111 protein-coding genes, 4 tRNA genes and 1 pseudogene (2 of these 116 only partly in view) are annotated in these 112,426 nt (G+C 72.1%); 52 read left to right on the top strand and 64 right to left on the bottom strand.

The genetic code is table 11. The features are described 5' to 3' along the window. Together rpsL and ABZ621_RS06145 are read right to left on the bottom strand one after the other, a co-directional pair. Positions 1-6: the 5' end (the start) of a 30S ribosomal protein S12 gene (gene rpsL / locus ABZ621_RS06150; RefSeq protein WP_003948652.1), read on the bottom strand. It extends 366 nt beyond the left edge of the window; only the first 6 of its 372 coding nucleotides appear in the window; it begins with the start codon at positions 4-6; its stop codon lies off the left edge, out of view. A gap of 353 nt (positions 7-359) precedes the next feature. Next, positions 360-809 carry a helix-turn-helix transcriptional regulator gene (locus ABZ621_RS06145; protein WP_360601222.1) on the bottom strand — a complete coding sequence of 150 codons (450 nt, stop codon included), beginning with the start codon at positions 807-809 and terminating at the stop codon, positions 360-362. A gap of 244 nt (positions 810-1,053) precedes the next feature. Here ABZ621_RS06145 and ABZ621_RS06140 point away from each other — a divergent pair, with 244 nt between their 5' ends. The 3 genes from ABZ621_RS06140 to ABZ621_RS06130 are packed head-to-tail and all read left to right on the top strand — an operon-like array spanning position 1,054 to position 2,370. Further along, positions 1,054-1,440, top strand: coding sequence for a WhiB family transcriptional regulator (locus ABZ621_RS06140; RefSeq protein WP_360601220.1), 387 nt, complete (start codon positions 1,054-1,056; stop codon positions 1,438-1,440). Then, positions 1,433-2,173, top strand: coding sequence for a hypothetical protein (locus ABZ621_RS06135; RefSeq protein WP_360601218.1), 741 nt, complete (start codon positions 1,433-1,435; stop codon positions 2,171-2,173). Before ABZ621_RS06140 ends, ABZ621_RS06135 begins: the two co-directional genes overlap by 8 nt. Further along, positions 2,167-2,370, top strand: a complete 204-nt coding sequence (locus tag ABZ621_RS06130) for a hypothetical protein (RefSeq protein WP_359528454.1) — start codon at positions 2,167-2,169, stop codon at positions 2,368-2,370. Before ABZ621_RS06135 ends, ABZ621_RS06130 begins: the two co-directional genes overlap by 7 nt. Before the next feature lie 90 nt (positions 2,371-2,460). On the opposite strand, the gene ABZ621_RS06125 is transcribed toward ABZ621_RS06130, so the two are convergent. Beyond that, positions 2,461-3,294: a hypothetical protein gene (locus tag ABZ621_RS06125; RefSeq protein WP_360601215.1), complete on the bottom strand. Its 834-nt coding sequence runs from the start codon at positions 3,292-3,294 to the stop codon at positions 2,461-2,463. Positions 3,295-3,599: 305 nt separating this feature from the next. Between ABZ621_RS06125 and ABZ621_RS06120 the strand changes: the two genes are divergently transcribed. The 4 genes from ABZ621_RS06120 (at position 3,600) to ABZ621_RS06105 (ending at position 5,611) form a co-directional block, all read left to right on the top strand. After that, positions 3,600-4,010, top strand: coding sequence for a hypothetical protein (locus ABZ621_RS06120; protein WP_360601213.1), 411 nt, complete (start codon positions 3,600-3,602; stop codon positions 4,008-4,010). A 176-nt stretch (positions 4,011-4,186) separates the two neighbouring features. Next, positions 4,187-4,786, top strand: coding sequence for a phage tail protein (locus ABZ621_RS06115; protein WP_360601211.1), 600 nt, complete (start codon positions 4,187-4,189; stop codon positions 4,784-4,786). 97 nt (positions 4,787-4,883) lie between these two features. Continuing rightward, entirely contained in the window at positions 4,884-5,174 is a 291-nt protein-coding gene (locus ABZ621_RS06110) for a hypothetical protein (RefSeq protein WP_360601209.1), read from the top strand. A gap of 113 nt (positions 5,175-5,287) precedes the next feature. Next, complete coding sequence (locus ABZ621_RS06105; RefSeq protein WP_360601591.1) at positions 5,288-5,611, top strand: hypothetical protein; 324 nt, start codon at positions 5,288-5,290, stop codon at positions 5,609-5,611. A 60-nt stretch (positions 5,612-5,671) separates the two neighbouring features. On the opposite strand, the gene ABZ621_RS06100 is transcribed toward ABZ621_RS06105, so the two are convergent. Continuing rightward, positions 5,672-6,538 (bottom strand): hypothetical protein, encoded by an 867-nt coding sequence (locus ABZ621_RS06100; RefSeq protein ID WP_360601207.1) that lies wholly within the window; start codon positions 6,536-6,538, stop codon positions 5,672-5,674. 305 nt (positions 6,539-6,843) lie between these two features. Between ABZ621_RS06100 and ABZ621_RS06095 the strand changes: the two genes are divergently transcribed. The 14 genes from ABZ621_RS06095 to ABZ621_RS06030 all read left to right on the top strand — a co-directional run bounded on the left by ABZ621_RS06095 (position 6,844) and on the right by ABZ621_RS06030 (position 19,124). Further along, entirely contained in the window at positions 6,844-7,056 is a 213-nt protein-coding gene (locus tag ABZ621_RS06095; protein WP_360601205.1) for a hypothetical protein, read from the top strand. A 92-nt stretch (positions 7,057-7,148) separates the two neighbouring features. Next, positions 7,149-8,159: a hypothetical protein gene (locus tag ABZ621_RS06090; protein WP_360601203.1), complete on the top strand. Its 1,011-nt coding sequence runs from the start codon at positions 7,149-7,151 to the stop codon at positions 8,157-8,159. 26 nt (positions 8,160-8,185) lie between these two features. Next, entirely contained in the window at positions 8,186-9,391 is a 1,206-nt protein-coding gene (locus tag ABZ621_RS06085) for a phage tail protein (RefSeq protein WP_360601201.1), read from the top strand. Next, positions 9,388-10,689, top strand: a complete 1,302-nt coding sequence (locus ABZ621_RS06080) for a tape-measure protein (protein WP_360601199.1) — start codon at positions 9,388-9,390, stop codon at positions 10,687-10,689. Before ABZ621_RS06085 ends, ABZ621_RS06080 begins: the two co-directional genes overlap by 4 nt. 34 nt (positions 10,690-10,723) lie before the next feature. Then, positions 10,724-11,647, top strand: a complete 924-nt coding sequence (locus ABZ621_RS06075; RefSeq protein ID WP_360601197.1) for a phage tail protein — start codon at positions 10,724-10,726, stop codon at positions 11,645-11,647. Between the two features lie 143 nt (positions 11,648-11,790). Continuing rightward, positions 11,791-12,984 (top strand): hypothetical protein, encoded by a 1,194-nt coding sequence (locus ABZ621_RS06070; RefSeq protein WP_360601195.1) that lies wholly within the window; start codon positions 11,791-11,793, stop codon positions 12,982-12,984. Positions 12,985-13,027: 43 nt separating this feature from the next. Beyond that, complete coding sequence (locus ABZ621_RS06065; RefSeq protein ID WP_360601193.1) at positions 13,028-14,215, top strand: hypothetical protein; 1,188 nt, start codon at positions 13,028-13,030, stop codon at positions 14,213-14,215. A gap of 37 nt (positions 14,216-14,252) precedes the next feature. Further along, positions 14,253-15,395, top strand: a complete 1,143-nt coding sequence (locus tag ABZ621_RS06060; RefSeq protein WP_360601191.1) for a hypothetical protein — start codon at positions 14,253-14,255, stop codon at positions 15,393-15,395. Between the two features lie 7 nt (positions 15,396-15,402). Beyond that, positions 15,403-16,503 carry a hypothetical protein gene (locus tag ABZ621_RS06055; RefSeq protein ID WP_360601189.1) on the top strand — a complete coding sequence of 367 codons (1,101 nt, stop codon included), beginning with the start codon at positions 15,403-15,405 and terminating at the stop codon, positions 16,501-16,503. After that, entirely contained in the window at positions 16,503-17,138 is a 636-nt protein-coding gene (locus ABZ621_RS06050; protein WP_360601187.1) for a hypothetical protein, read from the top strand. Before ABZ621_RS06055 ends, ABZ621_RS06050 begins: the two co-directional genes overlap by 1 nt. A 37-nt stretch (positions 17,139-17,175) precedes the next feature. Beyond that, positions 17,176-17,595 carry an ATP-binding protein gene (locus ABZ621_RS06045; protein ID WP_360601185.1) on the top strand — a complete coding sequence of 140 codons (420 nt, stop codon included), beginning with the start codon at positions 17,176-17,178 and terminating at the stop codon, positions 17,593-17,595. A 92-nt stretch (positions 17,596-17,687) separates the two neighbouring features. Further along, positions 17,688-18,599, top strand: coding sequence for a peptidoglycan-binding protein (locus tag ABZ621_RS06040; RefSeq protein WP_360601183.1), 912 nt, complete (start codon positions 17,688-17,690; stop codon positions 18,597-18,599). Between the two features lie 41 nt (positions 18,600-18,640). Then, positions 18,641-18,874, top strand: coding sequence for a hypothetical protein (locus tag ABZ621_RS06035; protein WP_360601181.1), 234 nt, complete (start codon positions 18,641-18,643; stop codon positions 18,872-18,874). Continuing rightward, positions 18,861-19,124: a hypothetical protein gene (locus tag ABZ621_RS06030; RefSeq protein WP_360601179.1), complete on the top strand. Its 264-nt coding sequence runs from the start codon at positions 18,861-18,863 to the stop codon at positions 19,122-19,124. The genes ABZ621_RS06035 and ABZ621_RS06030 overlap by 14 nt, the downstream gene beginning before the upstream one ends. A gap of 62 nt (positions 19,125-19,186) precedes the next feature. On the opposite strand, the gene ABZ621_RS06025 is transcribed toward ABZ621_RS06030, so the two are convergent. The 10 genes from ABZ621_RS06025 to ABZ621_RS05980 all read right to left on the bottom strand — a co-directional run bounded on the left by ABZ621_RS06025 (position 19,187) and on the right by ABZ621_RS05980 (position 32,380). Continuing rightward, entirely contained in the window at positions 19,187-23,086 is a 3,900-nt protein-coding gene (locus ABZ621_RS06025; protein ID WP_360601177.1) for a DNA-directed RNA polymerase subunit beta', read from the bottom strand. A 98-nt stretch (positions 23,087-23,184) separates the two neighbouring features. Further along, positions 23,185-26,667 carry a DNA-directed RNA polymerase subunit beta gene (rpoB, locus tag ABZ621_RS06020; protein WP_360601175.1) on the bottom strand — a complete coding sequence of 1,161 codons (3,483 nt, stop codon included), beginning with the start codon at positions 26,665-26,667 and terminating at the stop codon, positions 23,185-23,187. 546 nt (positions 26,668-27,213) lie between these two features. Then, on the bottom strand, positions 27,214-27,597 hold the full coding sequence (rplL, locus tag ABZ621_RS06015) for a 50S ribosomal protein L7/L12 (protein WP_360601173.1): 384 nt from the start codon (positions 27,595-27,597) through the stop codon (positions 27,214-27,216). 111 nt (positions 27,598-27,708) lie between these two features. Further along, positions 27,709-28,239, bottom strand: coding sequence for a 50S ribosomal protein L10 (gene rplJ, locus ABZ621_RS06010; protein ID WP_030494216.1), 531 nt, complete (start codon positions 28,237-28,239; stop codon positions 27,709-27,711). Between the two features lie 247 nt (positions 28,240-28,486). Then, entirely contained in the window at positions 28,487-29,392 is a 906-nt protein-coding gene (locus ABZ621_RS06005; RefSeq protein ID WP_360601170.1) for a hypothetical protein, read from the bottom strand. A 161-nt stretch (positions 29,393-29,553) separates the two neighbouring features. Beyond that, a complete protein-coding gene (gene rplA, locus ABZ621_RS06000) occupies positions 29,554-30,282 on the bottom strand; it encodes a 50S ribosomal protein L1 (protein ID WP_360601168.1) in 729 nt (242 codons plus the stop codon). 110 nt (positions 30,283-30,392) lie between these two features. Then, complete coding sequence (gene rplK, locus ABZ621_RS05995) at positions 30,393-30,827, bottom strand: 50S ribosomal protein L11 (RefSeq protein WP_030494213.1); 435 nt, start codon at positions 30,825-30,827, stop codon at positions 30,393-30,395. A 159-nt stretch (positions 30,828-30,986) separates the two neighbouring features. Beyond that, the gene (nusG, locus tag ABZ621_RS05990; protein WP_360601166.1) at positions 30,987-31,874 is read right to left on the bottom strand and encodes a transcription termination/antitermination protein NusG; all 888 of its coding nucleotides are present in this window, start codon (positions 31,872-31,874) and stop codon (positions 30,987-30,989) included. A gap of 44 nt (positions 31,875-31,918) precedes the next feature. Further along, complete coding sequence (secE, locus tag ABZ621_RS05985) at positions 31,919-32,203, bottom strand: preprotein translocase subunit SecE (RefSeq protein WP_360601164.1); 285 nt, start codon at positions 32,201-32,203, stop codon at positions 31,919-31,921. Between the two features lie 104 nt (positions 32,204-32,307). Beyond that, positions 32,308-32,380: transfer RNA gene (locus tag ABZ621_RS05980), tRNA-Trp, on the bottom strand. Positions 32,381-32,583: 203 nt separating this feature from the next. On the opposite strand from ABZ621_RS05980, the gene ABZ621_RS05975 reads away from it, so the two are divergent. Then, complete coding sequence (locus ABZ621_RS05975; RefSeq protein WP_360601162.1) at positions 32,584-33,810, top strand: pyridoxal phosphate-dependent aminotransferase; 1,227 nt, start codon at positions 32,584-32,586, stop codon at positions 33,808-33,810. A 120-nt stretch (positions 33,811-33,930) separates the two neighbouring features. Continuing rightward, complete coding sequence (locus tag ABZ621_RS05970; protein ID WP_360601160.1) at positions 33,931-34,950, top strand: adenosine deaminase; 1,020 nt, start codon at positions 33,931-33,933, stop codon at positions 34,948-34,950. Here ABZ621_RS05970 and ABZ621_RS05965 read toward each other — a convergent pair. Then, the gene (locus tag ABZ621_RS05965; RefSeq protein WP_360601158.1) at positions 34,943-35,539 is read right to left on the bottom strand and encodes a helix-turn-helix domain-containing protein; all 597 of its coding nucleotides are present in this window, start codon (positions 35,537-35,539) and stop codon (positions 34,943-34,945) included. The genes ABZ621_RS05970 and ABZ621_RS05965 overlap by 8 nt on opposite strands. 87 nt (positions 35,540-35,626) lie before the next feature. Here ABZ621_RS05965 and ABZ621_RS05960 point away from each other — a divergent pair, with 87 nt between their 5' ends. Next, the gene (locus ABZ621_RS05960; RefSeq protein WP_360601156.1) at positions 35,627-36,265 is read left to right on the top strand and encodes an NAD(P)H-binding protein; all 639 of its coding nucleotides are present in this window, start codon (positions 35,627-35,629) and stop codon (positions 36,263-36,265) included. 50 nt (positions 36,266-36,315) lie between these two features. Here ABZ621_RS05960 and ABZ621_RS05955 read toward each other — a convergent pair. From ABZ621_RS05955 to ABZ621_RS05930, 6 genes and pseudogenes are all read right to left on the bottom strand, one after another. After that, positions 36,316-37,386, bottom strand: a pseudogene (locus ABZ621_RS05955) (UDP-N-acetylmuramate dehydrogenase); the annotation flags it as partial. Between the two features lie 46 nt (positions 37,387-37,432). Further along, positions 37,433-37,861, bottom strand: coding sequence for a MaoC family dehydratase (locus ABZ621_RS05950; protein WP_189948309.1), 429 nt, complete (start codon positions 37,859-37,861; stop codon positions 37,433-37,435). 2 nt (positions 37,862-37,863) lie between these two features. Continuing rightward, positions 37,864-38,316: a MaoC family dehydratase N-terminal domain-containing protein gene (locus ABZ621_RS05945; RefSeq protein WP_360601154.1), complete on the bottom strand. Its 453-nt coding sequence runs from the start codon at positions 38,314-38,316 to the stop codon at positions 37,864-37,866. Between the two features lie 86 nt (positions 38,317-38,402). Then, positions 38,403-38,567 carry a 50S ribosomal protein L33 gene (gene rpmG / locus ABZ621_RS05940; protein WP_003956487.1) on the bottom strand — a complete coding sequence of 55 codons (165 nt, stop codon included), beginning with the start codon at positions 38,565-38,567 and terminating at the stop codon, positions 38,403-38,405. 109 nt (positions 38,568-38,676) lie between these two features. Continuing rightward, positions 38,677-38,749: transfer RNA gene (locus ABZ621_RS05935), tRNA-Met, on the bottom strand. A gap of 44 nt (positions 38,750-38,793) precedes the next feature. Further along, a tRNA-Thr gene (locus ABZ621_RS05930) sits at positions 38,794-38,866 on the bottom strand. Positions 38,867-39,072: 206 nt separating this feature from the next. On the opposite strand from ABZ621_RS05930, the gene ABZ621_RS05925 reads away from it, so the two are divergent. Next, a complete protein-coding gene (locus ABZ621_RS05925; RefSeq protein ID WP_360601152.1) occupies positions 39,073-40,332 on the top strand; it encodes an amidohydrolase family protein in 1,260 nt (419 codons plus the stop codon). A gap of 16 nt (positions 40,333-40,348) precedes the next feature. Then, positions 40,349-41,005: an SDR family oxidoreductase gene (locus ABZ621_RS05920; RefSeq protein ID WP_360601150.1), complete on the top strand. Its 657-nt coding sequence runs from the start codon at positions 40,349-40,351 to the stop codon at positions 41,003-41,005. A gap of 64 nt (positions 41,006-41,069) precedes the next feature. Here the strand turns inward: ABZ621_RS05920 and ABZ621_RS05915 are convergent. After that, a tRNA-Tyr gene (locus ABZ621_RS05915) sits at positions 41,070-41,151 on the bottom strand. 182 nt (positions 41,152-41,333) lie between these two features. Here ABZ621_RS05915 and ABZ621_RS05910 point away from each other — a divergent pair. The 4 genes from ABZ621_RS05910 to ABZ621_RS05895 are packed head-to-tail and all read left to right on the top strand — an operon-like array spanning position 41,334 to position 44,245. Further along, entirely contained in the window at positions 41,334-41,825 is a 492-nt protein-coding gene (locus tag ABZ621_RS05910) for a YajQ family cyclic di-GMP-binding protein (protein WP_031009290.1), read from the top strand. A 55-nt stretch (positions 41,826-41,880) separates the two neighbouring features. Beyond that, positions 41,881-42,387, top strand: a complete 507-nt coding sequence (locus ABZ621_RS05905; protein WP_360601148.1) for a methylated-DNA--[protein]-cysteine S-methyltransferase — start codon at positions 41,881-41,883, stop codon at positions 42,385-42,387. After that, positions 42,384-43,010 (top strand): alpha-ketoglutarate-dependent dioxygenase AlkB, encoded by a 627-nt coding sequence (locus ABZ621_RS05900; protein WP_360601146.1) that lies wholly within the window; start codon positions 42,384-42,386, stop codon positions 43,008-43,010. The genes ABZ621_RS05905 and ABZ621_RS05900 overlap by 4 nt, the downstream gene beginning before the upstream one ends. Then, entirely contained in the window at positions 43,007-44,245 is a 1,239-nt protein-coding gene (locus tag ABZ621_RS05895; protein WP_360601144.1) for an amino acid permease, read from the top strand. The genes ABZ621_RS05900 and ABZ621_RS05895 overlap by 4 nt, the downstream gene beginning before the upstream one ends. On the opposite strand, the gene ABZ621_RS05890 is transcribed toward ABZ621_RS05895, so the two are convergent. The 14 genes from ABZ621_RS05890 to ABZ621_RS05825 form a co-directional block, all read right to left on the bottom strand. Further along, complete coding sequence (locus ABZ621_RS05890) at positions 44,211-45,227, bottom strand: hypothetical protein (protein WP_360601142.1); 1,017 nt, start codon at positions 45,225-45,227, stop codon at positions 44,211-44,213. The genes ABZ621_RS05895 and ABZ621_RS05890 overlap by 35 nt on opposite strands. A gap of 5 nt (positions 45,228-45,232) precedes the next feature. Further along, on the bottom strand, positions 45,233-45,637 hold the full coding sequence (locus ABZ621_RS05885) for a YccF domain-containing protein (RefSeq protein ID WP_360601140.1): 405 nt from the start codon (positions 45,635-45,637) through the stop codon (positions 45,233-45,235). Then, positions 45,634-46,497, bottom strand: coding sequence for a zinc metalloprotease HtpX (htpX, locus tag ABZ621_RS05880; protein WP_360601138.1), 864 nt, complete (start codon positions 46,495-46,497; stop codon positions 45,634-45,636). The genes ABZ621_RS05885 and htpX overlap by 4 nt, the downstream gene beginning before the upstream one ends. 154 nt (positions 46,498-46,651) lie before the next feature. After that, positions 46,652-47,128 carry a large conductance mechanosensitive channel protein MscL gene (mscL, locus tag ABZ621_RS05875; RefSeq protein WP_360601136.1) on the bottom strand — a complete coding sequence of 159 codons (477 nt, stop codon included), beginning with the start codon at positions 47,126-47,128 and terminating at the stop codon, positions 46,652-46,654. A 34-nt stretch (positions 47,129-47,162) separates the two neighbouring features. Further along, a complete protein-coding gene (locus ABZ621_RS05870; RefSeq protein ID WP_360601134.1) occupies positions 47,163-48,686 on the bottom strand; it encodes an NADH-quinone oxidoreductase subunit N in 1,524 nt (507 codons plus the stop codon). Further along, positions 48,686-50,263, bottom strand: coding sequence for an NADH-quinone oxidoreductase subunit M (locus ABZ621_RS05865; protein WP_360601132.1), 1,578 nt, complete (start codon positions 50,261-50,263; stop codon positions 48,686-48,688). Before ABZ621_RS05865 ends, ABZ621_RS05870 begins: the two co-directional genes overlap by 1 nt. Positions 50,264-50,266: 3 nt before the next feature. Beyond that, the gene (locus ABZ621_RS05860) at positions 50,267-52,246 is read right to left on the bottom strand and encodes an NADH-quinone oxidoreductase subunit L (protein WP_360601130.1); all 1,980 of its coding nucleotides are present in this window, start codon (positions 52,244-52,246) and stop codon (positions 50,267-50,269) included. Further along, positions 52,243-52,602 carry an NADH-quinone oxidoreductase subunit NuoK gene (gene nuoK, locus ABZ621_RS05855; protein ID WP_360601128.1) on the bottom strand — a complete coding sequence of 120 codons (360 nt, stop codon included), beginning with the start codon at positions 52,600-52,602 and terminating at the stop codon, positions 52,243-52,245. Before nuoK (ABZ621_RS05855) ends, ABZ621_RS05860 begins: the two co-directional genes overlap by 4 nt. After that, positions 52,602-53,159 carry an NADH-quinone oxidoreductase subunit J gene (locus ABZ621_RS05850; RefSeq protein ID WP_360601126.1) on the bottom strand — a complete coding sequence of 186 codons (558 nt, stop codon included), beginning with the start codon at positions 53,157-53,159 and terminating at the stop codon, positions 52,602-52,604. The genes nuoK (ABZ621_RS05855) and ABZ621_RS05850 overlap by 1 nt, the downstream gene beginning before the upstream one ends. Beyond that, positions 53,156-53,731 carry an NADH-quinone oxidoreductase subunit I gene (locus ABZ621_RS05845; protein WP_360601124.1) on the bottom strand — a complete coding sequence of 192 codons (576 nt, stop codon included), beginning with the start codon at positions 53,729-53,731 and terminating at the stop codon, positions 53,156-53,158. Before ABZ621_RS05845 ends, ABZ621_RS05850 begins: the two co-directional genes overlap by 4 nt. After that, a complete protein-coding gene (locus ABZ621_RS05840) occupies positions 53,732-54,694 on the bottom strand; it encodes a complex I subunit 1 family protein (protein ID WP_360601122.1) in 963 nt (320 codons plus the stop codon). Continuing rightward, positions 54,687-55,910 (bottom strand): NADH-quinone oxidoreductase subunit C, encoded by a 1,224-nt coding sequence (locus ABZ621_RS05835; RefSeq protein WP_360601120.1) that lies wholly within the window; start codon positions 55,908-55,910, stop codon positions 54,687-54,689. Before ABZ621_RS05835 ends, ABZ621_RS05840 begins: the two co-directional genes overlap by 8 nt. After that, positions 55,907-56,500, bottom strand: coding sequence for an NADH-quinone oxidoreductase subunit B family protein (locus ABZ621_RS05830; RefSeq protein ID WP_360601118.1), 594 nt, complete (start codon positions 56,498-56,500; stop codon positions 55,907-55,909). The genes ABZ621_RS05835 and ABZ621_RS05830 overlap by 4 nt, the downstream gene beginning before the upstream one ends. Further along, positions 56,491-56,883: an NADH-quinone oxidoreductase subunit A gene (locus tag ABZ621_RS05825; RefSeq protein ID WP_189948350.1), complete on the bottom strand. Its 393-nt coding sequence runs from the start codon at positions 56,881-56,883 to the stop codon at positions 56,491-56,493. Before ABZ621_RS05825 ends, ABZ621_RS05830 begins: the two co-directional genes overlap by 10 nt. Before the next feature lie 166 nt (positions 56,884-57,049). On the opposite strand from ABZ621_RS05825, the gene ABZ621_RS05820 reads away from it, so the two are divergent. The 5 genes from ABZ621_RS05820 (at position 57,050) to ABZ621_RS05800 (ending at position 63,787) form a co-directional block, all read left to right on the top strand. Next, positions 57,050-58,234 (top strand): sensor domain-containing protein, encoded by a 1,185-nt coding sequence (locus ABZ621_RS05820; protein ID WP_360601115.1) that lies wholly within the window; start codon positions 57,050-57,052, stop codon positions 58,232-58,234. Positions 58,235-58,387: 153 nt separating this feature from the next. After that, the gene (locus ABZ621_RS05815; protein WP_360601113.1) at positions 58,388-59,674 is read left to right on the top strand and encodes a sensor domain-containing protein; all 1,287 of its coding nucleotides are present in this window, start codon (positions 58,388-58,390) and stop codon (positions 59,672-59,674) included. A gap of 148 nt (positions 59,675-59,822) precedes the next feature. After that, on the top strand, positions 59,823-60,482 hold the full coding sequence (locus tag ABZ621_RS05810) for a response regulator transcription factor (RefSeq protein ID WP_360601589.1): 660 nt from the start codon (positions 59,823-59,825) through the stop codon (positions 60,480-60,482). Positions 60,483-60,804: 322 nt separating this feature from the next. Next, on the top strand, positions 60,805-62,742 hold the full coding sequence (locus tag ABZ621_RS05805) for a 2-oxoacid:acceptor oxidoreductase subunit alpha (RefSeq protein ID WP_360601111.1): 1,938 nt from the start codon (positions 60,805-60,807) through the stop codon (positions 62,740-62,742). After that, positions 62,735-63,787: a 2-oxoacid:ferredoxin oxidoreductase subunit beta gene (locus tag ABZ621_RS05800; RefSeq protein WP_360601109.1), complete on the top strand. Its 1,053-nt coding sequence runs from the start codon at positions 62,735-62,737 to the stop codon at positions 63,785-63,787. Before ABZ621_RS05805 ends, ABZ621_RS05800 begins: the two co-directional genes overlap by 8 nt. A 51-nt stretch (positions 63,788-63,838) precedes the next feature. Here the strand turns inward: ABZ621_RS05800 and ABZ621_RS05795 are convergent, their stop codons facing one another. The 4 genes from ABZ621_RS05795 to ABZ621_RS05780 form a co-directional block, all read right to left on the bottom strand. After that, positions 63,839-66,037, bottom strand: a complete 2,199-nt coding sequence (locus tag ABZ621_RS05795; RefSeq protein ID WP_360601107.1) for a bifunctional serine/threonine-protein kinase/ABC transporter substrate-binding protein — start codon at positions 66,035-66,037, stop codon at positions 63,839-63,841. A 3-nt stretch (positions 66,038-66,040) separates the two neighbouring features. After that, positions 66,041-68,248 (bottom strand): bifunctional serine/threonine-protein kinase/ABC transporter substrate-binding protein, encoded by a 2,208-nt coding sequence (locus tag ABZ621_RS05790; protein WP_360601587.1) that lies wholly within the window; start codon positions 68,246-68,248, stop codon positions 66,041-66,043. Positions 68,249-68,373: 125 nt separating this feature from the next. Then, positions 68,374-69,201, bottom strand: coding sequence for a hypothetical protein (locus ABZ621_RS05785; RefSeq protein ID WP_360601104.1), 828 nt, complete (start codon positions 69,199-69,201; stop codon positions 68,374-68,376). A gap of 83 nt (positions 69,202-69,284) precedes the next feature. Beyond that, positions 69,285-69,680, bottom strand: a complete 396-nt coding sequence (locus tag ABZ621_RS05780) for a helix-turn-helix domain-containing protein (protein ID WP_360601102.1) — start codon at positions 69,678-69,680, stop codon at positions 69,285-69,287. 119 nt (positions 69,681-69,799) lie between these two features. Between ABZ621_RS05780 and ABZ621_RS05775 the strand changes: the two genes are divergently transcribed. Both ABZ621_RS05775 and rarD read left to right on the top strand, forming a co-directional pair. Next, positions 69,800-70,687: an SDR family oxidoreductase gene (locus ABZ621_RS05775; protein WP_360601100.1), complete on the top strand. Its 888-nt coding sequence runs from the start codon at positions 69,800-69,802 to the stop codon at positions 70,685-70,687. Between the two features lie 75 nt (positions 70,688-70,762). After that, the gene (rarD, locus tag ABZ621_RS05770) at positions 70,763-71,797 is read left to right on the top strand and encodes an EamA family transporter RarD (RefSeq protein ID WP_360601098.1); all 1,035 of its coding nucleotides are present in this window, start codon (positions 70,763-70,765) and stop codon (positions 71,795-71,797) included. A gap of 99 nt (positions 71,798-71,896) precedes the next feature. Here the strand turns inward: rarD and ABZ621_RS05765 are convergent, their stop codons facing one another. After that, positions 71,897-73,285, bottom strand: coding sequence for an MFS transporter (locus tag ABZ621_RS05765; RefSeq protein WP_360601096.1), 1,389 nt, complete (start codon positions 73,283-73,285; stop codon positions 71,897-71,899). Between the two features lie 100 nt (positions 73,286-73,385). Between ABZ621_RS05765 and ABZ621_RS05760 the strand changes: the two genes are divergently transcribed. Continuing rightward, positions 73,386-73,847 carry a helix-turn-helix domain-containing protein gene (locus ABZ621_RS05760; RefSeq protein WP_360601094.1) on the top strand — a complete coding sequence of 154 codons (462 nt, stop codon included), beginning with the start codon at positions 73,386-73,388 and terminating at the stop codon, positions 73,845-73,847. A gap of 28 nt (positions 73,848-73,875) precedes the next feature. Beyond that, positions 73,876-74,343 carry a VOC family protein gene (locus ABZ621_RS05755; RefSeq protein WP_360601092.1) on the top strand — a complete coding sequence of 156 codons (468 nt, stop codon included), beginning with the start codon at positions 73,876-73,878 and terminating at the stop codon, positions 74,341-74,343. Positions 74,344-74,355: 12 nt separating this feature from the next. Here ABZ621_RS05755 and ABZ621_RS05750 read toward each other — a convergent pair whose 3' ends face one another. Further along, the gene (locus ABZ621_RS05750; RefSeq protein WP_360601091.1) at positions 74,356-74,841 is read right to left on the bottom strand and encodes a DUF1203 domain-containing protein; all 486 of its coding nucleotides are present in this window, start codon (positions 74,839-74,841) and stop codon (positions 74,356-74,358) included. Between the two features lie 67 nt (positions 74,842-74,908). Continuing rightward, entirely contained in the window at positions 74,909-75,292 is a 384-nt protein-coding gene (locus ABZ621_RS05745; RefSeq protein WP_360601089.1) for a VOC family protein, read from the bottom strand. 133 nt (positions 75,293-75,425) lie between these two features. On the opposite strand from ABZ621_RS05745, the gene ABZ621_RS05740 reads away from it, so the two are divergent. Next, a complete protein-coding gene (locus ABZ621_RS05740) occupies positions 75,426-75,848 on the top strand; it encodes a hypothetical protein (RefSeq protein ID WP_360601087.1) in 423 nt (140 codons plus the stop codon). Positions 75,849-75,880: 32 nt separating this feature from the next. Here the strand turns inward: ABZ621_RS05740 and ABZ621_RS05735 are convergent, their stop codons facing one another. Together ABZ621_RS05735 and ABZ621_RS05730 are read right to left on the bottom strand one after the other, a co-directional pair. Then, complete coding sequence (locus ABZ621_RS05735) at positions 75,881-76,585, bottom strand: alpha/beta hydrolase (RefSeq protein WP_360601085.1); 705 nt, start codon at positions 76,583-76,585, stop codon at positions 75,881-75,883. Between the two features lie 81 nt (positions 76,586-76,666). Continuing rightward, positions 76,667-77,221: a YdeI/OmpD-associated family protein gene (locus ABZ621_RS05730; RefSeq protein ID WP_360601083.1), complete on the bottom strand. Its 555-nt coding sequence runs from the start codon at positions 77,219-77,221 to the stop codon at positions 76,667-76,669. Positions 77,222-77,328: 107 nt separating this feature from the next. On the opposite strand from ABZ621_RS05730, the gene ABZ621_RS05725 reads away from it, so the two are divergent. The 4 genes from ABZ621_RS05725 (at position 77,329) to ABZ621_RS05710 (ending at position 81,502) form a co-directional block, all read left to right on the top strand. After that, a complete protein-coding gene (locus tag ABZ621_RS05725) occupies positions 77,329-77,946 on the top strand; it encodes a VOC family protein (RefSeq protein WP_360601081.1) in 618 nt (205 codons plus the stop codon). After that, a complete protein-coding gene (locus ABZ621_RS05720) occupies positions 77,933-78,760 on the top strand; it encodes a MerR family transcriptional regulator (protein WP_360601080.1) in 828 nt (275 codons plus the stop codon). The genes ABZ621_RS05725 and ABZ621_RS05720 overlap by 14 nt, the downstream gene beginning before the upstream one ends. A gap of 317 nt (positions 78,761-79,077) precedes the next feature. After that, positions 79,078-79,284 carry a cold-shock protein gene (locus tag ABZ621_RS05715; protein WP_360601078.1) on the top strand — a complete coding sequence of 69 codons (207 nt, stop codon included), beginning with the start codon at positions 79,078-79,080 and terminating at the stop codon, positions 79,282-79,284. Positions 79,285-79,507: 223 nt separating this feature from the next. After that, positions 79,508-81,502 carry a serine/threonine-protein kinase gene (locus tag ABZ621_RS05710; protein ID WP_360601076.1) on the top strand — a complete coding sequence of 665 codons (1,995 nt, stop codon included), beginning with the start codon at positions 79,508-79,510 and terminating at the stop codon, positions 81,500-81,502. Between the two features lie 50 nt (positions 81,503-81,552). On the opposite strand, the gene ABZ621_RS05705 is transcribed toward ABZ621_RS05710, so the two are convergent. Beyond that, positions 81,553-81,741 (bottom strand): DUF397 domain-containing protein, encoded by a 189-nt coding sequence (locus ABZ621_RS05705; RefSeq protein ID WP_360601074.1) that lies wholly within the window; start codon positions 81,739-81,741, stop codon positions 81,553-81,555. Beyond that, the gene (locus tag ABZ621_RS05700) at positions 81,741-82,607 is read right to left on the bottom strand and encodes a helix-turn-helix transcriptional regulator (protein ID WP_360601072.1); all 867 of its coding nucleotides are present in this window, start codon (positions 82,605-82,607) and stop codon (positions 81,741-81,743) included. The genes ABZ621_RS05705 and ABZ621_RS05700 overlap by 1 nt, the downstream gene beginning before the upstream one ends. A 143-nt stretch (positions 82,608-82,750) precedes the next feature. Between ABZ621_RS05700 and ABZ621_RS05695 the strand changes: the two genes are divergently transcribed. Then, positions 82,751-83,170, top strand: coding sequence for an ATP-binding protein (locus tag ABZ621_RS05695; protein ID WP_360601070.1), 420 nt, complete (start codon positions 82,751-82,753; stop codon positions 83,168-83,170). 263 nt (positions 83,171-83,433) lie between these two features. After that, a complete protein-coding gene (locus ABZ621_RS05690) occupies positions 83,434-84,285 on the top strand; it encodes a helix-turn-helix domain-containing protein (RefSeq protein WP_360601068.1) in 852 nt (283 codons plus the stop codon). On the opposite strand, the gene ABZ621_RS05685 is transcribed toward ABZ621_RS05690, so the two are convergent. Further along, entirely contained in the window at positions 84,282-84,737 is a 456-nt protein-coding gene (locus ABZ621_RS05685) for a hypothetical protein (RefSeq protein WP_360601066.1), read from the bottom strand. The two genes, ABZ621_RS05690 and ABZ621_RS05685, sit on opposite strands and share 4 nt — an antisense overlap. 96 nt (positions 84,738-84,833) lie before the next feature. Here ABZ621_RS05685 and ABZ621_RS05680 point away from each other — a divergent pair, with 96 nt between their 5' ends. Both ABZ621_RS05680 and ABZ621_RS05675 read left to right on the top strand, forming a co-directional pair. After that, positions 84,834-85,808, top strand: a complete 975-nt coding sequence (locus ABZ621_RS05680) for a HEAT repeat domain-containing protein (RefSeq protein ID WP_360601064.1) — start codon at positions 84,834-84,836, stop codon at positions 85,806-85,808. A 358-nt stretch (positions 85,809-86,166) separates the two neighbouring features. Further along, positions 86,167-87,471 (top strand): M28 family metallopeptidase, encoded by a 1,305-nt coding sequence (locus ABZ621_RS05675; protein WP_360601062.1) that lies wholly within the window; start codon positions 86,167-86,169, stop codon positions 87,469-87,471. A 90-nt stretch (positions 87,472-87,561) separates the two neighbouring features. Here ABZ621_RS05675 and ABZ621_RS05670 read toward each other — a convergent pair whose 3' ends face one another. Beyond that, complete coding sequence (locus ABZ621_RS05670; RefSeq protein WP_360601060.1) at positions 87,562-88,782, bottom strand: DUF2092 domain-containing protein; 1,221 nt, start codon at positions 88,780-88,782, stop codon at positions 87,562-87,564. A 131-nt stretch (positions 88,783-88,913) separates the two neighbouring features. After that, a complete protein-coding gene (locus ABZ621_RS05665) occupies positions 88,914-89,924 on the bottom strand; it encodes a polyprenyl synthetase family protein (protein WP_360601058.1) in 1,011 nt (336 codons plus the stop codon). A gap of 196 nt (positions 89,925-90,120) precedes the next feature. On the opposite strand from ABZ621_RS05665, the gene ABZ621_RS05660 reads away from it, so the two are divergent. Together ABZ621_RS05660 and ABZ621_RS05655 are read left to right on the top strand one after the other, a co-directional pair. Beyond that, a complete protein-coding gene (locus ABZ621_RS05660; protein WP_360601056.1) occupies positions 90,121-91,626 on the top strand; it encodes a peptide MFS transporter in 1,506 nt (501 codons plus the stop codon). A gap of 9 nt (positions 91,627-91,635) precedes the next feature. After that, positions 91,636-93,645 carry a CocE/NonD family hydrolase gene (locus ABZ621_RS05655; RefSeq protein ID WP_360601054.1) on the top strand — a complete coding sequence of 670 codons (2,010 nt, stop codon included), beginning with the start codon at positions 91,636-91,638 and terminating at the stop codon, positions 93,643-93,645. Between the two features lie 32 nt (positions 93,646-93,677). Here the strand turns inward: ABZ621_RS05655 and ABZ621_RS05650 are convergent, their stop codons facing one another. Continuing rightward, positions 93,678-95,012 (bottom strand): LAETG motif-containing sortase-dependent surface protein, encoded by a 1,335-nt coding sequence (locus ABZ621_RS05650; RefSeq protein WP_360601052.1) that lies wholly within the window; start codon positions 95,010-95,012, stop codon positions 93,678-93,680. 286 nt (positions 95,013-95,298) lie between these two features. Between ABZ621_RS05650 and fahA the strand changes: the two genes are divergently transcribed. After that, on the top strand, positions 95,299-96,528 hold the full coding sequence (gene fahA / locus ABZ621_RS05645; RefSeq protein WP_360601050.1) for a fumarylacetoacetase: 1,230 nt from the start codon (positions 95,299-95,301) through the stop codon (positions 96,526-96,528). Here fahA and ABZ621_RS05640 read toward each other — a convergent pair whose 3' ends face one another. Next, on the bottom strand, positions 96,529-97,356 hold the full coding sequence (locus ABZ621_RS05640; protein ID WP_360601048.1) for a carbohydrate-binding protein: 828 nt from the start codon (positions 97,354-97,356) through the stop codon (positions 96,529-96,531). Positions 97,357-97,396: 40 nt separating this feature from the next. Further along, a complete protein-coding gene (locus tag ABZ621_RS05635; RefSeq protein ID WP_360601046.1) occupies positions 97,397-98,326 on the bottom strand; it encodes a helix-turn-helix domain-containing protein in 930 nt (309 codons plus the stop codon). A 226-nt stretch (positions 98,327-98,552) separates the two neighbouring features. Here ABZ621_RS05635 and ABZ621_RS05630 point away from each other — a divergent pair, with 226 nt between their 5' ends. Beyond that, entirely contained in the window at positions 98,553-99,116 is a 564-nt protein-coding gene (locus ABZ621_RS05630; protein WP_360601044.1) for a hypothetical protein, read from the top strand. Positions 99,117-99,169: 53 nt separating this feature from the next. Here ABZ621_RS05630 and nuoN read toward each other — a convergent pair whose 3' ends face one another. The 11 genes in view from nuoN to ABZ621_RS05575 are tightly spaced (at most 11 nt apart) and all read right to left on the bottom strand, a layout consistent with a single transcriptional unit that may run on beyond the window. Then, complete coding sequence (gene nuoN / locus ABZ621_RS05625) at positions 99,170-100,819, bottom strand: NADH-quinone oxidoreductase subunit NuoN (protein WP_360601042.1); 1,650 nt, start codon at positions 100,817-100,819, stop codon at positions 99,170-99,172. Further along, entirely contained in the window at positions 100,816-102,402 is a 1,587-nt protein-coding gene (locus ABZ621_RS05620) for an NADH-quinone oxidoreductase subunit M (RefSeq protein ID WP_360601040.1), read from the bottom strand. The genes nuoN and ABZ621_RS05620 overlap by 4 nt, the downstream gene beginning before the upstream one ends. Positions 102,403-102,407: 5 nt before the next feature. After that, positions 102,408-104,300 (bottom strand): NADH-quinone oxidoreductase subunit L, encoded by a 1,893-nt coding sequence (gene nuoL / locus ABZ621_RS05615; protein ID WP_360601038.1) that lies wholly within the window; start codon positions 104,298-104,300, stop codon positions 102,408-102,410. An 11-nt stretch (positions 104,301-104,311) separates the two neighbouring features. Then, on the bottom strand, positions 104,312-104,611 hold the full coding sequence (gene nuoK, locus ABZ621_RS05610; RefSeq protein ID WP_360601036.1) for an NADH-quinone oxidoreductase subunit NuoK: 300 nt from the start codon (positions 104,609-104,611) through the stop codon (positions 104,312-104,314). Next, positions 104,608-105,432 (bottom strand): NADH-quinone oxidoreductase subunit J, encoded by an 825-nt coding sequence (locus tag ABZ621_RS05605; RefSeq protein WP_360601035.1) that lies wholly within the window; start codon positions 105,430-105,432, stop codon positions 104,608-104,610. Before ABZ621_RS05605 ends, nuoK (ABZ621_RS05610) begins: the two co-directional genes overlap by 4 nt. Beyond that, on the bottom strand, positions 105,429-106,007 hold the full coding sequence (gene nuoI, locus ABZ621_RS05600; RefSeq protein WP_360601033.1) for an NADH-quinone oxidoreductase subunit NuoI: 579 nt from the start codon (positions 106,005-106,007) through the stop codon (positions 105,429-105,431). The genes ABZ621_RS05605 and nuoI overlap by 4 nt, the downstream gene beginning before the upstream one ends. Beyond that, positions 106,000-107,358, bottom strand: a complete 1,359-nt coding sequence (nuoH, locus tag ABZ621_RS05595; RefSeq protein ID WP_360601031.1) for an NADH-quinone oxidoreductase subunit NuoH — start codon at positions 107,356-107,358, stop codon at positions 106,000-106,002. The genes nuoI and nuoH overlap by 8 nt, the downstream gene beginning before the upstream one ends. Continuing rightward, entirely contained in the window at positions 107,355-109,838 is a 2,484-nt protein-coding gene (locus tag ABZ621_RS05590; protein WP_360601029.1) for an NADH-quinone oxidoreductase subunit G, read from the bottom strand. Before ABZ621_RS05590 ends, nuoH begins: the two co-directional genes overlap by 4 nt. Beyond that, the gene (nuoF, locus tag ABZ621_RS05585) at positions 109,835-111,184 is read right to left on the bottom strand and encodes an NADH-quinone oxidoreductase subunit NuoF (RefSeq protein ID WP_360601027.1); all 1,350 of its coding nucleotides are present in this window, start codon (positions 111,182-111,184) and stop codon (positions 109,835-109,837) included. The genes ABZ621_RS05590 and nuoF overlap by 4 nt, the downstream gene beginning before the upstream one ends. Further along, positions 111,184-111,927 (bottom strand): NADH-quinone oxidoreductase subunit NuoE, encoded by a 744-nt coding sequence (nuoE, locus tag ABZ621_RS05580; protein ID WP_360601025.1) that lies wholly within the window; start codon positions 111,925-111,927, stop codon positions 111,184-111,186. The genes nuoF and nuoE overlap by 1 nt, the downstream gene beginning before the upstream one ends. Continuing rightward, positions 111,924-112,426, bottom strand: partial view of an NADH-quinone oxidoreductase subunit D gene (locus ABZ621_RS05575; RefSeq protein ID WP_360601023.1) — the 3' portion only. Its footprint extends 820 nt past the window's final position; only the last 503 of its 1,323 coding nucleotides appear in the window; the start codon falls outside the window, past its right edge; its stop codon occupies positions 111,924-111,926. Before ABZ621_RS05575 ends, nuoE begins: the two co-directional genes overlap by 4 nt.

Genomic DNA, 112,426 nt, shown 5'->3' with positions numbered 1-112,426 from the left:
AGGCACTACTTCTCCGGTTTCTGTGTGCCGTAAGTACTACTAACCTGGAACATTCACCGACCCACGCGGTCGGGCGTGTCGGATCCGGTGGACCTTCCGCAGAGCGCGGAAAGGCGCGGACCACGGTGGCCGGTCTTGGACTCGCCGTGCGGTTGTGGACACGCACAGGAGCCCAGGCACACCCCAGGCACAAGGCATGAGCGTACCTATCGCACGGACTGCGGTCAAAAGAAATGGAACCCGCCGACCCGGCATGGAAGATCGTCCGGCCCCCGAGGGCACGGCGATCCACCGGAAACGGACGACGGGTCGGGCCCCGCACCGGGCCGCTCACGGGCCGGTACGAGCCGGGTCGCGGGTCAGTCGCGGGCCGTGCGGCGGGGTTCGGCGCGGGGGTCCTCGGCGTCCGGAGCGGCGTCGGGCTCCAGGAACTGGCTGACGACCTTGACGAAGACGCCCATCCGCTCGTCGGGGACGCCCAGCCAGCGGGCGAAGTCCTCCATGGTGGGCTGCCAGTCGGTCGGCGGCAGCAGATCGGCCGCCAGCGGCAGCTCCTCCGGCGTGACGCGGCCGGACCGGATGAGCATGTCGCGGACGGAGACCCCGAGGAGCGGGGCGATGCGGCGCATGGTCTCCAGGTCGGGCATGCTCTGCCGCTGCAGCAGCCGGGTCACGGCGGCCCGGTGGACCCCCGCCTCGTCCGCGATGCGGGACTTGCCGCCGCCGCGCGGGCTGTCGATGTCGTATCCGCGCCGTCTCATCAGGCCTTCGACCCAGCCGGCGAACTCGTCGAGTCCTTGACTGTTCATGCTCTACCGCTCCCTCATCATCCCCACCCTCCGGGTCCCTCACTCTAGCGTGCTTGCGCGCACGGAATTACGTGCTTTCGGGCACGCAATCGTGTCGAATCGATGAAGAACCCCTCCACATCCATAGTTGCGCGCGAGCGCGCAACATGTAAGTCTGCCGATCGCCGCACTCGTCGCCTCCTGAACCCCAGGGCTCTCACGAGCCCCTTGCGTCCCGGTGGCCCGGACCGTGGAGAGAACCGTCTTGTCCCAGCCCGACCCGACCCCCTGGCAGGCCGCCGCCGCGTGCGCCGGCCTCTCCCCGGCCGTCGTCTTCGCCCGCCGCGAGCGGCAGGCCGCCCCCGCCCTGCGCGCCTGCGCCGGCTGCCCCGTCGCCCGCGAGTGCGAGGCGGCCGTGGCCCCCGCCGAGAGCTGGTTCGACGGCGTCTGCGCCGGGCGCCTCTGGCGCAACGGCCGGCCGGTGAAGCCCCGTTCGCGCCCCGGAACCGCCGCCTCCGCCCACGTGGAAGCCGTGCGCGCCGGAGCCGCCCCGCTCGACGACCGCGCCGTCGCCGCCCAGCTGGACGCCGTCCTCGACGCCGCCCGCGCCGCCGGCGCCGCCCCGGCCCGCACCGGAGGCGACCGTGACTGAGCCCGCCGTCGGCGGCGCCGCCGAAGCCGTCCTGCGGGACGTCTCCCTCTGGGCCGCCGCCCTCGCCCGCCACTTCCCCGAACTGGCCGAGGAGCTGGCGCCGGTACGCCGCTCCCCCGCCGGCACCACGCCCGCCGCGCCGCACCCCGGCACCGGCGCGCTCATCCGCCAGGAGCGGCGCGAGGCCCTGCTCCTGGAGCAGCGGCACGGGCTCGCCGTGCCCGGCCACGGCGCCGCCCCGATCCGGCTCCACGTCTCGGACTGCATCCGGGACGTCACCGACGGCGTGGTGGAGCTGGAGGAGGCCGTGCACGCCCGGCTCGGCCTGCCCCGGCCGCCGCGCGCCGGGGTGGTCGACCGGCTGCGACGGGTCGTCGCCCGGCTCGACGCCGTCGCCGCCCACCCCGACCTGGCCCGCCACGTGCGGGACGAGGTGCGGCGGATGGCCCGCCGCTGCGCCCGCACCCTCGGCGAGGCGGAGACCGTGGTGCGGGTGGCCGGCCGCTGCCCCTGGTGCGACTCGGTCTCGCTGCGCGCCTTCCCGGACCGCCGGGCGGTGCTGTGCGTGAACCCCGCCTGCGTCTGCGTCGATCCGGTGTGCGGCTGCCAGGACGACCCCGCCTACCGGCACCTGTGGCGGGAGGACGAGTGGGCGGAGCTCGCGGACGCCTCCGGGGCCCGCACGGAGGAGATCGAGGCGGCCATGGACGACACGAAGGAGACCTCATGCTGAGCTCGCCCCACCTGCCGGCCCTGATCCCGGGCCCGCTCGCCGCCGAGGAGGCGGGCGTGGCGCCCGCGACGATCCGCAAGTGGGTCCAGCTGGGACATCTGCGGGCCGTCGGCAAGGCGGGACGGGCGCAGCTCTTCCGCCTGGAGGACGTCTTCGCGGCGGAGCGGGCGGCCCGCCGCCGGCCGCGTACGGCCTGAGCCCGTCCGAGAGTCCGAGAGTCCGAGAGTTCCCCGAAGCGCCCCCGTGTCCGGCCGGACACGGGGGCGCTTCGTCATGCCGTCACGCCGTCACGCCGTGAGGAAGTGCCGCAGCGAGCGGGTCAGTTCCGCCGTGAAGCGGGCGCGGCCCGGCTCGTCGAGGCGGTCGAGGGAGAGGTACGGGTTGAGGTCCTCCAGCTCGACCAGGAGGAGTCCGCCGTCCGGCGCCCGGCAGGCGTCGACGCGCTGGATGCCGTGGCGCAGGGTGTTCCAGGCGATGAAGCCGCGCGCGAAGTCGAGGTCGGCGGCGGTGGGTTCGTACGGCACGAGTTCCCAGCGGCGCTCGGGGTCGGGGGCGTACAGCGCGTACTGGAAGCGGTCGTCGACGAAGAAGAAGGAGACCTCGTAGCGGAAGTCGATCCGGGGCTGGACGAGCAGTTCCCCGTCCCCGTACGGGAGTCCGGCGAGCTCGGCGTACGGGACGAACCGCAGTCCTATGGAGTCGGCGCCGGCCTTGGGCTTGACCGCGTACGCGGCCGCCTCGGGGAGGCGGTGCAGCTCCTCGGGCCGGTCGACGGTGGGGATGACGGGGTGTCCGGTGGCGGTGAGGTCGACGAGGTACTGCTTGCCGGCCATGTCGGCGCGGCCGTGGAGCGGGTTGTAGACGGGGGTGCCGAGGGCGGTGGCGCGCTCGCGGAAGCGGTCGTACGCCTCCTGGAAGTGGAGGACGGGGCCGCTGTTGCGGACGACGACCGCGTCGAAGCCCTCCATGAGGGCGGCGGCGTCGCGGGGGTGGCAGAGGGCGAGGTCGAAGGAGGCGCGGAGCCGGGCGGTGAGGTCGATGTCCTCGTCGCAGTAGCGGCGTCCGCGGGCCGGGTAGGCGAGGTCGGTGACGTAGAGCAGACGGGGTCGGGCGGCGGACACGGGCGGCTCCTCGGGTTCGGGAGGGCCAACCTATCCGCGGGCCTCGGCTTCTTGGAAGGCATCACCGCAGGTCAGGCCCGTATTTCTGGGATCGGGGGCACGTCGGTCGCCGAATTAGTTGCGTGCGCGCACGCTCTCTGTCACAGTTGGTGCAGCGGCGGAGCTGCGCCCGCAGGACGGGCGGCGGCTCCGCCGTCCGCCGTCCGGGCGCGTTCCCGCGCCCCTCGCCCCCTCCCCCGCGGGAACCCCGGACGGCGGCCCCTCCCCTCCCTCTCCACCGCCCCTCCCTCCCGAGGAGAACCGTCATGACCACTCCCCCGAGTGCGTTCCCGGACGTCGAGAAGCTGGTCGTCGACGTCCTCAAGGCCGACCCGGCCCTGGCCGGGGCGGTGATCGCCGTCCAGGCGCCCGCCGGCTTCGACGGCACCCAGGCCGCCGTCCTGGTGAACCGCCGCGGCGGCGCCTGGATCGGCGACCTCCACGTCGACATGCCCCTGATCGAGTTCGAGGTGTACGGCCCCACCAAGGAGGCCGCCCACGTCCTCGCCAACGGCGCCCGGCGCGCCCTGCTCGCCACCCTCGGCAAGCAGGTCGGCGCGGGCAACGTCGTCCACGACGTGGAGGAGCAGGACGGCCCGCGCTGGCTGCCCGACTACCTGTACCGGGGCGCGAACCGCTACCTCTGCGTGCTGCGCCTCTCCCTCACCGTCTTCTGACGGCCGGGAAGACCCCGCCGTCAGGACGGCCGGAGTCGCCCCAGGCCGTCTCCGACGGCCCGCCGGACCCCGTCCGGCCCCACCGACAAGGCCCCGCCGCCCGGCGGGGCCTTTGCCGTGCCCGGGCCTTCCCTCGCCCGGGCGCGGCGCCCTCACCCCTCAGAAGGAGAAACCCCATGGCAGGCAACAACTCCGCCGAGATCCGCGTCGCCGGCACCGGCAAGCTCTTCGTCGCCGAGGCCGGCGCGGCCGCCCCGTCCTTCGGCGCCGACCCGGCCGCCGACTGGGCCTCGGCCACCTGGACGAACCTCGGCTACACCACCGGCGACGGCGTCACCTTCTCCAAGAAGGACAAGCTGGAGCCGATCGACACCTGGCAGTCCGTCTCCCCGGTGCACTTCATCTACTCCAGCCGTGACCTCTCGCTGAAGTTCTCGATGCTCCAGTTCAACGAGGACACGCTGCCGTTCTTCATGGGCGGCGGCGAGGTCAAGCCGGAGCCGGCCGCGTCGACGGACTCGTTCAAGTACGAGATCGCCGAGCGTCCGTACGCCGACGTCCGCGCCCTCGGCCTGGAGTTCACCGACGTCCGCGTCGGCGGGACCCCGGTCACGTACCGCTTCATCATCCCGCGCGGCCAGGTGACCGCCTCCGACGACATCAAGCTGGCCCGCAAGGCGGCGTCCACCCTGGGCATCACCTTCACCGCGATGTCGAACGGCGGCGGCCAGCCGCTGGCGACCTTCCTCATGAAGGACACCACCTACGCCGCCTGATCCACCCCCGGGGCGGGACGGCGGCACCCCGCCGTCCCGCCCCGCCCCCCAGCTTCCCCCCTGTTCGTACGCATCCGATCAAGGAGTACGCATCACCATGGCCCGTTTCGACGTCAACGCCGCCCGCGCCCAGCGCCAGGAGGGCCGCGGCCGCTCCTGGACCTTCGAGCTGGACGGCGACAGCTTCACCCTCCCGACGGAGCTCTCCCGTACGACCGCGAAGGGCCTGCGCAAGCTCGACGACAACGACGTGGACGGCCTGCTCGCGCTCCTCATGGGCGCCGAGCAGTTCGCCCGCTTCGAGGAGCACGAGGTCACCATGCAGGACATCGCCGCGATCCTGGAGGCGTACGGCAAGGAGACCGGGCTCGGCCTGGGGGAAGACTGAGCCTCGTCGAGTTCGTCGACGAACACGCCGAGGCCCTTGAGGCGGACCTGATCCGCTACTACGGGACCGACATCCTCGACTGGCACCGGGGCGAGCTGTCCAGCCGGCGGCTGCTGGTGCTGATCAAGCACCTGCCCCGGGACAGCGCGCTCCAGCGCGACCTCCACGGCGAGGTGGCCGAGTGGTCGGTCACCGACCATCTGCTGGCGGCGGCGGTGGACCATCTGGCCGTCGCCAACTGGATGTTCTCCTGCGTCAACAGCTCGGAGGACGGGGACGCGCCCGAGTTCCCGGAGCCGGTGCCGCGTCCGAAGTCCACGAAGGACGCGGAGGAGGACGGGGAGGGATCCGGTCCGGACGGGACGGCCGCCGCCCCGGACGCCGGGGAGGCCGCCCCGGCCGTCTCCCCCGGCCAGCTGGCCCGCTTCTTCGGCTGACCGAGGCGGGCCCGTCAGGCCGTCCGCCCGTCGGCGCCACCCTCCCGGAGTCCGTTCCCGTCAGGGGGCGGACTCCGGAGGTGCTTCCTGGGCGCGTTCGGCGGCCAGCTCCTCCTCCAGCGCCTTGGCCCGTTCGGAGAGCGTCCGGGGCTTGCGGGGCTCGGCGTCCCGGCGCTCGCCGGCGCCGCCGGACTGCTGGACGGGGACGTGCGAGAGCGGCGGGACGATCGGGCGGCCGCCCTTGCCCCGCACGACCTTCCGCACGGGCTGCGCGGTGCGCCGGGCACGGCTCTCCTGGGCCGTGACCAGCGGATCGGGCGCCGTCGCGTGGGGCTCGGACTCCTTGCCGTACGCGGGTTCGGACGCGGGTCCCGGTTCGGGTCCGGGTCCGGGTCCGGGTCCGGGTGCGGGCGCACCCGTGGGTTCAGGCTCGGGCCCGCCCTCGTCCTCGGTCTCCCCCCCGTCCCCCGCGTCGCGCTCCGGCGCGGAGCCCTGTTCGAACAGGGCGCGCTCCCGGCGCACCCGCTCCTCGGCCTCGACGACGGAGGCGGGCGGTTCGAGGAGGCGCGCGAAGGGCAGGGCGATGACCCGGGCGCCGTCCTGCGGCCCGGCGTCGGTGCGGCGCTGCGGGCGTCTGATGCCGCGGCCGTCGCTCTGGCCCTGGGCGTAGGCGTCGGCGACGCGGCGCTCGTACTCCCGCCGGATGCGCGGGAGTTCGTCGGAGACGGCCTCGGCCCAGCCGGAGGTGAAGGCGGTGGTCTCCCGGCGGTCGATCTCGGACCTGGGGATCACGACGAGTTCCTCGGGGGCGTACCCGAAGACGTGGACGAGCTCGGAGAGCCGTGCGAAGAGATGGGGCAGGTCCGGATGGGAGGCGAGCCAGTCGACCACCCGCTCCCGCCGGTCGGCGTCCGACTCCGTGTCCATGTGTCAGTGCTGCCTTCCAGCCCCCTGGGGTCCCCGCGCGCCCCTCGCGCCCCGTGCCGTCCCAGAGTGGTCGGGTCCAGGAGAGCGCCCTCCAGATTACCCGGTCCGATTTTCCTTTCGATCACGGCCAACTCGTTCGGGAACCTGACGAGAAGACACGCCGTCACTCCCCTCTCGCTCGACAAACCTCGAACAGATGTTCCACACTCTGTTCGCACAGTAGTTCGAAAACGTGGTGCCCCCGCTCTCCACACGCACGCGGCGCCGCCACGCACGCACGGGCAAGCACAGGAAGGCAGGCGTCCATGACTCAGCCGGGCGAGGCATCGCGACCGCACATCCCTCTCCAGGACCGCCTTCGCCAGCTCCTCGACGGACCCGCCGCCCTCGACAAAAGGGCACTGCTCGGGACCCTGTACGCCGAGGTCTCCCGCCGCGAGACCCTCGCGTACGCCGCCGGCTGGAACGACGCCCTCGCGACGGTGCGGCGCGGCCCCCGCCGGGCCCCCGACGCCTAGCCCCCGCGCACCGCCCCTGCGAACGAGCCCCTGCCGGAGACCGGCGGGGGCTTTTCGGCGCTTGGCCCTCACGGGCCGGAAGCGGAGCACACATGACCAAGGAACAGGAGATCCTCGACAGGATCTCCGATCTGAAGGCCGCACTCCTGGAGGAGCGGGCCAACCCGAAGGGCGACAAGGAACCGAAGCTGCCCTCCCTGCTCAAGGACCACCTCGTCAACGTGGCCCCGAAGGTCGCCACGGAGGAGCTTCTCAGTGGCTTCCTGAAGGACTGGAAAGACGCCTACGACAAGATCAAGCAGATCCACACCGAGGTCAGCAAGCACAAGACGACCGAGATGCTGGAGATGCTGGGCCTGAACAGCATCGCCGCCGTGCACGAGAAGTACCAGGAGGCGAAGGAAGACCCGACGGTCGTGTGGAAGGACTGGCTCTGGGGGGCCATCGGGGGCGCCGTCCTCCTCGTCGCGATCCCCGCCCTCGCCCTGTTCTTCGCGGGCCAGCTGGTCAACCTGTCGCGGACCATCCAGACCTGGCGCCCCTTCGGCGACAACAGCCCCGAGGCACGCGCCGGGCGGAGGATCCTCGCCTCGAACGGCAACGGCGGGGTGTCGCTCCAGACGCTCGGCGCCGTCAACCAGCGCGAGCAGCGGGTCTTCATGGGCGGCACCAGCCTCGCCGACCTCGTGAGCAACCCCGCCAACGCCCAGCAGGCCGAGACGCTGGCCAAGGCGCTCGAAAAGCTGAACCCGCAGGTGGAGAGGTTCGACGCGAAGGCCCCCTCGTTCCTGGACTCGTTCAAGAGACTGCCCAACCAGAGCAAGGCCGACAAGGCGGCGACCGTCCTCGGCACGGTGGGCGAGGCCATCAAGAAGGTCAACGCCGTGAAGCTGAAGAAGATCGCCGACGGCCTCGAAAAGCTCAACTCGGAACTGGACAAGTTCCAGCCCACCAAGCTGCCCACGGAAGTCCAGCTCGGGAACACCGCCCAGGCGATGAGCGACCTCGCCACCCAGACCGGAACCCTCCGGCAGAAGTTCGAGGGCCTCCAGTCCACCATCCGCACCCTCGACGACGTGATCGCCGGCTCCACCGGCCGCTGACCCCACCCCCAGAAAGGAGGTGACCCATGTCCCTCGCCAGTTCCGCGAAGAAGGCCTCGGACTCCCTGCGCGCCCTCAAGTCGCAGGCGTCCGGCACCGGCGCCTCGGTCAAGAAGGTCGGCGACGCCGGCCGTGCGGCCAACGGGCAGCTGAAGAACCTCAAGAGCGGCGCCCAGAGCGCCGGCGGCCAGCTGAAGAACCTCAGGACCGCGTCCGACCAGGCCGAACGGGCCATGAAGAAGGCCGGCGACACCGCCCAGTCCGCCGGCGGCAAGCTCGCCAAGTACGAGTCCGGCGCCGGCAAGGCCGCCAAGGGCCAGGACAAGCTCAACCGGTCCATGAAGGGCAACTTCCTGGTCCGCCTGCTCGAACTCTTCATGCCGCTCATCGAGGCCATCGTCGACATGGCGCTGCGCTCCAAGACGATGCAGACGGTCCTGAAGAAGGCCTTCAGCGCCATCAAGAGCGTCATCAGCTCGGTCATGAAGGCCGTCGGGCCGATCATGAAGAAGGCCGGCAGCCTCATCAAGACGGTCTGGAACGGCATCAAGAAGGCCATCTCCAGCGTCGTCAAGGCCGTCGCCACCGTCATCAAGACCTACGTGAAGATCTGGAAGACGGTCATCACCACGGTCATGAAGGCGATCAAGACCGTCATCAGCACCGTCTGGAACGGCATCAAGCGCGTCATCACCCCGGTGGTGAACTGGATCAAGAGCGCGATCCCCAAGGCGTTCAGCGCCGTCAAGGAGAAGATGTCGTCCATCTGGAACGGCCTCAAGGACATCGCGTCCCGCGCCTTCGAGGGCATCAAGAGCGGCGTCAAGGGCCCGATCAACGCCGTCATCGGCCTGATCAACTCCATGATCCGCGCCGTCAACAAGGTCAAGGTCTCCGTCCCCGGCTGGGTCCCCGTCGTCGGCGGCAAGACCTTCGGCGTCAACATCCCGACCATCCCGATGCTCGCCACCGGCGGTGTCGTCATGCCCCGCACCGGCGGCGTCCCCGCCATCCTCGCCGAGGCCGGCGAGGCCGAGGCCGTCCTGCCGCTCTCCAAGCTCGACCGGCTCCTCGCCCTCACCGCCCGCCGCGCCCGCCAGGCCCAGGGCAGCGCCGCCGCGGCCGGCGCCGGACTCCACATCGAGCACTACCACGCGGCCCGCGGCAGCGACCCGCACGCCACCGCCGACGCCCTCATGTACCTGGTGAAGGCGCGTGGAGCCCGGGCATGAGTGCCGCGCTCGCCATGCCCCGGCTCGCCATGCCCCGCTTCAAGGTCGCCCTCGCCCCGATGCGGGGCCTCCGGCAGGCGGCCGACTCGGCGAACGGAGCGGTACGGAACCTGCGGACCGGCGTCCAGCGGGCCGCCGCCGGCGCCGACGCCCTCGCCACCGCCGCCCGTGACGCCGCCGGCGCCACCCGCGCCCTCGGCCGGGACGCCACCACCGCCCGCACCGCCCTCGACCGGCTCCGCCGCTCCCCCGCCGCCACCCGCCTCAAGCGGATCGCCACCGCCTCCGGCAAGGCCCGCCGGGCCGCGGGGCGGATCGGCACCGGGGCCGGGGCCGTCCTCGCGCTCCTCCTGCCGCTGCTGCCCGTCGCCGACGTCATCACCGGCCTCATGGGCACCTTCGGCACCGTCATGACCATCGCCTCGGTCGCCATGACAGGCATCAACGTCGCCATGCGGGCCAACCCGCTCGGCTTCCTCGTCGGCCTGCTCGTGCCCATCGCCGCGTACCTGATCGAACTCGCCGTCAACTCCGAGACCGGACAGCGGATCATCCGCCAGGTCCTCCAGCAGGCGCTCAAGGTCGTCCAGTCCGTCTGGAACTTCATCAGCCCCTTCATGAAGGCGCTCGGCAAGGCCATCGGGACCTACGCCAAGGCCTACCTGACCGTCTTCACGACCGCGCTGAGGATCGTCGGCTCGGCCATCGGGGGCATCTCCCGGATCGGCTCCGCCGTCCGCTCCGCCAGCAACGCCCTGCGCTCCATCGCCTCCCGCGCCCTCGGCGGCATCAAGAACGCCGTGAAGCCCGTCGTCCGCTGGATCACCGACAAGATCCCCGGCTTCTTCCGCACCGCCAAGGACGCCGTCTCCAAGGCCCTCCGGGGCATCGGCGACCTGGTGGAGGGCGGCCTCAGCGCCGTCCTCGGCGTGGTCAAGGGGCCGATCAACGGCCTCATCGCCTTCGCCAACTGGATCATCGACGGCCTCAACAAGCTGAGCTTCAAGATCCCGCTCACCGGCAAGAAGTTCGGCGTCTCCCTCGACAAGATCCCGATGCTCGCCGAGGGCGGCATCGTCGCGCCGCCCGAAGCCGGCGAGTACCGCATCGACGCGCTGAACGAGCTGGAGCACCGGCGCGTCCCCGCGCTCACCGAACCGCCCCCGCGCCCGCACCGCGTCCGGGAGTTCCGCGAGGAACCCGGCGCCGGCCCCCGGGGGGTGGCCGAGGACCTCTTCTTCCTCCTCACCGCCCACGCCGGCACCCCCGCCGGCGCCGCGCAGCCGGTCCTGACCTGACGACCCCGCCCACCCGAAGTGAGGTGACGGCCCCATGGCCGAGACCACGACCCCGTACGCCGGAAACACCCACACCGCCGACCTCGCGCCAGGCTCCCTCATCACCCAGGACGGACAGATCCAGTGGGCCGGGCTGCTCATCGGCCCCGGCACCCCCTTCGCCGTCGACAAGTCCGGGCTGAGCGGCTGGGAGGACCTCCCCGAGTACGACTCCTCCGACGCCGACCGCCCGACCTCCCACGGCGCCTGGCCCGGCTCCCGCTACGCCAAACCCCGCAAGACGGGCGGCACCGTCGTGCTGATGCCCGAACACGGCGGCGCCGCCACGGCCGTCCGGGCGCTGCGCCAGGCGCTGGCCCTGCTCGACGAGGAGCGGTGGCTCGCCGTCCGGCTGCACGGCGAGACGCTCGCCGTGCGGGCCCGGATCGCCCAGCGGGTGATCCCCGCCGACCAGGGCTTCGCCACCCAGGGCAGCAGCCGCATGTCCGTCCAGTGGCTCGCCACCGACCCCCGCCGGTACGTGGTCAACGAGCAGCAGGCCACGACCACCCCGCCGCAGCCGGAGGCCGGCCTCACCTGGCCGCTGACCTGGCCGCTCTCCTGGGGCGAGGCCAAGTCGACCGGCGACGCCGTCGTCGAGAACACCGGCTCCGCCCCCACACACCCGGTGATCGTCTTCCGCGGCCCCTGCTCGATGCCGAGCGTCACCGAGCGGGTCAGCCGGCGCCGTCTGCGGTACGCGATCGACCTCGCGGCCGGCGACGAGCTCACCGTCGACACCCGCGCCGGCTCCGTCATGCTCAACAACTCCGCCTCCCGGCTGCACACGGCGATGGCCGACTCCACCCCGGAGGAGCTGTTCGTCCTGGAGCCCGGCCGCAGCGATCTCTCCTTCCGCCCGGAGGAGGGCACCGACCAGTCCGTCATGACGGTCCGCTGGCGCAGCGCCGAGTGGTGACGGCCGCGCGAGGAGCGCGCCCGCGCGCCGAACGGTGACCCCGTACGACCCCTGGCCGCCCGGCGCCCCGCCGCCGGGCGGCCTTTCGTGTGCCGCCGTCCGGCGGCCGTGCCGCATTCCCTCCCCTATCCCGAGGTGACCCCATGACCGTACGAGCCGCCTGGCTCCTGCCCGAAGGGCAGACCCGCGAGGACACCCGACTCACCCTCGCCGCCCTCCTCACCCCCAGCGGCCAGAGCGCCGAGGAGACCCCGCTCCGCTCCCGGCCCGGCGTCCTGCCGGGCGGGCTGCTGCTGAACGGCGGCTCGCCGATGCAGGCCACCATCGGCACCGGCCGCGCGATCGTCCAGGGCAAGGACACCGCCCAGGGCGCGTACCTCGTCGCCGTCACCGCCCCGGAGACCCTGACGATCGAGGACGGCAACGCCCAGTACGACCGGATCGACCTGATCGAACTGGCCGTGATCGACGACCTCTACGACCGGACCGGCACCACCGAGGCCGTCGTCCGCCTGGTCAAGGGCGAGCCGAGCGCCACCCCGGTCGCCCCCGCGAGCGGCCCCGGCAGCGTGCTGCAGCTGTACACGGTCAGGGTGCCGAAGGGCACGTCGGCCGGCACCGGCGGCATCGCCTGGGCCACCGCCGTCACCACCCAGCACTGGCCCGTCGTCGCCCTCGGCGGGATCCTGCCGACCAGCGGCTACAAGGGCGCCTACGCCGGCCAGTACCGGGACGCCGCCGGCCTCCTCCAGCGCTGGGACGGCACCACCTGGGTCTCGTACCCGAAGGCGATCGGCGGCATCGCGCCGAGCGGCACCGCCGCCGGCTCCTACACCGGCCAGTTCCGGGACACCGGCGGCGGCCTCCAGCGCTGGGACGGCGCCGCCTGGCAGCACACCGAGGGCACCGCGACGCTGCTGCTCAGCGCCACCCAGTGGCTCACCGCCCAGCAGCAGAGCATCGCGGCCAACACCTGGACCGTGCTGAGCCTGCCCACCGTGGAGGTCGACGACGGCTCCGGCTGGAACGGCACCACCACCTACACCGTCCCGCGCGCCGGCTGGTGGCGGATCTCCGCCCACGCCACCTGGGAGGGCGCCTCGTCCACCGGCGTCCGCGGCTCCCGGGTCCTGGTCTCCGGCGCCGGCCAGTCCCGCATGACCTGGCTCCACCCGGCCGGCAGCGGCGCCGTCACCGTCGGCGGCGGCGGCGTGGTCCGGCTCGCCGTCGGCGACACGCTCCAGATCGCCGGCTTCCACAGCCACACCGCCGCGCTGAAGACCCTCGGCGGCTCCGGCTACGCCTGCAACCTCACCGCCGAATGGATCAAGGCCTGACCCGGCCCGCGCTCCCCGCGGCCCCTCCCGATTGGAGAACCCCATGAACCTGCGCAGCAGCTGGACCGCCGAGACCGGCCAGACCCGCGAGGACACCCGCCTCACCCAGACCGGCGTCACCACCCTGGCCAACCCCGTCCAGGTCCGCTCGGGCGTCCTGCCCGGCTCCTACGACGGCCAGTACCGGCTCGCCGCCTTCTGGACCTTCGGCTCCGCCCCCATGACCGCGACCGTCTCCGAGGGCCGCGCCGTCATCCAGGGCGACATCTCCCAGGGCGCCTACCCGGTCACCCTGCCGAACTCCGAGACCCTCACCTTCGCCCCGGGCCACGCCCAGTACGGCCGCGTCGACCTGATCGTCCTCCGGATCTACGACGGCCTGTACGACGACAACCAGCGGTACGAGGCCAAGCTGGAGATCCTCCAGGGCACCGCCGACGCCGGCCCGCAGGCCCCGCCGGTCCCGGAGCGCTGCCTCCCGCTGTACGAGGTCCTCGTCCCGGCCGGCGTCAGCGCGGGCAACGGCGGCATCCCCTGGAACACCTCGCTCAAGGACCTCCGCACCCCGGTCGTCTCCCTCGGCGGCATCCTCCCGGTCGAGGGCGCGGCGCTGCCCGGCGCCTACCCCGGTCAGTACCAGGACGCCGGCGGCACGCTCCAGCGCTGGGACGGCGGCGCCTGGGTGCCGTACTCCTCGGCGCTCGGCGGCATCATCCCGAACTCCGCCGCCAGCACCCCGGCGAGCTACACCGGCCAGTACCGCGACTCCACCACCGGAATCCTCCAGCGCTGGAACGGCACGGCCTGGGTGCCGGCCGTACCGGGCCCGTACTACACCGAGAACACCGACCAGGGCGAGACGACCTCCGCCGCCTACACCTCGACGCTCGCGGGCCGCTCCGCCAACCCCCTCAAGATCAGCTTCACCGCCCCGCCGTCGAAGGCGGTCGTCGCCCACTACGGCTGCCGCACGCGCGCCCGGGACGACCTGTACTCGTACATGGCACTCGAACTCTCCCTGAACGGCACCGTCCTCATCGCCCCCGAGGACGAGTACGGGATCTACACCGCCACCACCACGACGACCTCGATGTCCTCCATGCGCCGGTTCACGAACCTGACACCGGGCCAGACCTACACGCTCACCGCCTACTTCCGGGTCGTCCCCGCCAACCCGATCGTCAAGGCGTTCTTCGACAACACCTTCATCAAGGTCGACCCGCTGCCGTAGCCCGGCCCCACCACCCGCCCCACGAGAGGAGCACCCCATGCCCCTTCGCCCCGGCTGGCTGCTGCCCGACGGCCAGACCCGACAGACGACCCGTCTCACCGCCCTCGGGGCCGCCACCCCGGTCGACCCGCTCGTCTCCCGCTCCGGCATCCTGCCGGGCTCCACCGACGGCGCGTACCGGGTCAGCGGCCTGTCCCTGACCGGCAGCGGCCCGATGACCGCGACCGTCCACTCCGGCCGTGCCTTCGTCCAGGGCCGGCCCGAGCAGGGCGCGTACCCCGTCGCCCTCGACGGCGACACCGTCCTCGCCTTCGGCGACGGCGACCCGCTCGTCCCGCGGATCGACCTCGTCGTGCTGCGCGTGTACGACGACGAGTTCGACAGCCTCACCCGTCACGAGGCCGTCCTGGAGGTGCTCGTCGGCCAGCCGTCGGCCACCCCGTCCGCCCCGGCCGTCCCCGCCGCCTCGCTGCCGCTCTTCACCGTCCGGGTCAAGGCCGGCACCTCGGCCGGCACCGGCGGCATCGACTGGACCGGCGGCGACCTCACCGACCTGCGCACCACCGTCGCCTCGGTCGGCGGCATCCTGCCCGTGTACAACAACGCCGGCGTCCCCGGCTCCTACCCGGGCCAGTACCAGGACAACGACACCGCCCACCACCTCCAGCGCTGGAGCGGCACCGGCTGGGTCGCGTACCCCAAGGAGATCGGCGGCGTCGCCCCCCAGGGCGCGCTCACCGTCGGCGGCTACACCGGGCAGTACCGCGAGCACAACGGCGTCCTCCAGCGGTGGAACGGCACCGTCTGGGCGAACTACCAGCCGCCCGTGGAGGTGGAGTCGACCACGACCGGCGCCACCGCGCTCGCCAACTGGGGCCTCGTCGCCTTCGACGCCCGCCGCAGCCGCGGTCTGTGCACCATGTCGGTCACCGTGACCCGCACCGGCACCCAGATCGACGCCAACTCGGCCGGAAACATCGTCAACGACGAGGCGCTCTGCACGCTGCCCGCCGGCTGGCGGACCCCCGTCGGCATGGAGGCCGCCGCAGGCGACGGCTACGGCTGCGGCGCCGCCTACCTGTCCCCCACGGGCACGGTCACCCTGCGGACCTGGTCCTCGAACGGGGCCCTCGTCCCCGGCCGCAACATCCGCGTCAGCGCCACCTACATCCTCCCGTGAGGTCGTCATGAGTCTCGACACGCCCTACCGGGCCATCTTCTGCGACCTGGTGACCGACCAGACCCTCGACATCCTGCCGCTGCGGGACGTCTCCTTCGAGGACTACATCGGCCGGGCCGGTTCGCTCTCCGGCACCGTCCCCATCCCCGACCGCGCCATGGCCGACCGCGCCCACCAGATCAAGCCCGGCCGCACCACCGTCTACCTGGAGCGCGGCGGCTACCTGTGGTGGGGCGGCATCGTCTGGACCACCAACCTCCAGGGCAGCGACCGCGGAGTGGTGACCCTCTCCGTCCAGGCCGCCACCTTCGACTCGTACGCGGGCCGCCGCCGCATCCGCACCGAGCTCAAGTACACCCAGGTCGAGCAGTTCGACATCGTCCGCGGTCTCTGGAGCGAACTCGGCGCCGGCCTCGTCGCCAGCTCGGTCGACCCCGGCGACGACGTGCCCACCAAGGCGGTCCCGCGGACCGCGGCGTGGCGCTTCGGCGACGAGACCGTCTACCAGGAGGCGCTCGACCAGCTCGCCGCCTACGAGGACGGCGTCGAGTACCACATCCTCGTCTACCGCGACCCCGCCGACGGGCAGCGCGTCCGCCGGCTCCGGCTCGGCTCCCCCAAGATCCGCACCGGCGCCACCGACATGGTCTTCGACCGCCCCGGCACCATCCTCGGCTACTCGCTCCCGGACGACGCCACCCGCGGCGGCACCACCTCGCTCGCCCGCGGCGCCTCCGCGAACAACAACGCCGCCGCCGAGTCCCGGCCGACGGTGTCCGCGGAGATCCCCGCCGTCGGCCTGCCCGACCGCTGGCCCCAGCTGGACCTCTCCACCGACTACAACGACGTCAGCGACAAGGCCGTCCTCGACGCGCTGGCCACCGCCGTCCTCCGGGAGGCCCAGGGCTCGGTGCAGATCCCCGAGATCAGCATCCGGCTCTCCGGGATCGTCCCCCCGGCCCTCCTCGGCCGCACCGCCCGCATCCGGATCACCGACGAATGGCACCCGACGGGCCTCGACGCCCGCTACCGGATCGTCGGCGTGAAGGTCCGCCCGGCCGAACGCGGCCGCCCCGACACCGCCGACCTCGCCCTGGAGGCCCTCTGATGGCCCTGCTGCCCGAGTCCATCATCGACCGGCTGATCCAGATGGAACGCCGGATCAACGCCCTGTCCACGGCGGTCAACACCCGCCCCCCGCTCACCGAGATCCTCAACGGCTCGCTCGCCGTCAGGCGGCAGGAGGGCCCCCAGGACCCGGTGACCCTGGTCGCGCAGATCACCACCAGCGGCCCCGGCGGCAGCAAGCCCGTGCTGCGGGTCAACGACGCCTACGGCCACGAGATCCTCTCCGACGACATCCTCACCGGCGGCCTCGCCCGGCCCTGGCTGCCGATGCTGCCGCCGCAGGACCTCGCCTCGGTGAACTGGCCGGCCACCAGCGCCACCGCCTGGACGGCCATCGCCCAGTCGCAGAACCCGATCTGGCAGCCCAAGATGCGGCTGCGGATGCTCACCCGGGTCTCCTCCGGGGCCACCGGGCAGATCCGGGTGATGGTCGGCGGCGTCCAGTTCGGCTCCACCGTGACCGCCGGCGCCGTCTTCGACCACACCGCCGCCGTCACCGCCGACATGCAGGCCGACTTCGGCAAGGACCTCACCGTGGAGGTCCAGGGGATCGTCACCAGCGCCTCGGGCACGGTCTACGCCCGGCCGGTGCTGATGTACGGCCGCCAGACCTGACCGCCCGCCCGCCCGTCCTCCCCCAAGGAGCGCACCCATGATCCCCGACCCCACCCAGCCCTGGGGCGTCGCCATCGACTACGCGGGCCGCGGCTCCGTCGCCGAGCAGGGCCACACGATCGAGCTGCGGCTGTACGACAACAGCCTCGGCGGCCCGCTGGAACCCGACCCGATGACCGGCGAGTACCCCGCGGTGTACGTCACCGCGCAGATCGCCGAGAACGGCGAGGGCGGCGCCCAGCTGCGCGGCTACGGCCTCACCATGGTCCAGCCCGTCAACGGCCGGCCCGCCGTCCCCGACCCCGACGCCGTCGTCCGCGCGGTCGCCGCCGCCCTCACCGACTTCGAGACCCGCAGGACCGCCTTCGCCGCGCTCTGCGCCGCCTGGGCCCCGGCCCCCGAACCCGAGCCCGAACCGGAGCCCGCGCCGGAACCGGAACCGGAGCCCGGGGCGTAACGCCCGCGCCCCGTCCGCCCCGCGCACTCCCCCCGCCCCATCCGCCCCGCGCCCCCGACGGCCGGGGTTTTCGCATGTCTGGAGGACCTCAGATGGCCACCCCCTTGTCCGCGGACCGGCTCCTCGCCGCGCTCCGCGCCGAAGGCGTCACCGTCGTCGAACACCCCGGCTGGCGCGGCCACCACCGCAACCGCGCCGGCGCCTGGGGCCCCGTCGCCGGCGTCATGATCCACCACACCGTCTCCACCGGCACCGCCCACTCCGTGGAGATGTGCTTCGACGGCTACGACAGCCTCCCCGGCCCGCTCTGCCACGGCGTCATCGCCAAGGACGGCACCGTCCACCTCGTCTCCGACGGCCGCGCCAACCACGCCGGCGGCGGCGACCCGTCCGTCCTGCGGGCCGTCGTCACCGAGGCCTACGGCGACCGGCCCCCGGCCCCGCGCGAGCACCAGGGCAGCGCCGGCGCCGTCGACGGCAACTCCCGCTTCTACGGCTTCGAGTGCGTCAACCTCGGCAACGGCCGCGACCCCTGGCCGGCCGCCCAGCTCGACGCCGTCGAACGCGTCTCGGCCGCCCTCTGCCGCGCCCACGGCTGGGGCGCCAGGTCCGTCATCGGCCACCTGGAGTGGTCCGACTGGAAGAGCGACCCCAAGGGCTTCGCCATGCCCGTCATGCGCGACCGGGTGCAGAAGCGGCTCGGTGCCGCCCCCGCCCCCCGGCCCACCGCCCCCGCCAAGCCGGCCACCCCCCGCTACCAGCCCTTCCCCGGCGCCGCCTTCTTCCGGAACGACCCCAGCTCGCCGGTGATCACCGCGATGGGCCGCCGGCTGATGGCCGAGGGCTGCGGCCGCTACCAGGTCGGCCCCGGCCCCCGCTGGACCGAGGCCGACCGCAGGTCGTACGAGGCCTGGCAGCGCAAGCTCGGCTTCCGCGGCACCGACGCCGACGGCTGGCCCGGCGCCACCTCCTGGAACGCGCTGAAGGTCCCGTACACCCAGTGATCCCCCGTGCTCCCGCAGTGATCCCCTAAGGAGAGACCCCCATGTCCGAAGCCGCGAAGCGCACGGCCCGCACCGTGCTGCAGACCGCCGTCGCCCTCGCCCTGGTCCTGCCGGCGCTCGTCGACGCCTCCGGCATCCCCGCCACCCTCCCCTGGGTCGCCGGCGCGCTCACCGTGGCCGGCGCCCTGACCCGGGCGATGGCGGTCCCCGCCGTACAGCTCCTGCTGCCCGCGTGGCTGCGGACGGACCAGGGCGGCGCCGATGACCGAGGCTGATCCGAACGACCCGGTCGCGGTGGCGCTCGAACTGGAGCGGCTCCGCGGCACCCTCGAAGCCGGCTTCGCCCGCGTCGACGGCTCGCTCGCCCTGCTCGTCCAGCGCAGCGACCAGACCGACAAGCAGCTCGCCGACCACGAGGCCCGCCTCGACGACCTGGAGCGCGCCCGCTGGCCGCTCGCCTCCATCGCCGCGCTCACCGCCGGCGCGGGGGTGCTCGTCGCGCTGTGGGAGCTGGCCGGGCGCTGAAACCCCGAAGGGCGGCCACCCCGTACGCAACGGGGTGGCCGCCCTTCGGTCAAGCGACTCGCTTACTGGTTGTACGGACCGTAGTCGTAGTCCTCCAGCGGAACGGCCTGGCCGGAGCCGGTGCCGAACGGCGAGTAGTCGAGGTCGTCGTAGCCGACGGACGAGTACATCGCCGCCTTGGCCTCCTCGGTCGGCTCGACCCGGATGTTGCGGTAGCGGGACAGACCCGTACCGGCCGGGATGAGCTTACCGATGATCACGTTCTCCTTGAGGCCGATGAGGCTGTCGGACTTGGCGTTGATCGCCGCGTCCGTCAGGACTCGGGTCGTCTCCTGGAAGGAGGCGGCCGACAGCCAGGACTCCGTGGCCAGCGAGGCCTTGGTGATACCCATCAGCTGCGGACGGCCGGAGGCGGGGTGACCGCCCTCGGTGACCACACGACGGTTCTCCTGCTCGAACTTCGAGCGCTCGACCAGCTCGCCCGGGAGGAGCTCCGCGTCGCCGGACTCGATGATCGTCACGCGGCGGAGCATCTGCCGGATGATGATCTCGATGTGCTTGTCGTGGATCGACACGCCCTGCGAGTTGTAGACCTTCTGGACTTCGCCGACCAGGTGGACCTGGACCGCGCGCTGACCGAGGATCCGGAGCACGTCGTGCGGGTTGGTGGCACCCACGGTGAGCTTCTGGCCCACCTCGACGTGGTCGCCCTCGCCCACGAGCAGACGGGCACGCTTCGAGATCGGGAACGCCGTCTCGTCGCTGCCGTCGTCCGGGGTGACGACGATCTTCTTGGTCTTCTCGGTCTCCTCGATGCGGACGCGACCGGCCGCCTCGGAGATCGGGGCGACACCCTTGGGCTGACGCGCCTCGAAGAGCTCGACGACACGCGGCAGACCCTGGGTGATGTCGTCACCGGCCACACCACCGGTGTGGAAGGTACGCATCGTCAGCTGGGTACCGGGCTCACCGATGGACTGGGCGGCGATGATGCCGACCGCCTCACCGATGTCGACCAGCTTGCCGGTGGCCAGCGAGCGGCCGTAGCAGAAGGCACAGGTGCCGACGGCGGACTCACAGGTCAGGACCGAGCGGGTCTTGACCTCCTCGACGCCCGCGTTGACCAGGGCGTCGATGAGCACGTCACCCAGGTCGACGTTGGCCGGCGCGATGACCTTGCCGTCCACGACGACGTCCTCGGCGAGCATCCGCGCGTACACGGAGGTCTCGACGTCGTCCGTCTTCCGCAGGACACCGGCCTCGTCCTTGGCCGCGATCCGCAGCTTCAGACCGCGCTCGGTGCCACAGTCCTCCTCGCGGATGATGACGTCCTGCGAGACGTCCACCAGACGACGGGTCAGGTAACCCGAGTCGGCGGTACGCAGGGCGGTGTCGGCCAGACCCTTACGGGCACCGTGCGTCGAGATGAAGTACTCGAGGACGGTGAGGCCCTCACGGAAGGACGCCTTGATGGGACGCGGGATCGTCTCGTTCTTGGCGTTCGACACCAGACCACGCATACCGGCGATCTGACGCATCTGCATCATGTTTCCTCGGGCGCCCGAGTCCACCATCATGAAGATCGGGTTCGTCCGCGGGAAGTTCGCGTTCATCGCCTCGGCGACCTCGTTGGTCGCCTTGGTCCAGATCGCGATGAGCTCCTGAGTGCGCTCTTCCTTGGTGATGAGACCGCGCTCGTACTGCTTCTGGACCTTCTCGTCCTGCTCCTCGTAGCCCTTGACGATGGCCTTCTTGGCCTCGGGCACGACGACGTCGGAGATGGCCACGGTGACGCCCGAACGGGTCGCCCAGTGGAAGCCGGCCGCCTTCAGGTTGTCGAGCGTCGCCGCCACGATGACCTTGGGGTAGCGCTCCGCCAGGTCGTTGACGATCTCGGAGAGCTGCTTCTTGCCCACCGAGTAGTCGACGAACGGGTAGTCCTCGGGCAGCAGCTCGTTGAAGAGCGCGCGGCCCAGCGTCGTCTTCAGACGGAACGAGTCACCCGTCTGCCACTCCGGCTCGCCCTCCTCGGCGACCGGGGGAACCCAGCCGCGCGGCGGAACGGTGCCGATCGGGAAGCGGATGTCGATCTCCGACTGGAGCGCGAGCTCCCCGGCGTCGAACGCCATGATCGCCTCGGCCGTGGAGCCGAACGCGCGGCCCTCGCCCTTGGTGTCACGCAGCTCGCCGTCGGTGGTGAGGAAGAACAGACCGAGGACCATGTCCTGGGTCGGCATCGTCACCGGGCGGCCGTCGGCCGGCTTGAGGATGTTGTTCGAGGACAGCATCAGGATGCGGGCCTCGGCCTGCGCCTCCGCGGAGAGCGGCAGGTGCACGGCCATCTGGTCACCGTCGAAGTCCGCGTTGAAGGCGGTGCAGACGAGCGGGTGGATCTGGATGGCCTTGCCCTCGACCAGCTGGGGCTCGAAGGCCTGGATGCCGAGGCGGTGCAGCGTGGGCGCACGGTTCAGCAGAACCGGGTGCTCGGCGATGACCTCTTCGAGGACGTCGTACACGACCGTGCGGCCGCGCTCGACCATCCGCTTGGCGCTCTTGATGTTCTGCGCGTGGTTCAGGTCGACCAGGCGCTTCATCACGAACGGCTTGAAGAGCTCCAGCGCCATGGCCTTCGGCAGACCGCACTGGTGCAGCTTGAGCTGCGGGCCGACGACGATGACGGAACGCGCCGAGTAGTCGACACGCTTGCCGAGCAGGTTCTGACGGAAACGACCCTGCTTGCCCTTGAGCATGTCGCTCAGGGACTTCAGCGGACGGTTGCCGGGGCCCGTGACCGGGCGACCACGACGGCCGTTGTCGAAGAGGGCGTCGACCGCCTCCTGGAGCATCCGCTTCTCGTTGTTCACGATGATCTCGGGGGCACCGAGGTCGAGCAGACGCTTCAGACGGTTGTTGCGGTTGATCACACGGCGGTACAGGTCGTTCAGGTCGGAGGTCGCGAAGCGGCCACCGTCCAGCTGCACCATCGGACGGAGGTCCGGCGGGATGACCGGCACGCAGTCGAGAACCATGCCCTTGGGGCTGTTCGCGGTCTGCAGGAACGCGGAGACGACCTTGAGGCGCTTGAGCGCACGGGTCTTCTTCTGGCCCTTGCCGGTACGGATGATCTCGCGGAGCTTCTCCGCCTCCTCCTCCAGGTCGAAGGACTCCAGGCGCTTCTGCAGCGCCGCGGCACCCATCGAGCCGTCGAAGTACGTGCCGAAGCGGTCACGCAGCTCGCGGTAGAGGAGCTCGTCGCCCTCCAGGTCCTGGACCTTGAGGTTCTTGAAGCGGGACCAGACCTCGTCCAGACGGTCGATCTCGCGCTGCGCGCGGTCGCGCAGCTGCTTCATCTCGCGCTCGGCACCCTCGCGCACCTTGCGGCGCACGTCGGCCTTGGCGCCCTCGGCCTCCAGCTCGGCCAGGTCGGACTCGAGCTTCTTGGCGCGGTTCTCCAGGTCGGAGTCGCGGCGCTGCTCGATCTGCTGGCGCTCGACGGAGACGTGGGCCTCCAGCGACGGGAGGTCGCGGGTGCGGCGCTCGTCGTCGACGAAGGTGATCATGTACGCCGCGAAGTAGATGACCTTCTCGAGGTCCTTCGGGGCGAGGTCGAGGAGGTACCCGAGGCGCGACGGGACGCCCTTGAAGTACCAGATGTGGGTGACGGGAGCGGCCAGCTCGATGTGGCCCATCCGCTCGCGGCGCACCTTGGCGCGGGTGACCTCGACGCCACACCGCTCACAGATGATGCCCTTGAAGCGGACACGCTTGTACTTGCCGCAGTAGCACTCCCAGTCCCGGGTCGGACCGAAGATCTTCTCGCAGAAGAGTCCGTCCTTTTCGGGCTTCAGGGTGCGGTAGTTGATGGTCTCCGGCTTCTTGACCTCGCCGTGGCTCCACTGACGGATGTCGTCAGCGGTGGCCAGACCGATCCGGAGCTCGTCGAAGAAGTTGACGTCGAGCACTATGCGTCAATCCCTCTCAGGGTTGTAAGGCTGTGGGGTCTGATACGGGGGTCCTGGGGCCGGCGGACCTTGATCACTCAAGGTCCGCCGGACTCCCGTCAGACCTCTTCGACGCTGCTCGGCTCGCGCCGGGACAGGTCGATGCCGAGCTCCTCCGCTGCGCGGAAGACGTCCTCGTCGGTGTCGCGCATCTCGATGGACATGCCGTCCGAGGACAGCACCTCCACGTTGAGGCACAGGGACTGCATCTCCTTGATGAGCACCTTGAAGGACTCGGGGATGCCGGGCTCAGGGATGTTCTCGCCCTTGACGATGGCCTCGTAGACCTTCACGCGGCCGGTCACGTCGTCGGACTTGATCGTCAGCAGCTCCTGGAGGGCGTACGCGGCGCCGTAAGCCTCCAGCGCCCACACCTCCATCTCACCGAAGCGCTGGCCACCGAACTGGGCCTTACCACCCAGCGGCTGCTGGGTGATCATCGAGTACGGGCCGGTCGACCGGGCGTGCAGCTTGTCGTCGACCAGGTGGTGGAGCTTGAGGATGTACATGTACCCGACCGAGATCGGGTCCGGGAACGGCTCGCCGGAGCGGCCGTCGAACAGGCGCGCCTTACCGGTCGGGAGCACCATGCGCTCGCCGTCGCGGTTCGGGATGGTGTGCTGGAGCAGACCGGCCAGCTCGTCCTCGCGGGCACCGTCGAAGACCGGGGTCGCGACGTTGGTGCCGGGGGCGACCTGGTCGGCGCCGATGGCCTGGAGGCGCTGCGCCCACTCGTCCGCGAGGCCGGAGACGTCCCAGCCGCGGCTGGCGAGCCAGCCGAGGTGGATCTCCAGGACCTGTCCCGGGTTCATTCGGGACGGGACACCCAGCGGGTTGAGGATGATGTCGACCGGGGTGCCGTCCTCGAGGAAGGGCATGTCCTCGATCGGGAGGATCTTGGAGATGACACCCTTGTTGCCGTGGCGGCCGGCGAGCTTGTCACCGTCGGTGATCTTGCGCTTCTGGGCGACGTAGACGCGGACCAGCTGGTTCACGCCCGGGGGAAGCTCGTCCCCCTCCTCGCGGTCGAAGACGCGGACACCGATGATCTTGCCGGTCTCGCCGTGCGGGACCTTCAGGGAGGTGTCACGGACCTCACGGGCCTTCTCACCGAAGATCGCGCGGAGCAGGCGCTCCTCCGGGGTCAGCTCGGTCTCGCCCTTGGGCGTGACCTTGCCGACCAGGATGTCGCCGGCGACGACCTCGGCACCGATGCGGATGATGCCGCGCTCGTCGAGGTCGGCGAGGACCTCCTCGGAGACGTTCGGGATGTCCCGGGTGATCTCCTCGGGGCCGAGCTTGGTGTCACGGGCGTCGACCTCGTGCTCCTCGATGTGGATCGAGGAGAGGACGTCGTCCTGCACGAGGCGCTGCGACAGGATGATCGCGTCCTCGTAGTTGTGGCCCTCCCACGGCATGAACGCCACGAGGAGGTTCTTGCCGAGCGCCATCTCGCCGTCTTCGGTGGCGGGACCGTCGGCGAGGACCTGGCCCTCGATGACGTGGTCACCCTCGGCGACGACGACCTTCTGGTTGACGGAGGTGCCCTGGTTCGACCGGGAGAACTTGTGCAGGCGGTACGTGTTGTACGTGCCGTCGTCGTTGGCGACCGTGATGTAGTCGGCCGACAGCTCCTGGACGACACCGGACTTCTCGGCCTTGAGGACGTCGCCGGCGTCGGTGGCACAGCGGTACTCCATGCCGGTGCCGACGAGCGGGGCCTCCGCCTTGATGAGCGGGACGGCCTGGCGCATCATGTTCGCGCCCATGAGGGCACGGTTGGCGTCGTCGTGCTCGAGGAAGGGGATCATGGCGGTCGCGACCGACACCATCTGGCGCGGCGAGACGTCCATGTAGTCCACGTCCGACGGCTCGACGTAGTCGACCTCGCCGCCACGCTTGCGGACCAGGACGCGCGGCTCGGTGAACTGCAGGTCGTCGTTGAGCGCGGCGTTGGCCTGCGCGATGACGAACCGGTCCTCCTCGTCGGCGGTGACGTAGTCGACCTCGTCGGTGACCTGGCCGTCGACGACCTTGCGGTACGGCGTCTCGATGAAGCCGAACGCGTTGACGCGGCCGTACGAGGCGAGCGAACCGATCAGACCGATGTTCGGGCCTTCGGGGGTCTCGATCGGGCACATGCGTCCGTAGTGGGACGGGTGCACGTCTCGGACCTCGAAGCCGGCCCGCTCACGGGAGAGACCACCGGGGCCCAGCGCGGACAGACGACGCTTGTGCGTCAGACCCGAGAGCGGGTTGTTCTGGTCCATGAACTGGGACAGCTGGCTGGTGCCGAAGAACTCCTTGATGGAGGCGACGACCGGCCGGATGTTGATCAGGGTCTGCGGCGTGATCGCCTCGACGTCCTGGGTGGTCATCCGCTCGCGGACGACGCGCTCCATGCGGGCCAGGCCGGTGCGGACCTGGTTCTGGATGAGCTCGCCGACGTTGCGCAGACGACGGTTGCCGAAGTGGTCGATGTCGTCGGTCTCGACGACGATCTCGTTGCCGTTCTCGCCGATCGTCTCGGTCTCGCCCGCGTGGAGCTTCACGAGGTACTTGATCGTGGCGATGACGTCGTCGGTGGTGAGGATGCCGGCGTCGAGCGGCTCGTCGGCGCCGAGCTTCTTGTTCACCTTGTAGCGGCCGACCTTGGCGAGGTCGTAGCGCTTCGGGTTGAAGTAGAGGTTCTCGAGCAGCGTCTGGGCGGCCTCACGGGTCGGCGGCTCGCCCGGACGGAGCTTGCGGTAGATGTCGAGCAGCGCGTCGTCCTGGCCCTGGGTGTGGTCCTTCTCCAGGGTGGCGCGCATGGACTCGTACTCGCCGAACTCCTGGAGGATCTGCTCGGTGGTCCAGCCGAGCGCCTTCAGGAGGACGGTGACCGACTGCTTGCGCTTGCGGTCGATGCGGACGCCGACGAGGTCGCGCTTGTCGATCTCCATCTCCAGCCAGGCACCCCGGGACGGGATGATCTTGGCCGAGAAGATGTCCTTGTCGGACGTCTTGTCGATGGAGGAGTCGAAGTAGACGCCCGGCGAACGGACGAGCTGCGAGACGACGACACGCTCGGTGCCGTTGATGACGAAGGTGCCCTTGTTCGTCATGAGCGGGAAGTCGCCCATGAAGACCGTCTGGGACTTGATCTCGCCGGTCTCGTTGTTGGTGAACTCGGCGGTGACGAAGAGCGGGGCGCCGTACGTGAAGTCACGGTCCTTGCACTCGTCGATGGAGTTCTTCGGCGGCTCGAAGCGGTGGTCGCGGAAGGTCAGCGACATCGACCCGGAGAAGTCCTCGATCGGGGAGATCTCCTCGAAGATCTCCTCCAGACCGGACTTCGTGGGGACGTCCTGTCCCGACTCAAGGGCAGCCTCGACGCGAGCCTTCCAGGCGGCGTTGCCGAGCAGCCAGTCAAAGCTCTCGGTCTGCAGCGCGAGGAGGTTCGGAACCTCGAGGGGCTCCTTGATCTTTGCGAAGGAGATGCGCAGCGGGGCGGTGCTGGCGGCGTTGTTCATGTTGTTCGAGGCGTTGCGCGAGGCGGCCAAGAGGGGGTCCTTCCGAGGGCTCGGACTCACTACGCGCGTACCGGTCCCCAGCAACGCTTCACGGCAGACGTTTCCTGAAGTGACCAAAAGGCCAGGTCAGACGGGGTCGGTCCACGAAGCTGATGCGAAGGTATGCCCCTGGTGACGGGCAGGGGGCAGCTAACAGGCAGCGCAAAGGGACAGTGTAGCCACTTGGCCCACTGATGTCCAGGGCGACTTCCTCGCGACCCTCGTTGCTCTCAACTCCGCGGTACTCGCGCCGTGCGGCGCACCTCGATACTGCCCGTTCGGTCGTCGATCCATGCCTCGGAAACGGATCGTTGTGACGACGCGTCCTGAGAATTGCGCGCGGCGTGCCGTTCGTCAAGGCCCCCGCCCGTGAGCGGCGCACGGCGAAGATCACCATACTCCGCTTCCGACGGCCGGCGGGACCCCCGCCACGCGGGTCCCGGGAACGCCGAAAGGCGACCACCCAGATGGATGATCGCCTTTCGGTGCCTCCGCGTTACACGGGGGCGAGAGTCAGCTCAGCGAGCCGAAACGGCCTTACTTGACCGTGACGGAGGCGCCGGCGCCCTTGAGGGCCTCGGCGGCCTTCTCGGCGGCGTCCTTCGCGACCTTCTCGAGGACCGGCTTCGGGGTGCCGTCGACGAGGTCCTTGGCCTCCTTGAGGCCCAGGGAGGTGAGCTCGCGCACGACCTTGATGACCTGGATCTTCTTGTCGCCGGCACCCTCGAGGATGACGTCGAACTCGTCCTGCTCGGCCTCGGCCTCGGCCGGGGCACCGGTGGCGGCCGGGCCGGCGACGGCGACGGCGGCAGCGGCGGTGACGTCGAACTTCTCCTCGAAGGCCTTCACGAACTCGGAGAGCTCGATGAGGGTCATCTCCTCGAACTGGGCGAGGAGGTCGTCCTGAGAGAGCTTCGCCATGATGGGCGATCCTTCCACTAATTCGGCAGGTGCCGATGTGTCTATAGAGGCGGGCGTAACGGCCCGCTACGACCCGCGCACTAGGCGGCGCGGATCAATGCGCGAGCCGAATTACTCGGCACCGCCCTGCTCGGCCTGCTTGGCACGGAGCGCGTCCACGGTGCGGACGAGCTTCGACGGCAGAGCCTGGAAGAGCTGAGCAGCCTGAGACTGCTTGCCCTTGAAGGCGCCGGCCAGCTTGCTGAGCAGAACCTCGCGGGACTCGAGGTCCGCAAGCTTCTTGATGTCGTCGGCGGAGAGAGCCTTACCGTCAAGGACACCAGCCTTGATGATGAGGTTCGGGTTCTCCTTGGCGAAGTCACGCAGGGCCTTCGCCGACTCCACCGGGTCACCGGTGACGAAGGCGACCGCGGTCGGACCAGCGAAGTGCTCGTCCAGTGCGGTGATCCCGGCCTCGTTGGCCGCAATCTTGGTCAGCGTGTTCTTCACCACGGCGTACTGGGCGTTCTCACCGAGCGAGCGACGCAGCGTCTTGAGCTGCGCGACGGTGAGACCCCGGTACTCGGTCAGCACGGCGGCGTTGGAGCTGCGGAACTGGTCCGTGAGCTCGGCCACCGATGCAGCCTTGTTGGGCGTCGGCATAGTGCGTTCGCCTCCTTCCGGGTGATGAGGACCGCTCAGAAGGGGCTGAACAAACGAAAACGCCCCGGCGCAGGCGCACGGGGCTCAGCTCGACCGGATGGAACATCCGGGAACTCTCCACAGTCACCTGCGCGGGTCGTCCGCAGTCAGCGGATCCTTCGGCCACCGCACCCGGTAAGGGCACAGCAACGACCAGCGGTCTTTGGCTTCTGTGGAAGAGTACGTGATGGTTCGGCCCAGGGGCAAATCAGCCCTGGGCGCCCGCCGCGTCGGCCTCCTGGAGCATCTTGAAGAGGTCGACGGTCTCGCTCGCCGGCGGGGCCTCGACGGCGCTCTTGGTGCCGTAGTCGCTGTAGTCGGCGCGGATCTGCACGGTGCCCTCGGCCATCTCCATGCCGATGTCCATGCGGGCCGGGTAGCCGTCCTTGTTGACCCAGACCTCGGTGTCGTAGCCCTTGAGGCCGGTCTTCTTCACGTTCTCGATGAGCTTGTCGTGCTCCTCCTTGGAGAGGAGCTTCGTGGACTCGTTCGCCGCCAGCATCTGCTCGAAGGTGAGCGTGCCCTTGTAGTGCTCGGTCTCCATGCCGTTGACCTTCTCGGCACCGACGTGCTTGAGGTCCGGGGAGTCGAGCAGCAGGGCCAGCTGCTGGGCCGGGTCCTGGTTCATGTTGTCCAGGCCGCCGGTCAGCTGCTTCTGGAGGGCCTTGTCGCCGGACTCCGCCGCCGCGGCCTTCATGTCCAGCTTCATCCAGCGCTTGCCGTCCATCTCGGCGGCCTGCTTCTCGCCCATGTCCATGTACATGACGTTGTCGAGCATCACCATGCGCATCTGCTCGGGCGCGTCGGGGTCGCCCGCGCTCAGCATGGAGCCCTTCATGGTGATGTCCATCGACGCCGGGGCCCAGCCCTGGACGCCGGTCATCTCGATGGTCCCGGACTCGGCGCCGGCGCCCTCGATGCTCATGGTCATGGTGACCTTGGCGGACTTGGCGGCCGAGGTCTTCTCGTACGCCGCCGTCAGGGCCTGCAGCGGGTCGCCGAGGGCCTTGCCGACCGCCTTGGCGTCGCCGTCGTTGCAACCGGCCAGACCCGCGACGAGAGCCGCCGCGGAGAGGGTCGCGACGCCCGCGCGCTTCCAGGTGGACTTGCTCATAGGTGTTCCCCACCCCTTGATCTTCGTGATCATCGTCTTTGCGTTCTCTTGAACCGTATCCGACGGCTACGACAGGAGGAGACGCAAATAAAGCCGCCCCCCGTTCCTCCGGAGAGGGACGAGGGGCGGCTTCAGGACTGACTGCGCCGAGCCGGAAGGGCTCAGACCGCGGCCGGGTCCTCCTCGACGAGGAGGTTGCGGGTGCGGTTCGAGTCGACCGGGATGCCGGGGCCCATCGTGGTGCTGATGGCGGCCTTCTTGATGTAGCGGCCCTTGGCGGCGGACGGCTTCAGACGGAGGATCTCCTCCAGGGCCGCGCCGTAGTTCTCCACCAGCTGCGTGTCGTCGAAGGACGTCTTGCCGATGATGAAGTGCAGGTTCGAGTGCTTGTCGACGCGGAACTCGATCTTGCCGCCCTTGATGTCGTTGACAGCCTTGGCGACATCGGGGGTCACGGTGCCGGTCTTCGGGTTCGGCATGAGACCACGCGGACCGAGCACGCGGCCGAGGCGGCCGACCTTGCCCATGAGGTCCGGGGTGGCGACCACGGCGTCGAACTCGTTCAGGCGCTGGCCCTTGGCGATCTCGTCGATCAGCTCGTCGGAGCCGACGATGTCGGCGCCCGCGGCGACCGCGGCCTCGGCACGCTCACCGGTCGCGAAGACCAGGACCCGGGCGGTCTTGCCGGTGCCGTGCGGAAGGTTCACGGTGCCACGGACCATCTGGTCGGCCTTGCGCGGGTCGACGCCCAGACGGAAGGCCACCTCGACGGTGCTGTCGAACTTGGTGGTGGAGGTCTCCTTGGCGAGACGCACGGCCTCGAGCGGGGCGTACTGCTTCTCCCGGTCGATCTTGGCGTCGGCAGCCCGGAGGGACTTGCTGCGCTTCACTTCTGCTCCTGTTGACTGTTTCACCATGCGGCTGCCGCCGCGTGGCAGGTGTGGAGTCGTGGTGCGGACCAGCGCTTGGCCCTACCACTGAGGTCACGAGGGGGAGGTGATCAGCCCTCGACCGTGATGCCCATGGAACGGGCGGTGCCGGCGATGATCTTCGACGCGGCGTCCAGGTCGTTCGCGTTGAGGTCGGGCATCTTGGTGGTGGCGATCTCGCGGACCTGCGCCTCGGTGATCTTGGCGACCTTGGTCTTGTGCGGCTCGCCGGAGCCCTTCTCCACACCCGCGGCCTTGAGGATCATCTTGGCGGCCGGCGGAGTCTTGGTGATGAAGGTGAAGGAACGGTCCTCGTAGACCGTGATCTCCACCGGGATCACCCAGCCACGCTGCGACTCGGTCGCGGCGTTGTAGGCCTTGCAGAACTCCATGATGTTGACGCCGTGCTGACCGAGCGCGGGGCCGACCGGCGGGGCCGGGTTGGCCGCACCGGCGTTGATCTGGAGCTTGATAAGCCCCGTGACCTTCTTCTTCTTGGGAGGCATTGCTCTCTCCGGGTCCTAGTGAGAGTTTTCAGCCGATCCATCCGGTCATCCGGATGGAGGCATACCGCACAACGATAACGGGTATGGCTGCGCGTCCAAAAACCGAGCAGGTCAGAGGGGCTGTGGCAGCCCCTCTGACCTGTCCGGAAACTTGTGTCGTCAGTTCTTCTGGATCTGGTCGAAGCTGAGCTCGACCGGGGTCTCGCGACCGAAGATCTCGACGAGGCCCTTGACCTTCTTCGAGTCCGGGTTGATCTCGTTGATCGTGGCCTGGAGGGTGGCGAAGGGGCCGTCGGTGACGGTGACCGAGTCGCCGACCTCGAAGTCGAGGACCTGGACCTCCAGCTTGCGGGCCGGAGCCGGCTTGCCCTCGGCCTCGGCGGCCTCGCGGGCGGCCTTCTCCTCGGCCTCCGGGGCGAGCATCTTGACGATCTCGTCCAGGGTCAGCGGGTACGGGTCGTAGGCGTTGCCCACGAAGCCGGTGACGCCGGGCGTGTTGCGGACGACGCCCCAGGACTCGTTCGTCAGGTCCATGCGGACGAGGACGTAGCCGGGGAGCTTGTTCTGCTTGACGTTCTTCCGCTCGCCGCCCTTGATCTGGACGATCTCTTCCTCGGGCACCTCGGCCTGGTAGATGAAGTCCTCGACGTTGAGCGAGACGGCGCGCTGCTCCAGGTTGGCCTTCACGCGCTTCTCGTAGCCCGCGTAGGTGTGGATGACGTACCACTCGCCGGGCAGGGTGCGCAGTTCCTCGCGGAGGGCGGCGACGGGGTCGACCGGGGCGGCCGGCTCGGCCTCCTCCTCGGTCTCGACCTCGGCCTCGACGTCGTCGGCCTCGGCGGCCTCGTCGTCCTCGGAGTCGTCGGCGTCCTCGTCGGCGGACTCCTCGTCCGCGTCCTCGGTGTCCTCCGCGTCGTCCTCGACGTCGTCCGCCGCGGCGTCCGCAGCCTCGTCCAGGTCCTCGTCCTCGTCGGCGGCCTCGACGATGTCCAGCTCGTCCTCGACGGACTCGGACTCGAAGGCGTCGTTCAGGTTCGCGTCAGACACGGTGGCTGCTTCTTCCTGCGATACAGATGGGGTGGAACAAAAAGTCAGCCGAAGACGTACTTGACTGCTTCCTGGAAGCCCAAGTCAATCACGGTCACCAGGCCGATCATCACGACCACGAAGACGATGACGACCGTGGTGTACGAGGTGAGCTGACTACGCGTCGGCCAGACGACCTTGCGGAGCTCGGCGACGATCTGCCGGTAGAAGACGGCGAGACGGCCCAGAGGGCCCTTCTTCCCGCGCTTGCCGCCCTTGCGGCCCTTCTTCTTCGACTCGGACGCGTCTTCGGCATCAGGCATGTCGATGGAGCCAACGGCGTCCGTCACGATCTCTCACCTGATTCCGGGTCGTGGCCGTGCCGCGCCCGGGTGGAGCCGCACGACAATGCAATGAAGACGTACATGCGCACACAGCCTGGCGGTGTGTGTAGCAGGGCCGGAGGGACTTGAACCCCCAACCGCCGGTTTTGGAGACCGGTGCTCTACCAATTGAGCTACGACCCTTTGCGATGTCCCCCAACCTACCCCATGTGTGACGGGGCGGCTGCGGGCCAACGAGGAGTGAGTGTACGTGGTCTTGGGGCCTCACGTCGAACAGGAACCGCGCCGACCTGCCCGAGGGCCGTTCTCCGACCGGTATCGACCGCTCCTGTCCGGTCCCTGAAACCTGTGTGCCGGGCCGGGAAACGGTCTGGGACGATGGCCGTATGAGCGCTGCTACCCCTCCCACCGAGCGTCGGGTCTCCGCCCGGATCGGTGCGATCTCCGAGTCCGCCACTCTCGCCGTCGACGCCAAGGCCAAGGCCCTCAAGGCCGCCGGGCGCCCGGTGATCGGTTTCGGCGCCGGAGAGCCCGACTTCCCGACCCCGGACTACATCGTCGACGCGGCCGTCGAGGCCTGCAAGAACCCGAAGTTCCACCGCTACACGCCGGCCGGCGGCCTGCCCGAGCTGAAGGCCGCGATCGCCGCCAAGACGCTCCGCGACTCCGGCTACGAGGTGGACGCCTCCCAGGTCCTGGTGACCAACGGCGGCAAGCAGGCGATCTACGAGGCCTTCGCCGCGATCCTCGACCCGGGCGACGAGGTCATCGTCCCGGCGCCGTACTGGACCACCTACCCGGAGTCGATCCGCCTCGCCGGCGGTGTCCCGGTGGAGGTCGTCGCCGACGAGACCACCGGCTACCGCGTCTCGGTGGAGCAGCTGGAGGCGGCCCGCACGGAGCGGACGAAGGTCGTCCTCTTCGTCTCCCCGTCGAACCCGACCGGCGCCGTCTACAGCGAGGCCGAGACCGAGGCGATCGGCCGCTGGGCCGTCGAGCACGGCCTGTGGGTCCTCACCGACGAGATCTACGAGCACCTGGTGTACGGCGGTGCCACCGCCGCCTCGCTGCCGGCCGTCCTGCCGGAGCTGCGCGACAAGTGCATCGTCGTCAACGGCGTCGCCAAGACGTACGCGATGACGGGCTGGCGCGTGGGGTGGATCATCGGCCCGAAGGACGTCGTGAAGGCCGCGACCAACCTCCAGTCGCACGCCACCTCCAACGTCTCCAACGTGGCCCAGGTCGCCGCGCTCGCCGCCGTCTCCGGGAACCTGGACGCCGTCGAGGAGATGGGCCGGGCCTTCGACCGCCGCCGCCAGACCATCGTGCGGATGCTCAACGAGATCGAGGGCGTCCTCTGCCCGACCCCCGAGGGCGCGTTCTACGTGTACCCCTCGGTGAAGGCCCTCCTCGGCAAGGAGATCCGCGGCAAGCGCCCGCAGAGCTCCGTCGAGCTGGCCGCGCTGATCCTGGACGAGGCCGAGGTCGCGGTCGTCCCGGGCGAGGCCTTCGGCACCCCCGGCTACCTGCGTCTGTCGTACGCGCTCGGCGACGAGGACCTGGTGGAGGGCGTGTCCCGGATGCAGAAGCTGCTGGCCGAGGCCCGCGACTAGCCGGCGACGTCACCAGGCGGGCCCCGACTCCTCCGAGTCGGGGCCCGTTCGTGCGTTCGGTCGGGTATCGATCGGGGAATCGCCGTGCATACCGCCATTCGTGTAAGGCAGGATCGGGCGATGGAGCACCCCCGCGATCTCACCCAGCTGCCCAAGGCCCATCTGCACCTGCACTTCACCGGTTCGATGCGGCCCTCGACCCTCCTCGAACTGGCCGACAAGTACGGGGTGCACCTCCCGGAGGCGCTGAAGGGCGGCACGCCTCCGCAGCTGCGGGCGACCGACGAGCGCGGCTGGTTCCGCTTCCAGCGCCTGTACGACATCGCCCGCTCCTGCCTGCGCTCGCCCGAGGACATCCAGCGGCTGGTGCGGGAGGCGGCACAGGAGGACGTCAGGGACGGTTCCGGGTGGCTGGAGATCCAGGTCGACCCGACCTCGTACGCGCCCCACCTGGGCGGCCTCATCCCGGCCCTGGAGATCATCCTGGACGCGGTCGACGCGGCCTCCCGGGAGACCGGCCTCGGGATGCGGGTCCTGGTCGCCGCGAACCGCATGAAGCACCCGCTGGAGGCCCGCACGCTGGCCCGGCTCGCGGTGCGGTACGCGGACCGGGGCGTGGTCGGCTTCGGGCTCTCCAACGACGAGCGCCGGGGCATGGCCCGCGACTTCGACCGGGCCTTCGCGATCGCCCGCGAGGGCGGCCTCCTGGCGGCCCCGCACGGCGGCGAGCTGACCGGGCCCTCCTCCGTCCGCGACTGCCTGGACGACCTGCGGGCGTCCCGCGTCGGGCACGGCGTCCGCGCGGCGGAGGACGAGCGGCTGCTGCGCAAGCTCGCGGAGCGGGGCGTGACCTGCGAGGTCTGCCCCGCCTCGAACGTGGCCCTGGGCGTCTACGAGAAGCACGAGGACGTCCCGCTGCGCACCCTCTTCGAGGCGGGCGTGCCGCTGGCCCTCGGCGCCGACGACCCGCTCCTCTTCGGCTCCCGCCTGGCCGCCCAGTACGAACTCGCCCGGCGCCACCACGGCTTCACGGACCCGGAGCTGGCCGAGCTGGCCCGCCAGTCGGTCCGCGGCTCGGCGGCCCCGGAAGACGTCCGGAAATCGCTCCTGGCGGGGATCGACGACTGGCTGGCTAGCTGAGCCCCCGCATCAGGGTGCGGGCGATCGCGCGGGCGAAGTCGTCGACGGGCGGGGGCCCCTCCCCCTCCGGCAGCGCGTCGTAGACGAAGGCCCGCTGCGCGCAGGCGCCGAGGAGGAGCGCGGCGGCGGCGGCCGGGTCGGCGTCGGGGGCGATGCGGCCGTGCTGCTGCTCGGCCCGCAGATAGGCGGTGAGGCCCTCGATGGGCCGGTGCGGGCCGGCACCGAGCTCCCGGATGGCGGCGTCGTGGCGGGCCTTGAGCGCGGGTTCGGCGTAGAGCGAGGCGGCGATCGGGAAGGTCTGCTCGTAGAAGCGGGCGGCCTGCCGGGCGATCTCGGTGAGGTTCTCCTCGACCGTGCGGCGGCCGGGGTCGACGGCGAGCGCCTCCAGGAGGCCGCCGAGCCGCGGCAGCCGTTCCGTCAGGACCGTGAGGAAGAGCTGCTCCTTGCTGGCGAAGTGCTTGTAGAGCGCCGCCTCCGAGCAGCCCGCCGCCCGGGCGATCTCCTTGGTGGTGGTGCGGGCGAGCCCCACGGTGCCCATGAGGTCGCGTGCGGCGTCGACGATCCGGACCCGGGTCGGCTTCTGTTCCATGCATCCTCCACTCACTCTTGACGCGTAGGTGAGTATCCACCCACCCTGGGGTGAGTGAGCACTCACTTACCAATCTGGGAGGCTGTCATGAAGCTCACCGTCTTCGGTGCGACCGGTGGTGTGGGGCGGGAGATCGTCCGGCAGGCGCTGGACGCGGGTCACGAGGTGACGGCGGTCGTACGGGACCCCGCGCGGTTCACCGTCACCGGCGAGCGCCTGGAGGTCTTCCGCAGCGACCTCTCCGACGCCGGGGCCCTGCGCGGCGCGGTGGCCGGCCGGGACGCGGTCCTCTCGGGCCTGGGCGCCCGCAACCGCGCGGACGCGGCCTCCGGCATCGCGGCCCGGCTCACGCGGCCGGTGCTCGGCGCGATGGACGCGGAGGGCGTGCGGCGGCTCGTCGTGGTCAGCGCGGCCCCCGTGGGGCCCGCCGCGGAGGGCGACGGCCTGCTCGACAAGGCCGTCCTGGCGGTCATCGGCAACGTCCTGAAGGACGTCTACGCCGACCTGCGGGTGATGGAGTCCGAGCTGGCCGCCAGCGCCGCCGACTGGACCTCGGTCCGGCCGCCCAAGCTGACCGGCAAGCCGGTCACCGGCCGCTACCGCACGGTCGTCGGCGGCACCCCGCCCAGGGGCCGCACCCTGGCCCGCGCGGACGTGGCCCACGCGATGCTGGCGGTCCTCGACGACCCGTCGACGGTCCGCCAGGGCGTGGGCGTCGCGTACTAGAGCCCGACGGGCTTCCAGAGCCCGACGGGCTTCCAGAGCCCGACGGGCTTCTAGAGCTCGACCCCGACCGTCACCGGTTCGTTGACGAGGGTGACGCCGAAGGCGGCGTGGACGCCGGCGACGACCTCGCGGGCGAGGGCCAGCAGGTCCTCCGTGGTGGCCTCGCCGCGGTTCGTCAGGGCGAGGGTGTGCTTGGTGGAGATGCGGGCGGGCCCGGAGCCGTACCCCTTGGTGAAGCCGGCCTTGTCGATGAGCCAGGCGGCGGAGGTCTTCGTGCGGCCCTCGCCGGCCGGGTAGGCGGGCGGGGCGACGTCGGGGCCGAGGCGCTCCGCCACGCGCGTGAGGAAGGTCTCGTACTCCCCCGCCGTGAGGATCGGATTGGTGAAGAAGGAGCCGGCGGACCAGGTGTCGTGGTCCTCGGGGTCGAGGACCATGCCCTTGCCCGCGCGGAGCTTCAGGACGGTCTCCCGCGCGCGTGCGAGCGGGACGCGGTCGCCGGCCTCGACGCCGAGGGCCCGGGCGGTCTCCGGGTACGCGAGGGGGGCGGAGAGCCCTTCGGCGTCCTCCAGGCCGAAGCGGACCCGCAGCACCACGTACCGCTCCGGGTGCTCCTTGAAGAGGCTGTGCCGGTACGAGAAGGCGCACTCGGCGTTCGTGAGGGTGACCGTCTCCTCGGTCCGGCGGTCGTACGCGACGACCTCGCGGATGGTCGCGGAGACGTCCTGCCCGTACGCGCCGACGTTCTGGATCGGGGTGGCGCCGGCCGAGCCGGGGATGCCGGCCAGGCACTCGACGCCGGCGAGTCCGGCCTCCACGGTCCGGGCGACGGCGTCCGTCCAGACCTCGCCCGCGGCGAGCTCCAGACGGGTCCCGTCGAGGGAGAAGCCCTTGGTGGCGATGTGCAGCGCGGTGCCCTCGAAGCCCTTGTCCCCGATGACCAGGTTGGAGCCGCCGCCGATGACGAGCAGCGGGGTCCCGGAGGCGTCGGCCTCGCGGACCGCGGCGATCACCTCGTCGTCGGTGGTGGCCGTGACGAGACGGGTGGCGGGACCGCCGAGCCGGAAGGTGGTCAGGGGGGCGAGGGGGGCGTCCTTGAGCTGCTGCACGGGCCCAAGCGTACGTTTAACGCGCTGGACGTTTCATCCAGCGCGTCAAACGAAGCCGGTGTCACGCGAGGCGGACGACCGCCCGGCTCATGCCCAGGACCTTCTGGCCCGCGCTGGTGGCCGTGAGGTCCACCCGCACCTGCCGGTCGTCCAGCTTGGCGGCGACCTTCGCGGAGACCTCGATCACGGCGCCGACGCCGTCGTTCGGGACGACGACGGGCTTGGTGAAGCGGACGCCGTACTCGACGACGGCGGCGGGGTCGCCGGCCCAGTCGGTGACGACGCGGATCGCCTCGGCCATGGTGAACATGCCGTGGGCGATGACGTCGGGGAGGCCGACCTCCACCGCGAACTTCTCGTTCCAGTGGATGGGGTTGAAGTCCCCGGAGGCACCGGCGTACCGGACGAGGGTGGCGCGGGTCACGGGGAAGGTCCCCGCGGGCAGCTCGGTGCCGACCTCGACCTCGTCGTAGGCGATCTTCGCGGTCATGGTCAGGCCTCCTCGGGGGCGCGGGAGACGAGCTTGGTCCAGGCGGTGACGACGTGCTCGCCGGTCTCGTCGTGGACCTCGCCGCGGATGTCCAGGATGTCGTTGCCGGCCAGCGACTTGACCGCCTCGATCGTGGAGGTGACCGAGAGGCGGTCGCCGGCGCGGACGGGCCGGGTGTAGGCGAACTTCTGGTCGCCGTGGACGACGCGGCTGTAGTCGAGGCCCAGCTGCGGGTCCTCGATCACCTGGCCCGCGGCCTTGAACGTGATGGCGAACACGAAAGTCGGCGGGGCGATCACGTCGGGGTGGCCGAGTTCCTTGGCCGCCTCCGCGTCGGTGTACGCGGGATTCGCGTCACCGATCGCCTCGGCGAATTCGCGGATCTTCTCGCGGCCGACCTCGTAGGCCGGGGTGGGCGGATAGGTCCGGCCCACGAAGGACTGGTCGAGTGCCATGGCCTCGATACCTCCTGCTGGATCTGGTGCGAAAAACGCCACGAGGCCGCCCCCTGAGAGGGGGGCGGCCTCGTGAACGAGCCTGATTAGCGCGTCTCGCGGTGCGCGGTGTGCGAGTTGCAGCGGGGGCAGTGCTTCTTCATCTCAAGACGGTCCGGGTTGTTGCGCCGGTTCTTCTTGGTGATGTAGTTCCGCTCCTTGCACTCCACGCAGGCCAGCGTGATCTTCGGGCGGACGTCGGTGGCAGCCACGTGAGTGCTCCTTGACGGATGGATGGGATGGTCGAACCCCCATGCCGAAACATGGGGACATGAAAGAGTAGCCGATCGCAGGACCGACCCCGCAATCGGCTACTGTGTGTAGCGGTGACCGGACTTGAACCGGTGACACAGCGATTATGAGCCGCTTGCTCTACCGACTGAGCTACACCGCTTTGATGTCGGTCCTCCCGCCCGAAGGCGGGATTCCCTTCACCAGAGCCCCAATACGGAATCGAACCGTAGACCTTCTCCTTACCATGGAGACGCTCTGCCGACTGAGCTATTGGGGCGAGCGAGGAAGACATTACACGGTCCTCGGCCCATCACCCAAATCCGTTTCCCCTGGCCGTCCGGCAGGGGCTCGCACCCGCCCCGTACGCCACTCGTGGACTCATCGGTACGACTATTGCGCTCCTCCTCGAAGGCGGCCGCGCCCGCCCCTAGGCTCTGCCCCACGCTGCGTGATCTCGATCTTGGTGACTTGGTGAGGAGCCCGATGTCGGCCGACAGCAAGCAGCCCCGTCCGCCTTCCGACGACGCGGGCGGCGCGGCGACCGAGGACGCGAGCGCGCTCCTGCTGTCGAACGCCGGGCTGACGGACGGACGGACCGTGGACGTGCGGCTCGTCCGCGGCCGGATCGAGGCCGTCGGCACCGCCGGGAGCCTGAGCACGGCCGGGGCCCGGGTGGACCTGGCCGGCTATCTGCTGCTGCCGGCCCCGGCCGAGCCGCACGCCCACGCCGACACGGCGCTCTCGGCCGACACCGCGGGCCCGGTCTCGTACGCCCCCGAGGAGGTGCAGCGGCGGGCCACCGAGGCGGCGCTGCTCCAGCTCGGGCACGGGGCGACCGCGCTGCGCGCGCACGTGCGGATCGGCGACGTGCACGCGCTCGGGCCCCTGGAGGCCGTGCTGCAGGCGCGGCGGTCGCTGCGCGGCCTCACGGACCTCACGGCGGTGGCGGTGCCGCGGCTGCTGACCGGGGCGGCGGGCGCGGACGGGCTCGCGCTGCTGCGGGACGCGGTGAAGATGGGCGCCGGGGTGGTGGGCGGCTGCCCGGACCTGGACCCGGACCCGGCGGGGTACGTGGAGGCGGTCCTGGAGGTGGCGGCCGAGCACGGGGTGCCGGTCGACCTGCACACGGACGGGGACGACCCGGCGCGGCTCGCCCGCTTCGCGGCGATGGCCGGCGGGCTGCGGCCCGGGGTGACGATCGGCCCGTGCGCGGGCCTCGCGCGGCTGCCGGAGGACGTGGCGGGCCGGGCGGCGGACCGGCTGGCGGCGGCGGGCGTGACGGTGATGTGCCTGCCGCAGGGCGGCTGCGCGGGGACCGAGCGGCGGGGTACGGCCCCGGTGCGGCTGCTGCGCTCCGCGGGGGTGCGGCTCGCGGCGGGCGGCGGGGCGCTGCGGGACGCGGCGAACCCGGTGGGGCGCGGCGACCCGCTGGAGGCGGCCTTCCTGCTGGCCTCCCTGGAGGGCCTGGAGCCGGCGGAGGCGTACGGGGCGGTGAGCACCCGGGCGCGGGAGGCGATGGGCCTTCCGGAGGTACGGGTGGAGGCGGGTTTCCCGGCGGAGCTGCTCGCGGTGCGGGGCGTGCACCTCGCGGGCGTGCTGTCGCTGGCGTACAGCCGGATCGTGGTGCACCGGGGGCGGGTGGTGGCGCGGACGAGCGCGGTGCGGGAGTACTGCGACTCGGCGGCGGCGCTCGATCTGCCGCGGCAGGCGCGGATCGATCCGGGAGGCCCGGCGGCCCGCTGAGCCGTACGGTCGGAACATGCGCATCGTCATCGCTGGAGGACACGGTCGGATCGCCCTGCGCCTGGAGCGGCTGCTCTCGGCGGGCGGACACGAGGCGGTCGGGCTGATCCGCCGCCCGGAGCAGGCGGAGGATCTGCGGGCGGCGGGCGCGGAGCCCGTCGTGCTCGATCTGGAGTCGGCGTCGGTGGAGGAGGTCGCGGAGGTCCTGCGGGGCGCGGACGCGGCCGTCTTCGCGGCGGGCGCGGGCCCGGGCAGCGGGGCGGCCCGCAAGGACACGGTGGACCGGGGTGCGGCGGTCCTGTTCGCGGACGCGGCGGAGCGGGCGGGCGTCCGGCGCTTCGTGGTCGTCTCGTCGATGGGCGCGGACGCCCGGCACACGGGCGACGACGTCTTCGACGTCTACCTGCGGGCGAAGGGCGCGGCGGACGACGCGGTCCGGTCCCGCCCGGGGCTGGAGTGGACGGTCCTGCGTCCCGGCATGCTCAACGACGACGCCGGCACGGGCCTGGTCCGGCTGGAGGCGCGCACGGGCCGCGGCCCGGTCCCCCGTGACGACGTGGCGGCGGTCCTGGCCGAGCTGGTGGACTCCCCCGGCACGGCCGGCCTGACCCTGGAACTGGTCTCGGGCTCGATCCCGGTCACCGTCGCGGTGACGGACGTGGCCGGCAACTGACCCGCCGCCTCCCCTCGGAAACGAGTGAAGGTCCCCGGTGCGAACACCGGGGACCTTCTTCACGTGGCGACGCCAGGATTCGAACCTGGGTAGGCTAAGCCGACGGATTTACAGTCCGCTCCCATTGGCCACTCGGGCACATCGCCATGGGTTGCTGCCTTGGATCCCCGCTGTTCTGCGGTGTTCCCCGGCAACGACGTAAACAATACCCGATCCCCGGGGGTGGTTCGCCACCGGATTGACCCGGGGGTGATCAGAGGTTCGGGCGGTGGCTCACCCCCTAGGCTTTGGGGGTACCCCACAGCATCCGAGCAAGGAGCCACGAGTCATGGCCGACTCCAGTTTCGACATCGTCTCCAAGGTCGAGCGGCAGGAGGTCGACAACGCCCTCAACCAGGCCGTGAAGGAGATCTCCCAGCGCTACGACTTCAAGGGAACCAACGCCTCGATCTCCTGGTCGGGCGAGAAGATCCTGATGCAGGCGAACGGCGAGGAGCGCGTGATGGCGATCCTCGACATCTTCCAGTCCAAGCTGATCAAGCGGGGCATCTCGCTCAAGTCGCTGGACGTCGAGGGCGAGCCGCAGCTGTCCGGCAAGGAGTACAAGCTCTTCGCGTCGGTCACCGAGGGCATCTCGCAGGAGAACGCGAAGAAGGTCGCGAAGACCATCCGCGACGAGGGCCCCAAGGGCGTCAAGGCGCAGGTGCAGGGTGACGAGCTGCGGGTCAGCTCGAAGAGCCGGGACGACCTGCAGGCCGTGCAGGCACTGCTCAAGGGCAAGGACTTCGACTTCGCGATCCAGTTCGTGAACTACCGGTAGGACCGTGTCCGAAAGCCGCCGGTCCACGGGGCGGCGGGGCTCGCACACTGGAGTCATGGACGACATCACCGTGTACGCGTACGCCGGCGGCCCCCTGGGCGAGATGCTGCTGACCGGGCAGGTCTCGCCGGAGGGCCGTCTCGCGCTGCGGTCGCTCTCGCTGCCGGAGCAGAAGGGGGCGGTCGCGGTCGAGGACGGCTGGGTGCGCGACCAGGAGGCCTTCGCGGAGGTCGCGGCGCAGCTGGCGGAGTACTTCGCCGGGCGGCGGGAGCGGTTCGAGGTGCCGCTGGCCGCGGACGCCGGGACGGAGTTCCAGCGGCGGGTCTGGGCGGCCCTGGAGGAGATCCCGTACGGCGAGACCGTCGGCTACGGGGAGCTCGGGGCGCGGATCGGGGCCGGCGGGGCCGCGGTGCGGGCGGTGGGCACGGCGATCGGGCGCAATCCGCTGCTCGTGGTGCGGCCCTGCCACCGGGTGATCGGCGCGGACGGGAGTCTGCGGGGGTACGCGGCGGGCCTGGAGCGGAAGCGGGCGCTGCTCGAACTGGAGGGGGCCCTCGGGTGACCGAGGGGCTGTTCCCGCGCGAGCGGGCCGAGCCGGCGCCCGGGGCGGTGCACGTGCCGGGGTGGCTGCCGGTCGAGCGGCAGCGGGAACTGGTCGCCGCCTGCCGTGAGTTCGGGCGCGGGCCGCTGGCGTACCGGCACACCGTGCTGCCCGGCGGGGGCGTGATGTCGGTGCGGTCGCTGTGCCTGGGCCGGCAGTGGGTGCCGTACCGGTATCTCGACACGGTGGCGGTCGAACTGCCGGAGTGGCTGGCCGCGTTGGGGCGGGCGGCGGTGGCCGAGGCGTACGGGGACGACGGCGGTTTCGCGCCGGACACCGCGCTGGTGAACTTCTACGGGGACGGCGCCCGGATGGGCATGCACCAGGACAAGGAGGAGCGGTCCGGGGCGCCCGTGGTGTCGCTGAGCCTCGGGGACCGCTGCGTCTTCCGGCTGGGGAATGCCGAAGGGCGCGGGCGGCCGTGGAACGATGTGGAACTGGCGTCCGGGGACCTGTTCGTCTTCGGCCGGGAATCGCGCTGGGTGTACCACGGCGTGCCGAGGGTGTTTCCCGGGACCGCCGACCCGTCGCTCGGGCTGACCGGGCGGCTCAACCTCACTCTGCGGGAGACAGGTCGCTCGTGAGCGCACCACTGCGCCGGTCCCTCGGCGTCCTCGACGCCGTCGTCATCGGGCTCGGCGCCATGGTCGGCGCGGGGATCTTCGTCGCCCTCGGGCCCGCGGCCGGCGCGGCCGGCACCTCGGCGGGGCTGCTCACCGCGCTGGGGCTCGCCGCGGTCGTCGCGTACTGCAACGCGATGGCCTCGGCCCGGCTCGCCGCCCTGTACCCGGAGTCCGGCGGCACCTATGTGTACGGTCGCGAACGGCTCGGGCCCTTCTGGGGGTATCTGGCCGGCTGGGCCTTCGTGGTGGGCAAGACGGCCTCCTGCGCGGCGATGGCGCTGACCGTCGGCGCCTACCTGTGGCCGGACCACGCGCACGCGGTGGCGGTGGCCGCCGTGGTGGCCCTGACGGCCGTCAACTACGGGGGTGTGCAGAAGTCGGCGCTGCTGGCGCGGGTGATCGTGGCGGGGGTCCTCGCGGTGCTCGCGGCGGTCGTCACGGCCTCCTTCACGGGCGCCCCCGACGGCCGGTTCGGGCTCGGCGGGGAGGTCACGACGGGCGGGGTGCTCCAGGCCGCGGGTTTGCTCTTCTTCGCGTTCGCGGGGTACGCGCGGATCGCCACGCTCGGCGAGGAGGTGCGCGATCCGGCCCGGACGATCCCCCGGGCGGTGCCGCTCGCCCTGGGCATCGCGCTCGCCGTGTACGCGCTGGTCGCGGTGGGCGTGCTGCTGGTCCTCGGGCCGCTCGCGCTGGCCGGCTCGGCCGCGCCGCTCGCCGACGCGGTGCGGGCGGCCGGCTCCTCCTGGCTGGTGCCGGTGGTCACGGCCGGCGCGGCCGTGGCGGCGCTCGGCTCGCTGCTCTCGCTGATCCTCGGGGTGTCCCGGACGACGCTGGCGATGGCCAGGGACGGCTATCTGCCCGGCGGGCTCGCCGCCGTCCATCCGCGGTTCCGGGTGCCGCACCGGGCGGAGCTCGCGGTGGGCGCGGTGGTGGCCGTGGCGGCGGCGACGGCGGACGTGCGGGGCGCGATCGGCTTCTCGTCGTTCGGCGTGCTCGTCTACTACGGGATCGCGAACGCCTCGGCGTGGACGCTGGGCCGCCGGGACCGGGTCCTCGCGGTGCTGGGGCTCGCCGGGTGCGCGGCCCTCGCGGGGGCGCTGCCGCTGGGGTCGGTGCTCGCCGGTTCCGGGGTGCTGGCGGCGGGCGTGGTGGTGTACGCGGTCAGTCGAGGACGACCCGGACTCCCTCGGCCCTGAGGCCGTCCACCCATTCCTGGAAGGTGGCCGGGCGGGGGACGGCGAGGAGCGGGGTGACGCCGAGGCAGGCGCGGGCGATGTCGGCGTGGTGCCAGATCAGGGTGCAGCCGGAGAGCTCCTGGCCGAGGGCGCGCGGGGAGCCGAAGGGGTAGGCGAGGCCGGGGCCGTGGACCGCCTCGGTGAGGGCGCAGACGAGGCCGTCCTCGTCGGTGATCCCGCGGCCGTCGAGGGTGTACGTGGTGCCCGGGACGGGTTCCGGCAGCTCGTACGAGCGCTGGGCCGCCTGTCGCCGCCAGGTGGCGCGGGAGGCGCCGGTGAAGCGGCGCCAGGTGCCGGGCTCGGCGGGGGTCCGGTGGCCGTGGAAGAGGTCCCAGACCTCGCGGGTGGGCGGCGGGATGAGGCCGGTGCGGGGGAAGGCGACGGTGAGGTCGAGCAGGCCGTGGTGGTCGCGGGCGGTGTCCCAGCCGGTGACGTGGCCCGCCTCGCCCTCGTGCTGGAGGTTCCCGCTGCGGCGGAGGACCTGGTAGCGGACCTCGCCGAAGCCCGGGGCGCCGGCGGCGAGGGCGTCGCGGAGCGCGCCGCGCGGGGAGCAGCCGAGGAAGGTGACCTCGGTGCGGGAGGGGTCGGGGCCGGGGAGCGGGATCAGGTGGGCGCAGGGGATCGCGCCGGTGGCGCCGCCGTGGAGGCGGCGCGGCGGGCCGGCCGCCTCGATGGTGACGACGTCGCCGCGGGCGCCGAGGACGCGGACGGCGGTGAAGCGCCAGGGGCCGTCGGGGGTCTCGACGTCGAGGGTGCCGAGCGGGGCGGTGCCCTCGACGATGGCCTGGGTGACGGCGCGGGCGAGCTCGCCGCGGGGCTCGCAGCCGCGGAGTTCGTGGCGGAGGCGGGGGTGCGGGGCGGGGTCGCCGTAGAGGCCGTCGACGTCGTGGCAGAGGGCCAGGACGTGGCGGCCGGAGAGCAGGGCGTAGCGGGGTTGGTGCACGGGACTCAGAAGCCGGTGCGGGCGGGGCCGTACGCCTGGTCCGTGGGGACGATGTCCTTGCCGAGGGGCAGCAGGGAGACGGGGATGAGCTTGAAGTTCGCGAGGCCGAGCGGGATGCCGATGATCGTGATGCAGAGCGCGACGCCGGTGACGATGTGGCCGATGGCGAGCCACCAGCCGGCGAGGATCAGCCACAGGACGTTGCCGACGCAGGAGGCGGCGCCGGCGCTCGGCTTGTCGACGACCGTGCGGCCGAAGGGCCAGAGGGCGTAGAGGCCGATGCGGAAGGCGGCGAGGCCGAAGGGGATGCCGATGATGGTGATGCAGAGGAGGACGCCGGCGAGGAGGTAGCCGAGGAACAGCCAGAAGCCGGAGAGGACGAGCCATATGACGTTGAGGATGGTCTTCACGGGCGGTGTCCTGCCATCTCTTCGAGCCGGGCGATCCGCTCGGCCATGGGCGGGTGGGTCGAGAACATCTTGGAGAGTCCCTTACCCGGACGGAAGGGGTTCGCGATCATCATGTGGCTCGCGCTCTCGATGCGGGGCTCGGGCGGCAGCGGAAGCTGCTTGGTGCCGGCTTCGAGCTTCCTGAGGGCGTCGGCGAGGGCGAGCGGGTCGCCGGTGAGCTGGGCGCCGGAGGCGTCGGCCTCGTACTCGCGGGAGCGGGAGACGGCCAGCTGGATGATGGAGGCGGCGATCGGACCGAGGATGAGGATCATCAGGTAGCCGAGGAGGCCGGGTCCTTCGTCGTCGCTGGAGCGGCCGACGGGGATCAGCCAGGCGAAGTTGACGAGGAACATCACGACGGAGGCGAGTGCTCCGGCGACCGAGGAGATGAGGATGTCCCGGTTGTAGACGTGGCTCAGCTCGTGGCCGATGACGCCGCGGAGTTCGCGCTCGTCGAGGAGGGAGAGGATGCCCTCGGTGCAGCAGACGGCGGCGTTGCGCGGGTTGCGTCCGGTGGCGAAGGCGTTGGGCGCCTGGGTCGGGGAGATGTACAGGCGCGGCATCGGCTGGCGTGCCTGGGTGGAGAGCTCCCGGACCATCCGGTAGAGGGCGGGGGCCTCGAATTCGCTGACGGGGCGGGCGCGCATGGCCCGCAGCGCCAGTTTGTCGCTGTTCCAGTACGCGTACGCGTTGGTGCCGATCGCGACGACGAGTCCGACGATCAGGCCCGTACGGCCGAAGAAGCTGCCGATGACGATGATGAGGGCGGAGAGCCCTCCGAGGAGTACGGCGGTCCTCAGCCCGTTGTGCCGGCGGTGCACGGTACGCCCTCCAAGTGGTGCGGCAGGGGAACCCTTTGCTTCGTGGTCCACGCGTCCAGTGGACCCTCACGTACTGGTCAACGCCAGGCGGGAGGCTGCGGTTCCCCCGGCCGCACCGGGGAGGGATGACGCCGTCCGGGTGATCAGGGCCGGGTCAGCGCGCGGCGGGGACCTTGTCGGCGCCCGTGGCGAGGCCCGCCTTGACGAGGGCGTCGGCGACCGGCTCGACCTCGCTGGTGCAGTGGGCACAGCGGGAGGCGATGGCCGGGATCTCCGCGTAGCAGCGGGGGCAGTCGCGCTTCTCGGACTTGGGGTCGGCGGCCTCTTCCTTCGCGAACCTCTCCTGGACCTTCGCCATGGGGACGACGAAGAGGAAGTAGAGGACGAGGGCGGTGATGGCGAAGGCGATGGTGGCGGCGATGGCGAGGCCGTACGGGAAGACGGTCTTGCCGACGCTGAACTTCGCCTCGCTGAAGTCGCCGACGGAGCCGGTGGCGAGGCCGATGAGCGGGGTGATGAACGCCTTGCTGAAGCCGGTGACGACGGCCGTGAACGCCGAGCCGACGGCCAGGCCGATGGCCATCGAGACGACGTTCCCGCGAAGTATGAAGTCCTTGAATCCGTTCAGCACGGGGTGTTGCTCCTAGAGGGGGGTGCGTGGGGGGTCAGAACAGGCCGGTCGTCGCGAAGCGGAGGACGAACTGCGGGTAGCCCGACAGGACGGCTCCGACGACGGCGGTCAGCGCGATCGCCAGGGTGACGGGCGCGGGGGCCCGGCGCCGCTCGGTGGCGATCGCGTCCTGGGGCGTGCGGAACAGCAGGGCCGTCCACCGCAGGTAGTACGCGAGGCCGATGACGACGTTGACGCCCATGACCACGGCCAGCCAGCCGAGGCCCGCGTCGACGGCCGACGAGAAGACGGTCACCTTGGCGAAGAGGCCGATGATACCCGGGGGCAGACCGGCCAGATTCAGGAGGAAGAAGGCGAGCGCGAGGGCGGCGGCGGGGCTGGTGGCGTACAGCCCGGCGTGGTCGGTGATCCGCTTGCCGGGGTGGGTGCGGGCGACGAGGGCGACGACCGCGAAGGCGCCGAGGTTCACGACGGCGTACATGAGGGCGTACGCGACGGTGGCGCCGACCTGCTCGTCGCTGGAGTACGCGGCGGCCCCTATCGGCACCAGGAGGTAGCCGGCCTGGGCGACGGAGGACCAGGCGAGCAGCCGGACGGCGCTCCGCTCGCGGGTGGGGTCCTGGCGGAGGGCGGCGACGTTGCCGGCCGTCATGGTGAGGGCGGCGAGGACCGCTATGGCCGGGCCCCAGACGTCGGCGTACGTGGGGAAGGCGACGACCGTCACCAGGATGAGTCCGGTGAAGCCGACGGCCTTGCCGACGACCGACAGGTACGCGGCGACGGGCAGCGGGGCGCCGCTGTAGGTGTCGGGGACCCAGAAGTGGAAGGGGACGGCGGCGACCTTGAAGGCGAAGCCGACGAGGGTGAGGGCGACGCCGGTCTGGGTGAGGGTCTGGAACGGTCCGGGGACCCCGTCGAGGCGGGCGGCGATCTCGGTGAGGTGGAGGGTGCCGGTGGCGGCGTAGACGAAGCTCGCGCCGAGGAGGGTGACGGCGGTGGCGGTCACCGAGGAGAGGAAGAACTTGAGGGCGGCCTCGCCGGAGCGGCGGTCGCCGCGCTTGAGGCCGACGAGCGCGAAGGCCGGCAGCGAGGCCACCTCCAGGGCGACCACGAGGGTGGCGAGGTCGCGGGCGGCGGGCAGCAGGGCGGCTCCGGCGGCGGAGGACAGCAGCAGGAACCAGTACTCGCCGGCCGGGAGCTTCTCGCGGGTGGCGGGCAGCGAGAGCAGGCCGGTGAGCAGCGCGCCGCCGAGCACCAGGAGCTGGATGACCAGGGTGAAGTGGTCGGCGGTGTAGCTGCAGCCGGCGGTCTGGACGTGGCCGGCGGTCTGGGCGCCGGGGGTGAGGCAGAAGGTGGCCCGGTCGCCGGCGCGCAGCGGCAGCAGCAGGACGAGGGCGGCGGCGAGGCCCGCGAGGGAGATCCAGCCGAGGAGCTGCTTGCGCGCGGCGGGGAGGAAGAGGTCGGCGACGAGGACGCCGAGCGCCACCAGGGCGGTGAGGGTGGGGGGCGCGATCGTCGCCCAGTCGACGGACTGGACGAGCGAGGCGTCGGCGGTCATCACTGGGTGCCTCCCGCGAGGAGCTGCTGGACGGCCGGGTCGGTGAGGCCGAGGAGGACCGCGGGCCAGAGTCCGGCGAGGACGGTGAGGGCGACGAGCGGGGTCCAGGCGGCCAGCTCGTACGCCTGGATGTCGGCGAGCTCGGGCTCGCCGGCCGGGCGCGGGCCGCCCATGCAGACGCGGCGGACCACGATCAGCAGGTACGCGGCGGTGAGCAGGGTGCCGAGGCCGCCGAGGACCATGAAGACGAGGTACGCGGGGCGGTTGAGCCCCTCGGCCGGGTCGAAGGCGGCGAAGAGGGCGAGCATCTCGCCCCAGAAGCCGGCCAGGCCCGGGAGGCCGAGGGAGGCGACGGCGGCGAAGGCGAGGAACGCGCCGAGGCGGGGGGCGCGGCCGTAGAGGGCGGCGCCGGTGGCCCCGGCGAGGGTGTCGAGGTCGGCGGTGCCGTACCGGTCCTTCACGGCGCCGACGAGGAAGAACAGCAGGCCGGTGATGAGGCCGTGGGCGATGTTGGCGAAGAGCGCGCCGTTGACTCCGGTGGGGGTCAGGGTGGCGATGCCGAGGAGCACGAAGCCCATGTGGCCGACGGAGGAGTACGCGATCAGCCGCTTGAGGTCGCCCTTGGCGCCGGGCCGCGCCAGGGCGAGGCAGGCGAGGGAGCCGTAGACGATGCCGACGGCGGCGAAGGCGGCCAGGTAGGGCGCGAGGGTGCGCATGCCGTCGGGGGCGATGGGCAGGGCGATGCGGACGAAGCCGTACGTGCCCATCTTGAGGAGCACTCCGGCGAGGAGGACCGAGCCGACCGTGGGGGCGGCGGTGTGGGCGTCCGGCAGCCAGGAGTGCAGCGGCCACATCGGGGTCTTCACGGCGAGCCCGAGACCGATCGCGAGGACGGCGGTGACCTGCACCGACGTGGTCAGTCCGCGGCCGTTGTCGGTGGCGAGCGCGACCATGTCGAAGGTGCCGCCCTTTATCCCGACGAGGAGCAGGCCGAGCAGCATGATCACGGAGCCGAGCAGCGTGTAGAGGATGAACTTCCCGGCGGCGGCCCGCCGGCCCTCGCCGCCCCAGCGGGCGATGAGGAAGTACATCGGGACCAGGACCATCTCGAAGGCGAGGAAGAAGAGGACCAGGTCGAGGACGGCGAAGGTGGCGAGGGTGCCGGCCTCCAGGACGAGCAGCAGCGCGACGAAGGCCTTCGGGGACGGGCCCGTGGGCGGCTTGAAGTAGGAGTACAGCGCGCAGAGGAAGGTCAGCAGCGCGGTCAGCACCAGGAGGGGGAGCGAGATGCCGTCGACGCCGAGGTGGATCCGCACGTCGAGCGCCCTGATCCAGGTGATGTCCGTGGTCGCCTGCATCCTCGACGGCTGGTCGTGGTCGAAGCCGAGGGTGAGGACGAGCGCGGCGAGGAGGATCGCGCCGGTGACGGTGACGCCGTGGCGGAGCACGGCCTGGTCGGGCGACTTCCCCTTCAGTCCGGGCGGGGCGGGCAGGAGCGCGGCGGCGGCGCCGAGGAGCGGCGCGACGACGGTGAACGCGAGGAGGAACTGCATCACGGACGGGCTGATATCGATCACGGCTCACGCTCCGGCGAAGGCGTTGGCGAGGGCGACGGCGGCGATCGCCAGGACGACGGAGCCGGCGAGCAGGGCGCTGAGGTAGGTCTGCACGTTGCCGGTCTGGGCGCGGCGGACGAGCCATCCGAGGCCCTTGGCGGTGTTCGCGGCGCCGCTCACGTAGGTGTCGACGACCTCGCGGTCCAGGAAGCGGACCAGGGACGCGGCGCCGAGCACCGGGCGGACGAACACCTTCCGGTAGAGCGCGTCCAGGTGGAAGCCGTCGGCGGCCGGGCCGTACAGCGGGCCGAGGAGGGCACGGCCGGGGTCGGCCGGGTCCTCGGCGGGGTGCGGCAGGTGCAGCGCCTCGGCCTCGACGAGACCGGCCTCGGCGTCCGGGTGGGCGACGTGCGGGATCTTCACGGCGGGTACGGCCCTGGCGGCGAGGGTGCGCCGGACGGCGTACGTCACGGCGCCGCCGGCGACGGCGAGGCAGGTGCCGAGGACGGCGGTGGTGAGCGTCGGGGTGAGGGCCTCGCCGTCGAACCAGTCGTCGAGGTAGGCGGCGCTGAGCCCGAAGCCGAGGGACGGGATCGCGAGGACCCACAGGACGGAGGTCATGGCGATCGGCTGGCGTCCGTGGTCCGGGGCTTCGGCGCCCCGGCCGCGGAAGGTGCGCAGCCAGAGGCGGAGCGCGTACGCGGCGGTGAGGAGGGCCGTCAGCAGGCCCGCGACGAGGACGGTCCAGCCGGCCCCGGCGGGGACGCCGGCCCGGTCGCCGAGCGCGGTGTGCTCGGCGGCGACCAGGACGGCCTCCTTGGAGAAGAAGCCGGCGAAGGGCGGGATCGCGGCGAGCGCGAGGAGGGCGACGGTCATCGTCCAGTACGCGTCGGGGATCCGCTTCGCCAGGCCGCTCATCCGGGACATCGCGGTGAGCGAGTTGGTGCCGGCGGCGTGGATGACCGCGCCGGCGGCGAGGAAGAGCAGCGCCTTGAAGGCGGCGTGCGACAGGAGGTGGAAGACGGCGGCGCCCCGGTCGCCGACGGCGAGCGCGCCGGCCATGTAGCCGAGCTGGCCGATCGTCGAGTAGGCGAGGACCCGCTTGATGTCGTCCTGGGCGAGGGCGGCGAGCGCCGAGCCGACCATGGTGACGGCGGCCATGACGGCGAGCACGGTCATCGCGGCGGCGGAGGCGGCGAAGACAGGCAGGAGCCGGGCGACGAAGTAGATGCCGGCGGCGACCATGGTGGCCGCGTGGATGAGCGCGGAGACCGGCGTCGGGCCGGCCATGGCGTCGGGGAGCCAGGTGTGCAGCGGGAACTGCGCGGACTTCCCGGCCACGCCGGCGAGCAGGAGGAGGGCCACCAGGGTGGGGTGGTCGAGGCCGCCGCTCACGACGGTGGAGAGGATGCCGTCGATGCGGAAGGTGCCGGCGTCGGCGGCGAGCGCGAAGAGCCCGAAGAGGAAGGGGACGTCGCCGAGCTTGGTGACGAGGAAGGCCTTCAGGGAGGCGGAGCGCGCCTCGGGGGTCTCCCAGTAGTGCCCGACGAGGAAGTACGAGCAGATGCCCATGATCTCCCAGCCGACCAGGAGGACCATCAGGTCGCCCGAGTAGACGACGAGGAGCATCGCGGCGGTGAAGAGGGAGACGAGGGCCGCGTACGAGGGGTAGCGCGGGTCCTCGCGGAGGTAGCCGGTCGAGTAGATCTGCACGCAGCTCGCGACCACGCCGACGAGGACGGCGACGAGGGCGGCGAAGCCGTCGATGTGGAGGCCCAGGGTGATCGGCACGGAGCCGGTGGGCGTCAGCTCGGTGGCGGCCTCGATCACCGTGTTCCCGCCCTGGCGGACGGCGACGAGGACGGCGAGGACGGCGGCGGCGAGCGTCGGGAGCACGGCGAGCGGCCGGACGAAGCCGGGCGCGGTGCGGCCCAGGGCGAGTCCGGCGGCGGAGCCGAGGAAGGGCAGGGCGGGGACGAGGGCGGCGAGGGTCGTGGTGGTCACGCGGCGGCCTCGGCCTTCTCGTCGGTGCTCTCCGGGGTCTCGGTCTCGGGGCGCTCCGCCGTGTCGCGGAGGCGGTCGACGTCGGCCGTGCCGCGGTTGCGGTAGACCATCAGGACGATCGCGAGGCCGATGCCGATCTCGGCGGCGGCGATGGCGATGGTGAAGAGGGTGAGGGCCTGGCCGGCGTGGAGGGCGTCGCGGAGCCAGACGTCGAAGGCGACCAGGTTGAGGTTGACGGCGTTGAGCATCAGCTCGACCGACATCAGGACCAGGATCGCGTTGCGGCGGGCGAGGACGCCGTACAGGCCGACGCAGAAGAGGAGCGCGGCGAGGACGGCGGGGTAGGCGAGGTGCATCAGTCCCGCTCCCCTTCCGGCTTCTTGCGGGACAGGACGATGGCGCCGACCAGGGCGGCGAGCAGCAGCACCGAGAGCGCCTCGAAGGGCAGCACCCAGTGCCGGAAGAGGATCTCGCCGGTCACTCCGGTGGAGCCGCGCGCGGGCCCCTCCAGGTCGATCCAGCTCTTGCGGAAGGCGTCCCAGACCACCCAGACGAGCGCCGCGGCGGCGGCCGCGGCGACGGCGAGGGCGACCGGCCGGTTGGCCGAGTCGGCGTCCGGTGAGCGGCCGATGGGGGCCTTGGTGAGCATGAGCCCGAAGAGGAGCAGGACGACGACGGAGCCGACGTAGATCAGGACCTGGACCCAGGCGATGAACTCGGCGGTCAGCAGGAGGTACTCGACGGCGAGGCCGCCGAGCGCGACGACGAGCCAGAGCGCGGCGTGCACGAGCTGCTTCGTGGTGACGGAGACGACGGCGGCGCCGAGGGTGACGAGGCCGACCAGGAGGAAGGCGATCTCGACGCCGGTGGGCGAGAGGAAGCCGGGGTGGGCCGGCGGGGCGGCGAGGATCACTGCGGGCCCTCCTGCTGCGGGGTCTCTGCTGCGGCCTGGGCCGCCGCCGCGGCGGTGGCGGCCTTCTCGGCGGCCTTGCGGGCGGCGGCGATCTCCTTGGGCTCCTCGGCCCCCGGGTCGAGCGCGGGCGGCTCGGGGACCGTCCACATCCAGTCGCGGAGCTTGTCGCGCTCGTGGGTGAGCTCCAGGATGTCGGTCTCGGCGTACTCGAACTCCGGCGACCAGAAGAGGGCGTCGAAGGGGCACACCTCGATGCAGATCCCGCAGTACATGCAGAGGGAGAAGTCGATGGCGAAGCGGTCGAGGACGTTCCGGCTGCGCTCGCGGCCGCCGGGGGCGGCGGCCGGGACCGTCTCCTTGTGGGAGTCGATGTAGATGCACCAGTCGGGGCACTCGCGGGCGCACAGCATGCAGACCGTGCAGTTCTCCTCGAACAGCGCGATCACCCCGCGCGAGCGGGGCGGCAGCTCGGGCTGCGCGTCCGGGTACTGCGCGGTGACCGTCTTCCGGGTCATCGTGCGGAGGGTGACGGCGAGGCCCTTGGCGAGGCCGGAGCCGGGGATCGGAGCCATTTACTGGATCGCCACCTTCACGATGCCGGTGAGCGCGATCTGCGCGAGGGCGAGCGGGACGAGGGTCGTCCAGGCGAGCTTCTGGAGCTGGTCCTCGCGCAGGCGCGGGTAGGAGACCCGCAGCCAGATCACGACGAAGGCCAGGACGGCGGTCTTGAGCAGGGTCCAGAGCCAGCCGAGGCCGTCGTCGCCCCAGGGGCCGTGCCAGCCGCCGAGGAAGAGGACGGTGGTGAGGCCGCAGAGGACGACGATGCCGGCGTACTCGGCCAGCAGGAAGAGCGCGAAGCGGAGGCCGGTGTACTCGGTGTACGCGCCGAAGATGATCTCCGAGTCGGCGACCGGCATGTCGAACGGCGGGCGCTGGAGCTCGGCGAGGCCCGCGACGAAGAAGACGAGCGCGCCGACGATCTGCCACGGCACCCACCACCACTCGAAGGCGTCGAGGACGCCGGTGAGGGAGACGGTGCCGGCGGCCATCGCGACGGACGCGGCGGCGAGCAGCATCGGCAGCTCGTACGCGAGGAGCTGCGCGGCCGTGCGCAAGCCGCCGAGCAGCGAGAACTTGTTCGCGGACGCCCAGCCGGCCATCAGGCTGCCGAGCACGCCGACGCCCATGACGGCGAGCGCGAAGAAGATCCCCGCGTCGACGACCGCGCCGACGGAGCCCGGTGCGACCGGGATCGCGACGAGCACGAGGAGGTACGGGAGGAGGGCGACGGCCGGCGCGAGCTGGAAGACCCGCCGGTCGGCGTCCTTCGGGACGACGTCCTCCTTCTGCGCGAACTTCACGCCGTCGGCGACGAGCTGGGCCCAGCCGTGGAAACCACCGGCGTACATGGGGCCGAGCCGGCCCTGCATGTGCGCCATCACCTTGTGCTCGGTCTGCCCGACGACGAGCGGCAGCACGAGGAACGCGACGAAGACGAGCAGCAGCCGCACGGCGACATCGAGTGCGTCAGTCACGCGGATCGCCTCCGGCGGGGTCGGGGTCGGGGTGGGTGTCGGGGTCGCGGTCGGACTCGGTGCCGGGCTTCGCGTCGGGCTTCGCGTCCGGTACGGGCTCGGTGGCGGGCTTCGCGTCCGGTGCGGGCTCGGAAGCCGGGGGCTCGGCGTCCGGCGCGGGCGGTGGCGACGGCTCGTCGAACGCCGGGACGGCGTGGTGCCACGGGGCGTCGGTGCTGCGGGTGCGCGGGGGCGGCGAGGCGGAAGGCGGGGCCTCCCCGGCCTCCGACGGCTCCGCCGCCTGCTGGCTCGCCGACCCCTGGCTCGCGCTGCGCGTGCGGCGCGGGCCCGCCGGGGCCACCGGGGTCTCGGGGGCCACCGGGGTCTCAGGGCCCGGCGTGGTCTCGGGGGCCGGTGTGGTCTCGGGGGCCGGTGTGGCCTGCTGGCTCGCGGAGCCCTCCGACGCGGAGCGCGTACGGCGGGGCGGTGCCGCCGCCGGCTCCGGGGCCGCCGGGGTGGCCTGGCTCGCCGAGCCCTCGGAGACGGAGCGGGTGCGGCGGGCCGGGGTTTCCTGGCCGGCCGAGCCTTCCGTGGTGGTGCGGGTGCGGCGGGGGCGGTCGGCGGCGGCGCCTCGGGCGGGGCGTTCGGGGGCCGGGGGGAGCTGGCCCTTGAGCGGACCCCACTCGTTGGGGTCGGGGACGCCGGGCGGGAGCATCTGGCGGCGCTTGGGGCCGCCGTCGTGCGACTCGCCCGGCTCCTTCGCGCCCGGCCACGCCTTGGCGACGCGGGCGGCGAGGACGAAGTCCTTGCGGAGGGGGTGGCCCTCGAAGTTCTCGGGGAGGAGGAGCGGCGTGAGGTTCGGGTGGCCCTCGAAGACGACGCCGAACATCTCGTGCGTCTCGCGCTCGTGCCAGGCCGCGCCCGCGTACACGCCGATGGCGGTGGGGAGGGTGGCCGCCTCGTGGGGGACGGTCGTGCGGAGGAGGAGACGGCGGGGGGTGCCGCCGAGGGCGACGACGTGGGCGCAGATCCGGAAGCCCGTGCCCGGTTCGTCCACCGCGCTCAGCCAGTCGAAGTACGTGCAGCCGAGGGTGTCGCGGGCCGTGCGGAGGGCGTCGGTCCAGGCCGCCGGGGGGACGTCGACCGTCAGGAGGTCGTAGGCGTGCTCGGCCGTCGCCTCCGGGCCGAAGACGTCCGTGACCGCGTCCGGGAGGGTCGCGTACGGGTCGGTGCTCATGCCTCGGCTCCCGGGGGCGTGACGAGGGGGCTGGTCAGCTGCGCGACCGTGGGCGCGGCGGCGTACCGCTCGCCGAGGTTCTCGCGGGCGATCTTCTCCTGGAGCTTGAGGATGCCCTGGAGCAGCGCCTCGGGGCGGGGCGGGCAGCCGGGGACGTACACGTCGACCGGGATGATCTGGTCGACGCCCTTCGTCACGGAGTACGAGTCCCAGTACGGGCCGCCGCAGTTCGAGCAGGCGCCGAAGGAGATCACGTACTTCGGCTCGGGCATCTGCTCGTAGAGCCGCTTCACGGCCGGGGCCATCTTGTCCGTCACCGTGCCGGAGACGATCATCAGGTCGGCCTGGCGGGGGCCGGGCGCGAAGGGGATCACGCCGAGCCGGATGAAGTCGTGCCGGGCCATGGACGCGGCGATGAACTCGATCGCGCAGCAGGCGAGGCCGAAGTTGAAGACCCAGAGGCTGTAGCGGCGGCCCCAGTTCAGGACCACCTTCATGGGCTCGGGGGCCAGCCGGGAGAGCGTGCCGAGCTTCGGTGCCGGCAGGGGCACGGCGCCGCCTGCGGAGGTGCCGTCGGGTGTTACGTCCATGCCAGGACGCCCTTCTTGTAGGCGTAGAGCAGCCCGACGGCCAGGAAGCCGAGGAAGACGAACATCTCGACGAGGGTGGTGGCGCCGTAGCCGGGCGCGGCGAAGACCGTCGCCCATGGGAAGAGGAAGATCGAGTCGACGGCGAAGATGACGTAGAGGAAGGCGTAGACGTAGTAGCGGACCTGGGTGTGGGCCCAGCCCTCCCCCACCGGGTCGACGCCGCACTCGTAGGTGAGGAGTTTCTCCGGGGTCGGCACGACGGGCCGGAGGAGCCGGCCGGCGCCGAAGGCGACCGCGACGAAGAGCACGCCGACGACGGCGAGCAGCCCGACGACGGAGTACGTATCGAAATATCCCGCCGCGACTACGGTCGGTTCCCGCACGTCCGCCGCCCCTCTCGGTCCCTCGCCGGTTTCCTGGCCAAATTCACCGACGCGAGTCTAGGCCCTGCTAAAAGGAGCGTAAGCAGGTGCGGGTGGGGTTATCCCCCCTGGCCGACACCCACCTCCCCCATGGCCCGGAGCGGGCGGGGGACGGCAGGCTGGGGGCATGACCGCTGATCACCCGAGCCCTTCCGCCCCCGCCGTCGCGGCCGTGGACCCGCCCGCGCGGCGGCGGACCGCGTACGGGAAGGAGACCTGGAAGGAGATCTCCTTCCTGCTGCTCAACCTCCCCACCGCCCTCGTCGGCTTCGTCTACGCCGTCACCACGGTCGCCGTCGGCGTCGCCCTGTCCGTCACCGTGATCGGTCTGCCGCTGCTCGCGGCCGGTCTGGCGGGCGCGCGCGGCATCGGCCGGTCCGAGCGGGCCCGGGCGCGGGCGCTCCTCGACGCGGACGTGGCGGAGCCCTCGCCGCTGCCGCGGCCGGGCGGCGCGCTGCCGTGGCTGTGGTCGCGGCTGAAGGACCCGGTGGCGTGGCGGACGCAGCTGTACGGGCTGATGCGGCTGCCGTGGGGGGTCGTCACCTTCTCGGTCACCCTGGTGTCGCTGGTGGCGCTGTGGCCGGTGCTGCCGTTCATCGCGCGGGGCCTGGCGGCGGCGGACCGGGGCATGGTGCGGGGTCTCCTCTCGCCCTCGGACGAGCTGGAGCGGCGGATCGCCGAGCTGGAGTCGGACCGGGGCGTGGTCGTGGACACGGCGGCGGCCGATCTGCGGCGGATCGAGCGGGACCTGCACGACGGGGCGCAGGCGCGCCTCGTGGCGCTCGCGATGGGGCTCGGGCTCGCGAAGGAGAAGCTGCACGAGGACCCGGAGGCGGCGGCCGAGATGGTCGCGGAGGCGCACGGCGAGGTGAAGCTGGCCCTCCAGGAGCTGCGGGACCTGGCGCGGGGCATCCACCCGGCGGTCCTCACCGACCGGGGGCTCGGCGCGGCGCTGTCGTCGCTGGCGGGCCGGTGCACGGTGCCGGCGACGGTGACGGTGGACCTGCCGGAGCGGCCCGCGGAGGCGATCGAGGGGATCGCGTACTTCACCGTCTCGGAGCTGCTGCAGAACGTGTCCAAGCACGCGAGGGCCCGGACGGCCTCGGTGGAGGTGTGGCGGGAGAAGGACCGCCTGCTGCTCCAGGTGCGGGACGACGGCGTCGGCGGCGCGCGTCCCGACGGCCCCGGCACGGGCCTGGCGGGCCTGGCGGAGCGCCTCGGCGCGGTCGACGGCCTGCTGGTCGTGGACTCCCCCGAGGGCGGCCCGACGACGATCACGGCGGAACTGCCGTGGCGGGCGCGACAGGGCTGACGGGTCGAGCGGAGCGAGCAGGCCTCCCCGTCTCCCCGCCCCCCGGCGGTAGGGATATCCCCCCTCGGGAGACGCCGACCCGCCTCATGGTGCCGGCGGGGTCCCGGGCGGAACCCTGGACACGTACCCAGTGACGAGCAGAAGGACCTCTCCATGGAATCGAGCCTCGTTCCCGCCGCGCTCCGGGCGCCCTTCCAGGGGCGGACCTGGCGCGGGTTCCTGTTCACCCTGGTGGGGCTGCCGCTGAGCGTGCTGTGGTTCGCACTCGCCGTCGCCCTGACCTCGACGGGGCTCGGGCTGCTGATCACCTTCCTCGGGGTGCCGGTGCTGGCCGCCTCGCTGACCGTGTGCCGGGCCTTCGGCGCGGTGGAGCGGGCCCGGGTGCGCGGGCTGCTCGGGGCGCACGTGGCCGCGCCGGAGCCGGTGCGGGGGCGGACGGGCGGGGCGTTCTCGTGGATGGCGGCGACGCTGCGGTCGGGGGCCTCGTGGCGGCACCTGCTGTACGCGCTCGTGCACTTCCCGTGGGCGGTGTTCTCCTTCTCCGTGTCCCTGACGTTCTTCACGTGGGGCTGGGGACTGTTCACGTATCCGCTGTGGCGGTGGGTCTTCCCGGCGTACCTCGGCCAGGACGGCATCCAGCTGTACGGGGACGAGACCCACGCCCTGTACCTGGACTCGCCCTTCGAGATCGCCGTCACCTGCGGGATCGGTCTGCTGTTCGTGCTGGCGTGGCCGCCGGTGGTGCGGGGCCTGACGGCCGTGGACCGGTTGCTGGCGGCGGGTCTCCTGGGGCCGGGGCGGCTGGCGGAGCGGGTGACGGAGCTGGAGTCGGACCGGGGCGCGGTCGTGGACACGGCGGCGGCGGACCTGCGGCGGATCGAGCGGGACCTGCACGACGGGCCGCAGGCGCGCCTCGCGTCGCTGGCGATGGACCTGGGTCTCGCCCGGGAGACGCTGGCGAGCGATCCGCGGGCGGCGGCGGTCCTCGTGGACGAGGCGCACGGCGAGGTGAAGCTGGCGCTGAAGGAGCTGCGGGACCTGGCGCGGGGCATCCACCCGGCGGTCCTGACCGACCGGGGCCTCGACGCGGCGCTGTCGTCGGTGGCGGCCCGCTGCGCGGTGCCGGTGTCGGTGACGGTGGACCTGCCGGGGCGGCCGGTGGCGGCGATCGAGGGCCTCGCCTACTTCACGGTGACGGAACTCCTGGAGAACGTGACCCGGCACTCCCGGGCCCGGCGGGCCTCGGTGGACGTGTGGCGGTCGGGCGCGCGGCTGATGCTGCAGGTGCGGGACGACGGCGTCGGCGGCGCGGACCCGGCGCGCGGGCAGGGGCTCGCGGGGCTCGCGGAGCGGCTGCGGTCGGTGGACGGCGTGCTGGCGGTGGACTCGCCGGCGGGCGGCCCGACGACGGTCACGGCCGAGCTCCCCTGGCGCGCCTGACGCGCGTGCCCCGGTCCCGTGTCCCGGCGGGGGCTTTCCTGCGATGCTTGATCACGCGGCGCCGACCGGGCCGCGTGATCGGGCATCGCAGGACCAGCGCAGGGACTTGGGGGCGGCGGACGTGGGCGTGGGAGAGGTGGCGGACCGGGTGCGGGTGGTCATCGCCGAGGATTCGGTGCTGTTGCGCGAGGGGCTGACGCGGCTGCTCACGGACCGGGGGCACGAGGTCGTCGCGGGGGTCGGGGACGGCGAGGCGCTGGTGAAGACGGTGGCGGAGCTCGCGGACGCGGGCGAGCTGCCGGACGTGGTGGTGGCGGACGTGCGGATGCCGCCGACCCACACGGACGAGGGGGTGCGGGCGGCGGTGCGGCTGCGGGCGGAGTACCCGGAGCTCGGCGTGCTCGTGCTGTCGCAGTACGTGGAGGAGCAGTACGCCACCGAACTGCTGGCCGGTTCCACGCGGGGCGTGGGCTATCTGCTGAAGGACCGGGTCGCGGAGGTGCGCGAGTTCACCGAGGCGGTGGTGCGGGTCGCGGAGGGCGGTACGGCCCTGGACCCGGAGGTGGTGCAGCAGTTGCTCGGCCGCAGCCGGCAGCAGGACGTGCTGGCCCATCTGACCCCGCGCGAGCGGGAGGTCCTGGGCCTGATGGCCGAGGGGCGGACGAACTCGGCGATCGCGAAGCAGCTGGTCGTGAGCGACGGCGCGGTGGAGAAGCACATCGGCAACATCTTCCTGAAGCTGGGCCTTTCGCCGAGCGAGGGCGACCACCGCCGGGTCCTGGCGGTGCTGACGTACCTCCGGTCGTGAGCCGGTCGCCCGCCGCACCGAGGGCACCGGGCCGGTTCGGCGCCCGAAGGCCTTGATCTTCTGACACCCTGTCAGATACGCCCCCTTCGGACACCTGTCCGGATCTGGAAGGGGGCTCGTGCGGGCCTGGGGCGGGCCTAGGGCGGAAGAACGAGACGGAATGCCGCGTTCCGGAGCAATCCGGGTAGGCGCAGAACAGGACAATGTAAGGCAAAAGGGCATCTGAGACAGAGGCCCACCATGTGAGAAGTCCCGGGAAGGCCCACCTCACCGTCGTAGGGTGGGCCGCAGAGTCCCGCTTGCCGCTAGGGAGGTCCAGTAAGTGACCAGCCAGGTCAGTAGCGAGGCCGGTGAGGCCCTGCTCGGGGAGCAGCGCAGCGCCCCGGTGGAGGGCCATGACGGCGCCGAGAAGGAAGTCCGTCGGCTCGACCGGGTGATCATCCGTTTCGCGGGTGACTCCGGTGACGGCATGCAGCTCACGGGTGACCGGTTCACCTCCGAGACGGCGTCCTTCGGGAACGACCTGTCCACGCTGCCGAACTTCCCGGCCGAGATCCGGGCGCCCGCCGGCACCCTGCCCGGCGTCTCCTCCTTCCAGCTGCACTTCGCCGACCACGACATCCTGACCCCCGGCGACGCGCCGAACGTGCTGGTCGCGATGAACCCCGCCGCGCTCAAGGCGAACATCGCCGACGTGCCGCGCGGCGGCGAGATCATCGTCAACACGGACGAGTTCGCGAAGCGGGCCATGGCCAAGGTCGGGTACGCGGAGAACCCCCTGGAGGACGGCTCGCTGGACGGCTACCGGGTCCATCCGGTGCCGCTGACGACGCTGACCATCGAGGCGCTGAAGGAGTTCGGGCTCTCCCGGAAGGAGGCCGAGCGGTCGAAGAACATGTTCGCGCTCGGGCTGCTCTCCTGGATGTACCACCGGCCCACCGAGGGCACCGAGGCGTTCCTGCGGCAGAAGTTCGCGAAGAAGCCGCAGATCGCCGAGGCCAACGTGGCCGCGTTCCGGGCCGGCTGGAACTTCGGCGAGACGACCGAGGACTTCGCCGTCTCCTACGAGGTCGCCCCCGCCACCCGCGCGTTCCCCACGGGCACGTACCGGAACATCTCCGGGAACCTCGCCCTGTCCTACGGCCTGATCGCCGCGAGCCGGCAGGCGGAGCTGCCGCTCTACCTGGGCTCGTACCCCATCACCCCGGCCTCGGACATCCTGCACGAGCTCAGCAGGCACAAGAACTTCGGCGTGCGGACCTTCCAGGCGGAGGACGAGATCGCCGGCATCGGCGCCGCGCTCGGCGCCGCCTTCGGCGGCTCGCTCGCGGTGACGACCACCTCCGGTCCCGGTGTGGCCCTGAAGTCCGAGACGATCGGCCTCGCGGTCTCCCTGGAGCTGCCGCTCCTCGTCGTCGACATCCAGCGCGGCGGCCCGTCCACCGGCCTGCCCACCAAGACCGAGCAGGCCGACCTGCTCCAGGCCATGTACGGGCGCAACGGCGAGGCCCCGGTGCCGATCGTCGCCCCGAAGACGCCGGCCGACTGCTTCGACGCGGCCCTGGAGGCGGCCCGGATCGCCCTCACCTACCGCACCCCCGTCTTCCTGCTCTCCGACGGCTACCTCGCCAACGGCTCCGAGCCCTGGCGGATCCCCGACGTCGACGCCCTGCCCGACCTGCGCACCGCCTTCGCCACCGGCCCGAACCACACCCAGGCCGACGGCACCGAGGTCTTCTGGCCGTACAAGCGCGACCCGGAGACCCTGGCCCGCCCCTGGGCCGTCCCCGGCACCCCCGGCCTCGAACACCGCATCGGCGGCATCGAGAAGCAGGACGGCACCGGCAACATCTCGTACGACCCCGCCAACCACGACCTCATGGTCCGCACCCGGCAGGCCAAGATCGACGGCATCGACGTCCCCGACATCGAGGCCGACGACCCGGACGGCGCCCGGACCCTGGTCCTCGGCTGGGGCTCGACGTACGGCCCGATCACCGCCGCCGTGCGCCGCATCCGCCGCGAGGGCGGCCACATCGCGCAGGCCCACCTGCGCCACCTCAACCCCTTCCCGAAGAACCTCGGCGAGGTCCTGAAGCGGTACGACAAGGTCGTCGTCCCCGAGATGAACCTCGGCCAGCTCGCCACCCTGATCCGCGCCAGGTACCTCGTCGACGCCCGCAGCCACAACCAGGTCAACGGCATGCCGTTCAAGGCCGAGCAGCTCGCCGCCGCCCTCAAGGAGGCCATCGATGCCTGAGAACCTGCTGCGTCTGGTGCCCAAGGCCGAGGCCGCCCAGTCCATGAAGGACTTCAAGTCGGACCAGGAGGTCCGCTGGTGCCCCGGCTGCGGCGACTACGCCGTGCTCGCCGCCGTCCAGGGCTTCATGCCCGAACTCGGCCTGGCGAAGGAGAACATCGTCTTCGTCTCCGGCATCGGCTGCTCCTCGCGCTTCCCGTACTACATGAACACCTACGGGATGCACTCCATCCACGGCCGCGCCCCGGCCATCGCCACCGGCCTGGCGACCTCCCGCCGCGACCTGTCGGTGTGGGTGGTGACCGGCGACGGCGACGCGCTCTCCATCGGCGGCAACCACCTCATCCACGCCCTGCGGCGCAACGTGAACCTGAAGATCCTGCTCTTCAACAACCGGATCTACGGCCTCACCAAGGGCCAGTACTCCCCGACCTCCGAGGTCGGCAAGATCACCAAGTCGACCCCGATGGGCTCCCTCGACGCCCCCTTCAACCCGGTGTCGCTGGCCCTCGGCGCGGAGGCGTCCTTCGTGGCCCGGACCGTGGACTCCGACCGCAAGCACCTCACCGAGGTGCTGCGCCAGGCCGCCGACCACGACGGCACGGCGCTGGTGGAGATCTACCAGAACTGCAACATCTTCAACGACGGCGCCTTCGAGGTCCTCAAGGACAAGGACCAGGCCAAGGAGGCCGTCATCCGCCTGGAGCACGGGCAGCCGATCCGCTTCGGCGCCGAGCTCGACAAGGGCGTCGTCCGCGACCCCGCCACCGGCGACCTGGAGGTCGTCACGGTCACCGCGGAGAACGAGTCCCGGATCCTCGTCCACGACGCCCACGCCGCGTCCCCGACGACCGCCTTCGCCCTCTCCCGCCTCGCCGACCCCGACACCCTCCACCAGACGCCCATCGGCGTCTTCCGCTCGGTGGAGCGCCCGGTCTACGACACCCTCATGGCCGAGCAGCTGGACAAGGCCGTGGAACAGCAGGGCGAGGGCGACCTCGGCCGGCTCCTCGCGGGCAACGACACCTGGACCGTCGTCGGCTGACGGCCCGTCCGGAGCTTTTGAGGGGCGCGGCCGGGTCACCGGCCGCGCCCCTCAGCCCGTCGGGGAGGCCTTGAGGCGTTCCCGCTCCTTCTCGTTCGCCTCCTGGAAGCGGCCGAGGCAGCGCGGGGCGCCCTTCTCGATCCGGTACGCGAACACCTCGTCGAGGAAGCGGTAGTTGCGCACCGAGTCGAAGGCGTACCGCTTCGTCACCCCGGTGTACGTGCCCTCGGCGACCCGGCGGGCGATGCCTTCGCGCCGCACCTCCAGCCGGTCCTTCAGCAGCGCCTCGACGGCCTGGGCGTAGACGTGGACGGTGTCGTACGCCTCGGCCGCGTACCGCTCGACGGGCGTGGCGGCGGGGATCCGCCAGCGCTCGCGGTAGGCGGCGGCGAAGGCCCGGGCGCCCGGGAGCACCTCGGGGTCGACGTAGCTGGCGCCGATGTACCAGCCCTCGGCCGCGGATCCGGCGGTGGCGAGGAACTCCGGCTCCAGGAGGGTCTCGATGCCGCCGCACAGCCCGCGGAATCCCGCCCGGACGAGCGCCCGGGCGCAGAGCCCGGCGCGGCGCGGGGAGATCCCGGCGTAGAGGACGGCGGCGTCGTCGGTGGCGCCGAGGGCCCGGACGACGGGGGCGAAGTCCTCGCTGTCCGCGGCGGCCTGGACGCGGGACACGGTGATGTCCTCCTGTCGGAGGGTGGTCTCGGCGTCGTTGGCGAGGTACCAGGCGGGGGCGCCCGCCTCAAGGTCCTCGACGATCACGTACCGCTGGATGCCGCGGACGAGGGCGGCGGTCGAGAAGGCGATCTGGAGCGTGGTGCCGATCGGCCGCATCTCGAAGTAGACGCCGGTCAGGAGCAGCGAGGAGAGCCGGCCCTGGTCGACGCCGGTGGCGACGGCGGCGCAGACCAGGCCGGTGCGCTGGTGGACCGGCACCGCGGCGATGATCGCCTCCGCCGTCGTGGGGCCGAGGAGCGCGACGACGGACCGGTCGGCGCCGAACGCCTCGGCGGCCGCGACGGCCCGGCGCGGGTCGCCGGCGTCGTCGCGGACCCGCACGGCGAGGTCGAAGGGGCGGTCGGGACGGGCGTTGAACCGCTCGACGGCGAGCCGTGCGCCCCGTTCCTGGGCACGCCCGTCGGCCTTGCGGGGACCGCTGAGGTCGGTCTGGACGCCGATCGTGTACGTGGCGAGGGTGCGGGCGCCGTTGCCGGTGGGGGTCCCGGTGCCGGTGGGGCGGGTGGCGAGCCAGGCGGTCAGACCGCCGGCCCCGGCGACGAGCGCGGCGGCGCCGCCGATGACCAGCCGCCGCCGGGACGGGCCGCGCGGGGGTTCCGCGGGCACCAGCGCCGTCGGTTCCGGGACGGGCAGGTCGAGGACGCGGGCGGAGCGTTCGGCGATGAGGGCGGGCAGCCCGGCCGGGAGCAGGGCGCCGGTCGGTCCCCCGGTGCCGCCGAGCGCGTCCCGGACGGCCTCGGCGGTGGGCCGGGCGGCCGGGTCCTTGGCGAGGCAGGCCGCCACCAGGGGCCGCAAGGAGGCGGGTACGGCGTCGAGTTCGGGTTCCTGGTGGACGGTCCGGTAGACGACCGCCGCCACCGTGCCGGTGCCGAAGGGGCGTTCGCCGGTGAGGACGTAGGCGAGGACGCAGCCGAGCGCGAACACGTCGGCGGGCGGGCCGACTTCGCCCGCTCCGGTGGCCCTGGCCTGTTCGGGGGCGAGGAAGCCGGGGGTGCCGATCATGGCGTCGGTGGCGGTGAGGGCGGTGGCCCCGGCGGTGCGGGCGATGCCGAAGTCGATGAGCCGGGGGCCGTCGAGGGCGAGGAGGACGTTGGCGGGCTTCACGTCCCGGTGGACGAGACCGGCCGTGTGGAGGTCGGCGAGGGCGTCGGCGAGCCGGGCGCCGAAGGCCCGGACGGCCGGTTCGGGCAGGGGCCCGTGCAGGGCGACGGCCTCGGCGAGCGAGGGGCCGGGGACGTACTCGGTGGCGAGCCAGGGTTCGCGGGCCTCCGGGTCCGCGCCCAGGACGCGGACGACCCAGCGGCCGGTGATCCGCTCGGCGGTGCGGGCCTCGCGGCGGAAGCGCTCGCGGAAGGCGGGATCGGCGGCGTGTTCGGCGCGGATCACCTTGACGGCGGCGAGCGCGCCGCCGGGGGTGCGCGCCAGGTAGACGACGCCCATGCCGCCGGCGCCGAGCCGGCCGAGCAGCCGGTGGCCGGCGACGGCGGAGGGGTCGGACCGGTGGAGCGGGCGCACGGGTCAGCCGCCCGCCTTCCGGACCGGGGTGGCGGGCGCGGCGCCGAGGGACCGGTACCGCCCGCCCTCGACCCGGTGGAGGAAGGTGCCGACGCCCTTGAGGTTGCCGTCCTCCTCGAAGGAGTAGCCGCCCATGACGCCCTGGTGGACGGCCTTGCGCAGGAGGGGCGCGAGGGTGGTGCGGTCGGGGCGCTTGCCTGCCTTCTCGTACGCCTTCTCGACCTGCTGGGCGAGGAGGAGCGTGACGTCGTACGCCTCGCCCGCGTACCAGACGGGGGCGGCGCCGTAGCGGGCGCGATGGGCGGCGAGGAAGGCGGCGGCCTCCTTGCGGGCGGTCGGGTCGGCGACGGGCGCGCCCAGGGTCCAGCCCTCGGCGGAGCGGCCCGCGTCGCGCAGGAAGCGGTCGCCGAAGACGTGCTGTCCGGCGAAGCGGGGGCCGGTGAAGCCGAGCGCGTCGAGGGCCTTCGCGGCGCGGATGGCGGCGGGCAGGAGCCCGGCGTGGACGTACGCGTCGATGCCGGCGTCCACCATCTCGCCGATCACCCGCTCCAGCCCCTTGGCGCCGCCGGGGATCACCCGGGGGTGCGGCTGGATCCCGCCCTGCTTGAAGCCGAAGCCGGCGCCGACGACGAACTGCCAGGAGTACGGGTCGTCGGTGCGTTCCTGGAGGAGTCCGGGCCGGGCCGGGCGGTGGACGGACTGCGCGTGGTAGGCGATGTGCATCCCGTTGAAGGCGTGGATGGGGCAGGCCCGGACGATGCTGCGGCCCTGGTTCTGGACGGGGTTGACGAGCAGGTTGAGCCCGGCGGAGACGGTGACGACCGGGAGCAGGGCCTCGTCGTAGGCGGGCAGCGCCTCCTGGCCGGTGTAGTCGTGGCTGGGGCCGATGATGCCGAGGACGTCCGGGTCGGCGGTGAGGGCGCGGGCGGCGGCGAGGGCGCGGGTCCGGTCGCCGCGGTCGTCGGAGACCTTCACGTCGAGCGTGAAGGGCTTGTCCGCACGGGAGTTGAAGGCTTCGACGGCGAGGCGGACGCCGCGTTCCTGGGCCTGGCCGACCTCCTTGCCGGGTCCGCTGAGATCGGCCTGCACGCCGATGGTCCACCGGCGGGCCTTCGGCGGGGGCGTGCCCTTCGCGTCCGGGCGGTCGTCGCGGCCCCGGAGGGCCCACCACGCGGCGCCTCCGGCGGCGGCGACGCCCGCGGCCGAGGCGAGCAGCAGGAAGCGGCGGCGGCCCGTGGCGGGGCGCGGTGCGGGGGCGCCGGGGGCGCCGGCGGCGGTCGCGTCGATGTCGGGGAGGGCGAGCATGCGGGCGGAGCGCTCGGCGATGGTGCGGACGACGGGGTCCGGCAGCCAGTCGGCGGCGGTGCCGGGGGTGTCCACGACGAGCCGTGCGGCGAGCTGCTCGGCGGTGGGCCGGGCGGCCGGGTCCTTGGCGAGGCAGTCCCGCAGGAGGGGGAGCAGCCCGACCGGTACGCCGGCGAGGTCGGGCTCGTCGTGCACGGTCCGGTACATGAGGGCGTCGACGGCGCCGGTGCCGAAGGGCGGGCGGCCGGTGGCGGCGTAGGCGAGCAGGCAGCCGAAGGCGAAGACGTCGGAGGCGGGTCCGACGTCTTCGGTGCGGGCCTCCGCCTGCTCGGGCGCGAGGAAGCCGGGGGTGCCGACGACCATGTCGGTGCCGGTGAGCGCGGTCTCCCCCGCGGGGTCGGCGGCGCGGGCGATGCCGAAGTCGATGAGCCGGGGGCCGTCGACGGCGAGCAGGACGTTGGCGGGCTTCACGTCCCGGTGGACGAGCCCGGCGGCGTGGACGGCCGCGAGCGCGCGGGCGACGGCGCCGCCGAGGACGCGCAGGCTCCGCCCGGGCAGGGGTCCGTGGGCGACGATCGCCTCGCCGAGGGAGGGTCCGGGCACGAAGGCGGTGGCGAGCCACGGCTCCGGCGCCTCGGCGTCGGCCCCGAGCACCGCGACGGCCCACGGCGACACCACCCGCCGCGCCGCCTCGACCTCCCGCCGGAACCGAGCCCGGAAGTCGGCCCGTTCGGCCCGGTCGGCGAGCGTCACCTTCACGGCGGCCAGCTCGCCCGCGTCCGTACGGCCCAGGTACACGACGCCCATGCCGCCGGCACCGAGCCGCCCGAGCAGGCGGTACCCCGCGATCCCGGAGGGGTCGGCCGGCAGGAGAGGGGCGAGGTCCCCGGGCCGGGAGTCGGGCACCGGAACGGCGGGGGCGGCCGCCGGGGCCCCATCGCGGGGGCCGTCCGGAGCGGCTGGGGACTCGTCCCGGGGTGGGGCGGGGGTGCGCGGGGTGTCGTCCTCGCGGGGGGTGTCGTCCGGGGCGGTCACTGGGTTGCCTCCAGGGCGGTCTCGGCGCGGATGAGCATGGCGACCGAGGCGTGGGCCATCGCGGTGGCCAGTTCCTGTTCCTCGTGGCCGGCGGCCCCCTTGGCGGAGACGGCGACGGTCACCTGGCCGAGCCGGGACTGGGACCAGCCGTAGTAGTGCTCGCCGGGGACGCCGTCCTTGAGGTACTTCCCGCGCTCGTTGACGGTGTCGGAGGCGGTGGTGTTGCCGCCGACGCCGTAGGCGTTGCCGAGCGACATGAGGCCGGAGACGCGCTCGCCGGCGCGCAGGAGCTGGTCGGGGCAGCGCAGGGCCTCCTCCAGCGTCTCGGCCATCTCCCAGTCGGCGGCGTCCTCGGTGCGGTGGACGGTGACGGTGGAGGTGACGCGCACGGTGCCCTTGCCGCCGGAGGCGGGGAGCTCCATGTAGGCGGTGACGCTGTGGAGGACGGTGGACGGCGGGGCGCCGTTCTCCCAGTCGCAGCCCTCGGCGAGGACCGGCCAGTAGCCCTGAGGGCTGAGGTACGGGGTCCGGGCGACGTAGCCGGGCCCCCAGGAGCCGGGCCCGCCGGACAGGATCGTGGTCGCGAGGCGGGCCGCGTCGGCCGGGGTCTTCGGGGCACGGGCCGGGTCGGGGACGAAGTCCAGCGCTGTCGGCTTGGCGCCGGGGTCCGGGGACGCCGGGGACGTCTCCGGCTTCGCGCTCGCGGACGGGCCCGGGGCCGTACGGGACGGGGGGTCTCCCCCGCCGCCGTCCGAGCATCCCGCCAGCAGCATTCCGCCCGCCAGGACGGCACAGCAGGAACGCGACAGCCATGCGTAGGACACGATTCCCCCACTCCCCGCTCACACGATTCCCCCAGGGGGCACGATCGTATGCGCGGAGGGGCCAAGTCCGGGGCGTTACAAGGTCATTGGCCGCGGCTCTCGTCGTAGCGGGCGCGGGCCGCCTCGACGTCCGGGACCAGGGACTCGGTCCAGAGGGCGAGGGCCTTGATCCGCTGGGCGGCGTCCTCGCCGAGGGGGGTGAGGGTGTAGTCGACACGGGGCGGGATGACGGGCTTGGCGTCGCGGTGGACGAAGCCGTCCCGCTCCAGGGTCTGGAGCGTCTGCGTGAGCATCTTCTCGCTGACGCCGCCGATCCTGCGCCGCAGTTCGCTGAAGCGGTACGAGCGCTCCAGGAGCGCGATCAGGACGAGGACGCCCCAGCGGCTGGTGACGTGCTCCAGGACGAGCCGGGACGGGCACATGCTGCCGTCGACGTCCGCCAGCAGGGGCCTCGCCTGGACCTCGGTACTCACCTTCATGCCAGTACCTTACTTCAAAGTGGGTACTTTCGATTGGTTAGTGCCCGACGTACGGTGAGTGTGTTCGTCCCTCCGCCCCCGTCCCCCACTCCCCCACTCCCCCTCCGAAGGAATCCCCCATGCGCATCGTCGTCACCGGAGCCACCGGACAACTCGGCCGTCTCGTCGTCGACGCCCTCCTCGCCGACCCGGCCGTCCCCGCCGGGTCCGTCGCCGCCGTCGTACGGAACAAGGAGAAGGCCGCCGACCTCGCGGACCGCGGCGTCGAGCTGCGGATCGCGGACTACGGCCGGCCGGAGACGCTGGCCGGGGCCTTCGAGGCGGGCGACCGGGTGCTGCTGATCTCCGGCAGCGAGGTCGGGCAGCGGGTGCCGCAGCACGCCGCCGTGATCGACGCGGCCAAGGCGGCGGGCGTGGCCCAGCTCGCGTACACCGGGATCCTGGGCGGCCCGGAGGCCGACTTCGACCTGGCGGCGGAGCACAAGGCGACGGAGGAGCTGATCCTCGCCTCCGGCCTGCCGTACACCTTCCTGCGCAACGGCTGGTACAGCGAGAACTACACCACCAACCTCGCCCCCGTCCTCGCCCACGGCGCCGTCGTCGCCAACGCGGGCGAGGGCCGGGTCGCCTCCGCCACCCGCGCCGACTACGCGGCCGCCGCGGCGGCCGTGCTGACCGGGCCGGCCGAGGAGCACGCGCGGCACCTGAACCGTGCGTACGAACTGAGCGGCGACGAGGCCTGGTCGCTCGCCGAGTACGCGGCGGAGATCGCCGCCCACAGCGGGCGCCCGGTCGCGTACACGAACGTGCCGGCCGAGACCCACCTGGAGATCCTGACCGGCGCCGGGGTCCCGGACTTCTTCGCGGCGATCCTCGTGGACGTGGACGCGGCGATCGGGCGCGGCGCGCTGGCCGTCCGGACCGGCGACCTGGCGCGGCTGATCGGCCGCCCGACCACCCCGATCGGCACGACGGTCGCCGAGGCGCTCAAGGTCATGACCGTATAGCGGTACACACATGACAGCCTGCCCTGTGCGGCGCTACCGTCTTCGGGACAGCGCGGCGCAGGGCGGGAGGCATTCATGGGCAGCACCGGAAGAAGCGCGGTGACCGGGACCGCGGGGACGGGCGGCGAGACCGGCGCGGGCGGCGAGAACCGCGCCGGCCTCGTGTACGGCGTCGCCTCCTACGCGATCTGGGGCCTGGTCCCGCTCTACTGGCCCCTGCTCAAGCCCGCGAGCCCGGGCGAGATCCTGGCCCACCGGATGGTGTGGTCCTTCGCCTTCGTCGGCCTGGCCCTGCTGACGCTGCGCCGCTGGGGCTGGATGAAGGAGCTGCTCGCCGACCCGCGCAAGCTCGGCCTGCTGACGATCGCCGCGACCGTCATCACCGTGAACTGGGGCCTGTACATCTGGTCGGTCAACAACGGCCACGTCGTCGAGGCCTCGCTCGGCTACTTCATCAACCCCCTCGTGACGATCGCGCTCGGCGTCCTCGTCCTGAAGGAACGCCTCCGCCCCGCGCAGTGGGCGGCCGTCGGCATCGGCTTCGCCGCCGTCCTCGTCCTGGCGATCGGCTACGGCCGCCCGCCGTGGATCTCCCTCGTCCTCGCCTTCTCCTTCGCCGTCTACGGCCTGCTGAAGAAGCAGGTGAACATCGGCGGCCTGGAGTCCCTGGCGGCCGAGACCGCCGTCCTCTTCCTGCCCGCCCTCGGCTACCTGGTCTTCCTCGGCTCGCGCTCCGAGCTGGCCTTCGGCACGGAGGGCGCCGGCCACATGGCGCTCCTCGTGTCGACCGGCATCGTCACCGCGGTCCCGCTGGTCTGCTTCGGCGCGGCGGCCATCCGGCTCCCCCTCTCCACGCTCGGCCTGCTGCAGTACCTGGCCCCGACGTTCCAGTTCCTCCTCGGCGTCGCGTACTTCCACGAGGCCATGCCGCCCGAGCGCTGGGCCGGCTTCTCCCTGGTCTGGCTGGCCCTGACGCTCCTCACCTGGGACGCCCTCCGCACCGCCCGCCGCAGCCGCGCGGCCGTCGTCCGCGCCGCGGAGTCGGCGGCGGAGCGGCTGGCGGAGGAGGCCGCGACGGCCACGGCCCCCGTGCGCGAGCCCCGCGGCTGACCGGCCGCCCCCGTCGCACACCGAAGGCCCCGCCCGATGATCCGGGCGGGGCCTTTCCCGTACGCGCGTACGCGCTCACGCACGCGCACGGGTCCGGGCTCAGACCAGCACCTCCCGCGCGGGCTCGGCCGGCTCGCGGCGGCGGGCGCGGAGGGCGGCGACGGCGACCAGCGCGCCCGCCGCGGCCATCGCCACCGGCACGGCGAGCGCCGCGCGGAAACCGGTGAGACCGCCGCCGGTGAGGCCGTACACGGCCGTCACGGCGGCGATGCCGATCGCCGAACCGAACTGGGTCGCGGTGGTCAGCAGCCCGCCCGCGAGCCCCTGCTCGTCCTCGGCCACGCCGTCCGTGCCGGCGATGGTCAGCGGCCCGTACGCGAGGGAGAAGGCGAGGCCGGTGAGGAGGAGGGTCGGGAACATCGCGGCGTACGACCAGTCGGGGCCGACCGGGAGGAAGAGCACGTAGGCGGCGAGGGCGGCGAGGAAGCCGCCGAGGACCACCTTGGCGTTGCCGTACCGGGTCACCAGGCGCGGGGTCAGGGTCGGGGCGAGGACCGCGTCGATGCCCATGACGAGCAGGGCGAGGGCGGTGTGCAGCGAGGACCAGCCGCGCAGCTCCTGGAGGTAGAGGGTGGCGACGAACTGGAAGCCGAAGAAGGCGCCGACGAAGAGCAGCGCCCCGAGGTCGGCGCGGACCACGGACGGCGTGCGCAGCAGCCCAAGACGGACGAGCGGGACGGCGGCCCGGCGTTCGACGCGGACGAAGACGGCGGCGAGGGCGGACCCGGCGGCGAACACGGCGAGGGTGAGCGCCCAGCCGTCGAGCCCGTGCTCCAGGCGGACGACGCCGTACGCGAGGAGCAGCATCGTCCCGGCGGCGGCGAGCGCCCCGGCGAGGTCGAAGCCGCCGCGCCGCGGGGCCGGTGACCGCTCGTCCTTCGGTACGAGGCGGACGGCGGCGGCCAGCAGGACGGCGGCGAAGAGGACGGGGGCGATGAAGACCCAGCGCCAGCCGAGCTGGGTGAGCAGGCCGCCGGTGACGAGACCGAGCGAGAAGCCGCCGCCGGCGACCCCGGCGAAGACCAGCAGGGCCTTGTCGCGCTGCGGGCCCTCCGGGTAGGAGGTGGTGATGACGGAGAGGGCCGCCGGGGTCATGAAGGCGGCGGCGACGCCGGTGGCGAAGCGGGCGAGGACGAGCGTCGGGCCGTCGTCGGCGAGGGCGCCGAGGCCGGAGAAGAGCAGGAAGACGGTGAGCCAGCCGAGGAACATCCGCCGTCTGCCGAGGAGGTCGGCGGCGCGGCCGCCGAGCAGCGTGAAGCCGGCGTAGCCGAGGACGTAGGCGGACATGACCCAGGCGGCGGTGGCGGTGGTGAGGCCGAGTTCGGCGCGGATGGTGGGGACGGCGACGGCGAGCATCGCGACGTCGATGCCTTCGAGGAAGACGGCCCCGCTGAGGACGAGGAGCAGGCCCCAGGCACGTGACGACACAACTGCCTCCATGGAGAAGGGGGTTGGGGTGGGGTGGTTACCGCTCCGAGGGTCGGTTCCCTCTTGTAACCACCTCGATCCTCCGGGAGGATCGGGAGGCATGGAAGAAGGCACTTCGAAGTCACCCGGTACCTCCGGAGTAACCATCACGGCCCCCGCCGCCTCGCGCGGCTGCCACCCCGACGGCGGCGAGGCGGACCCCTTCCAGTGGGACACCCGCGAGGACTGCGAGGTCCGCCAGATCCTGGACCGGATCGCCGACAAGTGGTCGCTGCTCGTCATCGCGCTCCTGGAGAACCGGGTCGTCCGCTTCTCGCAGCTCCGGCGCGAGATCGACGGCGTCAGCCAGCGCATGCTGACCGTCACGCTGCGCCAGCTGGAGCGCGACGGCCTGGTCCGGCGCACGGTCCACCCGACGGTGCCGCCCCGCGTCGACTACGAGCTCACGCCGCTCGGCGCCACGCTGCACACGACGATCCGCGCCCTGGTCACCTGGACGGAGCGCCATCAGAACGAGATCGCGACGGCCCGGGCCCACTACGACGCCCGGACGGCGTCCTAGCGCCGGTGGCGCGCGGTATACGTGGGGGATGGAACCGCTGCACTGGAAAGTCGTGATCGACGCCCGTGACCCGCACGCCCAGGCCGCCTTCTGGGCCGCCGCCCTCGGCTACGTCGAGGAGGACCACAGCGCGCTCGTGGGGAAGCTGCTCGCCGTCGGAGCCGTACCGGCCGAGGCGACCCTGACCGTGCGTCCCGGCACGCCGGAGGAGCGGCTCGGGTGGCACGACCTGGCCGCCGTACGGCACCCGGACGACCCGCTGTCGGAGGAGAACGGCGCCGGTCTCGGCCGCCGCATCCTCTTCCAGCGGGTCCCCGAGGAGAAGACCGTGAAGAACCGCCTCCACCTCGACGTGCACACCGGCTCCGGCACCCGCGACGCCCAGGTGGAGCGCCTGGTCGCGCTCGGCGCGGCCGTGCAGCGGCGGGTGGCGGAGCAGGGCGGCTCGTGGGTCGTGATGACCGACCCCGAGGGCAACGAGTTCTGCGTGCAGTAGCGGGGACAGGCCCTAGTCGCGCCGCACCTCGAAGTGGAAGCAGCCGTACTCCACCGCCCTCACGTGCACCAGCGCGACCGCCGGATCCGCGAAGGCCTCGTCGAACGCCTCGTCGAGGCCGGGGAGTTCGACGAGCCGCCCGCCGAGGATGCGGCCGTCCGCCCCGTACCGGCGCACCGTCCGCAGCGCGCCCGGCCGCGCGAAGGGGTACGTCTCCCCCGCCGCCTCGTAGCCCCCGCACTCCTCCGCGTGGACGAACACCGGCCCCACCTCGTCGTACGCCCCCGGCGCGGCCCCCGTGGCGGCGGCCCACCGCCGCAGCGGGGCGTACGCGACGAGGGCGAGGCGCTCGCCGGGGCGGGCGGGGCGCAGGCAGCAGCGCAGCGGTTCGCCGCCCTCCTCCGCCGTGTACGGGAGGCAGGGGCGCCCGGCGTCGTCGACGGACCGGAGCGCGGCGAGGGCGGCGGGCTCGACGGCCCGCGGGGTGTAGTGGCTCATGCGGTCAAGCCTCGCTCCGCCGCCCGCGCACCGCTGGCGGCATTCGGACGCGGTGGCCGGAGCGCATTCAGACCGCGTCGATGCGCCGGCGCAGGAGGCAGAAGACGTTGCCCTCCGGGTCCTGGAGGACGTGCCAGTTCTCCTCGCCCGTCTGCCCGACGTCCGCCGGCTTCGCGCCGAGCGCGAGCAGCCGCTCCAGCTCGGCGTCCTGGTCGCGGTCGGTGGGGTTGACGTCGATGTGGAGGCGGAGCTTCTCGGCGCGGGGCGCGCTGTTCGGGCTCAGGACGATCGTCGGCTGCGGTCCGCCGAAGCCGACTCCGGGCGGCCCGATCTCGATGCTCCCGTCGTCCTCCCGGCCGATCTCGACGTACCCGAGGACCTCGCTCCAGAACACGGCGAGCCGTTCGGGGTCGACGCATTCGAGGATCAACTCACTGATGCGGCATGCCATGCGGCCCAGCGTACGACCCGGCCGGAGGCGCCGCACGACCGTCGCCTCCGCCCGTTCGTCTGTCGTACCCGCGCCCTACGCTCCTCCTCGAACGCGGGACCGAGGCAGAGACAGAGGCAGACGGAGGCAGGTCATGGGTGGCAACAGCTGGTGGCAGACGGGACCGTACGACCCCGATCTCGCGGTCGCCTTCCGGCGGGCGCAGGACGAGGAGCTGGCGAAGGGCGGCCACGACGACACGGGCCGCACGATCACGGAGCTGTGGGAGAGCGAGGACTGGCTGGAGTACATCCTGACCGGCGGCACCTGCACCGTCCTGGACCAGGTCCACACGGTCGCCCCCGACTTCACCGAATGGGGGCCCTACATGCGCCCGTTGACGCCGGAGGAGGTCCGCGCCTGGTGCCCCGACGGCCGCCCCACGCGCGAGCAGTGGACCTCCGCCCTGGCCGCCGACCACGAGCTCTACCCCGACCGCGCCCAGGGCAACTGCACGGTCCTCTACGAGGACGGGGAGCCGTCGGAGATCGGGTACTGGGGCGTGACGGCGGACTGACGCGGGCGCGGCCCCTCCCTGGAGCTGCGGGGTCAGCCGGCGTCCGTCAGAGCGCCACCGAACTCCGCGAGGACACGGGCGAGTTCGCGCGGCCGGGTGGTCATCGGCCAGTGGCCCGCGTCCATGTCGACGTAGGTGAGGCGGCGGGCGCGGGCGAGCTCCGGGCCCTCGCCCGCGGCGATCCACTCCTGCGCCTGGGCGGGGGTGAATTCGGGGCAGACGACGGCGGTGGGCACGTCGAAGCGGCGCTCGTCGGCGAGGCGCACGACGCCCCTGGCGACCCCCTCGGGCACGGGCACGGCGGCGGCCTTCGCCGCGAACCGGGCCAGCGCCGGCTCGTCGAAGTCGGCTGTGTCCGGGCCCTCGAAGGGCTCCCAGCCCGGGAAGGCCATGACGCCGTCGACGACCGGGAAGACGTCGGCGTACGCCCGCCCGTCGGGGGCCGGGAAGCCGCCGACCAGCGCGACCCCGCCGACCTTCTCCGGCCGCGCGTCGGCGGCCAGCCAGGCCAGGGTCGTCGCCGCCGAGTGCCCCACGACCAGCGGCCTCCCCTCCGCCGCGTCGACCGCGGCGACCACCGCGGCCCGCTGGTCCGCGAGCGTCGCGGACGCGTCGCCGTCGCCCGGCCCGGGCAGGGCGACCGGCACGGCCCGGTGGCCGAGGGCGGCGAGTTCGGGGACGACGCCGTCCCAGGCGGACGCGGTGAGCCACAGTCCTCCGACGAGCACGATGTCCACGGTGATTCTCCCTGCTCGGAAGCCAGTTGCGACGGCCGGCACGATACGCGACCCCTCTGACAACGGGCCGTCGCCCGGGCGTCACGGGTGCGGCTTCTCCCCCTGCGCCAGCATCGCCACGTACTTCTCGATCCGGCGCGCCCGGGTCTCGGCCCGCTTGGGCTCCTGGATCCGGTAGAGGACGGCGTACCGGTTCTGGCGGTCGAGCGTCTCGAAGAAGGCCGCGGCGGCCGGTTCGGCCGCGAGGGCCGCCGCGAGGTCGTCCGGCACCGTGGTGGACCTCGCACTGTCGTACGCCGCCTCCCAGCGGCCGTCCGCCTTCGCGCGGTCGATCTCGGCCTGCCCGGGCGGACGCATCCGGCCCTGCTCGATCAGGGCCGCCACCTTGTCGCGGTTGATCTTGGACCACTTGCTGGTCCGCGTGCGCGGGGTGAACCGCTGGAGCCACCACTCCTCGTCGAACTTCGCCTTCTGCCCGTCGATCCAGCCGTAGCAGAGCGCCACGTCGAGCGCCTGGGCGTAGTCCAGGGCGACGACTCCCGGCGCCTTCTTGCGGATCTTGAGCCAGATGCCGGGCCGGAGGGAGTGGTGCTCGGCGAGCCACGCCTCGAACGCCTCGGCCGATGCGAACGCCATGGTCTCCAGGTCCTGAGTCACTCCGGCAGCCAACCACACCGACGGGGACGGGGCCGGTCATTCCCGGACTTGACCCTCACGCAACGTGAGGCTGAAAGGTGAAGGCCATGAGCAACCAGAACACCGACACCGCCACCAGCACCAGCACCAGCACCGGCACCGGCACCGGCACCGCCACCAAGGGCGATTACTACGACGCCTTCGAGGTCAGCCCCGTCCCCGCCCCCGGCCCCGACGCCGTGCCGCCGGAGCCCTTCCACGGCATCTACGGCATGCCGGCCTTCGTCACCGTCCCCACCGCCGACCTGGCCGCCTCCCTGGACTTCTGGACCCGCGGCCTCGGCTTCTTCGAGCTGTTCTCGGTCCCCGGCACCCTGGTGCACCTGCGCCGCTGGGCGTTCCAGGACGTGCTGCTCGTCGCGGCGGACGCGGCCCCCGCGGAAGCCCCGGCGATGAGCGTCGGTTTCGCGTGCGTGCTCGGCCAGATCGACGGGATCGTCGACGCCTGCCGGGCGGTCCTCCCCGGCTCCGTCTCGGCCGACCCCCGGGACACCCCCTGGAACACCCGCGACGTCGAGGTGATCACCCCCGAGAGGGCCCGGGTCGTCCTCACGGCCGCGAAGCCGTACGACCCGGCCAGTCAGGAGGCGCGGAACCTCGCCGAGATCGGCATCACCGGCCCGACCGCCCACCCCGACGAGAATGAGGAGCATGCCCGACACTGACACAGGCGCGGACCCGCAGGAGACGGACACCGAAGGCCTCACCGTCGGCCAGGTCTCCGCGCGCCTCGGCGTCACCGTCCGCGCGCTGCACCACTGGGACGAGATCGGCCTGGCCCGGCCCTCGCTTCGTACGGGCGCCGGGTACCGGCTCTACACCGCCGCCGATCTCGAACGCCTGCACCGGGTCGTCGTCTACCGCGAGATCGGCCTCGGCCTGGACCGGATCCGGGCGGTCCTGGACGACACGGGCACCGACGTCCCGGCCGCGCTGCGCGCCCAGCGCGCCCAGGTCGCGGAGCGCGTCGAGCGGCTCCAGAGGCTCGGCGACGGCCTGGACCGGATGATCGAGGCGCACGAGCGCGGTCTGCTCCTGACCGTCGAGCAGCAGGCCGCGATCTTCGGCCCGGGCTGGGACCCGGAGGGCCCGGCGAAGGCCCGGCAGCAGTACGGGGACACCCTCCAGTGGCGCCAGTACGCCGAGCGTTCGGCGGCCCGCACGCCCGAGGAGTGGCAGGCCGTCCACGACGCCGTGGCCGCCCTGGACGGCGACCTCGCGTCCGCGCTGGACGGGGGCGTCGCGCCGGGCAGCCCGGAGGCGAACGCCCTCGTCGACCGCCACCGCGCCGTCTTCGCCGCGTACTTCCCGCTGACGAGGGAGATGCAGGTCTGCCTGGCCCGCACGTACGCGTCGGATCCCGGCTTCGCCGCGCACTACGACGGCATCCGCCCGGGCCTCGCGGCGTGGTTCCGCACGGTCGTGGACGCGAGCGCCCGCGCCCACGGCATCGACCCGGACACGGCCGCCTGGCGGTAGCCGGTAGGCAGTAGGCGGTGGCCGGTAAGCAGTGGCCGGTACGGCCCCGGGGCTAGTACTCGTCATCGTTCGGCCGGCCCTCCGGCATCCCCCCGTACGCGGAGGACATCCGCAGCTCGAACAACCGGAGCCGGCGACCGGACGACAGCACCGTCTCACCGAGTGACATGCCGACACCCTAGAGATTCCCCGCCTCGTTCACGGTGTGTCCTGTGGGCTTCGCGCGCGCGGAGGTGTAAGCGATCCGGCAGATGGGGAGAGACGCTCCGTCCGCGGTGATCGGCACCGCGGCCACGACCGCGAGAAGGGGCATCGCGATGCCGCAGCAGGGGACCGTGAAGTGGTTCAACTCGGAGAAGGGGTACGGCTTCATCGCGACGGACGGCGGAGGCCCGGACGTGTTCGTCCACTACTCCGCGATCCAGTCCGACGGCTACAAGTCCCTGGACGAGAACCAGCGCGTCGAGTTCGAGGTGACCCAGGGCAACAAGGGGCCGCAGGCCGAATCGGTCCGCCCGCTCTGACCCTCCGGGCACCCCGACGTCCTCGTCGACCACGACACGATCAGACGCGCCCTCTCCGTCGACCTCGACGAGGTCCGCCGGACCCTGGAGACCGACCTCTTCGGCGTCTGGCGGACCGCGCGGGAAGGCCATTCCCCGCTGGGCGGGGGCGGTTCGCGCCCGCTGCACGGAACGAAACCGTCCGATCCCTCACTGTCGGACCGTTGGGCTACTCTCCTTCCTCGTGGACCAGCTGACCGCCGAGGACCCGCCGCGCATAGGCCCCTACCGCCTCATCGCCCGCTTAGGTGCCGGCGGCATGGGCCGGGTCTATCTCGCCCGCTCCGAAGGCGGGCGCACGGTCGCGGTCAAGGTCGTGCAGACCGAGTTCGCCCAACACGCCGAATTCCGCTCGCGGTTCGCCCGCGAGGTCACCGCCGCGAAGCGGGTCGGCGGAGCCTGGACCGCGGCCGTGCTCGACGCGGACACGGACGCGGAGACGCCCTGGGTCGCGACCCAGTACATTCCCGGACCCGATCTGCACGCCGTCGTGGCCGAGCGGCACGGGCCGTTGCCCGAGCGGTCAGTGCGGGTCCTGGCCAACCGGCTCGCGCTCGCCCTGCAGGCCATCCACGGGGCGGGCCTCGTCCACCGCGACCTCAAGCCGTCCAACGTCCTGGTCACCGTGGACGGGCCCCGGGTCATCGATTTCGGCATCGCCCGGGCGCTGGACAGCATCAGCGGGGACAGCCTGCAGACCCGCACGGGCATGGTGATCGGTTCGCCCGGCTTCATGTCCCCGGAGCAGGTACGCGGGCTCCACGTCACCACCGCCTCCGATGTGTTCTGCCTGGGTTCGGTCCTCGCCTACGCCGCCACGGGGCGCCGGCCCTTCGGGGCGACCGGCAACGGGTTGCACGCCCAGATGTTCCGGGTCGCCGAGGAGGAGCCCGACCTGGACGGGCTGCCGGAGACGCTCCTCGGACTCGTACGGGAATGCCTGCGGAAAGACCCGGCACAACGCCCCACGCCGGAACAGATCGCCGCCCGCACCGCCACGGAAGGCGTCGACGAATGGCTTCCGGGCGCGCTGCTCGGCCAACTGGGACGGCACGCGGCACAATTGCTGGACTTCGATCCGCTGCGGCCGCACACGGCCCTCGTGCCGGGTCAGGCTCCCACTCCGCCGGCACCCGCCCGGCCCGTACCCACACCCCGGTCCGTGACCACGCCCGCCGCGGCCGCGTCGGACGCGCTCGCGCAGGCGCCCACGGTGGGGCCGGGATACGACGGAACGGCACGCCCGCACGTGTCGGCGCAGCCCCCGGAACAGCGGCGTCGGCCGGCCGTCGTGGCGGCGACGGCAGCCGTCGTGGCGCTCGTCGCCGTCGGTGGCCTGCTCGCGCTCCGCCCGTGGCAGGGCAAGGCGGGAGAACCACCGTCGCCGAGTGCCAGTGCTCCGGCGGCGTTGCAGGGGAGCTGGGAGGCGCGCCTGAGCAAGGGCGACCTGCACAGGGAGGGGGCGCTCGCACGCCTGCTCGTCGACGCGACGGGCACCGCCCGGTACTCCCTGCTCAACGAGGCGCGGCTGTGCGTCTGGGAAAGCACCATCACCGCCTCCCGAAGTGACGCGATCAAGCTCGGCTCCAGCCGGCTCAAGAGGGTGATCCCCCAGTCCGAGAAGGAACGTTGCGAAGACACGACCACGGATGACGGCTCCTCCCGCCCGGACGGTACCGGGGCGTTCGTCGCCTCGTGGAACGGTGCGTTCGAGTGGGAGGACGACACGGGCTTCTACGACCACCACAACGATGGAAAGACCTCCTACGAACCTGCCATGTTCGAGAAGGTGCCGCCCGCCACGGGCGCGCTGCCGGAGAAGTTCCGGGGCTCGTGGGGCGGCCGGGCGGCGGACGGCACCTACCGCTTCGAAGTCACGATGGGTCAGGGCGCGGCGAAGCGCGACATCCGTCTCGTGTCCGTCAACACGGTGGGCGAGAGGTGCACGTACAAGGCGGAGGTGTTCTCCCAGGACCCGACCCGGCTCCGCACCGCGCCCGCGGAGCTCGCCGACGACAAGCAGCCGAAAGGCTGCTCCAAAAGCACCGCTTCCCTGACATTCTGGGCGAGCGAGGAGAAGGGAAGACGGAAGCTGTCCTCCGGTCCCCTCCTCGGCGCCGACACACCCTGGGCCGAGGCCGGCCACTGGGTGGCGGAGCTGGCCCCGGCAGGCACCTAGGGTGCCTGTCTCCTTGACGGTGGGCGGGGTGCTCGGCCCGGAGACACGCTCTAGCCGCGCTGCGTCTCCACGAACCCGGCCCAGGCGGCCGGGTCGAAGGCGAGCCGGGGGCCGGTGAGGTCCTTGGAGTCGCGGACGTGGACGGTGCCGGGAGTGGTGGCGACCTCGATGCAGTCTGATGCGCCATTGCCACTGTCGCTGTAGCTGCTCTTGAACCAGTCCAGCTCGGGCTTGCCCATCACGTCTCTCCCAGCAGTTGTTCGATGAAATCCCGCGACTCCGCTGGAGTGAGGGCCTGGGATCGGATGATGCCATAGCGCAGATCCAAGACCCGGAGTCGTTTGAGGTCAGAGACGGGGCGGCCACCGAAGTCGCCGTCCATGCGCCCCACCGCCGTGCCGTCCGCGAACTTCAGGAGCGCGATGCGCCCTCCGTTCCCCGGATGATCCGCGCGCTCGGTCGGCATCACCTGGATCCCAACGTGGGGCAACTCACCCACCTCCAGCAAATGCTCAAGCTGACGACGTAGCACCATCTTCCCCCCGATGGGCCGTCGTAGCGACACCTCTTCCTGGACGAAGCTGAACTCGGGCGCCGGATCCTTCTCCAGCACCGACCGACGCGCCACACGGGCCGCCAGGTACCGCTCCAGTTGGTCCGTCCGAAACGCAGGGCGCCATGTCTGCATGATCGCTCGCGAGAACTCCTCGGTTTGCAGCAGGCCGTGGACGTTGAAGTTCGAGTACATGCAGAACTCGACCGCCTTCCCCTCCAGCTTCGCCAAGTCCCGGATCGGCTTCGGGTAACGGATCTCCGACGTGTCCTGCTTCATCTCCGCAATGAGTCCGCCCGCCCCCAGGACCTCGTCCGCCTTGTCCAGGAACTCCGGCCTGGGAATCCGGTCTCCCCGTTCCAGCTTGCGGATCATGTCCTCGCCGTATCCGGTCAGTTCACCGAACTCCGCCGCGCTCAGGCCCTTCGCCTCGCGCCACGTCTTGAGATGACGCCCGACCGTCGCCAGGACCGCCTTCCCCGGCTCGTCGCCGGGGTCCACCTCCCAGCCCGCGTCCTCGACGACGACACCGTCCACCTCGTCCACGCTCATGCGTGCCCACCTCCTTGTGGCGGCCCTCTACCCGGAGCGCGGCCCGAGACAGTCGAGACAAGGCGGGACAGCCGCAGGACAGTAACCGTACGTAAGGGCGTTTCTGGTGGGCAGCGTAGGCACTGCCCACCACGCTGAATCTCATGAACCTCGAAACCAGCCAACTCATGGCGAGTGCACGCCACTTCACCCTTCAGCTGTCCTCGACGCCCAGAGGGGCACGGCTGGCGCGGCTGCTCGCCGCCGAGCAGCTGCGTCGCTGGGGACTGGACCATGTGGTCGAGGCAGTCGAGCAGGTCGTGGCCGAGCTGGCGAACAACGCGGTGACGCACGGGCACGTGCCGGGGCGGGACTTCCGGGTGCGGGTGGTCGCGACCGGGGCGGCGGTGCGGGTCGAGGTGACGGATACGCGGGGTGACCGAGCGCCTCTCGCCGGGGCGGCCTCGCCCGATGCCGAGGAGGGGCGGGGGCTGCTGCTCGTCGGGGCGCTGACCCGGGGGTGGGGAGTGCGGCACGGGCCCGCGCCGCAGAAGACCGTCTGGGCCGAACTCCCTCTGCCCTGAGGGGCTTCGCCGCGTCGTGGGCGGGCGCGTCGCGGTGGGGCTCGACGTAAGAAACCAATCCCGGGGGAAGCCCTACCCAACCCCTCCAGCCTCCCCGTCACGGCCCCGTCACCCACTCGGGTGATCTGTGCCAACTGGGCTGGATTCGGGGCAGGTTGCCTGGCATATGCTCCAGCCACCACCCGACGTGAAATACGACGGCCCCCGGCTGGGACTGGCATCCCTGCCGAGGGCCTGACCAACTAGGAAGTTGGCGCTTCCCGATGGCTTCCACGCACCCTAACGCGCGTTCGCACGCCCGTGGGCTCGTTCACCGCAACGTCCGGCTCACCACCCGGTACGTCGTCGTCAGCAACGAGCTCGCCCAGCATCCGGATCTGACGGTCGCGGCGATCGGGCTCGCCGTGATCCTCCAGTCGCTGCCCGCCGGCGCGTCCGTCGGGATCAAGGCGCTCGCCGAGCGGACGAAGGGGCTGAGCGAGATGAAGATCGCGGCGGCTCTGCGGGAGCTGGAGGCGGCCGGTTTCCTCGCCCGCACCCGGGAGCGGCTGCCGGACGGACGGTTCGTCCCGCGCACGATCTCGTACAACCGGCCGGGGGCTGACCGCGACGCCGTAAGGGAGACCAAGGCGGCCCAGGAAGCCCCTGAAGCCCCGGAAGCCCGGGAAGGCCGAGAAGCCCAGGAGGAGCCTCCGGCCCCAAAAGTCCCTGAGCGGCGCGCGGCCCAGCCGAAGCCGTCGTCGCCGCCGCCCCTTCCCGAGCGCCATCACGCCTCCGTCACGCTCCTCGCCGGGCTCCGGGGGCGGGAGCCCCGGTTGCTGCTGTCGGAGCGGGACGTGCGGCGGCTGGCGCCGGGGGTGACCGAGTGGCTGGAGCGCGGGGCGCATCCCGAGGCCGTGAGCCGGACGCTCTGCGCCGACCTCCCGCCCGACCTCGCGCACCCGGCGGGGATCGTGGCGTACCGGCTGGCGACGCTCATCCCGCCTCCCCTCCCCGCCGGCCCCGTCGCCCGGCCCGCCCCCGACCCCTTCCAGAGCTGCGACGACTGCGACCTCGCCTTCCGCGCGCCGGAACCGGGTCTGTGCGTGGCCTGCCAGGCGTCGGCCGCCGCCTAGTCGGACACGACGGCGCGGGCGCGCCGCTTGCGGCGGGATGCGAGGATCGCGGCGGCGAGAGCCGCCGGCAGGAGTGCGAGGCCCATGAAGATCACGGGGTTCACCCAGGCGGGTACGAGCTCGGTTCCGGCGCCGTCCGCCGTGACGCACCGGGTGCTGAGCGGCAGGGTCCACCGGGTCACGATGCGGTCGCCCCGGGCCCCCTTCGACGCGCACGTCTGGTCCGGGTCCAGGATGTAGAACCCCGACATCACACCCCATGAGTAGGCGCCGTACGCCGCCGCGGCGCCCAGGACCGCCAGCAGGACGCAGGTCGCGGCGCGGGGAAGACGGGCGGCCAGGATCGGGCGCCGGTCGCGGGCCCGCCAGGCGAGCGCGACGGCGGCGCACAGCGCCACGGACGGCGCCAGGAACGGGCCGAAGACCAGGGCCAGGAACAGGAACTCGTACATGCCTGCTCAGATACCGTGCCCGCACGCCTGGTTCCGCCGGGGCTCGTGGCGGTCTCGCCCGGGAGGGCCTCCGGGGCACCGCACTAGCATCGCCGCATGGCGACCTTCGTGCACCTGACACCCGCCGCCCACGTGGCGGGGATCCGGCGGAGCGGGATCAAGGCGCGGGGGGAGCGCGGGGAGCGGGGCGGGGTCCACCTCTTCCCCGTGCTCGCCTCCTACGCGCTGACGCATCAGTGGCTGCGGGAGCTGGCGCGGCGGCCGGGGCCCCGGGGGATCGTGGCCGTGCAGGTGCGGCTGCCGGACGGGGAGCCGGTGGCGGTGGGGCGGTACGGGAGGAGCCAGGAGGAGGTCACGGCGGCCGAAGCCGTCCGGCGCGTGCGGGAGTTGGGGGACGGGGCGCTCGGGTGGGAGGTGTTCCTGCCGCGCGCGGTCGCGCGGGGCGAGGTGCGGCAGGTGCGGGCGGTCCGGCAGGTCGCCGGATGGCGGCACTTCCCCGGCGCGCACGGTGTCGCGCCGTGCGTCTGCGCGGGGTGCGTACAGCCCGGCACGTACGGGTCCCGGCGGCTGCGGGAACGGCGGCCGCACCCGATGGACGGGCCCGCGCCCGCCGCGCGCGTGCTGCTCGCGCGGCTCGACCGGGCCGAGGCGCGGGCGGACACCGGCGCGCTGCGCGACACGCTCCGGTGGTACGGCCTCCGGCGGCGCGGGCCCGTGGAACGCCTCGCGCCGCTCGCCGCCCACCCGGACACCGGCGTCCGGCAGGAGCTCGCGCGGACGGTGGCCCGCTGGTCCACGCCGGGGGCCGATCCGCTGCTGGCCGCGCTGGCCGGGGACGCCGACGGCGAGGTGCGGGTGACCGTCGCCGAGGCCGTGGCCTACCGGCGTACCGACGCCGCCGGCGACCTCCTCGCCGTCCTCGGCCGCGACCCCTCCCCCGCCGTCCGCGAGGCCGCCGTCGAAGGACTCGTCGAGCGGGACACCCCGGCCGCCGAGGCCCTGCTCGCACTCCTCGCGGACGATCCCGACGCGTCCGTGCGCACGACCGTGGCCCTGCTCACGGAGGAGTGAGCAGGGCCGTGGGCGGGCCCTGAGCCGGCGCACGCAGCGCCCGTTCCCTGGTTCACGGTCTGCGGAGCACATCCGTCCACGGGTTCCTCGAAGCGGCCCGTCGGCAACCGCTGCCCTCCAGAAGGCGGTCACCGAAGGATGTCCGTCCGCTCAGCGAACAGCCCTGACCGGATTCAGGTCTTGACGGGACATCGTCACGTCACTGAGCATTCAGCACACGCACACCGGCCGTAGGGATCCCCATCACACCCCTGCGCCTCGTGTGCCACCTGTACAGCTCCAACGCCTCGCGTCACCCACGGCGCGAGGCGCTCGCACGTTCCGTCCCATCCCCGTTCGGAATCCGGAGCCCCCACACATGAAGCTCTCCGCGAGACTGGCCGCGCTGGCCGGTTCCTCCGCCCTGGTCCTCGGCGCCCTCGCCGGGGCCGCCCCGGCCACCGCCGCGCCCGCCGGCGCCACGGCCGCCCCGGACATCCCGGTCGCCAACGTCAAGCAGCACTTGACCGACCTCCAGTCCATCGCGACCGCCAACGGCGGAAACCGCGCGCACGGCAAGGCCGGCTACAAGGCCTCCATCGACTTCGTGAAGGCGAAGCTGGACGCGGCCGGATACACCACGACCGTGCAGCAGTTCACGTACAACGGCACCACCGGCTACAACCTGATCGCCGACTGGCCGGGCGGCGACCCGAACCAGGTCATCATGGCCGGCTCGCACCTCGACTCGGTCTCGTCGGGCCCCGGCATCAACGACAACGGCTCCGGCTCCGCCGCGATCCTGGAGACCGCGCTCGCCGTCGCCCGCTCCGGCTACCAGCCCTCCAAGCACCTGCGCTTCGGCTGGTGGGGCGCGGAGGAGCTCGGCCTCGTCGGGTCGAAGTACTACGTGAACAACCTCGCCACCACCGAGCGCGCGAAGCTCAAGGGCTACCTCAACTTCGACATGATCGGCTCGCCGAACCCGGGCTACTTCGTCTACGACGACGACCCGACGATCGAGACGACCTTCAAGAACTACTTCGCCGGGCTCGGCGTCCCGACGGAGATCGAGACCGAGGGCGACGGCCGCTCGGACCACGCGTCCTTCAAGAACGTCGGCATCCCGGTCGGCGGCCTCTTCACCGGCGCCAGCCGCGTGAAGACCAGTGCCCAGGTCTCCAAGTGGGGCGGTACGGCCACGGCCTTCGACCGCTGCTACCACTCCTCCTGCGACACCACGTCGAACATCAACGACACGGCCCTGGACCGCAACAGCGACGCCGTCGCGCACGCGATCTGGACGCTGTCCGGCACCACCACCACGCCGCCCACCGGCACGGTCTTCGAGAACACCGCCGACGTCTCCATCCCGGACAACGGCGCCGCGGTGACCTCCTCCGTGACCGTCTCCGGCATCGCGGGGAACGCGCCGGCCGCCCTCGCCGTCGGCGTGGACATCGTCCACCCCTGGCGCGGTGACCTGGTCGTCGACCTCGTCGCGCCCGACGGCACGGTCTACAACCTGCACAACAAGACCGGCAGCAGCGCCGACAACATCCAGCAGACCTACACGGTGAACGCCTCCGCCGAGGTCGCCAACGGCGTGTGGAAGCTGCGCGCACAGGACACGGCGTCCGCCGACGCCGGCTACATCAACGGGTTCAAGCTGACGTTCCCGTAACCGACGCTCCCGTAGGCGAGAAAGCACGACCAAGCCACCCGGGTGGGCCGGTGACGTACTCCCGACCCACCCGGGGAACCAACTCCCGTATTACTTGGCGGCGTTGGCGGCGTCCACCAGCGCCTGCGGCGTCACCGCACCGACGTAGACCTTGCCGTCGTCCGTCATCAGCGCGTTGACGATCTTGGTCTTGAAGACCGTGCCGGAGCCGAACTTCCCGCTCACCTTGTCGCCGAGCGCGTCCAGGAAGCCCTGGGCCTCCTTCGGCGCGTCCTCCGTCTTCGGCGCGGGCGCGCCGGAGTCGAAGGCGGCGATGGCGGTCCAGCCCTCGCCGATGATCTCGGGGCCGTTCGCGTCGGCGCCGCCGAGACCGCCGAGACCGAGGTCGCCGAAGGCCTTCTCCAGGTCCTCCGGGGCCTTGCCGTGGTCCCCGCCGCGGTCCGCGCCGAACTCCTTCTCCACCTGGTCGCCCTCGGTGACCTTCGCGCCCTCCGGGACGGTGAAGTCGAACTCCGAGGCCGCCGGCTTGCCGAAGTCGACCTTGGTGAAGCCCGCGTCGAGGACCGGCTTGCCGCCGCTCGTGGAGTCGAGGGTGAACTTCAGCGGGGTGCCGGTGGCCGCGTCCACCGCGATGGTGATCGAGTCGACCGTCGAGCCCTGCTGCTTCGGCTCGACGACGAGCCGGTACGCGTCGCGGCCCGCGACGTTCGCCGTGCCGCCGACCGCGATCGAGGTGGTGTCCCCGGCGGCCTTCAGGACCTCGTCGGCGAGCTCCTTCGGGGAGGCCGGGAGCTCCTTCTCAGGGGCCTTACCCCCCTCGTCGCCGCCCTTCTCGTGGAAGACGGTGTTGGAGCGGGAGTCGTACGCCCACACCTCGTCGCCGTCGTGGATCAGGCTGTACTGCTCCTTGCCGTCGAGCAGCGTCAGCTTCTGCCGCTCGGGGCCGTCGGCGGCGACCTTCAGGGTGTGGGTGCCGGAGACCAGCTTGGTGAGCTGCGCGGACGGGTCGGCGGAGGCCTCGCCCGAGCCGGAGCCGTCACCGGAGGCCATGCCGCCCGCGATCCCGCCCAGCAGGCCGTCGAGGGCCGGCAGGCCCAGGTCGGTGGAGATCTTGAAGGTGCCGGACAGGGTCTGGGTGTCCGAGGCGGCGATCTTCTCGATGAGCTGCTGCGCGGTGATCTCCGGCAGGTCCGGGTCGCCGGACGCGGCGAGCGCCGGGACGAGTCCGATGGTCGCCGCGGCGATGCCGGCCACCGCGACGGGGACGACGTAACGGCTCGTCTTTCGCTGTCCTGCCCGCTGTGCTGCCATGGTCTGTGATCCCTCCGTGCCCCTGCGTGGACTTCCTGTTCGATGTCTCCATCTCACCAGGACGGGCGACGGAAATCGTCAGCCCGGGGGATCAACCTCGCGTACCCCTCCGGGATGACATCCCCCTAGGGTCAGCCCGCCCGGTGCACCACGGCGTCGCACAGCTCCATCAGGGCCGACTTCGCGTAGCCGTCGGGCAGGGGCGCCAGCATGGCCCTGGCCTCCTCCGCGTACCGCACGGTGTCCCGGCGGGCCTGCTCCAGGGCGGGGTGGACGCGGAGCCGGCGCAGGGCCTCGGCGTGCCGGTCGTCGTCGGTGAGGTCGCCGTCGATCAGGGCGACGAGCTCCAGGTCCTCGGGGCGGCCGTGGGCGGCCGCGGCGGCCCGCAGGCGCAGGACGGGGAGGGTGGGGACGCCCTCGCGGAGGTCGGTGCCGGGGGTCTTGCCGGACTCGTGGCCCTCGGAGGCGATGTCGAGGACGTCGTCGGCGAGCTGGAAGGCGACGCCGAGCCGCTCGCCGTACTGGGTGAGGATGTCGACGACCGACTCGTCGGCGCCGGACATCATCGCGCCGAAGCGGCAGGAGACGGCGACGAGCGAGCCGGTCTTGCCGCCGAGGACGTCGAGGTAGTGGTCGACGGGGTCGCGGCCGTCGACCGGGCCGGCGGTCTCCAGGATCTGGCCGGTGACGAGCCGCTCGAACGCCTCGGCCTGGATCCGTACGGCCTCCGGGCCGAGGTCCGCAAGGGTGTGCGAGGCGCGGGCGAAGAGGAAGTCACCCGTGAGGACGGCGAGCGAGTTGCCCCAGCGGCTGTTGGCGCTGGGGACGCCCCGGCGCACGGCCGCCTCGTCCATGACGTCGTCGTGGTAGAGCGTGGCCAGATGGGTGAGCTCCACGACGACGGCCGCGGGCACCACACCGGGCGAGTAGGGGTCGCCGAACTGGGCGGCGAGCATCACGAGCAGCGGCCGGAACCGCTTGCCGCCCGCGAGCACCAGGTGCTGGGCGGCCTCGGTGATGAAGGGGACATCGCTCTTGGTCGCGTCGAGGAGGCCGGCCTCGACGGCCGCCAACCCGGTCTGGACATCGGCCTCGAGAGCCTGGTCCCGCACGCTAAGACCGAACGGCCCGACGACGGTCACGAGGGGATCTCCTGTCTGCTGACGCCTGCTGACGCTAGTCCTTGACGCTCCGGACCGTACGCCGTCGACTCGGATTGTCGATGTGTCGGTCCATTCACTCAAGCCAGCGTATCCGGTCACGTTTCGATCACCGTGGGCGCCTTCCCGTCACCCCCGGTATGTTCGGGATCAGCTCATACGATCAGGAGTAGGCGTTTTGTCCCGAACAACGATCGACACCGATACGAACGGGGAACAACCGCCCCCCGAGGACGACCGCGCCTTCCTCGGACACCCACGGGGGCTGCTGACCCTGTCGGGCCTGGAGGTCTGGGAGCGCTTCTCCTTCCTGGGCATGCAGGCGATCCTCGTCCTGTACTTCGCCGCGAGCGTGTCGGACGGCGGCCTCGGCATGGCGGCCGGCACCGCCGCCTCCGTCTCCGCCGCCTACGGCACCCTCGTCTACCTGGTCTCGGTGGCCGGCGGCTGGCTCGCCGACCGCATCCTCGGCTCGTACCGGGCGGTCCTGTGGGGCGGCATCCTGATCGCCTGCGGCCATTACTCCATGGCGGTGCCCACCGCCGCCATGACCTGGACGGGCCTCGGCCTGATCAGCGCCGGCACCGGCCTGCTCAAGCCGAACGTCGCCACCATGGTCGGCAAGCTCTACCGCACCGACGACGACCGCCGCGACGCCGGATTCGCGCTCTACTACATGGCGATCAACATCGGCGCCTTCGCCGGACCGCTGATCACCGGCTGGCTCGCCGACCACAAGGGCTACCACTGGGGCTTCTCGGCCGCCGCCATCGGCATGACCCTCGGCCTGGCCCAGTACGTCGCCGGCCGCCGCCACCTCGCCGGGAAGAAGCACGCCGCCGAGTTCCCGCTCGCCCCGGACGCCCTGCGCCGCGCGGTGCTCTACCTGATCGTCGGCGCCGTCGTGGCCGCCGCGGCGGGCGGGGCGCTCGCCGCGGCCGGCTGGCTCACCATGGACCGCTTCGTCGACCTGCTGACCCTGGTCTCGGTGATAGCCCCGGTCGTCTACTTCTGGGTGATGTTCGCCAGCCCCCGGGTCACCGCCGAGGAGCGCGGCCGGCTCAAGCCGTACATCGTGCTCTTCCTGGCCTCGGTCGCCTTCAACTTCATCCTCTTCCAGGCGTACTCCACGATGATGCTGCTCGCCTCCACCAACGCGCGCACCACCATCCTCGGCTTCGACTTCCCGGCGAGCTGGTACGCCTCCGCCCTCGGCGCCTTCGAGGTCGCCCTGGCGCCCGTGGTGGCCGCCGTCTGGGCCCGGATGGGCCCCCGCCAGCCGCACGCCTCCAACAAGATCGCCCTCGGGGTGATCCTCGGCGGCCTCTCCTTCCTCCTGATGGTCCTGCCGACCTCCGGCCACGCGGACGACACGTACCGGATGGCCGCCTGGTGGATCGTCGGCTCCTACCTGCTGCTCGGCCTCGGCGACGTCCTCCTGGAGACCTCCGGCATGTCCGCCACCAGCAAGCTCGCCCCCAAGGCCTTCTCCAGCCAGACCATGTCGCTCTGGTTCCTCTCCCTGGCCCTCGCCAACGGCATCCAGGCCCAGACCGTGAAGCTCTACGACGACGTCTCCAAGCCCGCCTACTTCGGCGTCAACGGCGCCATCGCCGTCGCCGTCGGCCTCGGCGTGATGGCCCTGGCGCCCTGGCTGCGCCGCACGATGCACCCCGTCCACTGAGGTGACCCGATGACGAAGATCCGTACCGACTTCCCGTACGAGACCCGGCACGAGGACCTCCGCATCCCGATGCCGGACGGCACCCCGCTGTACGCGCGCGTGTGGCGGCCGGTCACCGACGAGCCGGTCCCCGCCCTCCTGGAGTACCTCCCCTACCGGCTCACCGACTGGACCGCGCCCCGCGACTGGCAGCGCCACCCCTGGTACGCGGGCCACGGCTACGCCTCCGTACGGGTCGACGTCCGCGGCCACGGCAACAGCGGGGGCCTGCCCGGCGACGAGTACGACGCCACCGAGCTCGCCGACGGCGTCGCCGTCGTGAACTGGCTCGCCGAGCAGGAGTGGTGCACCGGCCGGGTCGGCATGTTCGGCATCTCCTGGGGCGGCTTCAACAGCCTCCAGATCGCCGCCCTCGCCCCCGAGCCGCTGAAGGCGATCGTCACCGTCTGCTCCACCGACGACCGCTACGACAACGACGTCCACTACATGGGCGGCTCGGTCCTCGGCGTCGACATGCACGCCTGGGCCGCCACCATGCTCGCCTTCGTCTGCCGCCCGCCCGACCCCCGGTACGCGGGCGAGGAGTGGCGCGACCTGTGGACACGCCGCCTGGAGGCCGTCGAGCCGTTCGTCCACACCTGGCTCTCCCACCAGACCAGGGACGACTACTGGAGGCACGGCAGCGTCTGCGAGGACTACCCGGCGATCAAGGCCGCCGTCCTCGCCGTCGGCGGCTGGCACGACCCGTACCGCGACACCGTCCTCCGGCTGGTCGAACACCTCCCCCAGGACCGGGTCCGCGGCATCATCGGCCCCTGGTCCCACCAGTACCCCGACCGGGGCCTGCCGCCGGGACCCGCCATCGGCTTCCTCCAGGAGACCCTCCGCTGGTGGGACCACCACCTCAAGGGCGCCGAGAACGACGTCATGGCCGAGCCGCTGCTCCGCTCCTGGATCAGCGAGTCCCACCCGCCGGCCACCGTGTACGAGGAGCTGCCCGGCCGCTGGGTCGCCGACCCGTCCTGGCCGTCCCCGCACGTCGCCCCCGTCACGTACGCCTTCGGCGGCGAGCCCGTCGTCGTCGACTCCCCGCAGCAGACCGGCATCGACGCGGGCCGCTTCTTCCCCTTCGGGAACGACGCCGACCTGCCGCCCGACCAGCGCGACGAGGACGCCCACTCGGCCTGCTTCGACTTCACCGTGCCCGCCGACGGCGAGCCGATCGAGATCCTCGGCCGCCCCCGCGTCGGCCTCCACGTCATGACGCCCGCGCCGACCGGCCAGATCGCCGTCCGGCTCTGCGACATCGCCCCCGACGGCTCCTCCACCCTCGTCACCCGGGGCGCCCTGAACCTCTCCGCCCGCTACGGCCGCGACCGGGCCGTCGACGCGCAGATCGGCGAGTGGGAGAGCTACGACGTCGAGCTGAACGGCATCGGGCACACCTTCCCGCCCGGCCACCGCGTCCGGCTCGCCGTCTCCTCCGCGTACTGGCCGTGGCTCTGGCCCCAGCCCGACGCCGCCGGCTTCACCCTCGACCCCGCCGGCTCCTCCCTCACCCTTCCGGTCCGCGCCCACACGGACGACGCGATCGCCTTCGAAGAACCCGAACAGTCCGCGCCGCTCGGCGTGTCGTCCCCGAAGCCCCTGGAGACCCCGGAGGAGACCCGGCCCGAACGGCTCGTCCTCCGCGACGTCGCCAAGGGCACGTGGACCCTCCAGGTCGACCCGAAGTACGGCGGCACGCGCGTGTACCCGGACGGCCTGGAGTACACCGAGGACGCCGTCGAGACGTACACGATCGCCGAGGACGACCCGCTCTCCGCCCGCACCCGCTCCGAGTGGCACATCCGGCTCCACCGCCCGGAACTCGCCTGGGACGTCACCGTCGACACCCGCTCGGAGATCACCTGCGACGCCGACGCCTTCCACACCTCCGACGAGGTCGTCTGCAAGGAGGGCGGCGAGGTCGTCTTCCACCGCACCTGGGAAAAGCGGATCCCCCGCACGGCGGGCTGAGCCCGGGGCCGTACGGGGGATCGCGACGTTCCTTACGCGTCGGCCTTCCGGCGGCGCGCCACGAACACGGCGCCCGCGCCGAGCACGACGGCCGCACCGGCGGCGGCCAGCTGCGGCAGCGTGTCGTCCGACCCGGTCGCGGCGAGCTGGCCGCCGGTCCCGCCCTGCTGGACCGGCGTGTTCGGCCGCTGCGTCACGACCGGGGCGGCGGTCGACGCGGAGGCGGACGGCGTGGGGGTCGGCGTCGGCGTCGGCGTGGGCGACGGGGTCTGGTTCGGCTCGACGATGTCGAACTCCGCCTTCGCGTAGTCCTCGCTGATGCCGCAGGACTCGTCGTCGTTGAAGTACTCGGAGTTGGCGGAGACGATGCCCTCGCCCTCCGGGGCCGCCGCGTCCACCGTCACGCGCAGCGCGACGTCGACCTTGCCGCCCTCGGCGATCGCGCCCAGGTCGATGGAGCCGTCCCGCGAGGTCAGCTTGTTCCACTCCCCGTCGCCGGTCTTCCACTGGACGGTGAAGTACTTGCCGAGGTTCGGGAACTCCTCGTCGATGTCGTCCCAGGACTCGGGCAGCTGGACGGCGGAGACGACGGAGACCACCGAGTCGAGGTCCCGGTCCGCGGCGTTCTCCACGGTGAGCGAGAAGTCGGCGGTGGACCCGATGGTGAGGGTCTTGGGGCCGGTGAGGGTCGCCTGGACGGACTCGTCCACGACGCACTCCTCGAACTCGCCGTAGTCCTCCCAGAACGCGTCCAGCGCGTCCTCGGCGGCGGTGAGCTCCTTCTCCGCGACCTCAAGGGCCTTCTGGGTCGCGTTGTACGCCGTGGTCAGCGCGACCATGGCGTCGTCGTAGGCCTTGTCCGCCGCCTTGTGGCGCGTGTCCGCGGTCGTCTTGGCCTCGGCGGCCTGCGCGACCTTCGCCTCGGCGGCGGTGACGGCCGCGGCGGCGGCGGTCTTCTGCTCCTCAGTGGCGTTCGCGTCGGCCTCGACCGCGGCCAGGGCCTCCTTCGCCGTGGCCAGCTCGGCCTCGGCGGCCGTCGCGGCCTCGGCCGCCTCGTCGGCGGCGGCCTTCGCGGCGTCCAGTTCGGTCTTCAGGGCCGGGTCGACGGCGTTCGCGTCGACGTCCTTGAGGCGCTGCTCCAGCTCGGCCGTCAGGTCCTCGACCTTCTGCTCGGCGGCGGCGAACGCGGCCTCCAGCCGCTCCAGCTCCGCGTAGTCGGGACCGTCCGGCTCGTCCTGCAGGGCGGTGGCGCCCTTCGGGGCGGCCGGCTTCGGCGTCTCCGCGAAGGCCGGTCCGGCGGAGAGGAGCACGACCGGCGTCGTGACGGCGGCGGCGACGGCGGTCGCGAGCATGCGGCGAATCTTCACGTGCGGACCTTCTCCTGGTCAGGGAAGAGAGAAAGGGGGGCGCGCGCCCGCGGAAGTCCTCACGCGGGGGCGACGCCACCGTGATCGTAGGTCCCCGAAGTGCCCGGCGTCAGGGGCTGTTTCCCCAGCTCGGAGGCGGTACGGAAGCCTCCGGCGGGGCAAACCGTCCGCACCCGGACAGTTGCCCTCTTCCCGGTGACTTTCTCTGTGATCCATGTCATCCGCGCCCGCCGCCCCGCCCCGTAACGTGTCCCTCACCCATCACGCGAAAGCGAGGCACGTACCGATGTCCGAGCACAGCCCGCTCGACCTGGCCGAGGGCGACCCCTTCGGCCCGCACAACCTCCCGTACGGCGTCTTCTCCACCGCCGACGAGCCGGGACGGCGCCGGCTCGGCGTCCGGATCGGCGGGTACGTGCTGGACGCGGGGGCCGCGGCGCACGCGCTGGGGTCGCCGTACGCCTCCCTGCTCGCGCAGCCGAGCCTGAACCCGCTGCTCGCCGCCGGGCGGACCGCCTGGCGGGACGTGCGCCGCGCGCTGACGGCCTGGGTGACGGTCCCGGCCCACCGCGCCGACGTCGAGCCGCTGCTCCACCCGCTGGACGCGGTGACGCTGCACCTGCCGTACGAGGTCGCGGACTACGTGGACTTCTACGCGAGCGAGCACCACGCCACCAACGTGGGCCGCATGTTCCGCCCGGACGGCGAGCCGCTGACGCCCAACTGGAAGCACCTGCCGATCGGTTACCACGGCCGCGCGGGCACGGTCGTCGTCTCGGGCACGGACGTCACGCGCCCGTCCGGGCAGCGGAAGGCGCCCGCCGACGCGGCCCCGGTCTTCGGCCCGTCGGTGAAGCTGGACATCGAGGCGGAGGTCGGCTTCCTCGTCGGCACCCCGTCGGAACTCGGCACGCCCGTGCCGCTCGCCGCCTTCCGGGACCACGTCTTCGGCCTGTCGCTGCTGAACGACTGGTCGGCGCGGGACGTCCAGGCGTGGGAGTACGTGCCGCTCGGCCCGTTCCTCGGCAAGTCCTTCCAGACCTCGGTCTCGGCGTGGGTGACGCCCCTGGAGGCCCTGGACGCGGCCCGTGTCGCGCCGCCGGCCCGGGACTTCCCCCTCCTGCCGTACCTGGACGACGCGGCGGAGGAGGAGCCCGGCGGCTACGACGTGCGGATCACCGTCGAGATCAACGGCGAGGTGGTGGCCGAGCCGCCGTTCTCCACCATGTACTGGACGGCCGCGCAGCAGCTCGCGCACATGACGGTGAACGGCGCCTCCCTGCGCACCGGCGACCTCTACGGCTCCGGCACGGTCTCCGGCCCCGAGGTGGGCCAGCGCGGCTCGCTCCTCGAACTCACCTGGAACGGCCGTGACGTCCTCGAACTCGCGGGCGGCAAGCGGACGTTCCTGGAGGACGGCGACGAGGTCGTGCTGACCGCGTGGGCGCCCGGCCCGGACGGCACCCGGGTGGGCCTGGGCGAGGTCCGGGGCCGGATCGCCCCCGCGGCGTCGTAGCTAGCCGACCCTCCACAGGGCGGGCACGTTCGGCGGCTCCCAGCCGGCCATGGCGGTGTGGGCCTGGAGGCACACGTAGCCCACGCCGCCGTACGTGACCCGGTCCCCGGCCGCGTACGCCCGTCCGGCGGTCCAGGTGCCGCCGGGCGGGGCGGTGGTCGGCGTGGGGGTCGGGGTCGGGGTCGGCCCCGGGTCCTGCGGCACGTCGACGACGAAGTCGAAGGCGGCCTCGCGGCCTCCGCCCGCGTCCCGCACGGTCATGAGCAGCCGCGGGTCGAAGATCGTGTCGGTGTTGTTGCGGGGCTCGTTCGGGAAGTAGAGCTGGGTGGTGAGGACCGGCCGCCCCGGCGCCTGCACCTTCACGTGGAGGTGCCGGGTGCGCCCCGGGTAGAGCCCGGGGACGATGGTGGTGAGCCGGAACGAGCCGTCGGTCCCGGTGAATTGATGCCCTCGGAACCGGAACCCGGTGTTGTCGTACGCCCCGTTGGCGTCGGCCTGCCAGAAGTCGAGGAGCACGCCGGACACCGGCCGGCAGGCCCGCCCGAAGACGTAGCCGCTGACGGTCAGCGGCGTCCCCGGCCCGTCCTTCAGGGCGCTGCGCAGCGGGGAGTCGGGCTTGAAGTACGGGCCCTCCATCTGCGGAATGGTCAGGTCGTCGCCGTCGTCGCACTCGGGCGTGAGCGCGAGGCTCTCGCTCCCGCCGAGCGTCCGGGCGAGCGCCGGAACGCCCATGAGGACGACCGGTGCGGCCATCCCGGCCGCGAGCGCCGCCCGCAGCACGGCCTTGCGTGTGACGTGCCCGGTACCGGTGTTGCTCTCGCTCTCCATGTGCCTGGCTCCTCAGGTGGGGTCTGGGGTCGGCACGAACCTAGGTTCCCCCGGCGCCCGCTTCGATGGACGGAACAGGGCGCTCGTGGTGTTTTCGAAAGCCCCCCGGGCTGACCCCCGTCTCCCTCCGGAAGAACCGGCAGAAATAGGCGGGATCCTCGAACCCCACCCGGGCACCCACCTGCCGCACGGACAGCCCCGTGGCGAGCAGCAGCCGCTGCGCCTCCCGCACCCGCGCCTGCCGCAGCAGGGCGGCGGGGGTCCGCCCGGTGGCGGCCCGCACGACCTCGTTCAGGTGCCCCGGGGTGACCCCGAGCCGCCCCGCGCACTCCCGCACGGACAGTCCGCCGCCGCCGGCGTCGGCCACGATCCGCAGGAACTCCCCGGCCAGCCCGCGCACGGCCGGCCGGACCCCCGCCCCGGCCCCGGCCCCAGGCACCCGCGCGGCCCGCACGAGCAGCACGTGGAGCAGCGACCGCAGCACGCCCGCGAACCCGTCGTCCCCGCCCCGGTACTCCTCGGCGAGCTCCCCCATCAGCAGCGAGGTCCGCTCGTGCGCCGCCCCGTCGAGATCCGCCCAGGGCCGCTCCCCCAGCCGCCGCAGCAGCTCCTCGTCCCCGGCGTCGCCCACCAGGAACTCCGGCGTGAACAGCACGAGCGACCCTTCGAGTCCCCGCACCCCCTCCCACCGGTGCACCTGCCCGGGAAGGATCACCCCGAGCTGCGGCGGCCGCACGTCGTACCGCTCGGCGTCGATGACGTGCACCCCGGTCCCCTCCACGACGTGCACGATCTCGTAGAACGTGTGCCGATGCGGATAGTCCGCCCGCGACATGGGCCCCATCGCGTCGAACCCCCCGGCCGCGAACGGCACCCGGTCGGGCAGCCGCACCTCCAGCCGGTGCACCGGCGGCTCCCCGTCCCGCGGCGCTTCACACGGCACCCCGGGTAAGACGGTGGTTCCACGCACGGAGATCCCCCCCAACAGGTACAGACCATTCGGCCCTCCACCCTCCCACGCGACCCGCACCCTGTCAGGAGGCCCGGAGGTCACCCCCCGTAGCCACTCCGCTGGGTCAGTCCCGGGTGCGGGCGGGGCGGGGGCGTTCGATGCTCCTCGCGGCGGGCTTCGGGGAGGAGCCGCCTCCGAACCGGCGCCCGGTGGGCGCCTTCCCGTCCAGAGGAGTACATCCGTGATGTCCGCACGCCCCCGGGCCCTCAGGGCCGCCTTCGCTCTCGCCGCTTCCGTCGCGCTGGCCCTGGGGGCCGCCGCTCCGGCCGTCTCGGCCGGGCCCGTCGCCCCGGTGGCGGGCGGTGACCACGGGTGGCCGCACCCGGACCTGGCGAAGACGTACGAGGCGACGAAGAAGTACCGGTCCGAGGAGAAGGCGATCGCCGACGGGTTCGAGCGCACCGACGTGTGCGTCGAGGACACGAGCGACGCGAAGCTCGGCGGGATGGGGTACCACTACGTGAACCCCGCCAACATCGGCTCCACCGACCCGACGCGGCCCGCGGCCGTGATCTACGCCGAGGAGCACGGGAGCGGGAAGCGGGAGCTGGTCGCCCTGGAGTGGGTCGTGCCGGACACCGGGCAGCCGGTGCCGCGCGCCTTCGACCGGGACTTCGACGGGCCCGACCCGATCCCGGGGCTCGGGGAGGTGTACTCGCTGCACACGTGGATCTTCAAGAAGAACCCGGCCGGGGTCTTCGCCCCGTACAACCCCCGGGTGCACTGCGGGCCCTGCCCGGAGAAGTAGCGGGTACGCGGAAGGGCCCGGCTCGCCCCCGAGCCGGGCCCCGTCCGTGAGGGTCAGCGTACGAAGACGCTCGCCTGGCTCGCCAGGTCCAGGAAGTACTGCGGCGCGAGGCCGAGGACCAGGGTGACGGCCACGCCCGCCGTGATGGCGACGGTGGTCAGGGCCGAGGGCACGGCGACCGTGGGACCGTCCGCCTTCGGCTCGCTGAAGAACATCAGCACGATCACCCGGATGTAGAAGAAGGCCGCCACCGCCGAGGCGATGACGCCGACCACCACGAGCGCGCCCGCGCCGCCCTCCGCCGCCGCCTTGAAGACCGCGAACTTGCCGGAGAAGCCGGAGGTCAGCGGGATGCCGGCGAAGGCGAGCAGGAAGACCGCGAAGACCGCCGCGACGAGCGGCGAACGGCGGCCCAGGCCCGCCCACTTGGAGAGGTGGGTGGCCTCGCCGCCCGCGTCCCGCACCAGCGTGACGACGGCGAACGCGCCGATCGTCACGAAGGAGTAGGCGCCCAGGTAGAAGAGGACCGACGAGATGCCGCTCGGCGTGGCCGCGATGACGCCCGCGAGCAGGAAGCCCGCGTGGGCGATCGACGAGTACGCGAGCAGGCGCTTGATGTCGGTCTGGGTGATCGCGACCACCGCGCCGCCCAGCATCGTGACGATCGCGACGCCCCACATGACCGGGCGCCAGTCCCAGGTGAGGCCGGGCAGCACCACGTACAGCAGGCGGAGCAGGGCGCCGAAGGCGGCGACCTTGGTGGCGGCGGCCATGAAGCCGGTCACCGGGGTCGGGGCGCCCTGGTAGACGTCCGGCGTCCACATGTGGAAGGGGACGGCGCCGACCTTGAACAGCAGGCCCATGAGGAGCAGGGCGAAGCCGATCAGGAGGAGGACGTCGTTGCCCATGGTGTCGGCGAGCGCCGGGTTCACGGAGGCGACCGCGCCGTCGACGACGTCCGCGATCGCGGCGTACGAGACGGAGCCCGCGTAGCCGTAGAGCAGGGCGATCCCGAAGAGCAGGAAGGCCGAGGAGAAGGCGCCGAGCAGGAAGTACTTGACGGCGGCCTCCTGCGACATCAGCCGCTTGCGGCGGGCGACGGCGCAGAGCAGGTACAGCGGGAGGGAGAAGACCTCCAGGGCGATGAAGAGGGTCAGGAGGTCGTTGGCGGCCGGGAAGACCAGCATGCCGGCGATCGCGAAGAGCGCGAGCGGGAAGACCTCGGTGGTGGTGAAGCCCGCCTTGACGGCGGCCTTCTCGTGGTCGCCGCCGGGCACGGCGGCCGCCTCGGCGGCGAAGGAGTCGACCTTGTGGCCGTGGTCGGCCGGGTCGAGCCTGCGCTCGGCGAAGGTGAGGATCGAGACGATCGAGGCGAGGAGAATGGTGCCCTGGAGGAACAGGGCGGGGCCGTCGACGGCGATGGCGCCCATGGCCGCGATGCCGGCCTTGGTGGTGCCGTAGCCGCCGGCCGCGAGGCCGACGACCGCGGCGAACGCGGCGGCGAGCGCCAGGACCGACAGGAAGACCTGGCTCGCGTAGCGGCCCTTGCGGGGCACGAAGGCCTCGACGAGGACGCCGAGGACGGCCGCGCCGACCACGATCAGGACCGGGGCGAGCTGGGTGTACTCGATCTTCGGTGCCGGGATCTTGTTCAGCGGCTCGGCGGCCGTCGTCCACAGGCTGTGGACAGCGAGGGCGTTCACTTGGCCGCCTCCACGTTCTGGACGGGAACTTCGGGCTGGGGGTCGGTCCGCTGCACGTCCGACATGGTGTGCCGGACCGCCGGGTTCACCACGTCCGTCAGCGGCTTCGGGAAGACGCCGAGGAAGAGCAGGAGGGCGATCAGCGGGGCGACGACGGCGAGCTCGCGCGGCCGCAGGTCGGGCATCGACCGCACCTCCTCCTTCACCGGGCCCGTCATCGTCCGCTGGTAGAGGACGAGGACGTACAGCGCGGCGAGGACGATGCCGGTGGTGGCGACGATCCCGGCCACCGGGTAGCGGGCGAAGGTGCCGACCAGGACCAGGAACTCGCTGACGAACGGCGCGAGTCCGGGCAGCGACAGCGTCGCGAGGCCACCGATCAGGAAGGTGCCGGCGAGGACCGGGGCGACCTTCTGCACACCGCCGTAGTCGGCGATGAGCCGCGAGCCGCGCCGGGAGATCAGGAAGCCGGCGACCAGCATCAGGGCGGCGGTCGAGATGCCGTGGTTGACCATGTAGAGCGTGGCGCCCGACTGGCCCTGGCTGGTCATCGCGAAGATGCCCAGGACGATGAAGCCGAAGTGGGAGATCGACGCGTAGGCGACAAGCCGCTTGATGTCCCGCTGGCCGACCGCGACCAGCGCCCCGTACACGATGCTGATCAGGGCGAGGACGACGATCGCGGGCGTCGCCCACTTCGACGCCTCGGGGAAGAGGCCGAGGCAGAAGCGGAGCATCGCGAAGGTGCCGACCTTGTCGACGACCGCGGTGATGAGGACGGCGACCGGGGCGGTCGCCTCCCCCATCGCGTTCGGCAGCCAGGTGTGCAGCGGCCACAGCGGCGCCTTCACCGCGAAGGCGAAGAAGAAGCCGAGGAAGAGCCACTTCTCCGTCGAACCCGCCATCTCCAGCGAGCCGTTCGCCCGCGCCTCGGCGATCTCGGTGAGCGAGAAGTTCCCCGCGACCACGTACAGGCCGATGACCGCGGCCAGCATGATCAGGCCGCCGACCAGGTTGTACAGCAGGAACTTGACCGCCGCGTACGAGCGCTGCGCCGCCGCGTTCTCGTCGGTGCCGCTGTGCGCGCGGTCGCCGAAGCCGCCGATGAGGAAGTACATCGGGATGAGCATGGCTTCGAAGAGGATGTAGAAGAGGAAGACGTCGGTGGCCTCGAAGGAGAGGATCACCATCGCCTCGACCATGAGGATCAGGGCGAAGAAGCCCTGGGTCGGCCGCCACCGCTTGGACTGCGTCTCCAGCGGGTCGGCGTCGTGCCAGCCGGCCAGGATGACGAACGGGATCAGCAGCGCGGTGAGCGCGATCAGCGCCACCCCGATGCCGTCGACGCCGAGCTCGTACCGCACCCCGAAGTCCCTGATCCAGGAGTGGGACTCGGTGAGCTGGTAGCGGTCGCCGCCGGGCTCGAAGCGGGCGAAGACGATCCCGGCGAGCACCAGGGTGGCCAGCGAGACGAGCAGCGCCAGCCATTTGGCGGCGGTGCGGCGGGCGGCGGGCACGGCGGCGGTGAGGATCGCACCGACCGCCGGTACCGCTGCCGTCGCCGTAAGGAGCGGGAAGGACATAGCAGTTACACCGCCCTCATCAGCAGGGTCGCGGCGATGAGGACCGCCGTACCGCCGAACATGGAGACCGCGTACGAGCGGACGTAGCCGTTCTGGAGCTTGCGCAGCCGGCCGGAGAGCCCGCCGACGCCCGCCGCCGTGCCGTTGACGACGCCGTCCACGAGGCTGTGGTCGACGTAGACCAGCGAGCGGGTCAGGTGGGTGCCGCCGGTGACGAAGACGGCGTGGTTGAAGTCGTCCTGGAGCAGGTCGCGGCGGGCGGCCCGGGTGAGCAGCGAGCCGCGCGGCGCGACCACCGGCACCGGGCGGCGTCCGTACTGGAGGTACGCGAGTCCGACGCCGATCACCATGACGGCGACGGTGGCGGCGGTGACGGCGGCGGCGCTGATCGGCGCGTGGCCGTGCTCGAAGCCGGTGACCGGCTCCAGCCACTCGACGAAGCCGGCGAGCTCGAAGACGGCGCCTCCGGCGACCGACCCGACGGCCAGCAGGACCATGGGGACGACCATGGACTTGGGCGACTCGTGCGGGTGCGGCGGGTTGCCGTCCGCGTCGTCCTGCCAGCGCTTCTCGCCGAAGAAGGTCATCAGCATCACGCGCGTCATGTAGTACGCGGTGATGGCGGCGCCCAGCAGGGTGACCGCGCCGAGGATCCAGCCCTCGGTGCCGCCCTTGGCGAAGGCCGCCTCGATGATCTTGTCCTTGGAGAAGAAGCCGGACAGGCCCGGGAAGCCGATGATGGCGAGGTAGCCGAGGCCGAAGGTGACGAAGGTGACCGGCATGTACTTCCGCAGGCCGCCGTACTTCCGCATGTCGACCTCGTCGTTCATGCCGTGCATGACCGAACCGGCGCCGAGGAAGAGCCCGGCCTTGAAGAAGCCGTGGGTCACCAGGTGCATGATCGCGAAGACGTAGCCGATGGGGCCGAGACCGGCCGCCAGGATCATGTAGCCGATCTGGGACATCGTGGATCCGGCGAGGGCCTTCTTGATGTCGTCCTTCGCGCAACCGACGATCGCACCGAAGAGCAGCGTGACCGCGCCGACGATGGTGACGACGAGCTGCGCGTCCGGCGCCGCGTTGAAGATGTCGGCGGAGCGGACGATCAGGTACACACCGGCGGTGACCATGGTGGCCGCGTGGATGAGGGCCGAGACCGGGGTCGGGCCCTCCATCGCGTCCCCGAGCCAGGACTGCAGCGGCACCTGGGCCGACTTGCCGCAGGCCGCGAGGAGCAGCATCAGGCCGATCGCGGTCAGCTTGCCCTCGGAGGTCTCGCCCGCCGAGGCGAGGACGGGGCCGAAGGCGAAGGTGCCGAAGGTGGTGAACATCAGCATGATCGCGATCGACAGGCCCATGTCGCCGACCCTGTTGACCAGGAAGGCCTTCTTCGCGGCGGTCGCCGCGCTGGGCTTGTGCTGCCAGAAGCCGATGAGGAGGTACGAGGCGAGGCCGACGCCCTCCCAGCCGAAGTACAGCAGCAGGTAGTTGTCCGCCAGCACGAGCAGCAGCATCGCCGCGACGAACAGGTTCAGGTAGCCGAAGAAGCGGCGGCGCCGCTCGTCGTGCTCCATGTACCCGATCGAGTACACGTGGATGAGCGTGCCCACGCCCGTGATCAGCAGGACGAAGGTCATCGACAGCTGGTCGAGCTGGAAGGCGATGTCCGCCTGGAAGCCCTCGACGGGGATCCAGGAGAACAGGTGCTGGTGCATCGCCCGGTCCTCGGCGCCCTTGCCGAGCATGTCGGCGAAGAGCGCGAGGCCGATGACGAAGGAGACGGCCGCGAGGAGCGTGCCGAGCCAGTGCCCGGTCTTGTCGAGCCGGCGGCCGCCGCACAGCAGGACGGCCGCTCCGAGCAGGGGCGCCGCGATGAGCAGCGCAATCAGGTTGTCCACGGTTCAGCCCCTCACAGCTTCATCAGGCTGGCGTCGTCGACCGAGGCCGAATGGCGGGATCGGAAGACGGACACGATGATCGCGAGCCCGACGACGACCTCCGCGGCGGCCACGACCATCGTGAAGAAGGCGATGATCTGGCCGTCGAGGTTGCCGTGCATGCGGGAGAAGGTGACGAACGCGAGGTTGCAGGCGTTGAGCATCAGCTCCACGCACATGAAGACCACGATCGCGTTCCGCCGGATGAGCACCCCGACCGCACCGATGGTAAACAACAGGGCGGAGAGGTACAGGTAGTTGACGGGATTCACCGGTGGGCCTCCTCTTCGTCCCGGTCGCGTCCGAGCCGCTCCTCGGAGCGCTGCTCCAGGGCCTTGAGGTCGGCGAGCGCCTCCGTCGACACGTCCCGCACCTGGCCCCGCTTGCGCAGGGTCGAGATGACGGTGAGCTCGGACGGGGTGCCGTCGGGCAGCAGACCCGCGATGTCCACGGCGTTGTGCCGGGCGTAGACGCCGGGGGCGGGCAGCGGCGGCAGGTGCTTGCCGTCGCGCACGCGCTGCTCGGCCAGCTCGCGCTGGGTCCTGGCGCGCTCGGTGCGCTCCCGGTGGGTGAGGAGCATCGCGCCGACGGAGGCGGTGATCAGCAGGGCGCCGGTGATCTCGAAGGCGAAGACGTACTTGGTGAAGATGAGGGCGGCGAGGCCCTCCACGTTCCCCCCGTGGGCCGCGTTGGCCGCGCCGAGGCCGGCGAACTCGGTCAGCGCCGCGTTCCCGATCCCGGCGAAGAGCAGGACTCCGAAGCCGAGGCCGCAGGCGGCGGCCCACCAGCGCTGGCCCTTGATGGTCTCCTTCAGCGAGTCCGCGGCCGTGACGCCGACCAGCATGACGACGAAGAGGAAGAGCATCATGATCGCGCCGGTGTAGACGACGATCTGCACGACGCCGAGGAAGTACGCGCCGTTGGCCAGGTAGAAGACCGCGAGGACGATCATCGTGCCGGCCAGGCACAGGGCGCTGTGCACGGCCTTCTTCATGAGGATGGTGCACAGCGCGCCGACGACGGCGACGGTGCCGAGCACCCAGAACTGGAACGCCTCGCCCGAGGAGGTGGCGTAGGCGGCGAGCGCGCTCATGCCTCCGCCCCTTCCGGTTCGGTCTTCTCGCCCTGGGAGACGGCGACCTGGCGCTCGGTGCCGGGCGCGGCCTCGGTGACCAGGCCCCGGTAGTAGTCCTGCTCGGTCATGCCGGGGAAGATCGCGTGCGGGGTGTCGACCATCTGCTCGTCGAGGCCCGCGAGGAGCTGTTCCTTGGTGTAGATCAGGTTCTCGCGGGAGGAGTCGGCCAGTTCGAACTCGTTGGTCATCGTCAGCGCGCGCGTGGGGCACGCCTCGATGCACAGCCCGCACAGGATGCAGCGGGCGTAGTTGATCTGGTAGACGCGGCCGTACCGCTCGCCGGGCGAGTAGCGCTCCTCGTCCGTGTTGTCCGCGCCCTCCACGTAGATGGCGTCGGCGGGGCAGGCCCAGGCGCACAGCTCGCAGCCGACGCACTTCTCCAGGCCGTCCGGGTGGCGGTTGAGCTGGTGCCGGCCGTGGAAGCGGGGTGCCGTCGTCTTCTTCTGCTCGGGGTACTGCTCGGTCAGCCGCTTCTTGAACATGGCCTTGAAGGTCACGCCGAAGCCGGCCACCGGATTCTGGAAGTCAGACACGGTCCGTCCCCCTTTCGTCACTCTCGGTAGCAGTATCGGGGCCACCACTGACAACGAGGTCCCGCTGGTGTCGGGACCTGCGCCGGGGCACGGGCGGCAGGGACTGTCCGGGCTTGGGCGGTACGGGGAACCCGCCGGCCATCGGGTCGAAGGCGACCCGCTCGGCCTCGCCCGCCGCCTCCTCCTTCTTCCGGTCGCGGAAGAGGTCGGCGACGAAGGAGAGCAGCAGCACCACGAGGACGGCACCGGCCACGTACAGCACGATGTTCGTGAAGGCGATGTTCTCGTTGCGCAGCGCCCGGACGGTGGCGACCAGCATCAGCCAGACCACGGAGACCGGGATGAGCACCTTCCAGCCGAGCTTCATCAGCTGGTCGTAGCGGACGCGGGGCAGGGTGCCGCGGAGCCAGATGAAGAAGAAGAGCAGCAGCTGCACCTTGAGGACGAACCACAGCATGGGCCACCAGCCGTGGTTGGCGCCCTCCCAGAAGGTGGAGACCGGGTACGGGGCCCGCCAGCCGCCCAGGAAGAGCGTCACCGACACGGCGGAGACCGTCACCATGTTCACGTACTCGGCGAGCATGAACATCGCGAACTTGATGGACGAGTACTCGGTGTTGAAGCCGCCGACGAGGTCGCCCTCGGACTCCGGCATGTCGAAGGGGGCGCGGTTCGTCTCGCCGACCATCGTCACGATGTAGATGAGGAACGACACCGGCAGCAGGATGACGAACCAGCGGTCCTGCTGGGCCTCGACGATCGCCGAGGTCGACATGGACCCGGAGTAGAGGAACACGGAGGCGAACGCGGCGCCCATGGCGATCTCGTACGAGATCATCTGCGCGCAGGAGCGGAGGCCGCCGAGGAGCGGGTACGTCGAGCCCGACGACCAGCCGGCGAGGACGATGCCGTAGATGCCGACGGAGGCGACCGCGAGGATGTACAGCATCGCGATCGGCAGGTCGGTGAGCTGCATCGTGGTGCGCTGGCCGAAGATCGACACCTCGTTGCCGGCCGGCCCGAAGGGGATCACGGCGATCGCCATGAAGGCGGGGATGGCGGCGACGATCGGGGCCAGGACGTAGACGACCTTGTCGGCCCGCTTGACGATCACGTCCTCCTTCAGCATCAGCTTGACGCCGTCCGCGAGGGACTGGAGGAGGCCCCAGGGGCCGTGCCGGTTGGGGCCGATGCGCAGCTGCATCCAGGCGACGACCTTGCGCTCCCACACGATGGAGAAGAGCACGGTCACCATCAGGAACGCGAAGCAGAAGACGGCCTTGACCGCGACGAGCCACCAGGGGTCCGTCCCGAACATGGACAGGTCCTCGGCGGCGAGGAGGGTGTTCACGCCTGCACCTCCGTCGACGTGGCGGCCGGGCCGATGCGGACCAGGTCGCCGGGGTGGGCGCCGGTGTCGGCGAGGACGCCGTGGCCGGTGGAGTTCAGCGGGAGCCAGACGACGCGGTCGGGCATCTCGGTGACCTGGAGGGGGAAGGTGACGGAGCCCGCGGGGCCGGTGACCTGCAGGAGGTCGCCGTCCTTGACGCCGGTGTCGGCGGCGGTGCCGGCGGAGAGCCGGGCGACCGCCGCGTGGCGGGTGCCGGCCAGGGCGGTGTCGCCCTCCTGGAGGCGGCCGAGGTCGAGGAGCAGCCGGTGGCCGGCGAGGACGGCCTCGCCGTCGCCGGGCCGGGGGGCCGGGACCGCGTGGGCGGTGGGCTCGGAGGCCCGCTCCCCGGCGCGGCTGCCGAGCCGGTCCAGCTCGCGCCGGGCCGCCTTCAGGTCGGGCAGGGCGAGGTGGGCGTCCATGGCGTCGGCGAGCATGTGGAGCACGCGCGCGTCGCCGGGGGCGAGCGGGCGGGTCATCTGCTCCGGCTTGAGCGCGGCCTCGAACATCCGGGCCCTGCCCTCCCAGTTGAGGAAGGTGCCGGACTTCTCGGCGACCGCGGCGACCGGCAGGACGACGTCGGCGCGCTCGGTGACGGCGCCGGGGCGCAGTTCGAGGGAGACGACGAAGGCCGCGTCGAGCGCTTCACGCGCGCGTGCCGGGTCGGGCAGGTCGTCGGCGTCGACGCCGCCGACGAGCAGCGCGGCGAGTTCGCCGGAGGCGGCCGCCTCGACGATCTGGCCGGTGTCGCGGCCGTAGCCGTGCGGGAGTTCGCGGACGCCCCAGGCGGCGGCGACCTCCTCACGCGCGCGTGGGTCGGTCGCCGGCCGGCCGCCGGGCAGCAGGCCGGGCAGCGCCCCGGCCTCGATGGCGCCGCGCTCGCCGGCCCGGCGCGGGATCCACACGAGCTGCGCGCCGGTGGCGGCGGAGGCCCGCAGGGCGGCGGTGAGCGCGCCGGGCACGCCGGCGAGCCGCTCGCCGACGGCGATGACGGCGCCCTCCTCGCGGAGGGCCTCGGAGGCGGCCCAGCCGTCGGCGTCGAGGCCGACGCGGGAGGTGAGGGCGTCGAGCCACTCGGTCTCGGTGCCGGGGGCGGCGGGCAGCAGGGTGCCGCCGGCCTTCTCCAGGCCCCGGGTGGCGTGGGTGGCGACGGCGTACGTCCTCTGCCCGTGCTTGCGCCAGGCCTTGCGGAGCCGCAGGAAGACGCCGGGGGCCTCCTCCTCGGACTCCAGGCCGACGAGCAGCACCATCGGCGCGGCTTCGAGCGAGGTGTACGTGACGCCCGACCCGTCCAGGTCCCGTCCCCGTCCGGCGACGTACGAGGCGAGGAAGTCGGCCTCCTCGCCGGAGTGGATCCGGGCGCGGAAGTCGATGTCGTTGGTGTCGAGGGCGACGCGGGCGAACTTGGCGTAGGCGTAGGCGTCCTCGACGGTGAGCCGGCCGCCGGCGAGGACGCCGGTGCGGCCGCGGACGAGACCGCGGGCGGCGGCCTCCAGGGCCTCGGGCCAGGACGCGGGTTCGAGGACGCCCTGCGCGTTCCGCACGAGGGGGGTCGTCAGCCGGTCGCGCTGCTGCGCGTACCGGAAGCCGAACCGGCCCTTGTCGCAGATCCACTCCTCGTTGACCTCGGGCTCGTTCTGCGCGAGGCGGCGCATGACCTTGCCGCGCCGGTGGTCGGTGCGGGTGGCGCAGCCGCCGGCGCAGTGCTCGCACACCGACGGCGAGGAGACCAGGTCGAAGGGGCGGGAGCGGAAGCGGTACGCCGCCGAGGTGAGCGCGCCGACCGGGCAGATCTGGATGGTGTTGCCGGAGAAGTACGACTCGAAGGGGTCGCCCTCGCCGGTGCCGACCTGCTGGAGGGCGCCGCGCTCGATCAGCTCGATCATCGGGTCGCCGGCGACCTGGTTGGAGAAGCGCGTGCAGCGGGCGCAGAGCACGCACCGCTCGCGGTCGAGCAGCACCTGGGTGGAGATCGGGACCGGCTTCTCGTAGGTCCGCTTGACGCCCTCGAAGCGGGAGTCGGACTGTCCGTGGGACATGGCCTGGTTCTGCAGGGGGCACTCGCCGCCCTTGTCGCAGACCGGGCAGTCCAGCGGGTGGTTGATGAGCAGCAGCTCCATCACGCCGTGCTGGGCCTTCTCGGCGACCGGCGAGGTCAGCTGCGACCGGACGACCATGCCGTCGGTGCAGGTGATGGTGCAGGAGGCCATCGGCTTGCGCTGGCCCTCGACCTCGACGATGCACTGGCGGCAGGCGCCGGCGGGGTCGAGGAGGGGGTGGTCGCAGAAGCGGGGGATCTCGATGCCGAGCTGTTCGGCGGCGCGGATGACCAGGGTCCCCTTGGGGACGGAGATCTCGACGCCGTCGATGGTCAGCGTCACGAGGTCTTCCGGCGGTACGGCCGGGGAGCCGCCGCCCGCCGGGGTGGACGCGGTGACGGTCATGCGGTCACCTCCTTGTGGTTGTCCGCCCAGGCGGTCGACTTGGCCGGGTCGAAGGGGCAGCCCTTGCCCGTGATGTGCTGCTCGTACTCCTCGCGGAAGTACTTCAGCGAGGAGAAGATCGGCGAGGCGGCGCCGTCGCCGAGGGCGCAGAACGACTTCCCGTTGATGTTGTCGGCGATGTCGTTCAGCTTGTCGAGGTCGGACATGACGCCCTTGCCGGCCTCGATGTCGCGCAGGAGCTGGACGAGCCAGTAGGTGCCCTCGCGGCAGGGGGTGCACTTGCCGCAGGACTCGTGGGCGTAGAACTCGGTCCAGCGGGTGACGGCCCGGACGACGCAGGTGGTCTCGTCGAAGCACTGCAGGGCCTTGGTGCCGAGCATGGACCCGGCGGCGCCGACGCCCTCGTAGTCGAGCGGCACGTCGAGGTGCTCGTCGGTGAACATGGGGGTGGAGGAGCCGCCGGGGGTCCAGAACTTGAGCCGGTGCCCGGCGCGCATGCCGCCGCTCATGTCGAGGAGCTGGCGCAGGGTGATGCCGAGGGGGGCCTCGTACTGGCCGGGCGAGGTGACGTGCCCGCTCAGCGAGTAGAGCGTGAAGCCGGGGGACTTCTCGCTGCCCATCGAGGTGAACCATTCCTTGCCGCGCTGGAGGATCGCGGGAACGGAGGCGATGGACTCGACGTTGTTCACCACGGTGGGGCAGGCGTAGAGACCGGCGACCGCGGGGAAGGGGGGCCGGAGCCGGGGCTGGCCGCGGCGGCCTTCGAGGGAGTCGAGGAGGGCGGTCTCCTCGCCGCAGATGTACGCGCCGGCGCCGGCGTGCACGGTGAGTTCGAGGTTCAGTCCGCTGCCGAGGATGTTCCGGCCGAGGTAGCCGGCGGCGTACGCCTCGCGGACCGCCTCGTGGAGGCGGCGCAGGACGGGGACGACCTCGCCGCGCAGGTAGATGAACGCGTGCTCGGAGCGGATCGCGTAGCAGGCGATGATCATTCCCTCGATGAGGGAGTGCGGGTTGGCGAAGAGGAGGGGGATGTCCTTGCAGGTGCCGGGCTCGGACTCGTCGGCGTTGACGACGAGGTAGTGCGGCTTGCCGTCGCCCTGCGGGATGAACTGCCACTTCATGCCGGTGGGGAAGCCGGCGCCGCCACGTCCGCGGAGCCCGGATTCCTTCACGTACGCGATGAGGTCGTCGGGACTCATGGCGAGCGCGCGCCGGAGGCCCTGGTAGCCCTCGTGGCGTTCGTACGTCTCCAGCGTCCAGGAGTCGGGCTGGTCCCAGAAGGCGGAGAGGACCGGGGCGAGCAGCTTCTCGGGGCTGCTGGAGTTGATCTCGGCGGCCAAGGTCATCACTCTCCCTCCTGACCGGCTGCTTCGCCGCGCGGGTGGACGATCCGGGTCTGCTGCGGGGTCTCGCCCTTGGCCAGCCGGAGGCCGACGAGGGAGGCGGGGCCGGCGCCGCCGGTGGCCTCGACGGCGCCGGGGCGCTCGTCGGGGAAGCCGGCGAGGATGCGGGCGGTCTCCTTGAAGGTGCACAGGGGGGCGCCGCGGGTGGGTTCGACGGTGCGGCCCGCGCGGAGGTCGTCGACCATCTTCTTGGCCGACTCGGGCGTCTGGTTGTCGAAGAACTCCCAGTTGACCATCACCACGGGGGCGAAGTCGCAGGCCGCGTTGCACTCGATGTGTTCGAGCGTGACCTTCCCGTCCTCCGTGGTCTCGTTGTTGCCCACGCCGAGGTGCTCCTTGAGCTCCTCGAAGATGGCGTCGCCGCCCATGACCGCGCAGAGGGTGTTGGTGCAGACGCCGACCTGGTAGTCGCCGGACGGCTTGCGGCGGTACATCGTGTAGAAGGTGGCGACGGCGGTGACCTCGGCGGTGGTCAGGCCGAGCGTGTCGGCGCAGAAGGCCATGCCGGTGCGGGTCACGTGGCCCTCCTCCGACTGCACGAGGTGCAGCATCGGCAGGAGCGCGGAGCGGGAGTCCGGGTAGCGGTCGATGATCGCCTTCGCGTCCGCGGTCAGACGGGCGTGGACGTCCGCCGGGTACGGGGCCGCGGGGAGCTGGGGCATCCCGAGGCTGACGTTCTCCGTCATCGGTCGACGCCTCCCATCACGGGGTCGATGGAGGCGACGGCGACGATGACGTCGGCGACCTGGCCGCCCTCGCACATCGCGGCCATGGCCTGGAGGTTGGTGAAGGACGGGTCGCGGAAGTGGACGCGGAAGGGGCGGGTGCCGCCGTCGGAGACCACGTGCACGCCGAGCTCGCCCTTGGGGGACTCGACGGCCGCGTACGCCTGGCCGGCCGGGACCCGGAAGCCCTCGGTGACCAGCTTGAAGTGGTGGATCAGGGCCTCCATGGAGGTGCCCATGATCTTCTTGATGTGGTCGAGGGAGTTGCCGAGGCCGTCGGGGCCGAGGGCGAGCTGCGCGGGCCAGGCGATCTTCTTGTCGCCGACCATGACCGGTCCGGGCTCCAGCCGGTCGAGGCACTGCTCGACGATCCGCAGCGACTGGCGCATCTCCTCCAGGCGGACGAGGAAGCGGCCGTAGGCGTCGCAGCTGTCGGCGGTGGGGACCTCGAAGTCGTAGT

This window comes from Streptomyces sp. NPDC007863 (assembly GCF_040633895.1).
Lineage (GTDB): Bacteria > Actinomycetota > Actinomycetes > Streptomycetales > Streptomycetaceae > Streptomyces.
Note: the sequence above shows the minus strand (reverse complement) of the source record. Positions and strands in the feature narration are given on the sequence as shown.

Coding starts and splice junctions, on each gene's coding strand:
- ABZ621_RS06085 (WP_360601201.1), top strand. CDS start 8,186: ATGTCCCTCGCCAGTTCCGCGAAGAAGGCCTCGGACTCCCTGCGCGCC.
- ABZ621_RS05830 (WP_360601118.1), bottom strand. CDS start 56,500: ATGGACGTAACACCCGACGGCACCTCCGCAGGCGGCGCCGTGCCCCTG.
- ABZ621_RS06035 (WP_360601181.1), top strand. CDS start 18,641: ATGTCCGAAGCCGCGAAGCGCACGGCCCGCACCGTGCTGCAGACCGCC.
- ABZ621_RS06110 (WP_360601209.1), top strand. CDS start 4,884: ATGGCCCGTTTCGACGTCAACGCCGCCCGCGCCCAGCGCCAGGAGGGC.
- ABZ621_RS05705 (WP_360601074.1), bottom strand. CDS start 81,741: ATGGGCAAGCCCGAGCTGGACTGGTTCAAGAGCAGCTACAGCGACAGT.
- ABZ621_RS06075 (WP_360601197.1), top strand. CDS start 10,724: ATGGCCGAGACCACGACCCCGTACGCCGGAAACACCCACACCGCCGAC.
- ABZ621_RS05755 (WP_360601092.1), top strand. CDS start 73,876: ATGGAACCGCTGCACTGGAAAGTCGTGATCGACGCCCGTGACCCGCAC.
- ABZ621_RS05715 (WP_360601078.1), top strand. CDS start 79,078: ATGCCGCAGCAGGGGACCGTGAAGTGGTTCAACTCGGAGAAGGGGTAC.
- rarD (WP_360601098.1), top strand. CDS start 70,763: ATGGGCAGCACCGGAAGAAGCGCGGTGACCGGGACCGCGGGGACGGGC.
- ABZ621_RS06115 (WP_360601211.1), top strand. CDS start 4,187: ATGGCAGGCAACAACTCCGCCGAGATCCGCGTCGCCGGCACCGGCAAG.
- ABZ621_RS06090 (WP_360601203.1), top strand. CDS start 7,149: ATGACCAAGGAACAGGAGATCCTCGACAGGATCTCCGATCTGAAGGCC.
- ABZ621_RS05700 (WP_360601072.1), bottom strand. CDS start 82,607: ATGAGCGTGGACGAGGTGGACGGTGTCGTCGTCGAGGACGCGGGCTGG.
- ABZ621_RS05905 (WP_360601148.1), top strand. CDS start 41,881: ATGGACGACATCACCGTGTACGCGTACGCCGGCGGCCCCCTGGGCGAG.
- ABZ621_RS05685 (WP_360601066.1), bottom strand. CDS start 84,737: ATGTACGAGTTCCTGTTCCTGGCCCTGGTCTTCGGCCCGTTCCTGGCG.
- nuoK (WP_360601128.1), bottom strand. CDS start 52,602: ATGCACCTCGCCTACCCCGCCGTCCTCGCCGCGCTCCTCTTCTGCGTC.
- rplJ (WP_030494216.1), bottom strand. CDS start 28,239: ATGCCGACGCCCAACAAGGCTGCATCGGTGGCCGAGCTCACGGACCAG.
- ABZ621_RS05750 (WP_360601091.1), bottom strand. CDS start 74,841: ATGAGCCACTACACCCCGCGGGCCGTCGAGCCCGCCGCCCTCGCCGCG.
- ABZ621_RS05835 (WP_360601120.1), bottom strand. CDS start 55,910: ATGAGCACCGACCCGTACGCGACCCTCCCGGACGCGGTCACGGACGTC.
- ABZ621_RS06100 (WP_360601207.1), bottom strand. CDS start 6,538: ATGGACACGGAGTCGGACGCCGACCGGCGGGAGCGGGTGGTCGACTGG.
- ABZ621_RS05870 (WP_360601134.1), bottom strand. CDS start 48,686: ATGACCGCCGACGCCTCGCTCGTCCAGTCCGTCGACTGGGCGACGATC.
- ABZ621_RS05630 (WP_360601044.1), top strand. CDS start 98,553: ATGTCCGCACGCCCCCGGGCCCTCAGGGCCGCCTTCGCTCTCGCCGCT.
- ABZ621_RS06065 (WP_360601193.1), top strand. CDS start 13,028: ATGAACCTGCGCAGCAGCTGGACCGCCGAGACCGGCCAGACCCGCGAG.
- ABZ621_RS05845 (WP_360601124.1), bottom strand. CDS start 53,731: ATGGCTCCGATCCCCGGCTCCGGCCTCGCCAAGGGCCTCGCCGTCACC.
- ABZ621_RS06005 (WP_360601170.1), bottom strand. CDS start 29,392: ATGAGCAAGTCCACCTGGAAGCGCGCGGGCGTCGCGACCCTCTCCGCG.
- ABZ621_RS05970 (WP_360601160.1), top strand. CDS start 33,931: ATGGAGCACCCCCGCGATCTCACCCAGCTGCCCAAGGCCCATCTGCAC.
- ABZ621_RS05950 (WP_189948309.1), bottom strand. CDS start 37,861: ATGACCGCGAAGATCGCCTACGACGAGGTCGAGGTCGGCACCGAGCTG.
- ABZ621_RS05740 (WP_360601087.1), top strand. CDS start 75,426: ATGGGTGGCAACAGCTGGTGGCAGACGGGACCGTACGACCCCGATCTC.
- ABZ621_RS05690 (WP_360601068.1), top strand. CDS start 83,434: ATGGCTTCCACGCACCCTAACGCGCGTTCGCACGCCCGTGGGCTCGTT.
- ABZ621_RS05760 (WP_360601094.1), top strand. CDS start 73,386: ATGGAAGAAGGCACTTCGAAGTCACCCGGTACCTCCGGAGTAACCATC.
- ABZ621_RS05675 (WP_360601062.1), top strand. CDS start 86,167: ATGAAGCTCTCCGCGAGACTGGCCGCGCTGGCCGGTTCCTCCGCCCTG.
- ABZ621_RS05780 (WP_360601102.1), bottom strand. CDS start 69,680: ATGAAGGTGAGTACCGAGGTCCAGGCGAGGCCCCTGCTGGCGGACGTC.
- ABZ621_RS06120 (WP_360601213.1), top strand. CDS start 3,600: ATGACCACTCCCCCGAGTGCGTTCCCGGACGTCGAGAAGCTGGTCGTC.
- ABZ621_RS05720 (WP_360601080.1), top strand. CDS start 77,933: ATGCCCGACACTGACACAGGCGCGGACCCGCAGGAGACGGACACCGAA.
- ABZ621_RS05975 (WP_360601162.1), top strand. CDS start 32,584: ATGAGCGCTGCTACCCCTCCCACCGAGCGTCGGGTCTCCGCCCGGATC.
- ABZ621_RS06080 (WP_360601199.1), top strand. CDS start 9,388: ATGAGTGCCGCGCTCGCCATGCCCCGGCTCGCCATGCCCCGCTTCAAG.
- ABZ621_RS06045 (WP_360601185.1), top strand. CDS start 17,176: ATGATCCCCGACCCCACCCAGCCCTGGGGCGTCGCCATCGACTACGCG.
- ABZ621_RS05680 (WP_360601064.1), top strand. CDS start 84,834: ATGGCGACCTTCGTGCACCTGACACCCGCCGCCCACGTGGCGGGGATC.
- ABZ621_RS05695 (WP_360601070.1), top strand. CDS start 82,751: ATGAACCTCGAAACCAGCCAACTCATGGCGAGTGCACGCCACTTCACC.
- ABZ621_RS06030 (WP_360601179.1), top strand. CDS start 18,861: ATGACCGAGGCTGATCCGAACGACCCGGTCGCGGTGGCGCTCGAACTG.
- ABZ621_RS05800 (WP_360601109.1), top strand. CDS start 62,735: ATGCCTGAGAACCTGCTGCGTCTGGTGCCCAAGGCCGAGGCCGCCCAG.
- nuoF (WP_360601027.1), bottom strand. CDS start 111,184: ATGACCTTGGCCGCCGAGATCAACTCCAGCAGCCCCGAGAAGCTGCTC.
- nuoE (WP_360601025.1), bottom strand. CDS start 111,927: ATGACGGAGAACGTCAGCCTCGGGATGCCCCAGCTCCCCGCGGCCCCG.
- ABZ621_RS06050 (WP_360601187.1), top strand. CDS start 16,503: ATGGCCCTGCTGCCCGAGTCCATCATCGACCGGCTGATCCAGATGGAA.
- ABZ621_RS06095 (WP_360601205.1), top strand. CDS start 6,844: ATGACTCAGCCGGGCGAGGCATCGCGACCGCACATCCCTCTCCAGGAC.
- ABZ621_RS05655 (WP_360601054.1), top strand. CDS start 91,636: ATGACGAAGATCCGTACCGACTTCCCGTACGAGACCCGGCACGAGGAC.
- ABZ621_RS05820 (WP_360601115.1), top strand. CDS start 57,050: ATGACCGCTGATCACCCGAGCCCTTCCGCCCCCGCCGTCGCGGCCGTG.
- fahA (WP_360601050.1), top strand. CDS start 95,299: ATGTCCGAGCACAGCCCGCTCGACCTGGCCGAGGGCGACCCCTTCGGC.
- rplL (WP_360601173.1), bottom strand. CDS start 27,597: ATGGCGAAGCTCTCTCAGGACGACCTCCTCGCCCAGTTCGAGGAGATG.
- ABZ621_RS05605 (WP_360601035.1), bottom strand. CDS start 105,432: ATGAGCGCGCTCGCCGCCTACGCCACCTCCTCGGGCGAGGCGTTCCAG.
- ABZ621_RS06070 (WP_360601195.1), top strand. CDS start 11,791: ATGACCGTACGAGCCGCCTGGCTCCTGCCCGAAGGGCAGACCCGCGAG.
- ABZ621_RS05725 (WP_360601081.1), top strand. CDS start 77,329: ATGAGCAACCAGAACACCGACACCGCCACCAGCACCAGCACCAGCACC.
- ABZ621_RS05640 (WP_360601048.1), bottom strand. CDS start 97,356: ATGGAGAGCGAGAGCAACACCGGTACCGGGCACGTCACACGCAAGGCC.
- ABZ621_RS05945 (WP_360601154.1), bottom strand. CDS start 38,316: ATGGCACTCGACCAGTCCTTCGTGGGCCGGACCTATCCGCCCACCCCG.
- ABZ621_RS06055 (WP_360601189.1), top strand. CDS start 15,403: ATGAGTCTCGACACGCCCTACCGGGCCATCTTCTGCGACCTGGTGACC.
- ABZ621_RS05920 (WP_360601150.1), top strand. CDS start 40,349: ATGCGCATCGTCATCGCTGGAGGACACGGTCGGATCGCCCTGCGCCTG.
- ABZ621_RS05620 (WP_360601040.1), bottom strand. CDS start 102,402: ATGTCCTTCCCGCTCCTTACGGCGACGGCAGCGGTACCGGCGGTCGGT.
- ABZ621_RS06130 (WP_359528454.1), top strand. CDS start 2,167: ATGCTGAGCTCGCCCCACCTGCCGGCCCTGATCCCGGGCCCGCTCGCC.
- ABZ621_RS05745 (WP_360601089.1), bottom strand. CDS start 75,292: ATGGCATGCCGCATCAGTGAGTTGATCCTCGAATGCGTCGACCCCGAA.
- ABZ621_RS05925 (WP_360601152.1), top strand. CDS start 39,073: ATGTCGGCCGACAGCAAGCAGCCCCGTCCGCCTTCCGACGACGCGGGC.
- ABZ621_RS05815 (WP_360601113.1), top strand. CDS start 58,388: ATGGAATCGAGCCTCGTTCCCGCCGCGCTCCGGGCGCCCTTCCAGGGG.
- ABZ621_RS05590 (WP_360601029.1), bottom strand. CDS start 109,838: ATGACCGTCACCGCGTCCACCCCGGCGGGCGGCGGCTCCCCGGCCGTA.
- ABZ621_RS05670 (WP_360601060.1), bottom strand. CDS start 88,782: ATGGCAGCACAGCGGGCAGGACAGCGAAAGACGAGCCGTTACGTCGTC.
- ABZ621_RS05960 (WP_360601156.1), top strand. CDS start 35,627: ATGAAGCTCACCGTCTTCGGTGCGACCGGTGGTGTGGGGCGGGAGATC.
- ABZ621_RS05730 (WP_360601083.1), bottom strand. CDS start 77,221: ATGGCGTTCGCATCGGCCGAGGCGTTCGAGGCGTGGCTCGCCGAGCAC.
- ABZ621_RS06145 (WP_360601222.1), bottom strand. CDS start 809: ATGAACAGTCAAGGACTCGACGAGTTCGCCGGCTGGGTCGAAGGCCTG.
- ABZ621_RS06060 (WP_360601191.1), top strand. CDS start 14,253: ATGCCCCTTCGCCCCGGCTGGCTGCTGCCCGACGGCCAGACCCGACAG.
- ABZ621_RS05910 (WP_031009290.1), top strand. CDS start 41,334: ATGGCCGACTCCAGTTTCGACATCGTCTCCAAGGTCGAGCGGCAGGAG.
- rplK (WP_030494213.1), bottom strand. CDS start 30,827: ATGCCTCCCAAGAAGAAGAAGGTCACGGGGCTTATCAAGCTCCAGATC.
- ABZ621_RS05775 (WP_360601100.1), top strand. CDS start 69,800: ATGCGCATCGTCGTCACCGGAGCCACCGGACAACTCGGCCGTCTCGTC.
- ABZ621_RS06040 (WP_360601183.1), top strand. CDS start 17,688: ATGGCCACCCCCTTGTCCGCGGACCGGCTCCTCGCCGCGCTCCGCGCC.
- ABZ621_RS05965 (WP_360601158.1), bottom strand. CDS start 35,539: ATGGAACAGAAGCCGACCCGGGTCCGGATCGTCGACGCCGCACGCGAC.